We start from the raw sequence: 107227 nt of genomic DNA on the forward strand, positions 1-107227 counted from the left end.
GCGCGCCGCAGGCGCGCTGCCGGGCCCAAAACCCAAGATGGGTCGGCGATGCCGGGCCGCCGCGGGTGCGGGAGCCCTTTGCCGTTTCTAGGTCAGGTCTTTGTAGCTGATCTCACGCGTGTCTGCGCCGGGGCCGGTTTTCTCGCGGCGAACGATCAGGCGGTTCAGCGCGTGGATATAGGCCTTGGCTGACGCAACGACCGTGTCTGTGTTGGCCGATTGGCCGGTTGCGATCATGCCGTCTTCGCTCAGGCGGACCGAGACTGTGGCTTGCGCGTCGGTGCCTTCGGTGACGGCATGGACCTGATACAGTTGCAACCGGGCTGTGTTGGGGTAGATCGCGCGGATCGCTTTGAACGTTGCATCCACAGGCCCGTCGCCATGTTCGGTGGCGATGATGTCCTTGCCGTCCATTTCAAGTTCGACGGTTGCCTCGGCCTGGCCCCCGGTGCCGCAGGTCACTTTCATCGAGACAAGCTGAAGATAGTCGTCATGCTCGTCCATGGTCATGAGCGCGATCAGGTCGTCGTCGAACACCTCTTTCTTGCGGTCGGCCAGATCCTTGAACCGCACGAAGATGTCCTTGAGCTGGTTATCGCCCACATCAAAACCCAACGTCTCGAGCTTGTCGCGCAGCGCGGCGCGGCCTGAATGCTTGCCCAAGGGCAGAGAAGTCCCTGAGAGACCGATATCCTCGGGGCGCATGATCTCGAAGTTTTCGCGGTTCTTCAGCATCCCATCCTGATGGATGCCGCTTTCATGCGCGAAGGCGTTCTTGCCGACGATGGCCTTGTTGAACTGCACGTTGAAGCCCGACACGGTCGCCACGCGGCGCGAGATATGCATGATCTTGGTTGTGTCGATGCCCGTGTGCCAAGGCATGATGTCGTTGCGGGTGCGCAGAGCCATCACGACCTCTTCCAAAGCCGTATTGCCCGCCCGTTCGCCCAGACCGTTGATGGTACACTCGATCTGACGCGCACCGCCTGCTACAGCGGCCAGAGAGTTCGCGGTCGCCATGCCAAGGTCGTTGTGACAGTGGGTGGCAAAGATCACCTCATCCGCGCTCGGTACAGTCTCGATCAGGCGTTTGATCAGGTCGGCGGACTCCACAGGTGCAGTATATCCCACAGTGTCAGGGATGTTAATCGTAGTCGCCCCGGCCTTGATCGCGATCTCGATCACTCGGCAGAGGTAATCCCACTCGGTCCGCGTCGCATCCATCGGTGACCATTGTACGTTTTCACACAGGTTGCGCGCGTGGCTGACGGTTTCGTGGATCTTCTCGGCCATCTCATCCATCGTCAGGTTCGGAATGGCGCGGTGCAGGGGGGAGGTGCCGATGAAGGTGTGAATACGGTTCTTCTCGGCGTGTTTTACAGCCTCCCAGCAGCGGTCGATATCGGCGAAGTTCGCACGGGCCAGACCGCAGATACGGCTGTTTTTCGATCGTTGCGCAATCTCGGAAACGGCCTTGAAGTCGCCCTCGGATGCGATGGGGAAACCGGCTTCGATAATGTCGACGCCCATCTCGTCCAGCAGCTCGGCAATCTCGAGCTTTTCGTCATGGGTCATGGTTGCGCCGGGGCTCTGCTCGCCGTCGCGCAAAGTGGTATCGAAGATCAAGACGCGGTCTTGGTCGGTCACGTTGGTCATGGGGTTCTCTTTCTTCTTCTGTCCTAAAGCCTCTTGGCGCGCTGGCGTCCTCCTCTGAGCGGGCGCGCCGGTTGGCACGCTCAGAGGCGGATTAGGATCAGTAGGCCACGCAGCGACGCACCGCGAAGGGCGGTGTCGGCAACAAGGATATCTGCGCGGTTGATCATGAGGATGAGGTTATACCCAGCTTGCGCGGAATGAAAAGAACCAAAATGAGGGCGTGGTCCTTTCTATGCGAATTCTTGAGGACCCATTATTGATCCAACCGTCGCTGCCGCTAGGTCGTGAGGCATGAAAACAGCTTTGGTTATAGGCGCCTCTGGCGGAATTGGTTCGGCGCTTTGCGCGCGTCTTGAGGAGCAGGGCATACAGGTCACCAGCCTGTCCCGGTCGGTTGACGGGTTTGATCTGACCCAACCGGAGCAGGCTTTGCAGATGTTGGATGACCTGCCTGATCCGTTCGATCTGGTTCTGGTGGCCTCTGGCGCGTTGGAGATCAACGGGGCGGAGCCGGAAAAGACGATCCGAGCTGTATCGGCGCAGGCCATGATGGATCAGTTTGCGTTGAATTCGGTTGGTCCGGCCTTGGTCCTCAGCCGTGCGCACAGATTGCTACCACGCGACAGGCGATCTGTTTTTGGTGTTCTGTCGGCGCGTGTGGGGTCGATCGGGGACAACCGGATCGGTGGTTGGATCAGCTACCGTGCCGCGAAAGCCGCGGTAAACCAGATCGTCCACACCTCGGCCATTGAACTGGCGCGCACGCACAAACAGGCGATCTGCGTGTCTTTGCATCCCGGAACCGTCAAAACGGCCTTCACGCAGAAATACCTTGGTCGACATCCGGCAGTGGAGCCTGAAGAGGCCGCGATGAACCTGCTGAACGTGGTCAACAGTCTAACGACCGATGACACGGGTGGGTTCTTCGACTGGGCCGGAAAACCCGTTCCGTGGTAGCAAGTTAACCGTCGGAGGGTTCAGCCTGCGCTGGTTCCTCAGCGTTTTCAGCCTGAGCGGGTTGATCCTCTTGCGCGGGCGATTCTTCTGCTGAGCTTTGCGCAGGCAGGGCGTCATTGTCCCACACGCCTGTCTCCTCTTGCCCGTTGGCATAGCGCATGGTGCCTTCGCCGTGGCGTTTGTTGTCGAGGAAGCCGCCTTCGTAAACGTCGCCTGTACTGTAGGTCGCAACACCCACTCCGCTGATTTTGCCGTCAACCCAATCGCCCGTGTAGGTGAAGGTGCTAGGCGTTGTGATCGTGCCCTTGCCGTGGCGCTTGCCGTTCAAGAAGTCTCCGTCATAGATCGTGCCGTCCGCGTAGCTGGCCTTACCTTTGCCCTGTCGCGCGCCATCGACCCATTCGCCCTCATAGCGGTAGCCGTTGGCAAAGGTGACAACGCCGTTGCCATGGCTGACCGCATTCCGAAACTCGCCGGTATAGACGACACCGTTTGGGTATGTGGCCTTGCCTCGGCCCTCGAAGACACCCGCAACCCACTCACCATCATAGACGGTGCCGTCGGGATAGGTGTTCTGGCCCTTGCCATGCGGCAGGTCCGCACTGAGTTCACCGATATAGGTTGAGCCATCGGGATAGGTGATCTCACCAAAACCTTCGATCTGACCACGGGACCAGTCGCCTGTATAGCTGTAGCCATCTGTCCCGGTGAAGGTGCCTTTGCCGTGGCGCTGATCGTCTTCGTAGTCGCCCTCATAGACGTTGCCGTTGGCATAGGTTTCCTTGCCTTTGCCCTGACGGCGCCCGTCCAGCAATGCGCCCTCGTAGACATCCCCGTTGGCCAGCGTCAGCCGCCCGGTGCCTGTCATCACGTTGTTCTGCCACTGACCGTCATATTCAACGCCGTCCGACTGAACCAGACGACCTTGACCATGGCGCTGACCCTGTTCGATCTCACCTTCATAGACAGATCCATCGGCCGAAGTGATCTTGCCTATGCCCTGCTTTTCACCCTCAACCCAGTCGCCCTCGTAGGCGTATCCGTTGGGGTCGGACAGAGTGCCCTTGCCGTGATGGCGCGCGTCTTTGAACGCGCCTTCATATCGCAGGCCATTGGCATATTGGGCCACGCCGGTTCCGTTGATGGCCCCGTTGGACCACGTCCCTTCGTAGGTGCCGCCATCGGGATAGGTGATCTTGCCCTGGCCGTCTGGCTGGCCATCGGCGAATGTACCTTCGTAGATCGCGCCATTTGCAAAGCGCGCCGTGCCTTGCCCCTGAATCTTGCCTTCGATCCATTCGCCCGAATACTCGAACCCGTTGGGTAGCCGATACGACCCGGTCCCGTGCCGCAAGCCGTTCAGGAAGGTGCCTTCATAGACACCTCCGACCTCGTCATCCTTGACGATGACGGTTCCGTCCTGTGCAAAGGCTGCCGCTGCGATCAGGGTCATGGCCCCTGCAGCAATCGAATTGCGGATCACATCCATTGTTGTTCCTGCCTGCCCGGTCATCATTGCTTGCTTTCTTCGGCGCAAAACTAAGGGACCGTCACGGGCAGAGCAACGGCTTTTGCCGCATGGCCCTTTCACTCGCGCGGTGATCTGCTAAATGCAAAAGGACTGACGAAGGCAAGAGGGCAGCATGGCCGACCGTTTCCGCATCACTCTGGCGCAGCTTAACCCCACCGTGGGGGATATTTCCGGCAATGCCGCCAAAGCACGCGCAGCGTGGCACGAGGCCCGCGAGGCCGGGGCCGATATGGTGGCCTTCCCCGAGATGTTCATCACCGGCTACAACACGCAGGACCTTGTGATGAAGCCCGTGTTTCACCGCGCTGCTATGGCCGCGATTGAGGCGCTGGCCGTGGACTGCGCCGAGGGTCCCGCCATCGCCATCGGCGGGCCGTGGGTAGAAGATGACAGCCTCTACAATGCGTATCTGATCCTGAATGGTGGCCGAATCACCAGCAAGTCCCTGAAGCACCATCTGCCGAACGAGACCGTGTTTGATGAGGTGCGTCTTTATGATTCCGGCCCGCTGGGTGGGCCGTACTCGGTGGGCAATTTCCGCATCGGCAGCCCGATCTGCGAAGATGGCTGGCATCCGGATGTGGCTGAAACGCTGGAGGAAACCGGGGCCGAGTTTCTGCTGATCCCCAACGGCTCGCCCTATTTCCGGGACAAATACGATGTGCGTCTGAACCACATGGTGGCCCGCGTGGTCGAGACCGGCCTGCCGCTGATCTATCTGAACATGGTTGGCGGGCAAGACGATCAGGTTTTTGACGGAGCAACTTTCGGTCTTAACCCGGGTGGTGAGCTTTCCTTCCGCATGCCCGTATTCGACGAAGCGATACGCCACGTGGACCTTGAGCGTGGCGATGACGGCTGGCGCATCGTCCCGGCCGAGATCGTCCCCCAACCGGATGTGTGGGAGCAAGACTACCGCGCCATGGTCCAATCCTTGCGTGACTACATGGGCAAGACCGGTTTCAAAAAGGCGGTTCTTGGGCTTTCAGGCGGGGTCGATTCAGCCCTGGTTGCGGCCATTGCCGTTGACGCGATTGGCGCTGACAATGTGCGTTGCGTGATGCTGCCATCGGAATACACCAGCCAAACCTCGCTGGAAGATGCCGAGGCGGTCGCTAAGGCGCTGGGCGTTCACTATGACTATGTGCCGATCTCGGACAGCCGCGCGGCGGTGACCGAGACACTTGCCTCTTTGTTTGCCGGTCGCGATGCCGATCTGACCGAAGAGAACATCCAGTCCCGCCTGCGAGGTGTGTTGCTGATGGCGATCTCGAACAAATTTGGTGAGATGCTTTTGACCACCGGTAACAAATCCGAGGTTGCGGTTGGTTATGCTACCATCTACGGCGACATGAACGGGGGCTATAACCCGATCAAGGACCTCTACAAAACCCGCGTGTTCGAGACTTGCCGCTGGCGCAACGCCAATCATCGCGACTGGATGATGGGGCCTGAAGGCGAGGTCATCCGCCCGTCGGTCATCGACAAACCCCCAAGTGCCGAGCTGCGCGAAGATCAGAAAGACAGCGACAGCCTGCCGGACTATCCGGTTCTGGATGGCATTCTGGATATCCTGGTCGATCAGGATGGCTCGATTGCCGATTGTGTTGCGGCCGGTTTCGATGAGGCCGATGCTAAACGGGTCGAGCATCTGATTTACATCAGTGAGTATAAACGGTTCCAATCCGCCCCCGGCACGCGCCTGACCAGCCGGGCCTTCTGGTTGGATCGTCGCTATCCGATCGTGAATCGTTGGCGTGATCAGGGGTAAATAAGGCGCATTGTTTCCCGTTTATGGTGTAGTGCTGATCTGAGCTCTCGCATTGTTTCCGATACCATGCGTGCCCCGCTCATTTTCCTAGGTGATCCGCAGGCTCTCCTTGTTTTTGCGACATTTTTCCGCCACATTTATGCTTGGATATTGCCTCATGTGAGGCGGGTGTGACGTATTGCTGCGAGGGGCGCAGGGTCATGGCAAACTGTTTTTAGCCTGACGACGTAACATCCGGGTGGGATGTCTGAGTGAACAGTGTGGTGTTACGATGAATGAGCAATATGATAAATCGCTTCACGCGCCGCGTGCGCTGAATACGATGGAATCTCCTCCCCAAGAGTTGGACGAGGAGAAACTGGATGCGGCCATTGCGGACATGCTGAGGGAAGATGCAGGTCAGCAGAATGTCGCGCCGATGAAGCGTCCTGAATTCCCTGATCTCGTCCCTCAAGAAGAGGTCAGGACCGGGTCAAAGCCCAAGGCGAGCGGGTTCTCGGCCAATCTGCGTCAGAAATGGGCTGAGCTGTCAGGCGCGGCGTAAATTGCTAGGCTAAAGTCTTAGAAGGTGCGGCGTATTTCGCGGCACCTTTGGCGTGCGCGCCACAGGTCTGCACAATCCTGTTGTGATCCTCAAAAAACCGGTTGCCAGCGGCTCAGTGGTCGGTCTCCATGGCGGTCCATGCGATTGTCCATGAGCTTTTGATGCCCGGTCCCAAGCCTACTGTTTTCGACTCCGATCTTTCATTGCCGAAACAAACCGATGTCGTCGTGATCGGCGGCGGTATTGTCGGTGTGTCGACAGCCTTGGAGCTGGCCGAGCGGGGCGTTTCGGTCCTGCTCTGTGAAAAGGGTCAGATCGCTGGCGAGCAGAGCTCTCGCAATTGGGGATGGGTGCGTCTTGGTATGCGCGACCCGAGGGAGATCCCTCTGATGCAGGAATCGCTGCGCCTTTGGCGAGGGATGGAGGACCGGACCGGGCGTCAGACCGGCTACACGCAATCAGGAATTCTCTTTGGGGCCTCAGGCCAGCGAGATGCGCGCAATCTTGAACGTTGGATGCGCCATGTCGATGGGTTAGACACTGGCGCGCGGATCGTCGTCGGGGCCGAACTGGCCGAGCTTATGCCCGGGGCGCAGTCGGATATCTCAAGCGGTCTTTATATGCCACAAGACGGTCGGGCCGAGCCGCAATGGGCCGCCCCCGCCATCGCTGAGGCCGCGCGTGATCGTGGGGCGATCGTCATGACCAATTGCGCCGTCCGTAGCGTCGATATGCAAGCGGGCCGCGTCGCCGGAGTTTACACGGAACGGGGCCGCGTGGCGTGTGACCGGGTGGTTTTAGCCGGTGGGGCTTGGTCGCGCCTGTTCGCCGGAAACGCGGGGTTCGACTTGCCTCAACTGAAGGTGCTGAACACGGTCATGCGCGTGTCGCCGGTGGCCGAAGGGCCCGAGGTCGCGCTGTGGTCGGATGGGTTTGCAATCCGAAAGCGGGCCGATGGTGGCTATACCATCGCTTCGGGTCATGAAAACACGGTGGATATCGTGCCCGACAGTTTCCGGCTGGCCCTCAAGTTCCTGCCAGCATTCGCGCAGGAATGGAGATCGCTGCGCTTTCGCCTGTCAGGCCGCTGGGCGACCGAGGCGCGAGAGGATCGGCGCTGGCTGCCCACCGATGTGACTCCGTTCGAACATTGCCGCGTGCTGGATCCAGCGCCGTCGCAAAAGGTTATACGGGGCGCATGGGCTAATGCGCGCAAGAGTTATCCGGCGCTGGAGCAGGCCGAGATCGTCCAAAGCTGGGCGGGGATGATTGACGTGACACCGGACGCGATCCCGGTGATGTCGTCGGCCGATGATCTGCCGGGTCTGTTCATTGCCACCGGGTTTTCTGGCCACGGCTTCGGCATCGGCCCCGGTGCGGGTCTGCTGATGGCAGATCTGGTCATGCACAGAACGCCCTGTGTGGATCCGGCCGCGTTTCGCCTGTCTCGATTTACCGATGGCTCAAAGGTCCGGCCGGACCCAGGGTATTGAAGGCTTAGCCCATCATTTGATAGCTGACGGGCACAAAGCGGAAGCCGTCGCCACGGGTTTCGACATAGCCAGCGCCCGGGAAGGGCATGTGATAGCCGATCATCGGTACTTTGTCGGCGGCCAGCAGGTCCAAAATCTTACGGCGTGATTCCGTTGCGGCGGCTTTGTCCATGTCGAACCGAACTTCCCATTCTGGGTGCGCAAAGGACCAGACATAGTGATTGGCAAGGTCCGCTGTCAGGATAAGACGCTGGCCGTTACTTTCCAGGTGATAGACCATGTGACCAGGGGTATGTCCAAAGGTCGCCATCGCCGTCACGCCCGAGGCCACGTCTCCGCCGTCCTCGATAAAACTCATCTTCTCGGCCAGAGGGGTGACTTTGGTCGCGACCAGATCGCCGACCCGGTTCCCGGCTTCTTGAGCGGACCAGAAGTCATATTCCGGTGCAGCAGTGACATAGCGGGCATTGGGGAATGTCGGCGCGTCATTGGTGGTCATGCCGCCGATATGGTCCGGGTGCATGTGGGTCAGCACAACCACATCAATCTGATCGGGCGTGACACCTGCATCTGCCAAAGCGGCCTGAATGCCGCCCTGTCCAAGTCCGGTATCGAACAGGATCAGCTCTGAGCCTGTGTTCACCAGAGTCGGCGTGAAAAAGAACTGTGCCACGTCAGGCGAGATGAAGTTTTCGGCTGATACTTTGGCGAATTCCTCATCCGAGGCGCCGCCACCGAAGATTTCCTGCGCACCGTCGCGCGGCAAGCTGCCATCCAGCAGGGTTGTGACCGTGAAGTCGCCCAGCTGGAATGATCTTGCGATGGTCGAGTTCGCCTTTGTCTCGGCTCCGGCCGCCAAAAGTGGGGTCGCTGCGGATGCAAATGGAAGGGCTGCTGCGGCGCCCAGGGCCGCTCTGCGTGTTAAATTGATGGCCATTTCTTAGTCTCCCTGTCAGAACGCCAGCGAAAAAGGTAGTTCGCTTCGGGTCGCGTGCCACCTTATACACCGGTACTTAGTCTGCGTGGATGAACATTGCGTGTTAATATTTGTTCATCTTGCGATCTGGGGGGTCCTGCGGAACTTGGGTAGTCCGAAACGCCTGCTGGACAAAAACGCGCCTTTGTGACAAGAGCCGCGCCAACAGGAGACACCCATGACAACCACCCGTTTCGCCCCGTCGCCCACCGGTTATATCCATGTGGGCAACCTGCGCACCGCTCTGATGAACTACCTGATCGCCCGCAAAGCAGGCGGCACCTTCATCCTGCGCATCGACGATACCGATCCTGAGCGCTCGAAAGAGGAATATGTCGACGCGATCAAACAGGATCTTGAGTGGCTGGGTCTGCACTGGGATCGGGTCGAGCGTCAGTCCGAACGTCTGGACCGCTACGCCGAAGCCGCTGACAAGCTGCGCGAGATGGGCCGGTTTTACGAGGCGTTTGAGACGCCGACCGAGCTGGACCTCAAGCGCAAGAAGCAGCTGAACATGGGCAAGCCGCCGGTCTATGACCGCGCCGCGCTGAACCTGAGTGAGGCCGAGAAAGACGCGCTGAGGGCTGAGCGTGGCAATGGCGTCTGGCGCTTCAAGCTGGATCACGAACGGATCGAGTGGAATGACGGCATTCTGGGCGACATCTCGATCGATGCGGCCTCGGTTTCCGATCCGGTGTTGATCCGGGGTGACGGTCAGGTGCTCTATACGATTGCCTCCGTCGTGGACGATACCGAGATGGGCGTGACCGATGTTGTACGTGGCTCGGACCACGTCACCAACACCGCAACGCAGATTCAGATCATCGAGGCGCTGGGCGGCACTTGCCCCCGTTTTGCGCACCATTCGTTGCTGACCGGCCCGCAGGGCGAGGCACTGTCGAAACGTCTGGGCACGCTGGCGCTGCGTGATCTGCGTGAGCAGGGCGTGCAGCCGATGGCTCTGCTGAGCCTGATGGCGCGTCTGGGCTCGTCTGACCCGGTGGAGTTGCGGTCCGAGATGGCCGAGCTGATCGACGGATTCGATATCAACCGTTTTGGAGCGGCTCCAACCAAGTTCGATGTGCAGGATCTGTTCCCGCTGACCGCGAAGCATCTGCAATCGCTGCCGCTGGCGGATGTTGCAGGCGCCGTTGCCGAGGCGGGTGTTCCTGCCGATCTGGCCGAGCCGTTTTGGGCCATGGCGCGCGAGAACATCACCACTCTGGCCGATCTCACAGGCTGGTGGGAGCTGTGCCGGGATGGGGCGGAACCTCTGATCGCCGAGGAGGATCGTGACTTTATCGCCGAGGCGATTGCGCTATTGCCGGAAGGTCCGTTTGATGGCGACACGTGGGGCACTTGGACCAAGTCCGTCAAAGAGGCCACGGGCCGCAAGGGCAAGGGCCTGTTCATGCCGCTGCGCAAGGCGCTGACCGGGATGGAGCGTGGGCCCGAGATGGCGGCACTCTTGCCACTGTTGCAAGTGATCCGCGCGCGAGGCTGATTGTCAGACCTTAGAACTTGAAAGAGGCAGGCAGTTCGTCTGCCTCTTTTTGTTGGTGCGGTTGGATGACCCGCACCGACGCCCGGCGCAAGCGATCGTCAACAAAATCTGTCTCGTCGGGTTTGAGCTGTTGGTGGCGCGGGTATCTTGGCTCGGCCCTGTCATTCAAGACGGGCGCGTCCCAGCCATCCGTTGTTGCGAAGAACCGATCGGCCCCGTCGGGTCCAAAAATACGCAGATATCCTTGCACAACGACGTCTATGTAGCTCAGCAGCAGCGGATGATGATCTGTCGGCGCATTGTGTCGGTCCTCCGGCACTGCATAAACAGCGATTTCAACATCCTGCGCAAGCGGATGCGTGACTGACCGCGTGGCGGGGATGCGGTCATAGGCCCACTCACGCTCATCCAGCGCGGCCCAGTCGTTTTTTGGCACATGGGCAATCATACCTTCGATCTCGGAATCAGGATCAGGGACCGCAGTTAGGAAGGCGACCGAGCGCAAGTCGGTGTGCTTCCATGCCCGCCGCCAACCTTGGAGCTTTGCTGGCCGAGGATCGGGAAAGTCATGTGTGGCCAAGTTCACGAGGCTGCCATAGCCGAAGAAATAGGGATCTGCCATCAGCGCGAGATGTCCTTTCGGTCGATTGATGTATGTCAAACCGCTTTTTTGCCGGACATGCAATAAGATCACATCAATGATTTAGGGAGGCCCTTATGCGGATTACCAAACGGACGAATATCGCCGTGCGCCTGTTGATGTATTGCGCGGCACATCCCGAAAGGCTGGTGACCAAGGCCGAGATTGCCGAGGTTTGCAACATCTCCGAAAACCATCTGGCTCAGGTGATAAACCAGTTGAGCCAGCTGAACTATCTCAGCACCCAACGGGGTCGCAATGGGGGCATGTCGCTGGCGCGCTCGGCCGATGAGATCCGGGTGGGGGCGGTGTTCCGGGATGTCGAAGGCGCGTTGCCGATTGCCGAGTGTTTTGCGGATGCCGACAACACCTGCCCTCTGACCGATGCGTGTCGATTGAAGCTGGCGCTGAAGGACGCGGCTGAGGTATTTTACGCCTCGCTTGACGAAATCACATTGGACGCGTTGGTTTGTGACAACGATCCTTTATTGAAAATCCTGCAACCCGTCGCCTGCGTGCGCTAAAGGGTCAATCGCTGGCGCGCAGGATGCGGGCTGGTCTTACCGATAGCGGACGTAGAGCGAATGCAAGCCCTGCACCCAGTGTCACGACCATTCCGGCCAATACGATGCCAACGGCTGAAGGCCAGATAACCGTATAGCCGGTGTCGAAGATATAGGTGGCGACGGCCCAGCCCCCCAGAATGCCGACTAGAAGGGCGACGCCCCCGGCGGCCGCTCCCAGCAAGACAGCACGCAGAGCAAAGCTTAGCAGGATGCGCTGTCGGTTCGCCCCGAGTGTTTTCAGAACGGCAGCCTCGTAGCGTCGCGCGGGCTCTCCGGCGGCGGCTGCACCGATCAGGACCAGAAACCCGGTCAAAAGCGAGACTCCTGCCCCATAAGAGGTTGCCGCCGCCAACCCGGCCAACAGGCCCGACACCCGGTCAATCGCGTCTCGCACCCGGATCGCGGTGATGTTGGGGTATTGGTCGGCCAGATCGCGCAGGATCGCGGTTTCGGCCTGTTCCTCAGCATAGACAGTGGCGATGAAACTGTGTGGTGCCCCGGCCAGCGCCGAGGGGTTCATCGACATTATGAAGCCCATGCCTGCCGTCGAAAAGTCAACCTCGCGCAATGAGGTCAGGCGGGCCGTGATATCTCGGCCCAAGATGTTAACCGTCAGTTCATCCCCAAGGGCCAGCCCCATCTCTGCGGCCTCTTCCGCGGCGAAGCTGACCTGCGGTTCTCCGGAATAGTCTTCGGCCCACCAATCGCCTGCTGTGACGCGGGCGTTTTCGGGCGGGCGGGTCGAGTATGTGATACCTCGGTCGCCCTCCAGAACCCAATGGTCCCCGGCTATGTCGCGCGCGGGACGTCCGTTGATCTGGGTGATAATGCCGCGCAGCATCGGTGCGCTTTCGATGCGGCTGACGGATGGGTCGGTCTCAAGACGCTCGGTGAAGCCCGGCATCTGGTCCTTTTGGATGTCGACAAAGAAATAGGACGGCGCGACATCCGGCAGGTTGCTCGAGATCGCGTTGCGCAAGGTTCCGTCAATCTGCCCAACAGCGGCCAGAACAGACAGACCGAGACCGAGGGACAAGACAACCGACGCCGCGCCCTCGCGCGGGTCGGAAATAGCCGAGAGCGCCCATCGCAGGGCAGGGCGGCCACGCGCGACGGGTTTGCCCGCACGAGCAAGGCGGCCGATGGCGATGGCCGACATGGACAGAAGTACGAGCGCGCCAACCAAGCCAGCGCTGGTCCCGAGCGTCAGTCGGGCCGAGCCGCTGAACCACGCGGCGATTGCGATCAGCAGGAGCAGCCCGAAACCGGTGGCCATGACATAGATGGGTCGGGGGAGGGCGCGGGCCGTAGTCAGCGCATCGCGGAACAGGGTGGCGGCACGCACCTCCTCGGTACGGGCCAGTGGCCAGAGGGTGAATAGGAAAGCGGTCAGAATGCCGTAGATCGCAGCCTCGGCCAGAGCTTGCGGGTAGAGGGCGAAAACCGCCGGGATCGGCAGCAGGCTTTCGATCATTGGGGCCAAAGCCAGCGGCAGCAGCCCGCCCAGTGTGACGCCGATGGCTATTCCGATGCCCGACAAGAGCCCGATCTGGATCATATAGGTCTGGAAGATCGTCGCGCGGTCGGCCCCCAAGGTGCGCAAGGTGGCGATGGTTTCGGTCTTCTGTGACAGGTACGCGCGGACGGCTGCGGATACGCCTATGCCTCCGACTGCTAGCCCCGAAAGACCGACCAGAACCAGAAACGCGCTGAGTCGGTTGACGAATTCAGTGATGCCCGGTGCCCCGTTGCGGGCGTCGGTCCAGCGCATGCCGGTGCCATCGAAGGCCTCCTTGGCCTGCTGGGAGAGGTCTCCAAGATCAGTGCCTATGGGTAGATCAAGGCGGTATTTGGTCGAAAACAGGGTGCCCGGGGCCAATAGTCCCGAGGCCTGCAAGTCGTCGGTTCGGACCAGTGTTCGTGGCCCAAGGGCGAACCCGTCCGCCGCACCGTCTGGCTCATGACGCAGGGCCGCCATCAGGACAAACTCCTGTGTGCCCAAGGCGAAGCGATCGCCGACCGTCAGCCCCATCCGATCGATCAATGCGGGGGCTATGACGGCACCAGGCAGGCCGTCTGCGCCCGCAAAAGCGTTGTCAAGTGGCATCTCTGGGGCCAGAGTGACAGATCCCACCAAAGGGTAAGCGCCATCTACCGCTTTGACTTGTGTCAGCGCCCGCTCGGTTCCGGTGTCTTGCGCGGCGACAGCCATTGACCGGAAATCGACAACCTCGGACACTTGTTGCGCGGTCTCGTCCATCCAGCGCCGTTCTTCGTCGCTGGCAAAGCGATAGGTGAACTCAAGCTGCGCGTCTCCGCCCAGCAAGGCAGCCCCTTCCTGCGTCAACCCTGTCTGGATGGCCGAGCGGACCGAGCCGACCGCAGCGATGGCGGCAACCCCAAGGGCGAGACAGGCGAGGAAAATACGAAAGCCGCGCAGGTCTCCGCGTAGTTCACGACGTGCCAGCCGTCCGGCCAGTCGCAGACTCATTCCGCGGCCTCTTGCTTGGTCTCATCCGAGATGCGGCCATCGCGCAGGCGCACAACGCGGTCGCAGCGCGCCGCCAGCGATGGGCTGTGCGTGACCAATACCAAGGTCGCGCCGTGCTTGCCCCGCAGACCGAACAAAAGATCGACGATTGCAGCACCGTTGGTTTCATCCAGATTGCCCGTCGGCTCATCCGCCAGCAGGATCTGAGGGCGCGGGGCCGAGGCGCGGGCCAGGGCAACCCGCTGCTGCTCACCCCCGGACAATTGCGCCGGATAGTGGTCGCGCCTATGGGACAGACCGACGGTGTCGAGTTCTGCTTCGGCGCGGGTGAATGCGTCCTTGTGGCCAGCCAGCTCCAGTGGGGTGGCAACGTTTTCCAGTGCCGTCATGGTGGGGATCAGATGGAAGTTCTGGAACACGATACCCATCGTGTCGCGTCGAAAGCGGGCCAGAGTATCTTCATCCATTGTAGTCAGATCCTGACCCAAAGCCGAGACGCGACCGCCGGTCGCTTGCTCCAACCCGCCCATCAGCATCAGCAGCGAAGATTTGCCCGACCCGGATGGCCCGATCAGCCCCAGACTCTCACCCTTCGTCACGGACAGAGAGATTTCATGCAGGATATCGACCCGCCCGGCATTGCCATCTAGAGACAAAGAGGCATTTTGGAGCGTAAGAACAGCTGAAGTCATTGGTCTTTCCATCGGAGGGCAGTCAATTGGGATATGGAGCGTTTGTAGCTCTGCGCAAGGTTCTGGTTTCAGGGCTGTTTGTCAGTTGGGGCTATACTGCAACAGCCGAGCCCGTGGTGATTGCCGCATTGGGGGATTCGCTAACCCAAGGCTATGGGCTGGTCGAACAGGATGGGTTTGTCCCACAGCTGGAACGCTGGCTGCAGGCGAACGGGGCCGAGGTTCGTTTGATCAACGCAGGTGTCTCGGGGGATACAACGGCGGGCGGCGCGGCGCGGGTCGAGTGGACTTTGACGCCGGATGTGGACGCGATGATCGTTGCGCTGGGTGGCAACGACTTGCTGCGGGGCCTCGACCCCGATCTGTCGCGCGCCAACTTGACCGCAATCCTGAGCGCGGCTGAAACAAGCGATGTCGACGTTTTGCTGATCGGCATGCAGGCCCCCGGCAACTATGGTCCGGACTACAAACAGGCGTTCGACACGATCTACCCGGATTTGGCTGAACAGTTTGATGTCCTCTACGCCGAGAGTTTCTTTGACGGTCTCGCCTCGAGTGGTGATCCGAACGCAGTCAGCCAATACATGCAGCCTGATAGGATTCACCCGAATGCCCAAGGCGTCGCGCGGATTGTTGAGGCGCTTGGCCCATCCTTGCTGGAACTGGTCAAGATGTCGGGTGAAAAGGGCTAGGGGCCGTCAAACCACTGTGACGACCGTTCCGATCGGCACACGGTTGTAGAGATCTACCACGTGTTCGTTCATCATCCGGATACATCCGTTCGACGCGGCCCGCCCGATCGTCTGGGGCTGCGTTGTGCCGTGGATACGGAAATAGGTGTCTACCCCGTTCTGGAATAGATAGAGCGCGCGCGCGCCCAACGGATTGTCGCCCCCGCCGGGCTGAACATAGTCGTTATCCTTGAAACGGGCATAGGCCACCGGATCCCGCTCGATCATCTCTTGCGTAGGACGCCAGGTGGGCCATTCCTTCTTCACGTCGATGGTCGCAGTGCCGGTGAACTCCAACCCGGCTTTGCCGACACCACAGCCATAGCGGACCGCCTTGCGCGGTTCGGTCACGTAGTACAGGTAGAATGATCGCGGCACGACCAGCAGTTGCCCCGGCTGAAACTGCTTTTTGATCCGGACAAATTGCGGTGTGGGATCATACTCGGCAGCCTTCTTGGCAACGGCAATACCGGGGAGAAGGCTCAGGGCCGTTCCGGCCAGAAAAACACGACGTGTAAACATGTGCGCCTCTTGAATTGACCTGAAAAATCATCACTCGAATTCCAGAATGATATCTTAATTGGTCAATTATGGGGCAGATATTACGAAATTGTGATATGAGGCCTTTCGGCCACAAAAAAGGGCGGGGTTTACCCCCGCCCGTCTGAGTGACTTATGCCAGTTCGATATTGTCTGCGCTTTCGCGACCGTCACGACCCGAGCGCAGCTCGTAGGTGACTTTCTGGTTGTCGGCCAGACCGGTCAGGCCCGAACGCTCGACAGCCGAGATGTGAACGAAGATGTCTTTGCCGCCATCTTCGGGTGCGATAAAGCCGTAGCCTTTGGTGGTGTTGAACCATTTAACGGTGCCTGCAGGCATTTCCGTGTCTCCTGTTTAGTGCTGCCCACGTGGATGCGGCAGCCTGGCGTCGTCGGTCTGGATCGAATGACTGAGCGCCGTAGAAGGAGACAGTGGGTCGAAATAGAAAAACGTTAGCCCTTTGGATATGGCATTGGGGTGGCGGTGTGGCAAGGGCGGAATCGGTTAACGCGTTGGCAGCCACGAGCGCGTTGGGATGCCTTTATGAGAAACTACCGCCGCGCTCGAATACCCGGAGCGAAGAATTTATTCATTGTCTCGCTGGCCGACAGGTCGTCCGATTTGTTGGTGCGAAACGTTGCGCATTCGCGTGCGGCTTTTGGGACTCCGCGATATGAGCTGGCTTTCTGGTGCGATGCCTATGTGGTCTTGCCCGATCATCTTAACGCAATTTGGACTTTGCCACCGGGGGATGCGGGTTACTCGACGCGTTGGGGCACAATCAAAGCTCGATTAACTAAGTGTGTAGACAAACCAAGTCGTAGTTCGGGCTTAAGCCCGGCACTCGCGACGTCAAACCTGCCCGTCGTACCAAGTGGCAGATATGCCGGGCTGAAGCCCGGCCTACGGCGGAACAAACGCTAAGCGACTATTTGGCAACACAAGTTTTGGAAGCACCGTATCCGTAGTGAAACGGATTGCCGCAACGACAAGGCGTATTGTTGTAGCAATTCGGTCAAGCATAGGCTCGTAGAACATCCAACCGATTAGCCGTATTCGTCGATCCATCGCGACATCCGCGCGGGTCGAGTGGGTCCATAGTGGAGTGATGGTTTTACCTTTGGCAAGCTCGGAGAGTCGTAGTGTAGATACGCGCAATTTGTAGGTCGGGCTCGAGCCCGACACCTACAACACTTCTCGCAGTGCCAAAAAATCTTTAACGGGATGCCTTTGCGGGTTTGTTCGAAATAGTCAGTTTTGCAAGCATGCTAGCGATGAAATCGAGCCGATCAGTCCGGGATCGGTTGGTACGAATTGCCGGTTGTCATCCGTTTATTCCACTCGTGGTTTCGTCGGTTCTTAGGACAACACTATCACCCCAATAAGTGATCTTACTTCGCGTCCCAGTTTCTAACCTAAACCAACAATCACTTTGCTCAATACCGGGGGCACCAAACGCAATTCCATCAAGCCGTAGCAGTCCCCGACTGGTTCTGGCTACTTCCACGATCCAATTTCCGCTTGTTTCTTTGTTTGTTAGCCGAATTCTGTTGGGTAGAGATGGATCAAGAAGAAGCGAGTAGGCGTAGTCGCCTACTACGAACTCTATCGTTCTTTCGCTGTCCAAATATGGAATGCTCTCGGATATCCGTTCCCATTCCATTGGCATGATCTACCGCGCAAACTTCTTATGCTTCAACCGTTTAGGCTCCAGCGCGTCCGGTCCCAGACGGCGCTTTTTGTCCTCTTCGTAATCCTCGAAGTTGCCCTCGAACCATTCCACATGGGCGTCACCCTCGAAGGCCAGAATATGCGTGCAGATCCGGTCGAGGAAAAAGCGGTCGTGGGAAATCACCACGGCGCAGCCGGCGAAATCGACCAGCGCGTCTTCCAGCGCGCGCAGGGTTTCGACGTCGAGGTCGTTGGTCGGTTCGTCGAGCAGCAGGACGTTGCCGCCCTCTTTCAGCAGGCGGGCCATGTGGACGCGGTTGCGCTCACCCCCTGATAGCAGAGAGACCTTTTTCTGCTGATCGCCGCCCTTGAAGTTGAAAGACGAGCAATAGGCGCGGGAATTGACCTGCGCGTCGCCCAGCTGAATGATCTCAGCGCCGCCGGTGATCGCCTCCCACACGGTGTCGTTGTCGGCAAGGTCATCGCGGGACTGGTCGACATAAGACAGCTCGACCGTGTCGCCCAGCGTGATGGTGCCGCTGTCGGGTTGTTCCTGACCGGTCAGCATCTTGAACAGGGTCGATTTACCTGCACCGTTGGGGCCGATGACGCCGACAATGCCGCCGGGGGGCAGGGCAAAGTCCAGCCCTTCGATCAGCTGCTTGTCGCCCATGTGTTTCGACAGCCCCTCGACCTCGATCACCTTGCCACCAAGGCGCTGGCCGTTGGGGATGACGATCTGGGCACGGGTCAGCTTTTCGCGCTCGGACTGTTCGGCCAGCTCGTTATAGGCGTTGATCCGGGCTTTGGATTTGGCCTGACGGGCCTTTTGGCCCTGACGCATCCATTCCAGCTCGCGCTGGAGGGTCTTCTGCTTGGACTTGTCCTCGCGCGCTTCCTGCTTCAGCCGTTTGGCCTTTTGTTCCAGCCACGCGGAGTAGTTGCCCTCGTAAGGAATACCCCGGCCACGGTCGAGCTCGAGAATCCAGCCGGTGATGTCATCCAGGAAATAGCGGTCGTGGGTGACGATCAGGATGGTGCCTTTGTAGTCGATCAGGTGCTGCTGCAGCCAGGCGATGGTCTCGGCGTCCAGGTGGTTGGTCGGTTCGTCCAGCAGCAGCATGTCGGGCGCTTCCAGCAGCAGCTTGCAAAGCGCCACGCGGCGTTTCTCACCACCCGAAAGGTTGGCGATGTTGGCATCGTCCGGCGGGCAGCGCAGCGCCTCCATCGAGACGTCGATCTGGCTGTCGAGGTCCCACAGGTTTTCCGCGTCGATCGCGTCCTGCAGGGTGGTCATTTCTTCCATTAGCTCGTCCGAGTAGTTCTCGGCGATCTCCATGGCGATCTCATTAAAGCGGTCGACCTTGGCCTTTTTCGCGGCGACGCCCAGCATGACGTTTTCGCGGACGGTGAGCGATTCATCCAGCTGTGGTTCCTGAGGCAGATAGCCCACCTTGGCGCCCTCAGCCGCCCATGCCTCACCGGTGAAGTCGGTATCGAGGCCAGCCATGATTTTCATCAGCGTCGATTTACCCGCGCCGTTGACTCCGACGACACCGATTTTCACGCCGGGCAGAAAGCTCAGGTGGATGTTTTCAAAGCACTTCTTGCCACCGGGATAGGTCTTGGAGACACCCTGCATGTGGTAGACATATTGATAGGCGGCCATGTCGCGTCCTCTGGGTCGGGGAAATCAGGTTGAAACGCTTGATATCCAAGCGGAGCGGGCGGGGCAAGCTGGTGGTTTCGTGATTTTTGCTGAGACCTTGGGCGGGCTAGAGTGGCTTCGGTTTGAGAGGCGTGTGAGATGTCAGAACTTGCGGAATTGATTGACGGGTGGGCAAAGCCCGGTCGGGTCGATTGGATCGGTGTGCGTCCAGCCCGGCGGGCGGATATCGTCACCTTGGTCGACGCTATGATTTCCGCTGATGGTTTGGACGGAGATCGCAGTCGAGCGGGCAAGAGGGCGGCGACGTTGATCCAACAGGAGCATCTGACGGCGATTGGTTCGTATCTTGGACAAAGGCCGATCGCGCCAGAGATATTGCGGCGCAATCTGGTGGTTTCGAGGATTAACCTCTCCGCGCTCAAAGGACGCGAGGTGCAGGTAGGTGAGGCGATTTTGCGCTTAACCGTGATCTGCGCGCCCTGCAGTCGGATGGAGGAAGCGCTGGGAAAAGGCGGCTATTCCGCCGTGCGTGGGCATGGCGGATGGTGTGCAGAAGTGGTGCGCACTGGACGCGTTCGGGTGGGAGATGCGGTGCATCCGATTGATTGACAAGCTGCTTCAGTTCTGAACAACAGCAAAGGATGTTGCGCAGCCAGATACCATATGCTCGGCCCGGACAGGTCATTGGGCTGTTCGGGGGGTCCTTTGATCCTCCGCATCAAGGTCATGTGCATGTCACGCTTGAGGCGATGAAGGCTTTCGGTTTGGATCGTGTGTGGTGGCTGGTTTCTCCGGGTAACCCTCTGAAACAGCAAGGGCCTGCGCCTTTGCCGCGTCGGTTAGAGGCCGCGCGGGCGGTGATGCAGCACCCTCGGGTGGACGTTACGGATATTGAGGCGCTGACGGGTACGCGGGCGACGGCGGATACTCTGGTGGCCCTCCGGCGGCTTTATCCTCAAGTTCGGTTCGTCTGGATCATGGGGGCCGACAATCTGGCGCAGTTTCACCAATGGAAGGACTGGCGGCTGATCATGGACAGCGTCCCCGTGGGCGTTGTGGCGCGATCGGGGGATCGAATTTCCGCGCGGATGTCGCCAGCGGCGCGGGTCTACGCACCCTACAGAATTGACGGGCAGGCGCGGCATCTATTGGGACGCGCGCAGGCGCCGGCATGGTGTTTCGTGAACGTGCCGATGGTCAATCTCAGTTCAACCGATCTTCGCAATCGCGGCATCTGGGCAAACGGAGTGTTGCCCGAATAGCCACATTGCCTGCATATTCTCATGCAATGGTTGTCCAAATTTCATCTCTGGGATTTTAATTGACCCATGGTTGATCGTATTTCACGCCGTTTGTTTCTGGCAGGGTTGAGCGCAGCTGCGGTCCCTGCGGCTGCCTTTGCGCAGGCACCTTTGGTATCCTTGCGGCCTCAGGCCCGAGGGCCTCAGCTGACCGGGGCCGAGCGGTTCGTTCGCGCAGCCGGGCTGCGGGGCGATGTGATCTTTGCAGTGGCAGATGTTGAGACGGGCACCCAGCTTGAGGCGCTGGGGGGTGAGGCCGGGTTGCCTCCGGCCAGTGTGGGCAAGGCGCTGACCGCGCTCTATGCGTTGGACGTTCTGGGGCCAGATCATCGCTTTGAGACCAAGCTTCTGGCGGATGGGCCAATTGAGAATGGCATTCTAAAAGGCGACTTGATCCTTGTCGGCGGCGGAGACCCTCTGCTGGATACAGATGCATTGGCAAGCATGGCAGCCAATCTGCGCGAGGCTGGGGTGACCGAAGTTCGCGGGGCGTTCAAAGTCTATGACGGAGCCTTGCCCTACGTGTTCAGCATCGACCCTGGGCAGCCAGATCATCTGGGCTATAGCCCGGCGATCAGTGGAATTTCTTTGAACTTCAACCGCGTTCATTTCGAATGGAAGCGGGCCGGGACGAATTACAACGTCACGATGGATGCGCGCAGCGCCAAGTACCGCCCGGATGTCGATATGGCTGTGATGCGGGTCGAACCGCGCAGCCTGCCGATCTACACCTATCAACCCAGCGCACGTCAGGACCGCTGGACCGTGGCCAAAGGCGCGCTGGGCAACGGCGGCGCACGTTGGTTACCCGTTCGAAAACCTGCACTTTATGCGGGCGATGTGTTTCGCACGCTTGCCCGCTCAAACGGGGTTGTTCTGGGTCGGGTGCAAGTCACTCAGGAAACCCCGAAAGGCACTACGTTGGTTGTGCATCAGAGTGACCGGTTAGAGAGTATCCTGCGCGGGATGCTGAAATACTCGACCAATCTGACGGCAGAAATGGTTGGTATGGCGGCGACTAAGTCACGTGGGGTCAGGCCGAGTGATCTGGCGGACTCGGCGGCAGAGATGAACCGCTGGGCGGCTGAGACCTATGGGGCCACCCAAATCGCCATGGTGGACCATTCGGGCCTGGGAGATGCTTCCCGCATGCCACCGGGTGATCTGGTGAAAGCACTTGTTGCGGCGCGCAAAACCGGGTCGCTGCGGCCGCTGCTCAAGCCTTTCACGCTGACCGATAGTCAGGGTCGGGCGGTCAAGGATCATCCCATCAAGGTGAGTGCAAAAACCGGAACGCTGAACTTCGTCTCGGGACTTGGCGGGTTTTTGACCACGGCCGACGGGTCCGAACTGGCCTTTGCGATCTTTACGGCAGATGTGGACCACCGCGCCACGATCCCGCGCGAACAACGCGAGCGTCCCGAAGGCGCGCGCAGTTGGAACCGCCGGTCGCGCAAGCTTCAGCGGGCTTTGATTGAGCGCTGGGGATCGCTCTACGGCAGTTGAGCCTAAACCGCGTGACGCGCGCGGGCACCGCGTTCGATCGCGGCAGCGTGCAGGCGGTCGATGTTCAACTCATAGCGGATCTCTTCCAGCAAACGCAGCTCGGTTTCGGCCAGCGAGCCGTCAGCAGCCGCAACGTCGCAGGCCAGCGCATAGGCGGTTTCGTTCAGGCGTTCTGGCAAATTGTCACGGATCAGGCCGAACAGGGCATCCAATCCATCTTCCTGCTCGAACAGGTCGAACACGATTTGCGAAACCCGGCGGGTGCGGTCGATGTCATAACCCGCAAAAACAGGCAGCATATTCACCGCGCCTTCGATCTTGACCAGTTCGGCGGTGCGGATCGTCTCATCCGACGCCGAGATCGCGACCATGATCGCCACAAGGCAATCTTGCGGAGACATCGGGTGTGGTACTTGATCGGTCATTGGGTCGTCCTGAGTCATTTGCTGCCGTCGCACGATAGGAGGGCTGGCGGACGGGTTCAACGGCTTTTGCCTGTGTGTGTCAGAGAATTGGCAGTGGTCCCCGCGTTTTGGTCTGGCGCAGCACGAAATTGCTACGGGTGTCACGGACCAGGCCTGACTTCAGAAGGCACTGCATTATGAAAAGCTCAAGATCTTCGGGCGATTTGGCATAGACCTTGAGGAGGAAGTCATGATCTCCGGTAATCGACGCGCATTCCACGATCTGAGGTTCTGTCTCAACCAGACGGAGGAAGGCATTGATGTTGTCTTCCTGATGGCTCTGCAACGCGACGTGGATATAAGCAATTGCGTTCAGTCCGACAGACTTGGCGCGGACCTGCGCAGAGTAGCCCGATATAACGCCCGATGCCTCAAGATCCCGCACCCGACGCCAGCATTGCGAGGCCGACAGGCCTGTGCGGTCTGCAAGTTCCTGCATCGACAACCGGCCATCGGTTTGCAGCTGTTGCAGGATGGCCAGATCAGCAGGATGAAACGTTTGTGCCAATTTTGACCTCAATGCAAAATGATCCGTTCAACTATAAGCGATTTTCCCATTTATAGAAACTGAATTCGCCACCGCCCTTGAATAGAATATTTGTGAAGGGGAGGAGAAGATGCCGAAATCAACGAAATACCGCGCTAAAATCGCCGATGCGAAGGGTCATATCGCGTATACGGCTGAAGAGGACGCCGTTTGGGCTGATCTCTACTCGGCGCAGCAGGACAACGTGCAGAAATACATGGCGCGCGACTATCTCGACGGCCTGAAACGGTTGGAGTTGCCGAAGACCCGTGTGCCCTCTTGCAAGGATATCTCGGAACGTTTGTTGGACCTGACCGGATGGCGGGTTCAGCCCGTGCCAGCGCTGATTGGGTTCGAAACCTTCTTCGGGATGCTGGCCGACAGGGTGTTTCCGGCAGCGTCCTTTATCCGCTCACGCGAGGATTTCGACTATATTGAAGAGCCGGACATCTTTCACGAGATCTTTGGGCATACGCCCTTGCTCAGCGATCCCAGATTTGCGGCGTTCAGTCAGGCCATCGGCAAGGCCGGGGTGCAGGCTGGGCCGAAGGACTATGCTTGGCTGATCCGGCTCTATTGGTTCTCGATCGAGTTCGGGTTACGGTGGCAAGACGGTGAGATCAAAGCGCTTGGATCGGGGCTGGCGTCCTCGCCCACTGAACTTGTCTATGCGGTCGAAAGTGATATGCCGGACCGGGACCCGTTCGACGTGCTGACGATCCTGCGTACTCCATACCGGATCGACATGCACCAGATGGGCTACTTTGTTCTGCAAGACCCCGAGGCGCTGTTCGCCGCGGCCGACAGGGACCTGTTGGCAGATGTAAGACAGGCGCAGTCGCTCGGTCTATTGCCCAACAAGTTCCCACCCAAAGCAACAGCAGCGGAGTGATCGAAAATGACCACAACAGGACAAACCTGCAACTTGTCAGACCGTACGTGCGTACCTTGTTCCGGCGGCATTCCAGCCCTGACGGCAGACGAGGCGAATGCTCATATGGGCGAGCTGTCATCGGAATGGACACTGAATGTCGGGTCGACCGAGCTTAGCCGCCACTTCGCGTTCAAGGGTTTCGCTAAGGCGACATATCTGGCCAATCTTTGTGCATGGCTGGCGGATCAGCAGGGCCACCATCCCGATATCTCGTTCGGCTGGGGCTATGTGGATGTCAGGCTGACAACCCATGAAATCGGCGGACTCAGCGAGAATGACTTTATCTGGGCGGCGAAACTGGACCAGTTGACCGGTTGAATCGGCCTTGGCCCTAAGAAAAACCCCGTGCTTTTTTGACTCATGCTGCACCGACACGACAGGAGGGGGAGTTGGAAGGTTCAATTGGAATGTGGGTGCGCACGGGTTTCATGCTGCCCCCGGATTTCTATTCGAGATAAAACCAGTTCCCGGTGCCCAATTTTTCAAGGTCAATGACATGCATACCGTCCTGAAAACTGTGTGCTCCCACGGCGGCTTTTTTCTGGTCGGGGAAGCGAAGCGTTAGCCTAGGCGATGCTTTTATCTGAAGCCGTCCGACTAAGGGCTCAATCCGGAAGGAGAGTTCTTCCGGAACTGCGCGGCCGGCCAGTGAGACCAGAATACGTCCTGAAGTTGTAATCTCTTCATCATCAAGACTTTGGACAACAACAGCCGCAGTTGGGTTCTCGACCTCGAAAGCTACATTCGTGGTTGCGACCGTTTTGTCCGAAAGGTGTCCTGCGGCGGCCTGGGTCTTGGCCGTGTCGATGACAATCAGGCCATCGTTGAATGCCCTATAAAAATCACCGGTATCCGCCGCAACGGTTTGAGCGTCCGGTTCCAGGTAAGAGTGTTCGGTATCGAGTATTTCATGTTGCTGCTCCTCCAGTACCGAGGCTTGCAACCAAGGCAGTGCCGGCGTGTCCGGCATACAGGTGACCAATCTACTTTGCTCGACGATTGTTCGTATCCCGACCGAGGATGCCGGCGTTATCGAACTGCCAAAAAAGGCCTCGTGATCGGGGCAAAGGGCATAAGTCTTTTCCGCAAGGCGCACATGGCCCTGCCGATAGAGAAGAGCAGCCGCAGGCATCATGGCCATCATCGCGGGGTCTTCGGCCATGCTCCAGTTGGTGGGGCGAAGCGGGCCATTCAAGGGCTGCTGCGCATAACCATAGACGATAGGGGCATCCCATCCCTGATGGGCGGCGCGCACGGCGACACTGAGTGGTGCAATAAACCTGTCGTCGCCGGGAAATTCGCCGATGTTCCACTCGGAAACGCTGAACGGCATTCCGACCACTTGTCCAATGGACAGCCAATCCAGAAAGCCGGATCGCGTTCTTGGGTCGTAAAAAACTTCTCCCGAGCTTCCATAGCTATGCGCGTCAACCATGGAGCCGCGCGTGAGAGAGGGCAGCCCGGCGACCGACATCCCGCCCCACAAGCTGGTTGTGGTGATCAGACCCTCAAACCCGGTGGCTTCAATATTCTCGATCATTCGGTCATTGAAGCGGCGTTCAAGTTCGTTGAGGAACAGCTTGGACGGCCCGTGCAACCACGATCGCCAGGTGAGTTCCGGGTCAATGCCATTTTCCAAGGCAAATTCGCGCGCGGCCGCCATATAGACTGCGTTGTGCCGGGGGACGTTCTTGTCTGGCAGCAACGCATTTCCGAAATGATGTGTCAGATCATTTTCGTTGGTGATCATAACGGCAATGACCGCAGGATCTTCTGCGTAGGACAACCCGGTTATCTTGTTGATGTGTCGTAGATACTTGTCCTGAAAATCAAGCATCAGCGCTTCGATACTGGGTGAAATGTAGCTGAATCCCTTGACGCGAATCGAGGTCTCACCCTTGGCGATCTCTTCGAAATCCTCGACCCCGTCTTCGTTTGTAAAGCTGCGACCGACATGAAGGTCGAGCCAGATGTAAAGGCCCTCGGCCTTTAGTGCCGCGATCCATTGGTCCAGTTTTTTCAATGAGAAGGCATCGAGCTTGCGGGTTGTCTGCGCTTCGCTGCCAAAGATGTTGGGTTGCACCCAATGCGAGTCGTGGTGGTGGATGCGCACCAGATTGAAGCCCAACCGAGAAAGACGTTGGGCATGGGCCCGCATGAAACGAGGTTCGGTCGTGAACAGCGCATAGGCTTGAAGGTTCGCCCCCCAAAATCGGGCCGGGGTACCATCCGCGAAGAAAAGCTCATCGCCGACGGCCTGTATCTTACCGTGACGGCCGGCAGGCTGGTGGTTCAACGCACTTAGGTCGGGAATGGGGGTTTCCAACCGCAGCGCCCCTCTCGGCCAAGTCTGTACATCTTCGCTTGGCTGCGACGTTGCCGATCTGGGGCCGGATGCGATGCTAACCGCTAGGATGAGCAAAAAAGCAAAGATATCTGGGCGGTTCATCAGGCACCTCGTGCTTGTGCAGTGTATCTTTTCGGAAGGTTACCGCGTTGCCCGGGATTTCAAAATGGTTCTGCACACTGAGCTTATGCTTATTTGCAGTGGGCGGCGCTAGAAAAACCCCGTGCTTTTATTGACTCATGCTGCACCGGCACAATAGGAGGGGCCGGTCGGTTGCAAAGGGCGACCGGCGCTGTTTTTCCCGATGGAGCAAATCTGATGTCTGAACTGCGTGAAACCGCAATGTCGTCCAAGGCCTGGCCTTTCGAAGAGGCGCGCCGGTTGCTCAAACGCTATCAGAAGAACGCTCCGGAGAAGGGGTTTGTGTTGTTCGAGACCGGCTATGGCCCCTCGGGTCTGCCGCATATCGGCACCTTTGGGGAGGTCGCGCGAACCACGATGGTCAAGCGCGCGTTTGAAGCGCTGTCGGATATACCAACCAAGCTGATCTGTTTTTCGGACGATCTGGACGGTATGCGAAAAGTGCCCAGCAACGTGCCGAACCCGGAGATTCTGGAGCAGCACCTGCAGCGTCCGCTGACTTCGGTTCCCGATCCATTCGGTGAATACGAAAGCTTTGGGGCGCACAACAACGCTATGCTACGCCGATTCCTCGACACCTTTGGGTTCGAGTATGAGTTCTATTCGGCGAAGGAATTCTACGAGTCCGGACAATTTGACGAGATTCTTAAGCGTGCTGTCGAACGCTATGACGAGATTATGGCGATCATGCTGAAAAGTCTCCGTGAAGAACGGCAGCAAACTTATTCGATCTTCCTGCCTCTGCATCCCGAAAGCGGGCGGGTGATGTATGTACCGATGAAAAAGGTCTGCGCCGAGACCTACACCGTGACCTTTGATGATGAGACGGGCAAGGAATGGACCGTTCCCGTCACAGGCGGCAACGTCAAGCTGCAGTGGAAGCCGGACTTTGGCGCGCGCTGGGCTGCGCTGGGCGTCGATTTTGAGATGTACGGCAAGGAACACGCCACCAACGAAAAGATCTATGACGCGATCTGCCGTGCTTTGGGTGGCCGCGCGCCCGAGCATTTCTCGTATGAGCTGTTTCTGGATGAAAACGGCCAGAAAATCTCGAAATCGTCCGGCAATGGCGTATCGATTGACGAATGGCTGACCTATGCGCCGACGGAAAGCCTGTCGTATTTCATGTATCAAAAGCCCAAGACGGCCAAGCGGATGCATTTCGACGTCATTCCCAAGGCCTATGATGAATACCATCAGCAGCTGCGGGCCTATCCGGGGCAGGAGCTGAAGGCTCAGTTGAACAATCCAGTCTGGCATATCCATGGCGGTGATGTCCCGGAATCGACCTTGATCGTACCGTTTGCCATGTTGCTGAACCTCGCGTCGGTTTCCGGGGCAGAAGACAAAGAGGCGCTTTGGGGCTTTATCCGCCGTTACGCGCCTGAGGCGACCGCCGAGAGCCACCCCGATCTGGATCAGGCGGCCGGTTTTGCCGTGCGCTACTTCAACGATTTCGTCAAACCAACGCGCAAGCACCGCGCCCCGACGGAGCAAGAGCGCGAGGCGTTGGAGGCTCTGAAAGCCGCGCTCGAGGCCTATGACGGTCCAGCCGAAGACGAGGCGCTGCAATCGGTGGTCTATTCCATCGGGCGCGAGCGGTTTGACCCGATGCGTGGTTGGTTCACTGCCCTCTACGAGGTGCTGTTGGGGGCCTCGCAAGGCCCGCGTTTTGGTGGCTTCATTGCCCTCTATGGCGTGCCGGAAACGATCGCGCTGATCGAAAAGGCCTTGGCCGGAGAGCTGGTCTGATTTGACCTGATCCCGCATGGGGCTACCGTTCCGTCAGGAGGTAGCCCCATGCGTCGTTTACTGCTTGCCCTGTCCCTGAGTGCTGGTTTGGCCTCGGGTGCGTTTGCCCAGAATACCGAGATCGAGGCCAATATCGCGGCCCAGATTCAGGCCTTTAAGGCGGATGATTTCGCCACCGCCTTTACCTTTGCCAGCCCCAATATTCAGCGTCTATTCGGAAACCCGGACAATTTCGGAGCGATGGTACGCAATGGCTATCCCATGGTCTGGCGTCCCTCTGATGTGCGGTTTCTGGAACTGCGCGAGGTCGCAGGCGCGATGTGGCAGAAGGTCATGATCACCGATGGCGATGGCGCGGTTCACATTCTCGACTATCAGATGATCCAGCAGGAGAATGGCTGGAAGATCAACGGCGTGCAGCTACTTGGGCGCGCCGACCCAGCAGCCTGATGCAACAGCACCGTCACGGTCGTATGAGTGGCGGTTAATCCCTTTTGGATACTCAGACTGTCGCGTTCGGGATGGACCTGAACACGGCGTTTGAACGTGCAGCCATTGGGCCGCGCGACGAGGAAAGGGATTTCTATGAACAAGGCAATCACCGACGGCATTGTGTTCATGCCGCCTGCTTTCGAAAACGGTCTGGGCGTGTGGTCTGCGGGCGATGGTACGCCGGGCTCACCGACCTATGATGGCTCGGGCACCGGGGCATTTGTGCCGTCGGATGCGGATTTTGGCGGCTGCCTTGAGATCCTGAAGATCAACAGCCCGCAGCAGTTGCGCTACATGGGCCAGACCCAGATCCTGCCGGGGTGCTATTTGCAGATCAAGGCGCGGGTCAAGGCGATCAGTGGTCCTCTGCCCGAGGTGCGCATCGCGGCCTGGGCCGGTGCAGCAGGCGACACCCACCTGACGGGGGTAATCGAGCAAGGCCCAGCCACTCAGCTGGCAAGTTATGGCGCAGTGACCGAGATCACCGCCATTGTAGGCACGGGGCGACGGCCGGGCGTGGACATGGCTTGGGGTGTCAGTGCGCTCTACGGTCATTTCGGCATTGATATTGAGGGCGCCAACGGGGCCGTCATCCGCGTCGATGATCTGGAGATCACGGATGTCACTGGCGTGTTCCTGCGTGAGATCATCAGCCGTGTGGATGTGCGCGACTACGGCGCGGTGGGCGACGGCATTGCCGACGACTCGGCCGCGTTCGAGGCGGCGGATCAGGCCGCCGGAGGCCCACGCATTTTTGTGCCCCAAGGCACCTATCGTCTAGCAGAGAACACCACCCTGTCCTCGGAGGTCGAGTTTGAGGGCACGGTCACGATGCCTGACGACAAGATGCTTTTGCTGCTGAAAAACTATGACCTGCCAACTTACATTGCCGCGTTCGGGAATGAAGAGCTGGCCTTCAAAAAAGCGTTTCAGGCATTGTTGAACAACTCGGACCATGAATCGCTGGATCTGGGTGGGCGCAAGATCGAAGTGACGGCCCCAATCGACATGTTTGCCGCTGTTCCCAACAAGCCGGGGTTTTCGACCCGCCGCGTCATCCGTAACGGTCAGTTCGATGTTAAAAGCAGCTCGGCCTGGGATACCGAGACCTTCACCTCGGTCGCGACCTATGATCCAGCGGATTCGACCCGTCTGACCAATGTGGCCAACGTCGCGAACATCCCCATCGGCGCGCTGGTTCAGGGCAGCGGCGTCGGGCGCGAGATCTACGTGCGCGGCAAAGATGAAAGCGCCGGAGAGCTGACGCTGAACGCGCCGATTTATGACGCGGCAGGCACCCAGACCTTCACCTTCGTGTCCTTCAAATACCTGCTGGATTTCGGCAATTTCGGCGTGCTGCGCAAATTCGGGATGGAACAGATCGAGTTCCAGTGCAACGGCCGCTGCAGCGCCATTCGTCTGGCACCTGCGGGCAGCACGTTCTCATTGTCGGATTGCTTCATCAGCCGTCCGCTGGATCGCGGCATCACCTCGATTGGCACGGGCTGCAAAGGGATGTTGGTCGACAATTGCCAGTTCCTGTCCTCGGAAGAGTCGTTCATTGTGCCCGATCGCAAGTCGATCGCACTGAACACCACCTCGAACGACGTGAAGATCCGCCACAACCGGGCGGTGCGCTTCAAGCACTTTGCGGTTATCGGCGGCGACAACAATATGATCCTTGGCAACCACTTCTTCCAGGGCGACAGTATTCCGCAAGGGGTGCGGACCGCAGGGCTGATCATGATCGGTACCTATAACAGCTCGACCATCGCCGAGAACTACGTGGACAATTGCTTTGTGCAATGGACGAACGAGCGTGACACGACGCCCGCCTATGTCTCGGGCTATTCCTTCAGCGCCATGAGCATCACTGACAATATCTTCTATTCCAGTGAGGCTCCGCCCTGGTTCAGCTATATCGTGATCCGTCCGCACGGCCCGGGGCATTTTCTGAACGGGCTGGCGGTGACCGGTAACAAGTTCCGCTCTAGTGGGACAGACCTAGAGCGCGCCGACCGGGTGGATACGTCCTTTGCGGATCTGGATGCGGATCAGCACATCAACGTCACGTTCAGCAACAACACCTATCACGGGATTGACGCCAAGGTCGAAAACCCGCTGCGGGTGCGACACAGTCAGAGCTCGGCCTCGCAGGTCTGGACCATCGACTCGGACGGTCGGTTGCCGTTTGGCTCCAAGGCGCGCAGCTGTGATGCGGTGGCGGTTCTGGGGCCGCTCAGAACGGCGCTTGGGTCGGTGCGCTATTCCTTTCCCTATGCCGATGTGGAACAGGGCAGCAATGGCGATGCCGTCCAACTGCGCTGGGCCGAAAGCCTGAGTGGCGATGTCTCGGTGCACATGCGTCTGGAAGAGTAACGATAGCAGCCAGTCGCCCCTGTATCGGGGCGGCTTCGCTTTGGGTGACAGGAAAGACAAGACGTTTGGAATTCCTGTGCTAGGCTGAGGGCAAGCCAAAGGAGGACTCAGATGCCGACAATAGCCAAAACCGCCAGCGTTCAGACCGTCATTACCACATTTGAGATGACACCCGGCACCTGTCAGGACCTGCTTGAGGCGCTGACGGATGCCTATTCCGAATTCATCTCAAAACAGCCCGGTTTTGTATCGGCCGGCCTGCATGTCAACGATGCCCAGACCCGTATTGCCAATTATTCGCAATGGGAACGGCGCGAGGATTTTCTGGCCATGCTGCGTACCCCGGAAATGCGCGACCGCAACCGCAAGATCAATGAGCTGTGCAAGAGTTTCGAGCCGGTCATGTATGACGTGGCTGAGACCTTCAATTAACGCAGGTCCGGTGTCCCGGTGTCAGATGTCTGTAGCTTCGACGCGGTAAGCTTTGCCAAAACCGCCGTTCAGCAGCCCATCTTCAATCTCAAAGCGGACAAAGCTGAAATCGGCGAAATCTGCATAGAGTTTAGCCTTCGGGCGCAGTGACAGATATCTCTGGCGGAGGTTGTCATGGTCCTCCGTTCCTCTTGCAACTAAACGGGCCATCGCGTGTAAGGTCAGCCGAGGATGCGTCAGCGGATCCCCTTTAGCGCCTGGATCCCCGATCAGAAGGGCGCAGGCCGGGTTGTTCTGTAGCGCCCGGCTATGATCCGATAAGCTCGAAATCAGCGAGATCGGCTGCCCCTTGGCATCTGTCGCCAACGCAATCCGCGATACAGATGGCACAGCGGTGCCCGGTCTCAGAACGGCGAGCGCAGCATGGGTCGCCCCCTCCATCAATTCTGGGATCAGGCCCCGGGCGGTGTCGTCCAGTTGTTGGTAGGGGTCTTTGGTTGGCATTGTGCCTCGCATTGGTGAGCGGGAAGGTGATGCTATCCGCGGTGATCTTTATGGGTAAGCCGTGTTCTGCCTCGGCTTCGCCACAAATCCCCTGTATCGCGATGGCATGATGTTTCGCAAATCCAAATTGGACGAACCCTTGCCGAGCAAACGTCAGCGCCGGGCTGAAGCTGCCCGGCGACGCGCGCTCTCTCCCGTGCGTATTCTGCTTATGGTTCTGTGCCTGCCGCTGACCGTCGCGTTGATTTCCTTCAACATGTTCGTGCGCCTTTCAGACTATGGTCGGGATGAAGCCATGGTGCACCTAATCGCGCTGGCCGGTTGCGATGCCTCTCGGGCCGTGGGGTTCGGCACGTTTTACGAAGGCTATGCGGGCTATCATCCGCGCAACGATCCCGACGGGGATGGAGTGGCCTGTGGACCGGATGTGGCGCAGCGTCAAACGGTCCCATCACCAAGCACGACCACGCCCCGCGAAACAACGGCCAACCAAAGGTCCTTGGGCAACGCCAAGTTCATCAAGCCCTAAAAACCCGTGGGTTGAGGGCCGTTCCCTCCGCGACCGCTTGGCCTGTGACGCTGCGGGAATCTGCCAGTTCATGCTATGATACCCCGCGTTGGTACCAGTTTGGTGCCTCCATCGGGCAATTTCGCCCAGGTTGGGAGGACAAAGATGTTTGCACGCGTAACTCAATTTAAAATGAAGCCTGGCACGCGCGAGGCGGCCACGGCGAAGATGAACGAATTGAAGTCTGAAATCATGGGCATGCCCGGCATGCACTGTTTTACCAACGTCATGAACGAGGATGGGACCGGATACGTGATCTCGGTGGTCGAAAGCGAGGGTATCTCGAACGCAAACGCCCCAAAGGTGGCCGAGCTTTGGGGGCATTTCGCCGAGTTCATGGAAGCGCCGCCAACCCCAGCAGGCTTTGACGTGATTGCCCATTGGGACAAAGGCTGAACGCACGTTTGACCACAGGCCGATCCGCGCCGCTTCAGGCAATGCTACGAGAGCAGCGACGCTGCGCAGGTGCGAAACTTGCGCACCTCTGGCGCGGCACCTTCCAGTGAGAATTCACTCAGGTGGTCTTGAGTGAAGGCATAGGCTGTTTGGTTGAACTCAAGGCCATCCAAGACGTTGCCGAAGCCGGTGTCTGAGACGAACAAGGACATCGCATCGTCCAACAGCTTGTGTCGTGGCGTTCCGATCTCAATCGGGTTTGGGCCTTCAAACCGCATGGCAAACCAAGGTGATTGCGTCCAACCTTCGGCGCGGCGCGTGATTTCAAGGGTATAGAGCGGCTGCGCCGGATCGTAGGTGAGCCGGATCTCCTCTGCTTCGGTCTCGTGTGTCAACGTGCAGATCTCGCCAATCGTGGCGTTCCACGCATAGGCGGGGCTGCCGAGCAGCAGTGAGAGCAGGACAAAGCGCATGGAGAGGAACCTAGCCGCAGATTGCCCTTTGGCAAGTGTGAGACGGGCTAACCTTTCATTGCATTCAACAAGTCCAGCAGCCGTTTTCGGTCATCATCGTCAGCATAGTCACCGGAGGCCAGGCGCTGTGCAATGCTCAGGCGCAGGCGTTCCTGCTGGGTGCGGACATCTTCGCTGGCGGTTTCGGCCAGCGTCTTCATGATCGCCGCCACGGCCTGTTTGCGATTGGTGCTGGGGCTGGCGATATAGTCAACAAGGCTCTGCTTACCGGAATCGAGGATGTTTTCGGCCAGATCGCGCAGTTGCGCGCCATTGGGCAGCAGCGGGGCGGGGGCGTCCTTGGGCGGCAGGATTTCGGGCACGCTGCGCGGGGTCTTGGCCAGAGCGTTCGCACCGTCGACGAAGGCCTCGGTTATCATCCGGGTGATCCTGATCGCGCGCGGGTCCTTGAACAGGGCCGAGGCGATGGCCACGCCGTAATCCGTATAGACCCAAGGATTGACCCGCCGCCCGCCGCGGCCTTTGGGTTTTGAGATCACATTCTGTGATTGCAAATCGGCGACCTCGGCGTCGGTCAGTTGAAAGCGGTAGCCTTCAAACAGGTCTTTGTTGCGTGAGACGGCCTGATTGAAGGCGCTGACGGATTTTCCGTAGAACTGCGCCAGATCCTCGGCCAGCACCACACGGGTGCCACGCACCCGGTGAATGGCGCTATGGACCTCATGCGTGCTGGGCAGGGTGTTCGTCATGGCAACCGTTTGGAATCACAATTTGTGATTTCAAACGTGGAGGAGAGGGCGCTGGGCTGCAAGGTGGAAGTGCCCAAGTGGCGCACTAGCGAGAGATCTAAACCAAAATGCGTACGAATAAAACCGAAGTAATGATTTGGAAAGCTATTCTAGGCATTCTGATCCTGTTTCGTTGACAATCTGACACTTGGATGCGAACACTCATCAAAAAACGCGGACATCAAGTGCATGTCTTTGTTAATAAGTAACATTTTTAAATTTTCTTTGAGGTATCAATGACCAACGAATTGACTATTAAGCTGTCAAAACTAGAGGTGCCAAAGGAAGACTTAGAAAAAATGCCTGCCTCGGAATTGGCGTTTCTAAGTACTCTCGCATTTGCGATCGATGAAATATCTGTGTTCTTAAAACTAATAATTCAGACGTTCAAGCCTAGGCCATCTAGTGAAGAATTTTTGGCAGCTTATCAAATCCAGCAAAATACATTGATGAGGGTGCTCAACGCAAAGTGCTTTGAAGCGCTAAAAATCGTTGAGCAGTACAAAAAACAGATTGAGCGTGAGGGAGATAGTTCAAGATTGGAAAAGCTCTCTGAGTTGATGGTCGAATTGGATGAGCTTGCTAAGCGAGAAGAATACGAATTGGCGAAGGATATTCGGGATCATTCGACAAACCACTATCTCCCAAGCGAGACTAAAAAGAACGTCGCACATCTGTCCAGCCGGTCGACGTTCACGGCATACTTACATGAGAATTTGGGGAATTCGTTTCACCCGTTCGGGGAAGAGTATGTCTTTTTAGCGAGGATTGGACGGCACTTCTCCGAAAAGGGAGATGCTAGCTATAGCGTAGATGATATCAAGAAATGGATCGACTGGGGTTTAGCAGTCGGCGACCAGATTACAAAGATTTTCCAAAGATATCTTTTGTGGCTGTACAGCGAAAAGTTTCCTCATTGGAGGCTTGAACCTTTGTTGCTATACTTGGAAAATGAGCTAGTTGGAGAGATCGGAACTTCGAATCTTCCAATTATACTGTCGGCTGATGCGTACTTTGCGAGAAAGACCAAAACCTCTTCCTAGTTACCGCTTCCTCCGCTTCACATTCCCACCCCGCTGACCCGGCCTGCCAGCCGTTGACCGTCCGCGCGATTTCACCGCGTCCTCCGAGGCTTTCTCGACCGCCCATTGCCGCGCCATGGGGTCGTCGGCGACGGCCAGATCGACCGCTTCCAGACGTTTGATCTCATCGCGGATATTGGCGGCCTCTTCGAATTCTAGGTTCTCGGCAGCTTTGCGCATTTTCTCGCGCAGACCGTCCAGATGGGCCTCGAGGTTGGCACCGTGCATCGGCTTGTCGATGGTTGCGGTGACTCGATTCATGTCGACGTCGCCTTCGTAGAGACCGGCCAGAACGTCCTCGACATTCTTCTTCACCGTCTCCGGCGTGATGCCGTGTTCCTCGTTATAGACGATCTGCTTGGCGCGGCGGCGGTTGGTTTCGTTCAGCGCGCGCTCCATCGAGCCGGTGATCTTGTCGGCATACATGATCACCCGACCTTCGGCGTTCCGCGCAGCACGGCCGATGGTCTGGACCAGCGAGGTCTCCGAGCGCAGGAAACCTTCCTTATCCGCATCCAGAATGGCGACCAGCCCGCATTCAGGAATGTCGAGGCCTTCGCGCAGAAGGTTGATTCCGACCAGCACGTCGAACGCCCCCAGCCGCAGGTCGCGCAGGATTTCGATGCGTTCCAGCGTGTCGATATCCGAGTGCATGTAGCGGACTTTGATGCCCTGTTCGTGCAGGTATTCGGTCAGGTCCTCGGCCATGCGTTTGGTCAGCGTGGTGACCAGTGTGCGGAAACCGTTGGCGGAGACCTTGCGCACCTCGTCCAGCAGATCGTCCACCTGCATCGACACAGGGCGGATTTCGACCTCGGGGTCCAGCAGGCCGGTGGGGCGGATCACTTGTTCCGTGAAGACGCCGCCTGTCTGTTCGATCTCCCATTTCGCAGGGGTGGCCGAGACAAAGACGGATTGCGGGCGCATGGCGTCCCATTCCTCGAATTTCAGCGGGCGGTTGTCCATGCAGGAGGGCAGGCGGAACCCGTGTTCGGCAAGTGTGAATTTGCGCCGATAGTCGCCCCGGTACATGCCACCGATTTGCGGGACGCTGACATGCGACTCGTCGGCGAAGACAATCGCGTTGTCCGGGATGAATTCGAATAGGGTCGGGGGCGGTTCGCCCGGCGCGCGGCCGGTCAGATAGCGCGAGTAGTTCTCGATCCCGTTGCAGACGCCGGTGGCCTCCAGCATTTCCAGATCGAAATTGGTGCGTTGCTCCAGACGTTGGGCTTCCAGCAGTTTGCCTTCGCCCACCAGTTGGTCCAGCCGGATGCGCAGTTCCTTTTTGATCCCGATGATCGCTTGCTGCATCGTCGGTTTCGGCGTCACGTAGTGCGAGTTTGCGTAGACGCGCACCTGCTCCATCGTTGCCGTGCGTTCGCCGGTCAGGGGGTCGAATTCGGTGATCTGTTCCAGTTCCTCGCCGAAGAAAGACAGCTTCCAGGCGCGATCCTCAAGGTGGGCGGGCCAGATCTCCAGCGAGTCACCCCGAACCCGGAAGGACCCGCGCTGAAACGCCTGATCGTTGCGGCGATATTGCTGAGCGACGAGATCGGCCATGACCTGACGCTGGTCGTACTCACTGCCAACTTTCAGATCCTGCGTCATCGCCCCGTAGGTCTCGACCGAACCGATACCGTAGATACACGAGACCGAGGCGACGATGATCACGTCATCGCGTTCCAAAAGCGCGCGGGTGGCCGAGTGGCGCATCCGGTCGATCTGTTCGTTGATCTGCGATTCTTTTTCTATGTACGTGTCCGAACGCGGCACGTAGGCCTCGGGCTGGTAGTAGTCGTAGTAAGATACGAAATACTCGACTGAGTTTTCGGGGAAGAAGCCTTTGAACTCGCCGTACAGCTGCGCGGCCAGTGTCTTGTTGGGTGCAAGGATGATGGCGGGGCGCTGCGTTTCCTCGATCACCTTAGCCATGGTGAAGGTCTTGCCCGTGCCGGTCGCGCCAAGCAGAACCTGATCGCGCTCGCCGTCCAGAACGCCGCCCGCCAGCTCTTTGATGGCTGTGGGCTGGTCCCCGGCAGGCGCAAAATCGGTGTGCATCACGAACGCCTTGCCGCCCTCAAGCTTGAGGCGGGCGCGGACGTCTTCTGAGGTCAGCTGGGTCTTGTCGGAATGAGCATAGGCCATAGAGGGGGGATTCCTTTCGCGCCTGATTTTGATCTGTTTTTGTTCCGGTTCAAGGGGGCATTTCCATTGCGCGCAATTGCGACAATTACGGACTTGTCCGAATGGATGCTGTGACGCATAAACAAAGCCAGCCAAGTGAGTACGGAGAGGCGAGATGCGCGCACGGATTTACCAGCCTTCGCGGAATGCGATGACCTCGGGCATGGCCAAGACCCGCAAGTGGGTTTTGGAATATGCGCCTGCGTCCTCGCGTGAAGTTGATCCGCTGATGGGCTGGACCTCATCCGATGACACCCAGACCCAGGTGCGCCTGAAATTCGATACCAAGGAAGAGGCACTGGATTACGCCAAGGACAATGGTATCGACGTTCAGGTCAGCGAGCCGCACAAGCGCAAGCCCAACCTGCGTCCGCGCGGGTATGGCGAGAATTTCGCAACCGACCGTCGCAGCCCCTGGACGCACTAAATGATCGAAATTCGACTGGCCGACCCCACGTCGGATGCCTTGCGCCCTGTGATCGAGGCGCATTTTGCCCATAGCGAGCAAGCCTGTCCGGCGGAAAGCAACCACACCATGGGGCCCGAGGCCTTGTCGGGTGACGGCATCCGCTTCTGGGGTCTTTTCGAAGAGGGCCGCGCCTTGGGCTGCGGCGCGTTGAAGACACTGCCTGATGGGACGGCCGAAGTGAAATCCGTTCACGTTGTTGAAGCCGCACGCGGGCGCGGTCTCGCGCGGGTGATGATGGCGCATCTTGCCGATCTCGCTGCCAATGAGGGCACAGAGGCACTTGTGCTCGAAACGGGTGCGGCGCATCTGCCGGATTATGATGCTGCGCGTAAGCTCTATGAGGCGCTGGGTTATTCCTATTGCGGCCCGATCTATGGGTATGAAGACGATCCAAACAGCGCCTTCATGCGCTTGGCCCTTGAACCCCGCCCTTAAAACCAGCAAGAAGGGCGCAGCGGTCCCTTAGCTCAACTGGATAGAGCAGCTGACTTCTAATCAGCAGGTTGAGGGTTCGAGTCCTTCAGGGATCGCCATTTCACCCAAGAAAAACACGCGGCTTGTCCGATCCGTTCTTCACTTTGGCGGGGAAGGGCCAGAAGGGCTGGCTGAGGGGGTCGCGCCAGCCCTTCTTAAGAAGGTTACTGAGTGGTAGGTAAATCAGTAACCAATAATTAACAAATGCTCGCGGCGCGCGAAATTGGGGGATTCCCGTAGTTATTGTGCCGCTACGCGGGTTTCTGTGGTGTTCAAACGGGAGAGATGAGACCTGAGAACAGCCGCTTCATGTGGTTTTAGAATGGGTGCAGCCGTCGCCCCATAAGCGTTGGGATTTCCGCGCAGCTCGGGGAAAAGTGACAGTATTTCAGCACGCTGCGAGTGGTCTAGCGCTCCGATCGAGTTCGAAGTTACGAAAAAACTCTCGCTCAGGACGCTCTCAGATCTGACGATTTGATGCTGATCGAACATGACATGCCAATAGCTGACATGCCCGCCTTCGCGAATCGATACACCCTCCATGCCGCATAGGAATTTGGCCGCCACCAATGCGCGGGGCGCGCCAAACAGAAGCTCGGCCACACTGGTATCGATCATTATCCGGTGCTGCTGCGAGACGACTAGTTCTCTCGGGTTCCCCAGGGTGTTGGGGGCAAAGACCACAGGGGCAAAGCGCCCGGTTGCCGGAACGGATGTGCTCCCGATCCACAGAACTGGCTGCAGGCCGTTGTCCCGTGTCCAGACCTTTTGACCGACGTGGATCTGCTGCACGGGAACCGAACCGTCGGCTGTTTCGATCAATGTGTCCTCAGCAAAGCAAGCCACATAGTCCGAATACAGCGAAGACCCCGTATTTGATCCCGCAACCTTGACGTAGGACGCCCCATCTATCAGCCGCTCTGAGGCCGCAAAACCCCAGACATCCGAAGTCACGCCGTTTTGCGAAAAGACATACAGCCGGATGACAGGGCCGGTTTCTAGGCCGTTTTCGTCAAGTTGCCGAATGTCGATGAAGGATTCTGATTCAACGGGCGTTCCGTTGGCCACAATCCCGCCGCCATCGGTTATGGTATGGCTGAAGGCCTGATCATCTTCGAACACATCCGGAGTGCCCGAGGTGTCATCCACGGTGATCGTGGTTCCCCCGCCCGAAGTATATTGGAAAATAGTACCGTTCGGTGTGTCCGAGTTGTTGCGGATCGGTGTGCCGACAATCCCAGCGCTGGGGCTGGACGTGACCAACATGTTCTCGCTGTCGATCGAAAAGAAACTACGCAGTACCATTCAACATCCTGTTCGCTTTGCGGTTTTAGGCCACTGGCTACAAACGGTGAGCCTATCGTGTTTGATCGGGATATCCACCCAAACTCTTGATGACCCAAGAAGATGTGACCGGGAAGACTCGGGTTTTCCTGCGCTTCAGTGAGTGCATTGGGCGGGGCGCGCGGTGTGGCTCGCGTCCTTTGGTACATTTGCTACCAAATAGAGGCGACAAAAATGTTGCAACCGGTTGCAAAAAAATCCATTGTTGCGCCAGATAACAGGATTCGAGGGTTTGGATGTTGAAGGTTGGATTGCTGGGCGCCGGACGGATCGGGCGGGTGCATGCGCGGGCGATATCAGCCCATCCGGGCAGTGTGCTATGCGCGGTCTCGGATGCCATGGCTCAGGCGGCCGAGGATCTGGCCCATGAGCACGGCGCCAAGGTTCGAACCTCGGACCAGATCATAGCGGACCCTGAAGTTGACGCGGTGCTGATTGCGACGCCGACCGACACGCATTCGGACCTGATCGAAGCCGCAACAGCGGAGGGTAAAGCGGTTTTGTGCGAAAAACCGGTCGATCTGGACCTACAGCGGGCCATTTCCTGCCAGCAGTCGGTTGCCGCTCACGGTCAGCCCGTGATGATCGGCTTCAACCGTCGGTTTGACCCCAGTTTTTCGGCATTGAAAGCGGCTGTGGATGCGGGCGAGATCGGCAAGGCTGAACTGTTGTCCATCACTTCGTTCGATCCCGCCCCGCCACCGGTGAGCTATGTCAAAGTTTCGGGTGGCTTGTTCCGGGACATGATGATCCACGATTTCGACATGGCGAATTTCCTGATGGGAGAGGTCCCGAAGACGATTTCCGCCGTTGGTTCGTCGATCGTCGACCCAGAAATCGGCGCGGCTGGAGACGTGGATACTGGAGTTGTCACAATGACTTACGCGGATGGTCGTATCGCGGCCATCAAGAATTCACGCCGGGCGGCCTATGGCTATGATCAGCGGATCGAGCTGCTGGGTTCCGAAGGTCTTCTGCAAGCGCAGAACATGCTGGAGAACACGGTTGTCAAATCGACCTCCGCCGGCGTCGTCGGGGCCAAACCCACCTATTTCTTTCTGGAACGATACATGCCAGCCTATCAGGCCGAGTGGGCCGCTTTTGTGGAGGCGGCGGCCTCGGGCGCGCAGGTTCCGGTCTCGCTGGAAGATGGGGTTGCGGCCCTCGCCATGGCCGAGGCGGCAACGCTGTCGGCGCATTCCGGTAGGCCGGTTCATCTGGCTGAAGTTTTGAAACCGGTTGCAAAATGATTGAATTTCTTCAAACTGAAAACAGCTCGGATACAGACCCGGGCAATACAGATTCGGCCCAACCGATTAAATGGGGCTGATAGCCTAGGACGAAAACAGACGGTTTTATGGGAGGAAACCAAATGAACAAGTTTGTGAAACGAGTACTGATGGCCAGTGCTGTCGCGGTGGCGGCCGCAAGCGGTGCCGCGGCTGAGGGTGAAAAGTACATCCTGGTCAGCCATGCCCCTGACAGTGACAGCTGGTGGAACACGATCAAGAACGGTATCGCTTTGGCCGGTGAGCAGATGGGTGTCGAGGTGGAATATCGCAACCCGCCTACTGGTGACCTTGCGGATATGGCGCGCATCATCGATCAGGCTGCGGCCTCCGGTCCCAATGGTATCATCACCACGTTGGCTGACCCGGATATTCTCGAAGGCCCGATCAAAGCTGCTGTAGATTCCGGGATCGACGTGATCATTATGAACACTGGGACACCCGACAAGGCACGCGAAGTTGGCGCCCTGATGTATGTCGGGCAGCCCGAATACGACGCCGGCTACGCGGCTGGTCTTCGGGCGAAAGGTGACGGCATTGGCTCTTTCCTTTGTGTGAACCACTACATCGTCCAGCCATCCAGCCAAGAGCGTTGCCAGGGCTTCGCGGACGGCCTGGGTATTGAGCTTGGTGAGCAGATGATCGACGCGGGACAGGACCCTGCGGAGATTAAGAACCGCGTTCTGGCCTACCTGTCGGCTAACCCAGAGACGGACGCTGTTTTGACGCTTGGCCCGACCTCTGCCGATCCAACCATCTTGGCGCTTCAAGAGAACGGCATGGCCGGTGACATTTATTTCGGTACGTTCGATCTGGGTGGCGAGATTGTCAAAGCCATCAAGGACGGTACCATTCAGTGGGGAATCGACCAGCAGCCGTTCCTGCAGGCCTACCTGCCGGTTGTTGTTCTGACTAACTACCACCGTTACGGCGTTCTGCCTGGCAACAACATCAACTCTGGCCCCGGTTTCGTGACCGCGGACGGCCTGGAGAAAATCGAAGAATTCGCAGGTGAATACCGCTGATCTTCCTAGCTGAGCGGGCGTGCTAAGGCGCCCGCTCAGACCTACTTCCATTTTTTCTGGATCACCCGCGAGGGGAGGACCACAATGTCTGAGTCAGCTCAATCCACGGCAGTTGAAGATGAACGGATCAAAGAGATCTCGCCGCTGCGCCGTGCTCTGATCCGCCCTGAGCTGGGTGGAATTGTCGGCACCGTCGCCGTATTCACGTTTTTTCTGTTGTTTGCCTTCGATAGTGGCATGTTTACCAGTCAGGGTGTGCTGAACTGGTCAATCGTTTCGGCGCAGTTCATGATCATTGCCGTAGGGGCGTGCCTGCTCATGATCGCAGGCGAATTTGACTTATCGGTCGGTTCGATGATCGGCTTTGCCGGGATGATGATCGCGATCTTCTCAGTCACACTCAGTTGGCCCGTGTGGATGGCTATCATTGTGACGTTTGCGCTCTGTGTGTCGATTGGGGCCTTGAACGGTTTTATCGTGGTGCGAACTGGCCTGCCCAGCTTTATCGTGACTTTGGCCTTTCTGTTTATCCTGCGCGGCTTCACCATTTATCTGCCGCAAACCATTGAGCGGAAGACGATCATTGGCGGCATCAAAGACGTCGCGGAGGGTGACTGGCTGGCGTCGATCTTCGGTGGCAAAGTCGGACAAGGGTTCTTCACTTGGCTTGGCGAAAACGGTTTGATCGAAACGTTCGAGCGTGGAACGCGCGCGGGCCAGCCTGTTGTTGACGGTATTCCCATGCTGATTGTCTGGGCCATTGGTATCATTATTTTTGGTCACTTGCTGCTTACTAAAACCAAGTTTGGCAACTGGATTTTCGCAGCGGGTGGCGACGCCGAGGCAGCGCGGAATTCAGGCGTGCCAGTGAACAAAGTCAAAATACTGATGTTCATGTTCACCGCCTTCTGCGCCACGGTCTTCGCCACCTGTCAGGTTATGGAGTTCGGCTCGGCTGGTGCAGACCGCGGTTTGCTCAAGGAGTTTGAAGCGATTATTGCGGTTGTAATTGGCGGCGCGCTGCTGACCGGCGGATATGGCTCGGTTCTGGGGGCTGCTTTAGGCGCTTTGATTTTTGGCGTGGTACAGCAGGGGCTGTTCTTTGCTGGCGTTGAAAGCTCATTGTTTAGGGTCTTCTTGGGGATCATCCTGTTGGGTGCCGTAATCCTGAACACCTATATCCGCCGCATCATCACAGGAGAACACTGAGATGACTGACGATACCAAGTTCCACCATGGGGACGTGCAGGATAGCAAGCCGATCATTCGTATGGTCGACATCCAGAAACACTTCGGCTCGGTGATTGCGCTGGCAGGCGTCAGCTTTGATCTTAAACCGGGGGAATGCCACTGTCTTCTCGGCGACAATGGTGCAGGCAAATCGACCTTCATTAAGACGATGTCGGGCGTTCACAAACCAACTTCGGGCGAGATTTTCTTCGAAGACAAGCCGATGCATTTTGAAGACCCGCGCGATGCTATTTCAGCGGGGATCGCAACAGTGCATCAGCATTTGGCCATGATCCCGCTGATGAGTGTCAGCCGCAATTTCTTTATGGGCAACGAACCTACGCGCAAAGTGGCCGGAATCAGCTTCTTCGATAAGAAGCTGGCTGACGAAATCACTATGGAAGAGATGCGCAAGATGGGCATCAATCTGCGTGGCCCTGATCAGGCTGTGGGCACCCTGTCTGGAGGGGAACGCCAGACGGTTGCGATTGCGCGCGCCGTTCATTTCGGCGCCAAGATCTTGATTTTGGACGAGCCGACCTCGGCCCTTGGGGTGCGGCAAACTTCGAACGTGCTAGCGACCATCGACAAGGTGCGCAGCCAAGGCGTCGGAGTGGTTTTCATCAGCCACAACGTGCGCCACGCGCTGGCCGTCGGCGACCGCTTTACCGTGCTGAACCGGGGCAAAACGCTGGGCACCGCAAAACGCGGCGAGATCACACCTGAAGAACTACAGGACCTGATGGCGGGAGGACAGGAATTGGCCCAATTGGAAGGGTCACTGGGCGGAACGGTTTAACGCCGTTCCCCCAAAACGGGACCATTCGGTCCGACATCCAACGAAATCGCAGAACTGGCCGGAATGGCCTTGTGTTGAAAGGGATCACAATGGACAAGACCGTCCGACTGACCGCAGCGCAAGCTTTGGTGCGCTATCTGGGCGCGCAGATGAATGAGGCCGGAGAGCCTTTTATTGCAGGTGTCTGGGCTATTTTCGGCCATGGAAATGTGGCCGGGTTAGGTGAGGCGCTGCATGGTGTCAAAGACACGCTGCCAACCTATCGCGGCCACAATGAACAGACGATGGCGCATTGCGCGATTGCCTATGCCAAACAGATGCGGCGCACGCGGGCGATGGCGGTGACCTCGTCCATCGGGCCGGGCGCGACCAATATGGTCACCGCTGCAGCGCTGGCGCATGTGAACCGCCTGCCGGTTCTTCTGTTGCCGGGCGACGTCTTCGCCTCGCGCGGGCCGGACCCGGTGTTGCAACAGATCGAGAGTTTTGGCGATGGCACCATCAGCGCCAATGACTGTTTCCGCCCGGTTAGCCGCTACTATGACCGTATTTCGCGCCCCGAGCATCTGCTGACCGCTCTGCCGCGTGCTTTCCGCACGATGACGGATCCGGCGGATTGCGGTCCGGTCATTTTGGCTTTCTGTCAGGACGTGCAGGCCGAGGCCTATGACTATCCCGAAAGCTTCTTTGAACCGCGCGTGTGGTTCCAACGCCGTATTTGCCCGGACGAAGGCGAGCTGGCGCGCGCTGTGGCCGCGATTTCAGCGGCCAAACGTCCGGTTATCGTTGCGGGCGGTGGGGTGCACTACTCGGACGCAACGGATGCGCTGCAGAGCTTTGCTGAGACACACAATATCCCAATCACAGAAACGCAGGCCGGCAAATCCGCTTTGGCCTGGGATCATCCCCTGAACCTGGGTCCGATCGGTGTGACGGGCGGCGAGCCCGCGAATGACATCTGCGCCGAAGCCGATTTGGTGCTGGCCGTTGGCACGCGCCTGCAGGATTTCACGACCGGCTCATGGGGCCTGTTTTCAAATCCCGCGCGTGAGATGATCTGCCTCAACACCGCCGCGTATGATGCTGAGAAACACGGCGCGATGCCGTTGCAATCCGACGCGCGCGTTGGCTTGCAGGAGCTGGGTGCCGCGCTGCAGGGCTACAATGCTGATCCTGTGGCCGACACGCTCAAAGCGGATTGGTTTGGCAAGGTTGACGCGCTGACCGACGCGCCGGGGGACGGGAACGCTCTGCCCACCGACATGCAGGTGGTCGGCGCGGTACAGCGTGCTTCGCATGACGACACGGTGGTGATGTGCGCCGCTGGCACAATGCCGGGTGAGCTTCACAAGCTGTGGAAAGCGCCGCGGCCCGGGGCTTATCACATGGAATACGGGTTCAGCTGCATGGGCTATGAGATCGCAGGCGCGATGGGCATCAAAATGGCCCAGCCGGATCGCGACGTGATCTGCTTTACCGGCGACGGCACCTACATGATGGCGAACTCGGAAATGGCGACGGCGGCGATGATGGGCGTGTCCTTCACCGTTGTGATCACCGACAACCGGGGCTTTGGCTGTATCAACCGGCTGCAAATGGGCACCGGCGGGGCCGAGTTTAACAACCTGCTCGATCACACTGTCCACGAAACCGCCTCGAACATTGATTTCGCGGCACATGCAGCGGCGATGGGGGCGACCTCAGTCAAGGTCAGCTCGATTGCCGAGCTTGAGGACGCGCTGGCCAAACGCGGTGACATCTCAGGCCCTTACGTGGTGGTCATCGACACCGATCCTTACCCCTCGACCGAATATGGCGGCACATGGTGGGAAGTCGCGGTGCCCGAGGTCAGCACCCGCCCCGAAGTGAACGAAAAACGCGCGGCCTATGAGGTTGCCATCAAGGAAAGAAACACGAAATGAGCGTGAAAATCGGGATCTCTCCGATCGCGTGGCAGAATGACGATCTGCCGGACCTGACCGCTGCATACACAATGGAACAAGCGCTGCAGGAGTCGCGTCAGATTGGTTACACCGGCGTCGAACGGGGCCAGCGGATGCCCAGCGATACCGAGGGGCTGCGCGCTTACCTTGAGGGCAATGATATCGCGCTCTGTGGCGGCTGGTGTTCCGGTGCGTCGCTGATCAACGACTTCGCGTCGGAACAAAACGCGGTACGGGAGCAGGTTGAACAGTTTGTGGCGCTGAACAGCCCGTGCATCGTTTACGCGGAATGCTCCAACACTGTTCAGGGCCAGATCGGGACGCCGGTCAATGACCGTCCGAAACTGTCGAAGGATGAGGTGCTGTCCTACGCGGCCAAGCTGACCGAGTTGGCAAAATGGATGGGCGATCAGGGCATGCCAATGGCCTATCACCACCACATGGGCACGATCATTGAAAGCGAAGATGACATGAATTGGCTGATGGAGGGTTCAGGCCCCGAGGTGAAGCTGTGCTTTGACACCGGCCACCTGCTGTTTGGCGGAGGTGACGTGATGGCGACCCTGAACCGCTGGGGCGACCGCGTGCATCACGTCCATTTCAAGGATATCCGCCCCGCCATCGTGCAGGACGTGCGGGAAAACAACCGCAGTTTCCTGGACGCCGTGATTGCAGGCGCGTTCACGGTGCCCAGTGACGGCTGCATTGATTTCCAAGCGGTCGCAAATGCGCTGAAAGCGATGGATTATGACGGTTGGATCGTCGTTGAGGCAGAACAGGACCCGGCCAAAGCGCCGCCCTATGAGTACTCAAAGAAAGGCTACGACCACATCGTTGACGTCTGCGGCAAGGCAGGATTGGAGATCACCGCGTAACACACCGCCCCAAGGGGCAACACCGAAGCCATGAGAAAGGAGAAAGTCATGGTAAATCAAGAACTCGGATATGTCGGCTATTTTGACCGGGAATCCTGTGATCTGGATGAATTCAAGGTGTTGACCTCACAGGCCCTTTCGGCGGACGCGGTGCCGTTTGCTGCGTCTGTGGAAAACAATGTGCCCGTCTATGACATGCAGGCTTTGCGTCCGCTACTAGAGCAAGCAGACAATCGGCAGGCCTTGCTGGCCGAATGGGCTTGGGTACTTGCCAAATCCGCAGGCGTCATCGCCCTGAAACGGGCGTATCCGGATACAAGTGTGATTGACCGGGCCACAGATGTATTCCGCCAGATCATCAACGACGAACGTCAGGGCGGTGGGGGTGAGGGCGACCACTTTGCGGCCTCTGGGGCCAATGACCGGATCTGGAACGCGTTGCAGAAACAGTGCCTGCGCGATCCCGAAGGCTTCGCGCTCTATTTCGGAAACACCTCGATTGCCGCCGCGTGTGAGGCTTGGCTTGGCCCGAACTATCAGGTCACGGCGCAGATCAACCAGGTGCGCCCCGGCGGGCAGGCACAGCAAGCGCATCGTGACTATCATCTTGGGTTTCAAACGGCAGACAGCGCAGCACGCTATCCCGCGCACGCGCATTTTCTAACGGCAGCTCTGACATTGCAGGGCGCTGTCGCGCATTGCGATATGCCGGTAGAGTCCGGCCCAACCAAGCTGCTTCCGTTCTCGCAGCTTTATGCGCCCGGATATCTTGCCTTCCACGACACGGATCACCGCGCGCATTTCGAAGAGAACTACGTACAGCTGCCTTTGCAAAAAGGGGATGCCGTGTTCTTCAACCCTGCGCTGTTCCATGCGGCCGGGGAAAACCGCAGTGCAGACATTCATCGCATGGCAAACCTGCTTCAGGTGTCCACGGCCTTTGGTCGGGCGATGGAGGCCGTGGATCGCCGCGCGATGTCCGAGGCGGTGTTTCCGTCGCTCATCGCCTTGAAACAACGGGGCGATCTGACCGCTACACAGCTAGAGGCCGCGATCGCTGCAACTGCCGAGGGCTATCCCTTTCCAACCAATCTCGACACGGACCCTCCGGTCGGGGGGAATGCGCCGGACAGTCAGGCAGACATCCTGCGCCGCGCTGTGGCCGAGGGGTGGTCCGAGGCGCAGCTATCGAATGCGCTTTCGGCGCTGACCACACGGCAATCCGCCTGCAATGAGAACCGGGCGGTCTGAAAGGCCGCCCATTACCGGAGACCAACATGGCAGATTTGCTCAAGAAACCATTCGGCACCCGTGGCAAGGTCCACGACATCACTCCGGCCAGCGCCGGGTGGCGTTATGTCGGGTTCGGCCTCTACCACCTGCGCGCGGGCGACAAGGCGACCGAGGTCACTGGAGATCGTGAGGTCATTCTGGTCATGGTCGAAGGCAAGGCGCAGATCTCCGGCGCCGGGCAGGATTGGGGCGTTCTGGGCGACCGGATGAATGTGTTCGAGAAATTACCGCCTCATTGCCTCTACCTGCCCAACGGCACCGAATGGGAGGCCGTGGCCGAAACCGATTGCGTCATCGCCGTCTGCTCGGCCCCCGGCAAAGGCGGACATCAGGCCCGGCGGATTGGGCCGGATGGCATCACTCTGACCGAACGCGGCAAGGGCGTGAACACGCGCCATATCAACAATATCGCGATGGAGAATGAAGACTACGCCGATAGCCTGCTGGTGACCGAGGTGTTCACCCCGAACGGTCATTGGTCTTCATACCCTAGCCACCGCCATGATGAGGATGACTTCCCGCGCATTACCTATCTTGAGGAAACCTATTACCACCGCCTCAACCCGGCCAACGGGTTCGGGATTCAGCGCGTCTATACCGATGATGGCCAGCTGGATGAAACGATGGCGGTCTCGGACGGCGACGTTGTGACCGTTCCGCGCGGACACCACCCTTGCGGAGCACCCTATGGGTTTGAGATGTACTATCTGAACGTCATGGCAGGACCTTTGCGGAAATGGCGCTTTGTCGCGGCCCCCGAGGTCGAGTGGATTATGGAGCGTGACGGATGACCCGAGAATTTGCCACTTATCCCAGTCTGAACGGCAAGACCGTTTTCATCACCGGTGGGGCTGGAGGGATCGGGGCGGAAACGGTTCGGGCCTTTGCCGCGCAGGGGGCCAAGGTGGGGTTTCTGGACCTAAACGCTGATGCCGGCCATGAGTTGCTTGCGGAGCTGGAGGGCGAGCATGCCTTTGCCCAATGCGATCTACGCGATATCGATGCGCTGCGCGATGCGCTGGAGCAACTGACCGAGCAACTGGGCGCAGCGCATGTTCTGGTCAACAACGCGGCACAAGATGACCGACATGACTGGCGCGAGGTAACTGCGGACTATTGGGATGAACGTATGGCGACCAATATCCGCCATATGTTCTTTGCCATTCAGGCGGTTGCCCCTGCAATGATCGAACGGGGCGCAGGCTCCATCGTCAATCTGGGGTCGAATTCCTGGTGGGAGGCCGGCGCAGGTTTCCCCGCTTATGCCACCGCCAAATCTGCGGTTCATGGTCTCACCCGAACCATGGCGCGCGAGCTGGGGGATCACCGGATCCGCGTGAACACTGTTGTCCCCGGTTGGATCATGACCCAACGCCAGAAAGACCTGTGGGTCACTCCCGAGGCGCTGGCGAAGCAGGTTGACCGCCAATGCCTACCAGACCCGATCGACCCGGTCTACGTGGCGCGGATGGTAGTATTTCTGGCCTCGGACGACGCCGCCATGTGCAGCGCCGGGAATTTCATGGTCGAGGGTGGCTCGATCTAGGCTTAGTTTGATCGTCCGGCATGGGCCAAGCAATTGTTTTCCAGTCGCTGGAAATATCAATGAAGCACCGGCTTGACCTTTTTTGGCCGATAGTTCGGCACCTGAGCGCAGCTTCGCAGAAGGCTGCCATTCAAAACGAATCCATCGGATGACGAGAGGCGGATAAAACTGCCAATCAAGAACTCCGTGTGAACGACCGCTTCTTGTTTCCAGCGCAGCTACGGCCATTGCGGCAACCATCAGGGCAAGCACGCTCTAGTCAGTCACTGGCCACGTGTTTTCGCATCGAGACTGTGTTGCCACTTCGACTAACCTCAGCCCACCCCAAGTGCTGGTAAAGTCGAACATTCTCGGGCATGTCGACGTGGGTATTCAGACGCATTTCACTGAATCTTAGCCGTTTTGCTTCGCGCTCTGAAAGTTCGATCAGTTTACGTCCCAGACCCTTACCGACATGGTCGGGATGAACCGCAAGGTTCGCAAGTTTTATGAAACCATCACCGGCGACAAGAACGAGACCAGCTATGATCTCGTTTCTTTGCACGACGACCCAAACCTGATTGTCGGCAATGTCTTGCGCGCATCCATCGGAAACAGCAGGCAGATCGGAGATGCGCTCGGCGTATTTTTCATAGGCCGCGTCGATACAGGTCGCCAATGCATTGGCGTCCGCCGCCTGCGCGGGGCGTATGATCGGATTTTGAGTCGCCAAAATTGTTGCCATCGGTCGGGTTTGCTCGAAGTGCTTACGTTCATAGCGCAGAACCAAGAACCATTGAAGCAGACATTGGTGCGCAGCGCAGCATCGATCTCTCTGGGCTCTTTTTTCCTCTTTCGCCGCTCGCTGACCGAAGGACCGCTTTTCCCCCAGATACACAAACGTTGCCTGAGAAAGACAATCTATCTAGTCGCAGGGTTAAACTACATAGCCATTTACATCCCGATCTCGCTATCTCTGAGGCGGCGCGCCAAAGGCGCGGATCACGGTGCGGGCGGCGGCCTCGACCGGGTCTTGGGTCTCTTTAAGTATGGTCACGCGGTCGAACCGTTCGGGGTCGCTGTTCACAGCGTCGCGTAGGGCGTTACCAAAGGCCATGCGCAGTTCGGTCCCGATGTTGAATTTGCAGATCGAGGTGCCTTGGGCCAAGCGCGTGCGCTGCTCGACTGGCACGCCCGAGCCTCCGTGGATCACCAGCGGCACCTCAGTCAGCGCGTCGATCCGAGCGATCCGGTCTTCGTCAAGACCGCCTTCCTTGTTCTGCTGCAGGTGGACATTCCCAACCGAGATCGCCATCGCATCTACGCCTGTTTCACGAGCAAATTGTGCGGCCTCCTCGGGGTCAGTTCCGTTCGAGCCTTCTCCGCCGGAATAGCCGACAAACCCGATCTCACCTTCACAGGAAATCCCAGCCGCATGGGCCATTTCAGCAATTGCGGCGGTCTCGTCGATATTCTGCTGCAGTGGTTTACGCGACCCGTCGAACATCAGCGACGTAAAACCGCTGTCCAACGCGATCTTACAGTCTTCATACGTGTAACCATGGTCCAGATGCGCGACCACGGAGACCGAGGCGCCCTCGGCCAGATGGCGGAACATTTTACCAAGGATAGGCAGAGGCGTGTGTTCGCGACAGCTGGGACCGGCTTGCAGGATGACCGGTGCGTTTTCGGCCTCGGCAGCGGCCACATAGGCGCGCATGTCCTCCCAGCCGAGGGTTACCAAACCGCCGACGGCATAGCCCTGTTCATATGCCGGCTGCAGGACGTTTTTCAGGGTGGCGAGGGTCATTTGAACTTCGCGATCATGTCTTTGATGCCCGGAATCGTCTCGACCTGATAGGCATGGGTGGGTTGGAAATACTGCACCAGAGATCGTTGCGTCAGCCCGCCGAGGATTGTGAAATAATACATCTCATATCCCGGCAACACGCAGCAGGGGTGGTAGCCCTTGTCGATACAAACGGTCGAGCCATCGACGATGTGGTATGCATCCCCCGGTTTGTTGTCTTCGCGCTGCAACATCTGAAGGCCCGAGCCCCAGTTGGGTTTGAAGCGGAAGTTATAGGTCTCGTCGTGGCGCGTCTCATCCGGAAGACGGTTGGTGTCGTGTTTGTGGCTCGGGAAACCCGACCACCCCCCTTGGCCGACGGTGAACAACTCGCTCACCAACAGGCGGCCGACCTTGTCCTGTTGTTTTTGCCCCAGGATATGTTTGATCTTGCGATGCGTTTTGGTGTCGTCGCTGCCGTACTGCACGAGGTCATGCTCGCGCACATCGAACGGGTCCAGAACCTTGTCATACTTGGCCCCGGCGATGAAAACCTCGGCCTCATCCGACACGCAGACCAGCTGCGTTTTGGCGCCAACCGGGACATAAACCCCCTCTGGCTCACCATCCCACACGTCCTCGCCCCGGTTGCCCAGTTTGGCGAATTGCACGCCTTCGATGTCAACGTCCACGGAGCCGGTGGCGGGGGCGATGCAGGTCTCATAGCCCGGCACCTGGTATTCGAACGCCTCGCCGCGCTTGAGTTTGACGATGTTGAAATAGTTCAGCGGAACCAGCGGGTCGTCGACATCGACGATGGCTTTGTTCTGGTTATCATGGGGCGCGATATGCATGGGGGCCTCCTATTTGGTCGGGCCGGGGTGGTCGGCCAGAAATGCATCCAGCTCGGGCGTTGTGGGCATGGCGGGGGCGCATCCGGGTTTCGAAACCACAATGGATGCACAGGCCGAGCCGCGCATGACGGCTTCTTCTAGCGAATAGCCAGCAGCGACAGAGGCCAGCAAACCTGCCATAAAGCTGTCCCCTGCTCCGTTGGGTTTGACTGCGGTAACCGGGTAGATGCCCGTGTGAATCTCATGGCCGTCCATCATCGTGACGGCACCTTTTTCACCCATCTTGTATATAACGATGCGGCCTGGCTTTTCGGCCAGTTCTTTGGCCTTTGCGAACCCTTTTTCGATACCGCCGGCCATGAAGCCGAATTCCTCGTCATTGCCGACAATCAGGTCGCTGGCCTCTCCGGCCCGGGACAGGACGTCGGCCGCCACTTCGGGCGATGGCCAGCTATAAGGGCGATAGTCGATATCGAAAATTGTTGGCAACCCTGCGGCGCGGGCATTGTCAAAAGCCCGAAACGTGGCGCTGCGTGACGGTTCCGCGGCAAAGACAGTTCCGGCGGATATCACGGCTGAGAATGCCGAAAAATCGATCCGGTCCATGTCCTCTTCGGTGACTTGGAAATCGACTGCCCCATTGCGGTAGATGACGTTCTGAAAATTCTCGATCCGGCTTTCATAGATCGCCAGGGATATGCGGAATTCACCGCCGACAATGCGGATGTAAGAGGTGTCAACACCGTAGTGTCGCAGGCGGTTCAGACAGAATCGACCAACTGCATCGTCCGAGACCGACGTAACCAATGATGCCCGACTGCCGAGCTTGACCAGACCCGCGCAAATATTGGCCGAGGATCCGCCGAGATCGGCATGGAACGTGTCGGCATCCTCGCTTTTGACGCCGATTGGATCGGCAAACATATCCATTCCGGCACGACCGAAAACCGCAAACCGATTTCCTTTGATGCCCTCGACCAAAGCGCTCACGTGATGTTCCTCCGGCGTAACGTCGTCGGCAAAGTTTGGACCTTGCGTTGAATCGATTCACACGATACTGATTTTGCAACCGGTTGCAAATAGTATGTTCGGAGCCGCGACAGATGCCTGAAATCGGAATTGGAATTGTTGGTGGCGGCTATATGGGCAAGGCGCATTCTGTTGCCATGTCCGCCGTGGGCGCTGTGTTCAACACTGCTCTGCGTCCGCAGCTCGAGGTGATTTGCGCCTCGTCCACTGAAAGTGCCGAACGATACCGTGCGGCCTATGGGTTCCAGCGCGCGACCGACGATTGGCGCGCTTTGGTCGAGGATCCGAAGGTCGACGCGATCGTCATCGCCTCGCCTCAGGAAACGCACCGCCATATCGCTGAGGCGGCCTTTGCGTTAGGTAAGCCGGTCCTGTGCGAAAAACCCTTGGGCGCATCACTCGAGGACAGTCAGGCGATGACGCGCGCGGCTGAGGATGCCGGCGTGGTCAACATGGTGGGTTTCAACTATATCCGCACCCCTGCCAGCCAATACGCACGCAAACTTATTGCAGACGGTGAGATCGGCGACATCACCTGGTTTCGCGGTGAGCATACCGAGGATTTCTATGCCGACCCCGACGCCCCTGCCACTTGGCGCACGACCGGCATGGCCAACGGTACGATCGGAGATCTGGCTCCGCATATGGTGAACGGCGCGCTTGCGCTGATCGGACCGATTGCGCAGGTCATGGCCGATGTCGAAACCGTTCATCGCACACGCCCGGGCGGAGAGGTCACGAATGATGACCACGCCCAGATGATGTGCCGCTTTGAAAACGGTGTGATGGGCAACCTCTATTTCAGCCGCGTCGCAACGGGCCGCAAGATGGGTTATGCCTATGAAATCTCGGGCACCAAGGGCGCAATCCGGTTTGATCAAGAGGACCAGAACGCCCTCTGGCTTTATCGCCGCAAAGGGCCAGAAGGACAGCGAGGCTTCGCCAAGATCCTGACTGGCCCCGCACATCCGGATTACGAGCCGTTTTGCCAAGGCCCCGGCCATGGCACCGGCTATCAGGACCAGATCATCATCGAGGCCAAGGATTTCCTGCAGGCCATTCACACCGGCAATCCGATCTGGCCGACCTTCCGTGATGGGCATGAGGTCAACCGGGTGCTGGCGGCTGCGCTGGCCTCGTCGGACCAGCGACAGTGGAAAGATATCAGCGATTTCTGATCGCTCTAGCTCGGAAGAATTGAAGAGAGACATAGACCATGGCAAAGCTGAAATGGGGCATGATTGGTGGCGGCGAAGGTAGCCAGATCGGACCTGCTCATCGGTTGGGCGCGCAGGCGGACGGGATGTTCGAGTTCGCGGCGGGCGCTCTGGATCATCGGCCCGAGGTGGGCCGTGAATATGCTCAGCGGTTGGGCATCACCGCCGACCGTGCTTATGGCAGCTGGCAGGACATGTTGGCAGGCGAAAAAAACCGCTTCGACCGGATTGATCTGGTCACGATTGCCACGCCGAACTCCACCCATTTCGAAATCGCCAAAGCGTTTCTTGAGGCTGGCTTCAACGTCCTGTGCGAAAAGCCTATGACCATGACGGTCGAAGAGGGCGAAGAGATCGTGCGCGTGGCCGAGGCCTCGGGCAAGATCTGTGCGGTGAACTACTGCTACTCGGCATATCCGATGATCCGGCAGGCGCGTGCCATGGTGCGGGCAGGGGATATCGGCAAGGTGCGGCTGGTGGTGACCAATTTCAGCCACGGTCATCACGGCGATGCGACGGATGCCGATAACCCTCGGGTCCGTTGGCGCTATGATCCGGCGATGGCGGGGGTCTCGGGCCAATTCGCAGATTGCGGTATCCATGCGCTGCATATGGCAAGTTTTGTCTGCGATGATCAGGTGAAATCGCTGTCCGCCGATATGGCCTCGACCATTTCCAGCCGCGAGCTGGAAGATGACGCGATGATCAATTTCCGCACCGAAGGCGGAACGGTTGGTCGCCTGTGGACGTCGTCCGTGGCGATCGGGCGGCAACACGGGTTCGACATTCAAGTGTTTGGCGAAACCGGCGGTTTGCGCTGGGCGTCCGAGCAGCCCAACCAATTGATCTACACCCCAGTCGGAGGGCGCACCCAGATCATCGAAAAAGGCGAGGGTGGCCTACATGACGAAGTGCAGCGCCTGTCGCGCGTGGCCATCGCCCACCCCGAGGGCTTCCCGTTGGCCGTGGCCAATATCTATTGCGATCTGGCCGATGCGATCCGGGGTGAGGCCCGCGACGGTCTGCCCGGCGCCTCAGATGGTGTACGTTCGATAGCCGCCGTTCATGCCGCCGTTGCGTCAGGCAAAGAGGAAGGCGCGTGGAAAGACGCGCGTCCGCCAATGTTCCGGTAGTTACGGTCGGGGACGTAGCGTGCCCCTCTCGATCACACGGCAGGGGAAAATACGGGCCTCAGGGTATCTCTGAGGCTCTTTCAGCATCTCCTCGACCAGATCCACCGAGGCGTTGATGATCTGCTTGATCGGCTGGTGAATGGTGGTCAGGTCGACACTTTCCCAACGGGCCATATCCATATCGTTCAGGCCGATGACGCCGATGTCGCGCCCCGGCGTCAGCCCATGATCCTTGAGGGCCGACAGCGCGCCAATCGACAGGATGTCATCGCCGCAGAAATACCCCTCGGCCGGGGTTTCCCCCAACAGCCGCAGCATCTCGGCCCTGCCAGCATCGAATGAGTAGTTCTGCGCGAAGGAATAGGATACCTCGAGGTTCGCATATTGCGCGGTTTCCTCGATGAACCCGCGATACCGGTCCATGGCCGAGGTCGCATCCTTCGGCCCCCCAAGATACCCGACGCGTGTGTACTCACGCGCCACCAGTTCTCGCGCAGCCATACGCCCGCATTCCACGTTGTCGATCCCGACCACATGCACCTCGGGCGAGGTGGCCGAGCGGCCAAATGTATGCACCACCGGAACCCCGGCATCGTGGAAAGCCTTGGCAAAGCTCGGCGGCAAGGTCGATGAGGCGACAATGACCGCATCGACCGAGTATTGCCGCAACATCCGGACGGAATTGGCAGGCTCGGTCTCATCAGTCAGGTTCACGATCAAAGGACGCAGCCCTCGTTCTTGCAGAGCGCGGGTGAACTGGTCGAACACCTCCAAAAAGATCGGGTTGTGGAAGTTGTTCGAGATCAGCCCGATCAGCTTGGTCCGCCCGGTTGTCAGCGACGAGGCCAGCGCATTGGGGCTATAGCCCAGCTCTTTCGCGGCTTTTTCCACCTTACTGCGGGTTTTGGCTGAAACCGAAGCCCCTTCGGTAAAAGTGCGCGAAACGGCTGATCGCGACACACCCGCCAGCGCGGCAACATCTTTGAGGGTGACGCTCATGGCAGGTGCCTTGCAGGCAATTGGGCGGGGAGGGCGCTAGGCAATATCATGGTGTCAGTATTATGCACCAAGTCCGCGTTGCTGCAACCGGTTGCAACAATGCCACATCAACATCGTGCGAGGAGGAGCGTTTTTTAAAAGAAGCATCCTGGGTGATGAGAGACACGAAACCCAACGAACCTATGCGATCGAATTTACTGTGTAGGGTGCTGTAGTTGTGGAGCCGACTACACAATAGTTCTAATGACCAAAGATCAGGCTATGCGTCCAGCCCGCCCGCATTCTGGATAAGAGCTGCACATTTAATCTCGATGCCGAGGCTCGGTACATGGGTGTTATCGGCAGGGCCATCGGATGATCGAGCAGGTCCGTCGTCGGTATCGCAAGTTGCACGACATCGTCATCATGTTAGGCACTGTTTTTATTGGAGCTTGGACGCCAACCCAGAAGAAAGGTGTTTCGGTTTGTCCGGGGCAAGCGGACCTGAGCTGCATCCGCAAGAGCAACTCACTCGACCATGAAAGGCGGCCGTTCGCAGCAGGGAAGGCAAGACAAAAAGTCTAGCGGAGCATCCAAGTAGGACTGCGCAAACGTAGGCTTGCACAGTCGCTAGAATTGGCCCTTTGCCAAATCGATTGGCGATGTCTGACACAACCTCGAGCGATATGGGGCCTTTTAGGGGCTGCAACACGCGCCCGTGTTTTTGAACCCGTTCAATCGACCATGTACACCGTTTCGCCCGTGTCTATCGCCCGTTGCGCCGCTTGCCCCATTCTGACCGCCCAGAGGCCGTCGTTCAAACTTACGTCCGGCTTAGCTTTTTCGCCACGAAGCACGGCCAAGAAACCTTTGTGCTGATAGTAGGTCGACCCATTATGATCCCCAGCCGCCAATAAGTTCGGGTCCACTGGAACGTCCATTGATACGGGGCCTTTGGGATTGCGTGGACTCACGATTAAGCGCGGAGGCGGGGGGGCGCCCAAGTGATCCTGCCAAAAGCGCACCGGTCCTGGAACCAGAGCCTCGATCTTAGCTTTTGGTCCGACGGCTGATATTTCTTCCTGATAACGAGAGCCTTCCGCAAACATGCACAGTTCCAACATCGCGCGCGCACCCGAAGCAAAATCGACGAGAACGTAGCCGTGATCCAGAATATCTGGGGTTTGACCATCGTAGCTCTCGTCCAAATGGTTCACGGCCTGCCCACCACTTGCGGTTATGCGTACCGGGTCGGATTGCAATATCAAACGCATGAGGTCGAAGAAGTGACAGCATTTTTCGACAAAAGTGCCGCCAGTGTTGCGGTTGAAGCGGTTCCAATGGCCGACCTTGTCCAGGAACGGAAAACGATGCTCGCGGATCGACAACATTTTTATGCCACCTGTCACCTGAGCCTTCTCGATCAGAGCTGCAACAGGGGGCATGTACCGGTATTCCATCGCAACCCAAATCGGGCAGGGATAGTCGCGCTGCAACTGCTCGAGACGAGCCACGTCTTGCGGGTCGGTGAACAATGGCTTTTCCACCAAAAACGGAAGCGGACGTGTTTCAGCGATTTCGCAAATCTGGTCCACATGAAGATGGTTTGGGCTAACAATGACTACGCAGTCCAGTTCTTCAACCGCCAGAAGCTCTTGAATGGAACCCACCATGGCCGCATTTGGCGCAATTGCCTTGGCGGTATTTGCCATCTCTGAATCGGGCTCAAAGATCGCTGCTACATTGGTGCTTTCCAGCAATCCGATGTTGTGCAGGTGCTCTTGCCCCATCATGCCGCATCCAATCAGCCCGTAATTGATGGTCCGGGTCATGTGCGATTCCTTTTACTTCAAACGTTGTACGTAGTTGGCCCGATCTGGGTCGAACCAAGTTTTTGAGAATTCAACGGGTTCGGCGTTTTCCGACCAGCTGAACCGCTCGATGTAGCCTACTGATTGGCCCGCTGGTTTGGTGAAGTCAGGAGGTGTCCAGTCCGGTAGTGGTTGGACCGAGACTCTGTCTTCGGCCCTTGCGATCCAAAAGCCCAATTGGCGCTGATAGTAGCGATAGAGTGAGTCGGACAGCAGGCTCTGGTCGATCAGGCCCGCTGATTCGTCTAGCCAAATTTCCTCGACTGCAATGATTGTGTCATTCAGGTAGCGCATGCGCCGGACGCGCGAACCGGCATCAGAAGCCCCGAATTTCGGCAGATTGGTCGGCTTCTTCAGATGGTCAACTGACAGGATATCCGCACGCGGCAGGCCACCCCCTTTGGGCAGTTCCAGCCTGAACATTGCATAGACGCTATTTTGTGTGCCGGTCTCGCGGATGTAGTTGCCTGAGCCCTGGATACGCTCCAACATCCCCTTTTTTCCTAGCTCAGAGAGCGATTTTCGGAGCGTTCCAACCGAGACATTCAACTCCGCCGCCATCTCACGCTCGGGCGGTAAACGCTCACCATCAATAAGGCGCCCAGCCGCGATGTCGCGGATCAGAAGTTCCGCGATCTGAATATATACCGGCAGGGCATTGGGGTTTCGGTTGGAGGCAGGCACGGCAGACGCTTCACTCGGTCGCAGGAAAAATTGATACACTATTGATCTACATCAAAGCGATTGCTACGCAAGAGGAAAGTCAAAGATGTACGGAGCGTGAATCAAATGAGCATCGTCCCCATCACATCCCCCGATCTGGATGCGGCCGAAGTTTCGTGGTTTGCCGCTTTGTGTTCCGATGATTACCAGTTCCTTGGCGTACCCGATGGCGACCTGCGGTCGAGTTGGGAGCATTGTTCCGGCATTGTGAAAGAGGCCGAAGCGCAGGGCTTCCGCAACATCCTATGCCCGTCCTCCTATCAGGTCGGTCAGGACACGCTGAGCTTTGTCGCGGGCTGCGCCCCAATCACGGACCGGATCAACCTATTGGCCGCTGTACGCTGTGGCGAGATGCAACCGATCATGCTGGCCCGCACCATTGCGACGCTGGATCACATGTTGAAGGGGCGGTTGACGGTCAACATCATTTCCTCCGACTTTCCTGGTGAGAAAGCCGACAGCGCGTTCCGCTATCAGCGCTCGCGCGAAGTGGTAGAGATTCTGAAGCAAGTCTGGACGCAGGACGAGATCAATCATGCTGGTGAGGTCTATAACTTCTCAGGTCTGACCACTGACCCGGCCAAGCCATACCAGGTTGGAGGGCCGTTACTCTATTTCGGTGGTTATTCTCCCTCTGCGCTGGATCTCTGTGGCGAACATTGTGACGTCTACCTGATGTGGCCCGAAACCAAGGACCAACTTGCCGAACGCATGAAGGCCGTTCATGCGGTCGCCGAGAACTACAACCGCACGCTGGACTACGGTTTGCGTGTTCACATGATCGTTCGGGATACCGAGGCAGAGGCGCAGGAATATGCGGATTACATCGTTTCGAAACTGGATGACGAATATGGTCGTGCAATCCGGGAGCGGGCGCTGGATTCGACCTCGCTGGGCGTTGCGCATCAGGCCAAGAACCGCGATCTGGCGGATGAATATGGCTATGTTGAACCAGGTCTCTGGACAGGCGTTGGCCGTGCGCGATCGGGCTGCGGCGCGGCTTTGGTCGGTTCGACTGATCAGGTTATGTCCAAGATCGAAGAATACCAAAAGATGGGCATCCGCGCCTTCATCTTTTCGGGCTATCCGCACATAGATGAAGCCAAACATTTCGGCAGCCGTGTTCTGCCCAATCTGAAAACCTGTTCGCTGCCCGAAGCTTATGGGCGCGTGCCTACAACTACCCCGGCGACCCCGCTGGGCAACGGAGTTCGTCGCTGATGCAACGTGTGAAACTTTCTGACTCGCTGGAAATGAGCCGCCTTGTCTATGGCATGTGGCGCTTGGGCGACGACGCAGACACATCGGCGGCGCATGTCGAAGCCAAGATTCAGGCCTGTCTGGATCAGGGTATCACCACCTTCGATCAGGCCGATATCTATGGTGACTACGGGGCCGAGGCGGTTCTGGGCAATGCCCTGCGCGCCAATCCCGATCTGCGCCAGCGAATGGAGATCGTTACCAAATGCGACATCGTCGCGCCCTGCGGTCGTTACGCGGATGCCAAGGTGAAATACTACGATACCTCGCGCGCGCATATCGTGAAATCGGTGGACACGTCCTTGTCCGAAATGGCCATCGACCATATCGACCTGTTATTGATCCACCGCCCTGATCCCATGATGGACCACCATGAAACCGGAGCGGCTCTGGACGAGGTCGTCGCCAGCGGCAAGGTCGGCGCGATCGGCGTGTCGAACTTCCGGCCTTGGGATTGGTCCCTGCTACAATCGGCGATGAAAACCCAACTGGTCACCAACCAGATCGAGGTGTCTCTGGGTGAGATCAGCCCCTTCACCAATGGTGACCTGGCATTTCACCAGCAGCATGGTCATCCAGTGATGGCGTGGTCGCCGCTGGGGGGTGGGTTGTTGATGGCTGGAAACCCGCCTGTGGGCGTTGTCGCGGATGAAATCGCAGCCGAGTTCGGCGTGGATCGCGCCGCCGTCGCCGTGGCCTTCCTGCTAGCCCATCCGGCCAACATCCTGCCGGTTCTGGGCACCAATAATCTGGATCGGATCAAACGCGCTTCGGACGCGTTGAAAGTCAAACTGGATCGCGAAAGCTGGTACCGCCTTTATGAGGCGGCGCTGGGGCATGAGGTACCATGATGAATGCAATCTCAAAGGACATGACCCACACTTTCGTTCCGCACAAGGACGACACCCGCACCCTGCGCGACGCCTTCGGGCGCTTTGCGACCGGGGTCACCATCGTCACATGCGACAGCGCCGATGGACCGGTCTGCATTACGGCCAACAGCTTTTCATCTCTGTCACTGGACCCGCCCTTGATCATGTGGGCGGGTGACCGCAACTCGCGCCGTTTTCCCTATTTCCACAACGCCCGCCATTTCAGCGTGCATGTGCTGTCCTCTGAACAGGCCGAGCTGTGCTTTGGCTGCTCGAAAGACGCCTTTGCGCTGCGCGACATCGAGCATGAGCGGTGCGAAAACGGAACGCCGATCCTGCCCGACTGCTTGGCGCGGTTCGAATGCGAACAACATGCGTATCACGATGCGGGCGATCACGTTATTGTGGTGGGAAAGGTTCTTAAGGCCAGCATGGCGGACGGAGACGCGCTGACCTTTTACGCCGGGAAACTCGGCCAATTCGCGCAGCACTAAGCGCGATTTGACGACCGCGGGACATACCCGCGGCTGAACAAGGGAGGATCCGCATGAGCGGACTGGCATCGGTGCTTGCACCGATTGCATTCGTGAACGAAACCGTGCTGCGTCTGGGCCGCGCGGTTGGTGTCGTTGCGATTGCACTCATGGTGATCGCAATCCTGATACAGGTGTTCTTCCGATATGTACTGGGCAATGCTCTGCCATGGCCGGATGAGGCTGCCCGGTTTTGCATGTTGTGGATGACAGGCCTTATGGCCCCCACCGCGTTCCGGCGAGGCGGCTTTGTGGCCATCGATATGCTGGAGCGCTTTCTGCCGCGCGTAATCGGCCAATCGCTGAACCTGTTCCTGCTGCTGATCTCGCTCGCCGTCTTGCTGGTCGCGGTCAATATCGGCTGGTCCGAGGTCACTGGCTTTGGCGGCAAATTCGCCACTGCAGCGCTATACATACCCACCTCTTTTGGGTTCGACGAATGGTACCGCATCCCGCGCAGTTGGATGATGGCCTCGTTGCTGGTGGGGATCATTCTGCTGATTTCGGTGAATATCGAGCTGATCCTGCGATCCTTCATCACTCTGCTCGGCGGGGGTCACCTATTGCCTGAAATTCCTGATGCGGCAGTGGGGGCCGAGTAAATGCTGATTTGGTTCCTGCCCACCTTCCTGATTTTCCTGCTGATCGGACTGCCGGTCTTTTTCGCCCTTTTGGCCGCGCCCGGTATCCTGCTTTGGCTGAACGGGCAGACCAACGACATCACGCTTCTCTATCGCAATGTCTATAACGGCATGGACAGCTTTCCGCTGATGGCAATCCCCTTCTTCATGCTGGCCGGAGAGCTGATGAACCGCGGTGGCATCACCATCCGCTTGGTCGAGTTCAGCCAGGCCCTGATGGGCCACCTGCGCGGCGGTCTTGCGCATGTGAACGTGCTGAGTTCAATCCTCTTCGCAGGCCTCTCGGGGTCCGCTGTTGCGGACACTTCGGCGCTTGGGTCGATGCTGATCCCGGCGATGGAGAAACAAGGCTACACCCGCAAATTCGCTGCCGCGATCACAGCGGCGAGTTCTGTGATCGGACCGATTATCCCACCTTCGGGCATCATGATCATTTACGCCTACGTCATGGGTGAAAGCGTCGCCGCGCTGTTCCTAGCGGGCATCGTGCCGGGCGTGATGGTGGGTGTGGGCCTTATGCTGATGATCAAACTCATGGCCGACCGCTATGACTTCCCCGTCGCCAGCCGCAAATACACATGGCCCGAGCGACGTCAGGCCAGCCTGAAAGCCTTTTTCCCGCTGATGACCCCGGTGATCATTCTGGGCGGTATTCTGGGCGGCATCTTCACACCCACCGAGGCCGCCGCCGTCGCCGTGGGCTACGCCTTCATCATCGGCTTCTTTGTCTTGCGCACGCTGACGTGGAAAGAAGTGCCCGAGGTGCTCAGCAACGCAGGCATGACTTCCGCCGTCGTCCTTCTGCTGGTCGGCGCGGCGATGGCGTTCAAGACGGTGGTCAGTCTTAGCCATGCGCCGGAACAGCTGGCCTCGCTGATCCTCAGCCTGTCGGAAAACCCGCTGATCCTGTTGTTCCTGATCAACCTTCTGCTGTTCATCGTCGGCATGTTTCTGGACGCAGGCCCAGCAATCATCATCCTTGGCCCGATCCTTGGACCCATCTTCACCAGCCTCGGCGTCGACCCGATCCACTTTGCGATCATCATGAGCGTCAACCTGACCGTCGGCCTCGCCACACCGCCAATGGGCTTGGTGCTGTTCGTGGCCGCCGCCGTGTCGCGCGAGCGGGTCGAAACCATCGCCAAGGCGATCCTGCCGTTCCTGGCCGTTGAAATCATAGTGATCTTCCTGATCACCTATATCCCCGCACTATCCATGACGATCCCGAGGATAACGGGATTTGCAAACTAACTGAGTTCCATAGGGAGGAAACGCATGCTCAGAGATTTCATCAAAACCGCAGCGGTGGCCACATCGCTCGTGGCCGCGTCCGCTATGGCCGCCACAGCCGCCGACTACACGCTGCGCGCCACTGCCAACTCGAACGAAAATGACGAAGACTATGATGGTCTGATTGTCTTCAAGAACTATGTCGAGGCCGCCTCGAACGGGGCGATCGAGGTCGAGCTGTTCATCGGCACTCAACTGTGTTCGAACGGCGCGGAATGCCTGCAAGGCGTGGCCGATGGCACGATCGACATCTATATCTCCACCTCGGGCGGGGCCTCGGGCATCTTTCCATACGTGCAGGTTTTGGACCTGCCTTACCTGATGGCCGATGACCGCATTGCCGAGCATGTTCTGTCCGGCGATTTCACCCGCACCATGCGCAATATGGCACTGGAGGACTCTGGCGGCGCGATTCGTCTGATGACCATTGGCAACACAGGCGGCTGGCGCAACTTCGCCAACACCCAGCGCCGCATTGCTGAGCCCGCCGATATGGAAGGACTTAAAATCCGCACTGTGGTCGCCGACCTGCCGCAGGAACTGGTCAAAGCTCTGGGCGCATCGCCGACACCGATCCCATGGCCGGAACTGTTCACTAGCTTCCAGACCGGCGTGGTTGAGGGCTCCAAGAACGGGATCACCGACATCATGGGCATGAAATTCCCCGACGCGGGTCTGCAATATGTCACGCTGGACGGCCACGCCTATATGGGCGCACTGTGGTGGATGAATAACGCCAAGTTCCAGGAGATGCCTGAGGATATGCGCCGCGTCGTGGTCGACGGATTCTATGCGCTGCAACAGGCGACCTTTGCCTCGCCCAAGCGCAAGTCGATTCAGGCCTATGAGGATTTTGTCGCCGGTGGCGGAGACCTCTACGTGCTGACGCCAGATCAGAAGGCCGCGTTCAAAGAAGCTGCAACCCCGGTGTATGACTGGTTCCAGTCCAACGTTGCCCGTGGGGATGAAATCTTTGGTGCGTTGACCGAAGCGGTAGCTGCGGCTGAGGCCGATGTAAACGCCTCACGCGATGCGGATCTGAACTAAGTACAATGGCCGGGCTTTATGGCCCGGCCCTCACCGAAACGGATACATCCACCCTTTGTAGTCGTTGACCAGCACATGCGCCCTTTCGATCTGCTCTGGCGACATTTTCTTGACCACTTCCTCAAGGCTGATCGCCGCATCGGGGTCGCCGCCAATAGCGCTGAGCGTGTACCACATGTATGCGCGCACCAGATCGGGCGCGGGCATGCCCAGACCCAATTCATAGTACCAGCCAACGCCCGACTGCGCCCCCGGATGCCCCTTCATCGAGGCGCGCAGATACCATTCAAAGGCGCGCTCGTAATCCTGCTCGACTCCGAGACCCAGCCCGTACATCACGCCGATCAACTCCTCAGCCTCGGCGTTGCCCGAGCGCGCGGCTGGAAGAAGCTCCTCGCGTGCGGCTTCAAACTGTCCGGCTTCCATCAAATCGCGGGCTTGCTCCAGTTCCGCCAGAGCCGGAGACGCAAACATGCAAAGGGCGAAAACAAGCTGACGCATGGGATGGTTGCTCTCTTCTGGGTTGGGGCCGCTGCGGCACAGGATTTGCCGCGACCGTTAACCGATGATGACTTTATCCCATTTGATATGGAACAGGCCGCCGTTGGTCATCAACTGTTTTACGACCCGATCCTGTCGGGCAACCAGAACATCAGCTGCGCCCATTGCCACCACCCGGATTTCGGCACCTCTGACGGGTTGTCACTGGGCATAGGAGAAGGCGGGCAGGGGTTGGGACTGGACCGCACACCTGGCACCGGGGCGGACAGAATACGCAAACGCATCCCTCGCAACTCTCCGGGCCTGTGGAATCTTGGGGCGAGGGAGATTCACACAGTCTTTCACGACGGCAGGCTGAGTATTTCAGACGTCTACGGCAACGGCTTCAATTCCCCAGCGCAGGAGTGGCTGCCCGAGGGCCTGAATTCCCTGCTGGCGGCGCAGGCTCTGTTTCCCCTGACCTCACAATTCGAGATGGCGGGCAATGTGGCCGAGAATGAAGTCACTGGTGCGGTGCATGATCGGATCGACAAAGGCTGGCCTATTCTGGCGAAACGCGTCCGCACCGATCCACGCTATGGCCCGGCCATCGTCGCTGCCTTTGATGAGGTCGAGTCGACCGAAGACATCACGATTACGCAAGTCGCCAACGCTCTGGCCGCTTTCATGGCGATCGAGTGGCGGAGCACCGACAGCCCGTTTGATCACTACCTCGCGGGTGACACGAATGCCCTCTCGCCGGCCCAATTGGATGGGATGAAGCTTTTCTACGGCAAAGCCCGCTGCTCCAGCTGCCATGCCGGACCGCTGATGTCAGATCAGAAGTTTTATGCCTTGGGTTTGCCGCCCTTTGGACCGGGCCGCACCCGGCAGTGGGATCCCTTCGTCCGAGATGTCGGCCGCATGGGTGAAAGCAACCGTCTAGAGGATGCCTATAGGTTCCGCACCCCTATGTTGCGCAACGTTGCCCTGACCGCACCCTACGGTCACAATGGAGCCTTTCCCGATCTGGAAAGCGTCATTCGCCATCACTTGAATCCGCAGGCAAGCCTAGACAGTTGGACGCCTGAAATGGCTGCATTGCCCGAGGTGCCATGGTTGCAAAAAATCGATTTCATAGTTTGGGAGGACGATTATGAAATGGAGCGTCAACGCAATAAAAGTGACATTGTTCCGGTCCAACTCACAGAGTTGGAAATTCAATACCTGATTGCTTTTCTGCAGTCGTTGACAGGAAGTAGCGTGGGGTCATTGGAGTTTGGGGTACCTAAAGGATTTATGCCTTAGCCATACCTCACATCGGCAATGCACTGTCAGAGAAGTCATACCCTGCCGTCCTTGTTGGTTTTCTCTTTTGGGAAGATCTTGGGATGAAATGATTTGCAGAGAAGAAGACTCTGTCGAGCGTCGCGATACAAAAAAACAGGCATCTAAAACGGTATCAAACCAATTTGATCTGACAAGATAGGTCTAGATATCTGACGCACTGTTCTTGTGAGTGGCGTGTTTCCAGTATGGGACAATTTCCCCACTGCGATCCTTGAATAGGGCTCCAAAAATCCGTCGCAAATTCTTGTCGACCCGCACTTTATATGAGGGTGCAAGCGGTCCCAAAGTTGCAACGAAATTACGCACCAAGGCGGAATTTGGTCGGTGTCATTCCGGTTTGACCTCGAAAAAAGCGAGTGAAATGGGACTTGTCGGAGTAGCCAAGGAGTAGACCGATCTCAGCAATTGTCATCTTGTCATCTCTGAGGTGCTCTCTAGCGACATCGACGCGCAGCCGTTTGATTTCGCGGGGGAGTGTTGTGCCTTGTTGTTGAAGCGCTTTCAGAAACCGTTCCGGCTGTATTCCCAGTAGTCCGGCCACAACCTCTGGCCCCAGATCGGTTTCGTCCAGTTTGTCGCGTAAGACGGATCGCAAAGCGGCCACCACCGTTACTTCTTCGTTTTGTCGAGCTGAAGCTATGGGTTTGGCGGAACCCTCAGAGGCATGGAGCAAAAACAACCATTCCACAGGAAAACTGATTTGCATTCCGGGATCAGGTCCCAAGCCAACCTCGATCCCTTTGTAGTTGACCGGTAGACCCGTAATATAACGGCTTTCCCATCGCACACGCGAAGAATCCCAGGATTCTCCGACGACAGTCTCCAGGAGCCGTACATAGATCGCGGCTCCAAAACCGGTCACTTGAATGGGCGGGACAGCGGGTTCCTGTTGCCTCTCGATACGATAGGTTGCTTTGTCTGCTTCGATGACAAGGCTGTGCCGCACCGAATTGGATTCCTGCGGGACAAGCCCAACAAAGCGGGTAAAAAACTCGAACAGCGAGTTTGTTGATTGCAGGGCCTGAGCGAACGGAGGCCATTCCCGCAGGTCAAAAGTCTCTCCTACATTCAGGCCAAGGTATCGATCCCCTGATACTTCTGAGAAAGCATTTACCAAGCCGTAAACCAACTCGGAGTGAACGAACACGGATGGGTTAGTCATCAGTTCAGCTTTCAAGCCGACCTGATCCAATGCTGGTTGCGGATTGATCTTACGTTCGGTGAGATATTGCAGAAAGGGAGCGGCTAAAGAGAGGCGAACAAAGCCCTCGCTATGCTCTCGGGAGGTGGAGTTGAAAGGCAAGCTCATAACCCTTGTTGGATTAGCTTTAAGAAGTGGCCATTTTTGCAGTCACATTCGTACATCCTAATTCAAAAGGGGCAACCGAGCCAATGAATTCCAGACTATAGTTGGCAAAACATGAATATGAAGGGAGTACTTATGTCCGGCTTACGAATGTCTCTTTGCTCGACGGCAATTGTCGCGGCAGTTCTTTCTTTTTCGGCGACCGCGCAGGCTCAGGATCAAGAAGAACCCCAAACGCTGTTTACCAACGTGCATGTCTTCGACGGTGTGAATGAGCAACGCATTGAAAATGCCAGTGTTCTGGTCGAGGGCAATCTGATCAAGTCCGTCTCAACCGATGCCATTGATGCGCCGAGCGCGACGGTTATCGACGGCGGTGGGCGCACTCTGACACCGGGCTTTATAGAGAATCACGCGCACCTGATGCTCATGGGGCCATCGATTGCCGAGATGGAAACCAACTCGACCTGGGAGGATTTCGCCATCCACGGGACCCGGATGGCCGAAATGTACCTGATGCAGGGCTTCACGACCGTTCGCGATGCCGGGGGCGCTGGCGGCGGGCTGCGGCGCGCAATTGACGCCGGCCAGATCGTCGGCCCCCGCTTTTATCCTTCCGGGGCATTTCTCGGAACACGTGGTGGTCACGCCGATTTCGCATCCTTCACATCTCCGCCGGGTGGGGTGACCAACTTTGGGACTCTGAATATGGCCCAACAGGTCAACGGTGTTGACGAAATTTACATGTATGGCCGCAACAACCTGCGCATGGGTGCCACGCAATTGAAGTTCATGCAATCAGGTGGGGTGATTTCGGCATTCGATCCATGGCAGTTGCTCGCCGGTTCGAAGGAAGAGATTGAGGCCGCTGTTCAGGTTGCCAACGAGTACGGCACCTATGTCATGGCACATTCCTACCGCAAAGAAGCGATCATCAATGCCCTGAATGCAGGGGTCAGAACCATTGAACACGGATTTCACTTTGACTGTGAGATTTCTGCTTTGATGAAAGAAAAAGGAGCGTACATCACGACGAACATCACAGCATTTGATCCAGGCCTACTTGATGTTCCGTCCGTGAAAAACAACCCCAACAGTTTGAGGAAGGCCAAATCGGCCTCGGCGACATTCGAAGCCTACATTCCCAGCATGAAAGAATGCCCGGCACCGCGTGGTTTCCAAACCGATTGCGTGGGTTCGGTCGAGGCGTGCAACATCCAGATCGCCTACGAGAAGCATCTGAACAATCATTTCTTCGGCCCCTACGCGTCGATGATCACCCTGACTTCGGTAGGTGGCGAGATCGCGGCACTCAGCGGTGATTTCATGAACCCCTATCCGGAAGGCAAACTGGGTGTGATCGAAGAAGGCGCCTATGCCGACATCCTGCTGATAGACGGCAACCCCCTCGAAGACTTCTCTGTCGTTGGAACAGGCGATCAGTGGTTCGGTGCGGACCCGAGGCCGGACAGCCCGGAAACAATCCGCCTGATTATGAAGGACGGTGTGATCTACAAAAACACACTGGATTGACCAGATAAAGCAGCCGGAGAGCATTCATGCGAAATTGGTTTTGCTCCGCAGTATTCGCAGGGTTGGTTTTGTGCGGTTATGATGCTGCGGCGACGCCTGGAACCGCGTTGGACTGGGCAGATCTGCCAGATCCGTCTGCGCAGGTCTTTGATGACCCCTATCGTGAACTCAGCCCCGAACAGTTCGACGATGTTCTTTTCGTTGTTCGATTGCGTGGCAGGCTGCAGCAGGATGGTGGCAGCGAAGAAGAGCGGCAAAAGTGGCAAGTACTTTTGACCGAGACTGAGGACGCCTTGGCTGCTGAGGGAATTGATATCGACTGGCTGCTCGATCAGCGCGAAGTTGTGATGGAACGTCGGAGAAAGGCGGGGACAAACGGAAATCCGCAATTCGATGGTCAAACAATCACCCTGGCTGGTTTCGCCATTCCTGCTCCGAATGATCCAGACGGGCGGCCTGTTGCGTACCTGGTGCCGGAACGCGGGATGTGCAGCCACATGCCGCCACCTCCGCCCAACCAGATGATCCGTGTGCGGTTGAACGGGGACTGGGCGCCCAGCTATTTTCATGAACCTGTTCGGCTGACGGGCATGCTGACCATCGATCCGTCTGTTCAGAATATGATGGTTGTGGATGGCCAGATGCCGATGAACGCGACTTTCCAGTTGGAAACGGAACGTGTCGAAACTCTGGAAAACAAGGCGGACAGGCTGGAATGGAAGCAGCGTGCCGCTGATCGCATCCGTGCGGCGGGCAATCGCAAGACCGGTGGGGCAAGGGCGTCTGAATGATAAGACTACTGGCTGCTACACTAAGTATTGCTGTCGCTGGCGCCGCGTCGGCGCAAGGACTGTCCGGGCCCTCTTCGGTCGAAGCTGATCTTACCCCCGGAGATGGGCTCACCGACCCACAATACCGTTCCGATTTTCCACGCAACATCGCACCGGGTTGGTTTGAGTGGAAAGACCGACTCGCTGAGGGTGGGTTTCGGTTCAATATTGATTACCTGGCGTTAGGCCAAACCACGAATGCGGATCTGGGAACCGGCGAAGCGGCCAGCGGAATTGCGCGATTCTACGGGAGTTGGCAGGCAACTGAACAGGGTTCCCTGACATTCAAGATCGAAGACCGGCACAGCTATACCGATGTGGCCCCGCAGTTTCTTGGGCTGGATGGCGGAGCGCTTTCGATCACCGGGACAGCCTTCAACGATAGCGGCCTGCTGCTGACCAATCTGTTCTGGACCCAAAGGGCCGAAAACGGTTCGTGGACGCTGCAATTCGGGCAGATTGATGTAACGGACTTTGTGGATATCTATGGGCTGGTCAGCCCCTATAGTGGCTTCCAAAACCTGTCCTTCAACACCAACCCAACACTTAACGCACCCAACCCAGGTCTTGGTATTGCCGGTGGGATCAAGCTGAGTGAAAACTTCTACGCTGTCGCGAGCGTTGCAGATGCAAACGCCGATCCGTCTGATCCAAACTTTGATGTGTTCAGCGACGGCAACCTCTTCAAATCGCTCGAACTTGGGTACACGTCAGGCTTTGATCGCATTTATTTCGACAATGTCCATCTGACCCTCTGGCACGCGGATGCGGCCGAAGATGGCAGCCGGGCGGAAGACTATGGCGCTGCGTTTTCTGCCGCATGGTTTGTTGACAATAAGTGGATGCCGTTCTTTCGGGCAGGGGCCTCAAAAGGGACCGCAGCGCTGTATGACCGGTCGGTTTCTGCCGGTCTGGGTTACTATGGCCGCAATACCGATCTGGCAGGTCTCGGCCTGAACTGGGCCGATGCACGAGGCATAGATGGCGATCAGTTCACGCTGGAAGCCTTCTACCGTTTTTCGATCTCACCCGGGCTGCAGATCACGCCGTCCCTGCAGTACATTTCGAACCCGCTGCTGAACCCCGCTCAGGATAGCATTACGCTGTTCGGCCTGCGAACCCGGATCGTTTTCTAGTGTGGGTCGAAAGCAGACGTCAAAAGCGTTGAAATATGCAATTCTGCTGATCAAAGGGAGGATCTATCCATGCGTACCTTGTTTCTGGCTGGCACGTTGTCCGTGTTTTCCACTTTCTGCGTCGCGCAAACCTACGACGTGGTCATCCTCAACGGTCGGGTAGTGGATCCGGAAACCGGGTTCGATCAGATCGCCAACGTTGGAATAAGCAATGGCTGGATCACTGCTGTTACCGACGAAGATATTGACGGCAGAGAGGCAATCGACGCGACAGGGCATGTTGTGGCGCCCGGGTTTATCGACCTTGAACAACACGGGCTGGATCCTTGGGGTATCAAGGTCAACCTTCGCGATGGCGTTACGACGCAAATGGATTTTGAGGTCGGAGCCGCGAATATCGATGAATGGTACGCTGCGCGCCAAGGCGTGACGCAGGCAAACTATGGCACAGTCGTTGGACAAGAATTCGCGCGGATGCGGGTACATGACGGCCTTGTTCTGGAAGGTGGGGACATCGACTTCCGGAACTTCTTCGCACTGCGGGCACAATCCGTGGAAGACGGTGTCGAGGGCTGGTCGTCGGTTCCAAGCAACCGCGAGCAGATGAACGAAATCACTGCCCAACTGGATGAGGGGCTTCGTCTCGGCGCACTCGGCGTGGGATCGACCATCGGCTACGCCCGCGAAGGCATCACAACCTATGAGATGTTCGAAGCACAGCGGGCCGCTGCGCGTTATGGTCGTCTAACTTCGGTGCATCACCGGTTTCATCCCAGTGCTTCCACACCTACTGAGACACAGACCGGGGTCAACGAAATCCTGGTCAATGCGATGGTGCTCGACGCGCCGCTACACATACATCATGACAATGATTATGGGTGGTGGGAAAATCAGGAAAAGCTCCAGATGGCCCGCGACCAAGGCTACAACGTCTGGTCCAGTTACTATCCCTGGACTGCTGGATCGGGAAACTACGGCGCTTCGATCATCGCCCCCGAAAACTGGGAAGGGTCGATGGGGTACAAATACGAAGACACTATCTTTGATCCCCAGCTTGATCGCTTTGTGACTAAAGACGAATTCTTGAGCTTCGCTGAGAATGAACCGGGACGGACGGCCATTGTTTTTAGCCCACCAAGAGAGCAATGGCTCAACGATTGGATCACCATCGCAGGTTATGGCATTTCGGGTGACGGTATGGCCGGGTTGGATATCGAGGGCAACTTGATGAGTTGGGACGCCCCTTACGAAGACTATGCCGGGCACCCTCGGTCCGCAGGCAGTCACGCGCTAGTCTTGAGACTGGCTCGCGAAGCGAATGTGCCGCTGATGCTCACACTCACTCAGCTGAGTTACATACATGCGAAGCGATTGGGTGACACTGGCTTGCGTGCAATGCAGGTGCGTGGGCGTATGCAAGAATGCATGGTCGCGGATATCACGATTTTTGATCCGGAGACTGTGACCGAAAAGGCGAACTATACTCTTGGTCAGCAAGGTCTGCCGTCAGAAGGCATTCCGTATGTGCTGGTTAGTGGAACGATTGTTGTCCGGAACAGCGAAGTGCAGCGGGATGTTTATGCAGGGCAGCCGATCCGGTTTCCAATCGAGGAAAGCGGGCGTTTTGTTCCGGCTGGTCGCGAGCAGATCATGGGTATCCTCACACCGGACACCGGCACGGCCCGTCCAACACTGCTTGATGATATAACAAACAGTGAAGCCAATATCGCACCCGCTGCGCCACCAACCAACCAATTTGCATCGGTAGAGCCGACCGACCCGTTTGATTGGTTTACGCCTCGCAACGGTTTAGATGACGGTGCCTTTTTCTTTTGCGTCGTGCATGCTCGCTTCGAGGACCCTGCGCAGGCAAAACGCGACTATGCGAAGGCCATGATGTCAAAAATGGGAGGGCCTAGGCCTAATCAGTCGGAACAACGCAGAGCAAACTAATACGTAGAGTCTTGGAGCAGTGAAAAATGAAAGCCTACTTTAGGCTGAGATCGATCATCATCAACCAGTCAGGTTACGGCAGCTTTTCCCGCAAGGCAGCTGTTCGTAAGACCGGATCGAATGACCACTCTGAGCCTAATGTGTCAAATGCTGCGCCGAAGCCAAAAAAAAACCGCTTTGCTTGACTCCAGGGACGAAACTCCTTCGCGCGCAACTCAGTCTCTCGCGGCCAGTTCGCCGCATCAGAACGCTCTAGTAACGATTTGGGTCGAGATCGAACGCCCTTCCGCAAAGTCGTCTGCCAATTGCTGATAGTTCGTTTACGAATATTGCCGTCGCCCAAAGCTCCTGTATCGTAGACATCTTTTCCGTATAACAGAAGCGGAGGCCCAGCCGACATCGTTTCATGCGCAGTACAACAATAGGTGCTAGTCGCGTAAGAACTTGATACTTTGTGGGGAAAGGATGGTGGGTGATGAGAGACTCGAACTCCCGACGGATCGTTAAAAATCAATGAGTTAAATGTGGTTTTGTAACCGTGTAACCGGCCCTAAAATGGACCGGATGACGTTGGGTCACTAGTCAAAAACGCCAGAGTTGTTTTGGGGTCGCTTAAGATCAAATATCTGGCGTTCGCACATAGCTAATGAGACTGTTAGTTCCTCTTGCATGTTTGAAAGTGCCTTTATCTGGTCCTTGTCGGCGTCATCGCCAATAAGATTCCAAAACTCCAGCCTCTCTTTCACCCGACTAATCTCGTTTTGTAGCTCAGACCGACTTTTGATTAGTTCTTTTATGACAGTAGATTTGTTCAGCGTATCCACGTGATTGCGTGCTCGTGATACCTCTTCCATAAATTTGCGTCTGTTTGGAGAAATCCGCTCAAGAGTCCGCATTGCCGCTACAAGGGCCTCTTCATTTAGGTGCTTGGTGTAGTCAGCTTTAACTTCATCAAGCGTCCCGGCGCTTACCTTAGAGCCCAACTGCTTTTCCGCAAATTCAATGAACTTATCAGGGGAGTATATCATTATTGTGCGCTGAGTTTTGCTGCAGAATTCGTCAATCAACTCGGGTCTTGGCGCGATGGTTCTGCTTCCGTGTTTCTGCCACCAGTCCTCCTTCGAGTCGTCAGTCACGAAAATTACGTCTGTCTGTGCTTCTTTGGCTCTGTCAATCGTCTGTTTCCAGACTATCAGGTCGCCAAAATTCCTACGCTTGTCCGCAACCGTTTTGGGGTCTTTAACCTTGTTCTTATCTTTGTAGCCCGGCGGGACGTTATCCGCGTAACGAGTTGCGCCCTCGTCGAACAAGGCTTGCATTGTATCAGAGTCGTAGGGGTCCCCGACGCAACCCTCAAAAACGTTAGCAAGCGTGTTTTTGATGTCGTCGCGGCTATACCTGACTACCTGAGCATTTTTGCTTTTTTCGAGTTCATTGGAGATTTTCTTAAGAACCTTTGAAAGCTCATCATGGCTTGCTTTGGTGAGAAATGGATGTCTGTTCGTTCCAGAGAACCGCTTTTCGATCTGTTCGAGTTCCGCCGCTACAGACTTGTAAGCCTGCTCTTGTTCATCAATGACAGTTATGCGGTTGGAAAAGTATTCATATGCGCACTGTTCAGGAATCCAAACACGCTCACGAATACTATTGAGGATACGAACAAATTCAGTTCGCGTCTTATCGGAATACCGATACAGGTTGAGCAATACATTGGCGTCAAAGACAAACGTCGCAGACTGCCAAAGCTCGTCAATGGTTTCCTGAGTTTCGCTAAAGTGGCCTCTGAATTTGGATCGCATTGACTGCCCCTAGAATCTTTTTGAGACTGTGATCCGGCGGGGCCGAGAGTGCAACCCAAAGAAGAAACCCGCCAGCTTGCGCCGGCGGGTATGTAGCTCGATAGCTATAGGAGTATTGAGCTGTATCCTTATCTGGCTGGGGGGAAGGAGGCCACTATGAAATCGTTGCAAATGTGCAACATCTCAGATCGTTGGACTCGCAAACGCCTGATCAATCCCCACGTAAATAAAAAGGGCGTTGATGCGCCTTTGCAGAAAGAAGGTGAAATCGCATGCCTAAGTTTTCGCTGCTTGTTGTTGCGACCGCCGCTCTGATTGGTATCGCATCCACCGCATCTGCAATTCCATGCTGGAGCGGAATTGTAGCAAACCCTGATATGTGCCTGGCTCAAACAGCCGATGGAGATCTCACACGACTGAATATGTGGGTCGATTACATCCTGGGTCGCTAAGCCTGCAAACGTGATCGGCTGCTACGGCGGCCGGTTACACCAGTATTTTGCTGGTTAGTTACATAGCCATCTCATCAAATTTGTAGCGAATTGTTGGTGGTGGGGTTCCGGCGATCCAGAAGGCATCCGCTTATGCCGTCTCGGCAACCTGAGCGTCATCCAGCACCGACACTGGCCAGATGTTTCCGGTCTCACCCAGAGCGGTGACAATCTCAGTCTCAGGGTCTGTGCCGCATTCTTCAAAGGGGCGCGCGACCAGCTTTTGCAGTTTGGCTTTCAGTGCTTGGTAAACGTGATCCGGCAGATAGACTTCTTGGGGATTGTTGGGGGTCTGCACGAGACTATTCCTCTTATTCGTGATTTGGTGCGTGCAGAATTGCATAGGTTGAATCTGATGCGCAAGCGGAAAAGCCTCGTAAGTCATTGTTTTTATTGTAAGTAAAGACTTACTTACCGCTCTACTTTGAGGTTTCCGTGTCTGGACATGTGCGCTCAGCTTGTTCATCTTGCGCCCGAACTGACATTGAGGAAAATATGTATAACTTGTTTGTATCTGGGGACACTGAAGCTTGGGATGAAGGTGTCTGGACGATAGAAGCAGATCGTTGCGTCAATCGATACGAATACACTGAGGAAGAAATAGTTGCTGAGATAGGTGAACTTGACCGAAGCTCCCTGACGGCACTTTCAAGTTACCCATGTATTTTTGCCTACGAAGCAGCTCGAAAGAAAGACCCGAGTTTTGGCCGAATTAAGGAAGCCGTCGTGCGGCAGGGGAAGGTTCGAGTGTCCTTTGAGCTCCAGCCCTGCCGCCCCTTTCTGACCTACGATCACTTCACAGAACTTGAGTTCGAGTTGGACATTCGAAAGTGGGAGATGAACCGGACGCATTGGGCAGTGAAAGATGTCCAACTCGATTCAGAACTCAAAAAGTTAGGCATCCAGTTGCCTAGCTGGGCAAATTCATTTGGCGGGCCGGTAGACGTCGGTAGCCACCAGTTCGAAGTGGCTCTTTCTTTCCCGGGCGAAGCGCGCAGCTTGGTAGAACCGGTAGCCGCAGAATTGGAACGCCTTATGGGTAGAGACACTTACTTCTATGATGCGAACTACCCTGGGCAATTGGCAAGACCATCGTTGGACACCCTTCTTCAATCCATATACCGTGAGCAATCGAAACTAGTCGTTGTTTTCATTGGCGCTGACTACCAGCGCAAAGACTGGTGTGGAATCGAGTTCAGAGCCATTAGAGATATCATCGCGAAGCGCGCGCATGAACGTGTCATGTTCGTCAGAACTGACCCGGGTAAAGTGGATGGTGTATTCGATACAGACGGATACATTGATGCTACTAAATTCTCGCCTGAGCAAATTGCAGAGTTTATTCGCGACAGAGCTTCCCAAATCACGCGCTGAAAATATGAACCCCACGCCGGTTGACTTACATCGCATGATGATCCGGCGTGGGGTTCGGAGAGGGCATAGTTGGAAGCCAGCCCTGATTGTTATATCATAACAAATAGGTCATTAAAGTTCAAGAAGAACGACGCGTTCTTGGTGATTCTCAGCGACGCAGTGCAGCTCTTCCGGAAGCGCTTTTATGTTCGTTTTCTTCCAGTTACCCCGGATCAGTTTTGGCCACGGGGTGACAAGTGCTTTAAGAAGTGATCGTGCTTTCATATCCACCCTATCTTCTGCGCGCTCGCTAAAGCTCGCTCTTGGGCGCTTCGCGCCCACCGTTTGTTTCATCTAGCCGGGACAAGAACGAAGAAATGCACAGAATAAATAATATTCAATAATCCCTGCAGAAATAGGACTTTCCCCCTAGGAATGCTCAAAGCAAGTTCTGGGCATTCCTAGGGGGATGTTCTGCATATAACAGGTGGTGAAGAGCTACTAACACTAGGTGGCTTCCATTGACCTAGCAGCGCTCCGATCCCGGTCTTTCGACCAAGCGGTTACAGTCTTTCGACTGAGCATCACGCCCGGCTTTCCTCCAACCAAGACGTGATCGGTTGTTGTGACCCGAGTCTATGCCCGTCGCACATTGCAACCGTCTTTCTGTGCCATTTCGACCTAAGTCCGGCGGCGACCATTTGGGGCGTCCGGTGTTCTCCACCGGGGAGCGATCCAAAATGATCTTTCCTGCACCTTCCAGCTAGGCGACTCGCTGCCCGGTCATGTTCCCGGTGCTGGCGTTATATGTTGGGCTGGTATCTCGGCGTCGGCGAGCGTCATCGAAAGTATCGGCTCGGACCTGACTGTTTTGGGCTTGGTGCTTTGTGCTGCCTTAAAGGCAAGAACTATAATACCAAAAGCTGGAATCGGTCACAAGGCGAATTTCAGGAAGACACCCTAACTCCTGTTGTTCCCAAGATTACCGGGTCGGTTTTGTCGGCGCAGCTCATCGACCACAACGCCCCTCAAGCTGGCCTCAAGCTGCCGGGCCATCTTGTTCGCCAGCTCGTCGTTTTGCGCCGGTGTCCCGCCGCTGGAATTCACAGTCACCGGGGATGAGATGTTTACCACTGGCGCAGCAGCAGCGCTCACAGACTCAGAGCGCGCCGCTGAGACGGCTTGAACGGGTGCCCGGCCACCCACGTAGCCGCCAGAGGCGTAACCACGCTTAGCGGAGCTGTGAAGCGCTTCTAGGTTCCCAGCGCCAATACGCCGGGTCGCCTCTTTACTCATGACGTATTCTCCGCGGTGAACAACACCAGCCGGTTCATATTTTGCACCGTCGCCGGTATAGCCACCTTCGGCGAACAATCCGCCGAGCAATGCACCGGCAGGGCCACCGACCACGCCACCAATGACTTGCGCAAACAGCCGCTTGGCAGCCATTGCGGCTAGGTCTTTGGCAAGCCCGGCCAAAGCCTCACGGGCAGTCATGGTGCCGGTCACTATCCCGGTAAACGCATCGGCGGCCTGATTGGTGAATGCAGCCCGTGCGTCATCCACCTGTTGAAACTTCTGCGCGGTCTGTTCAGCGGCATTGGCAGCGTCGGTGTATCCGCGCGCTAGGCCTCGGACTTCTTCGCGCAGGGCAGGGGTGATCTGCTTGCCGGATTGTTGGGCCATGTGTAGCAGCTCAGCCTCACGCCGTGCCGTGGCAATTGCGACGGAGTATTCCTGACCAGCGCTCGCAGATGCGATGAACGCGGCAGACTCAAGCTCAAGCAATGCGATTTCAGAACGCAGCGATGTCGCCATGCGTTCGAATTCGCTTTGGTTTCTACCAGCGCCACCACTCCGGGTGTTTTCGGGTTCGCCCATCATCGGCGGCGCAGCTCTGGGCCGTGGTGATGAGGTTGGCGCGCGATCAGAGGCAGGCTGATTGCCTTCGAAACGCCGGCGCTCTACCTCGGCTAAGCCGTCGCCTCGGCCAGAGGATGTGTAGCCGCCATTGCCCGGCAATTGGGTTTTCAGCAGGGATGCCTTGCCAATGGCTCTATCCAACGCATCGCCGATGCCACCGATAGCAGAGATCACGTTCGAGAAACGGGCATCGTCGATCTCGGCCAGCTCGGCGGCCACGTCACGGGCTTCACCAACAAGTTCGCCGATCTCGGTTTCAAATTCGCTGGCTTCGATCTGGCCGTTCTCAAGTGCATCCACCAGCCGTTTCAAATCACCCATGATATCAGCCAGGGCGAAACGCGCGTCTGTGTTGTCGATCTCGAAAACACGAACACCATCCGGGCCGGTCATGCGGTTGATCAGGTTGAACAGCTCATCATACGTGCCGTGTAGGTCGCGCAGATCATCGGCATGGGATGCAATAGCCGCCTTGTTACCTTCTAAGCCTTTGGCAAGTTCCTGCCCCAGAACAGCCTCGGCACGTTCGATGTCACCAAAGATGCCTTCAAGGTTCTTCTTGGCGCTGAGAATGCCTGAGACACCCTCTGCCATTGAAACGGCCAGCTTCTTGCCGAATGCGCTGATCCGGGTGTTCAGCTCATCGAATTTGCGGCTTACCTCATCTGCCGACGCAACAACCTCGTCATTCAGCACCGCACCGAGTTCATGCGCCTTGTTGATCGTGTTGCGCAGTTGGGCATCACTTCGTTCCATCAGGGCAACAAAGCGTTCGCCACCAGTGCCACCGAAAAGCTCATCTGCGACACGAATGCGGCCTGCGGTGTCCAGACGCCGGGAACGCTCAAGGATTTCCAGCATCAACTCAGACGGCTTTTCCAGCCGCTGTTCTAGCTGCTCTGCACTGAACCCAAGGCGCTCGAACATTTCAGCGCCGCCACCCTTGCCGGTCTTGATGAACTCATCGGCGCGGATGTTCAGCTCTTTGAATGAGTCAACCATTGCATCAATTTCGATGCGGTTCTGCTGCGCTACAAAACGCCATTCCTGATGTTCCCTGAGTGACAGCCCGGCGCGTTTGGCCTCGTCGCCCATTTTTGCCACGCCCTTTGCGGTGTCATTTATTGCCCTGAGCGTTGAGGTGGATGCGATACCAGCGGCCAGCGGAACAGCCATACGCGCAAAGCTGGCGGCGACGTTCCGGCCCATCTTGGAATAGGTGGCATCTATCTTGTTGGCGGATTGCTGTGCGCGGCGTTCCATTCTTTGTGTCCCGCGACGTTGGGCGCGTTCAGCGCGCTGTAAGCCTTTCTCAAATTTGTCGATCCGGGCTTCGATAGGGACGATTAGACCGGGCAGATTTGCGTCGTTCATGCTGCTTCCTCAAGGACATCCGCCAATGTTTTGAAATTGGGGTCGTTGTATTTTGATTGATTAGATTCTTGTGCCACGGCACGATGGACTGCCATCGCTGCTGCAATGGCACCGTCAATGCGATCAGTTGTTTTTCCTTTGTGCATTCGCACTAGGCCGTTCGTTTCGTTCCGACTGGCGACCACGCTGTCAAAGTGATGCCTTAGGATGGGGTGCCCATCGTGACGAATGAAACGGCCATTCACAGTGCGTTCCAGATCACCGATAGCGACACCCATACTCAATGGAGCTTGGCGTAGTTCAACTACCGGTAAGCCATCATCCAATAGGTGCTGCATGATTTGGCGCGCAAGGTGTGGGTCAAAGGCGATCTCTTGCACCTTATGTTCCTCGGTCAATTCGCGTATGTGATCCTCAACTACATCCGGGTCGATGATGGGGCCGGGTGTAGCTGTAAGCAGCCCTTCGTCACGCCAACGTTCATAGGGAACATGGTCGCGGTCACCGCGCTCTTTTAGGTCTTCACCGGGAACAAAGAACCAAGGCTTGATGGTGATCTGGTCATCGTCGTGCCTCCATGCAGCCACAACGGCCGCCGTGTCACCGTTCTTCGCCATATCGACACCGATCCAACACGGCAGCGCCGCAAGATCGGTTTCATCGTCATCGAACTTCCGGGCGTCGTATGTAGCCATACTAAACAGCGGATCACGGCTGTTCCCGTGCCAGATGTTCAGATTGTATTGCTGGAAACTATAGCGCTCTGCAGGGTGATCCTTTGCTTCTTTCGCAAGTGAACGCAGACCGGACAGGCTTGGGAAGCCGTGTTTCAGGCCGGGGTTCACGCGGTGCCATACATCTTCTTCCTGCCAATCGTCATCGGGTTCTGCAGCAAAGATGATTGGTAAAAACTCGGGGTTGTCGATCTCACCTAGAGCAACACGCCGGGCGTAGTCATACTGTTCTGCCGCAAGCGTTTCGTGGCCGCGCCCTGCGGTAGTGGCGATGACCAACAGGCTATCGTCAGTCTTTGCAAGGCCCGACTTCAGTGCTTCCCACAGATCCCGCCCTTTCCATGCGTGTATCTCATCGGCCAGAACAAAAGCCGGGGTGGTGCCGTGCTGTGCGCGGCCATCGCTGGACACGGCGCGAAGACGTGCGCCGCTATCAAGGTTGGTGATCTGTTTGGCGCTGTTGAATGCGTCGTGAATCCGCGTAGCAGCCACAAGGCGCTTGTCCTGCCGAATAATGTCGGCGGCTTCTCGAAAGCCAATGCCCGCTTGCTCCCGGTCAGACGCAGCAAAGATCACCTGACCGGCAGGCACCTTTTCAGGGCCAATCACATGCAGCAATGACAAGGCAGCGGCCAAGCTCGTTTTCCGGTTGCCACGGGGCAGCATCAGAAACACCGTTTTGACGATCCGGCGGCCATCAGCGTGGCGCGGCCCATAGATGCGCCGCACAATACGTTCCTGAAACGGTGCAAGCTGGAATGCTCGGGGGTGCCTGTCGTCGTTGGCGGCTTTGAGCGCACGGTTATCATTCACCGCTGCCGGGTGGCGCAAGCGCTTCAAGAACTTCACAGCCCGTTCCCCATGCCCAAGAGGGTCTGGGATTGAGCTGCCGTCATTGATCCAAGCGGGGTATGTGCTGGCTGCGCTCATAGTCACACAGCCAGAGGATTATCGGCATCATCGTCATCCGACTGAACAGCACCGATCCGGGCACGGCTTGTCGGGGTCAGACCGTATTCGGCGGCGAGCTGGCGGGCTGTTTGCATGTAGCGGATTTGAAGCCCGCACAATTTGAGGTCAGGCAAGACGCCAGCGCTCATGGTGTCGGCAATCAATCTGGATGCACCAACGGCCACGCAATAAGCCTCTACGCCTGCCATGTCGGCTTTGGTGATGACGCGCCGTGCGATGAGCTGCGGCATTACACGACGCCATTCTGCCTTGGCGTGTGCTGAAAGGTATTTCGGCACCGGCGGCGCTTTGGTCAGGGCTTCTTTATCAGGGGAAAGGGGCGGCTTGATGCCGCGCGAATGCACACTCATAGCCAATTCCAATTTCGACTTGAATTTGGACCACCTGAACTGTTTAAAGCGCAGAAAGAAAACAAAAAAGTAGGTGTGAGCCGATGTGTGGAATGAGCCTTGGAATGAAGGTTAGCCTTATTGGTTGCGGAGCAGTTTTCCTTTTTGGGGCGGTATCGTTTTGGGCAACTTGGGATAGTGACTTTGTCCCGCACGCCGACCCCGAAAAGAATATTGAAGAAGTCAGCGAACAAGTTTTTGAGGGGGCGAAGGAAGGTTCTAGTGAGTAGGTGGAAATAGTCTCTCGACATCATGCGGCCACCACAGAACAGCGCAGCTCTAGGCTGCGCTTGCGCCCCAGCTCTGCGATTTCGTCAATTTCATAGGTGATGCGGTCCAAGGTCACGCGGTCTGCCGTCGTGAACCCGGACATATACCGGATGCGGAACACGGCACTGCCAGAGTCACTTTCACCAAAGCCGGTAAGGTATTCTTCGGCGCTGAGCTGCACCAACTCTGCCCTGACGGTTGCGACAGGTGCCCATGTCCTTTTTGTCGTTCCAGACGCGAGCACAATTTCAGAGGCACGCTCAATAGTGATCTGCCGATCCAGTTTGCCAGCTCGGATCATGGTCACGGCCTCCACCGCACAACACCCGACACCGTCGCAACGCCGTGGCAGTATGCCTTTTCGGGGTCAGGGTCGCGCATGTATTTGAAGCTGGGGCGGCCATAGGCGTCGATATCGTTCTCGACCAAATCAGGCGCATCCCAAAGCGCATTCACAACGGCACCGCCGATCTGTTGGGCCATATCCGCGCCGTCTTCGATTGCCCAAACATGCAGGTCCAGCCAAACACGCGTCAGCCGCCATTCACCAGACTGACCGAGATTGGCGGTGTCAGGATTTGCCAGAATGACGCACGGCAACTTGTCCGGGCGTGTTGATCCGGCCCGGATATGGTCAGAGGGCACAAGGTCGGTAACTGCTGAGCTGGCGATCAGTGCCGATCTGATTTGGGTCTGGAATTCAATGTCAGGGCTGATCATGATTTACCCTCTGCTGCTTTCTTGATTGCTTGCCCGACAGCGCGGCTGATGCGCCGTTGCGCACGGGGTTTCGCCAGCCGGGCACCGGGCCGCATGAACGGCTGGGCCTCCTGTTTGACCGTGCCGAATTCTTGCAAGTGGCCGTGCCGCACATCCTCATTGCCGACAGTCACAAGCGCTTGGTTGGGGCCAGCCGTGCGCTTGCCGCCGCCCTCTGCATAAGCCGGGGTGGTCTCGCCCGGTGCAGTGACTTCGATAGAATCTTTCAAGTCACCCTCATCAACGGGCACCAACGCGCGCATGGTGGCGGCGTATTCCTCAGCGCTTTTGACAAGGGCAGGGCGCAGAGCTGCAACCACCTCTTTCGGAATGGCGTTCAGGCGATCTGATAGCAGCTTCGACTGTTCTGTCAGGCTCTTATTCTTCGACATAGCCAGTCACCGGAATCTTGTATGGGGAAAGCAGATCACGAACACCAAAGGGGATATGTGCAGTGGTCATGCCGAATGACGCGGCCTCACGTTGCTCATACCAATATGCTGCAAGCTGCAATGCGGCTTCGGTAAGGGGTGCTTCACCAGCTACAAAGGGCGTCCCGGTGTAGTGGCCGATCCATGTTTCGGCTGCGTCCAGCTTGTGCGTCAGCAGGGCATCATCAAGATCATGGTCAAGGTTGAGCTGCGATTTCAGCAGCACCACAGGTGTTTTGGCGGTCATTTTTTACTCAGCAAACCATATATTTGTTATATCATAACATAATCAGCTAACCTTATGAAGAGTCGCAAATTAATCCGCTGGGACTTATAGGATTGTCGTCAATTTGATGCTGTATATAGTTATTCAAAACCTAAGAGGATCGCCTTGAGACTCCACGATATCGTCGCTTCAACTTTGGCAACCGTAATATGCTCAACTTGCGCAATAGCAGGCCCTTTGTGGCAACCGTCAGACTTTGACGGAGCATTTGTTAGAATTGTTGACGATGCCACCAACGGTTGTTGGACGAATATTGGCGAAGTGCGCAAATATGCTGAAGATCAATTGGCGTTAGCGGGTTTCACAGTTGTTGAGGAACCTGAAAAGAAGGCTGATTTGCCACTCCCGCTTTTGCGTGAAAACTATACTGCTTACTTACTTCACGTGAATGCGTCTCGGCAGGACAATGGTGTGTGTTTTGGTTACTTGAGCTCATCGTTTTGGGGAGCTGTTGCGCCCGGATACGACCAGAGCAAGTTAATAGTAGGCCAGATTGGCCCACCATATGTCTGGTCGGTTTGGAACAAAGAAAACCTTAATCAATACATGTATGATCAGGTCAAAGACACAATCGAAGCGTGGGTGGAGTTGGGCGAAGTGAGTGGCAGTCCCAACTAGTGCGCACCTAGTTCTCTATTGAAAAAGTTATTTTCGACGTGTCTTGCGCGGAGGTCCCCACGCCGGTCCCCTCAAAGGCCCCAAAGTTCGAACCCACCCCCGGTCTTTTGGGCGTGTGGCATGTGCGATTGTCGGCGGCGATACGCGGGCGCTTGGTCATTGCAGCGCGACTGGATTTCCTGTTGGTCGCCAGTTCTTCAGGGGACGGCGCATCTGCGATCAGCTTGCGCATTCGATCCATAACAAATGCCATGTCAAAACCTGCCAAAGCGCAGACGGTATCAAGATACTGATTGGGTTGTGTGAGGTAGCGTCTGGCCACTCTGATTTCACCCATCTTGTTTTCTGGTCCAGTGATGCCAATGGGGCCATTCAGTGCGTCATCGACGACACGCAGCAAGACTTCCTGCCACAGTGATTTTTCGGGGTTGTAGCTCATGTGCTGCCCACCATACTGGGTCGCAGCACAAGTGCTCTTACCGGGCGAAACAGTAAGTGACCTAAGAAGGAACAACGCATTTGGATTTGACTACGATTGGCGCAGCGATTGGCTTGGTGTCCACTGCAACGGGCGCGACAACCAATGCCGTCGCGTTGGCTGAAAAGATCAAGGGCTTGGTAAACAGTGGCGATCCGCAGGACAGTGGTGAAGCGGCTAAGCTTTTGGGCAATTTGGCGAGCGAGCTTACAAGCGCGAACATTATGAACCTCGAACTTAGTAAACAGTTGAAAACGCTCAGCCAAGAGCTTCAAAAGCAAGATGAGTTTGAGAAGCAGAAGGCACGGTATGAGCTTTTCGAAACTACATTGGGTGATCTGGTTCTTCGCCTTCGCCAAGACCGAGCCGACGGGCAACCGATTCACTACGTTTGCCCTGTATGTATGAACAAAGATAAGCTGATTAGTTTTGTTACCGGTGATCAGTATTACAAGAACTGCCAGACAAACCGAGAGCACGGCTTTTCTTTTGCTCAGCAACCAGACCTCTACAGCGGCTCTTCCTACATTTGAACTATCTCGTTGCATTAGCCATGTTGCTCCTGCCGTTGCTTGTGGCGGCTGTGACAGGACGTGCAGAGTGGTTGCCAGTTGGATTGATCCCAGAACAGGCGCATGTCGCCGCGATGGGGGATTATGTGGTCAACAAGCGTGGCCTTGGCTCCACAGCCGGGCCATGCGCAGCGATCATTGATCTTTAGGAATGCATCGCGGGCTTTGCGCCATTTGCTACCATAGCCACGTGCTGATGCAGTGGGGCGGTTCGCGTCATAGCGTTTGTTCCGGGCGCGGGTGCGCGCGATCTGACAGGCGCAGCGCTCACCATGCGGAACAATGTTGCCGCACGTGCAGAGATGAGGCGGGCGGGGCATCAGATCATTTGCCCTTCACGATAGGCACTGAGTGCGCGCAGGCTTTCCAGCCCGGCACGGTCAAACTCAGGATCAAGGCCGTTTTCAAAGTTCGCTTGGCGTTGTTCCTCGGTCGGGCCTTGTTCTTCTTCTTTGGGTGCGCCGTGGATAGCCATGAGCTTGCTCATGTGGGCTTCAAAGGCGTCAGTTATTTCTTGGGGCGTGGCGTTCCAAGCGGTCTCAGGCGGCCAACCCATCCAGCCGGTTGCATAGCCGTAGAGATGCTTGAACAGATCGACCCAAGCTAGACTGGGACCGTTTGAGCTACCCTTTGTTCGATCATCGTCATGAATGGGTAGTAAGGCAGTCAGGAACTCGAATAGGGCGGCGTGTGTGGCATCAACAAACCCGGACAGGGGTTTGGTTGCCATATCAGCAAACAGTGTGTCAGCGGCGCTCTTTCCAGCCCCAGCAGTGATGATCTGCCAGACTGTGTATGTTTCGTATTCCTCAAGCTTGCGTAGCAGCTCAGGGAAGCCTCCGTGTAGCCCTTCAAGATGTATGGCAGCCCGCAAAGACGGGCGCAGGAATACAGTGTGACCTCCGTATTCCAACGCGATTGCGTCATATGCGAGCTGCGGTTTCATGGATGTTTCATGGATTGGGTTAGGCTGCCAGCGACAGCTTCGATAGGGCTTCACCCATGACCACCCGGCCACCAACGCGGCGACGCGCCACGAACTTAACCATGCCGGTCGCAGCGCCAGTCAGTTCGTCACGGATGATTTCGAACCCGGTGCGATCTGCAACCGCGTAACCGGACGCGAAGTCGCCGAACACAATGGGGGTTTCACCGGCAGTAGGGTCGGGCATGTCCACAGCCTCATAGACAGGGCGGCCCAGTAGGGTAGCGGGCTGACCGGCGGCAATCGAACTTTGCCACAGATACTGGCCGTCAGCGTCCTTCAGCTTGCGCACAAGAGCCATAGTCTTGCGGTTCATCAGCCACACGCCGCTGGCCGCATAGGTCGTTTTGACCGAGTAGTAATGGTCGATCAATGCGTCGGCGTTGATTGCGGCAATTTCATTGTTCGCAACCTCAGACGACACCAGAACACCTTCAGCCTGAGTGGTGCCGTTGCCGTTGACGAACCACGACGCCTCTTTCTGACCGAAACGGCGCGCAATATGACCGCCCAGATAGGCCGACAGGTCAATGTGCGCGTCTTCCAGCAGGATTTTGGTGACCGGAACAATAACACCCATTTCAAAGGGCTTCACGTCGATCTGTTCGAAGCTCGGTTCGCTTTCACCTTTCGCGGCACCTTCCGCGACTTCGCCAACTGTGACTTCATTGACCAGACGCGGCAATTGCAGCAACGGACCGTTCATCTGGATAGTTTGAGCCACGCCACGAACAGGCGAGAACTCAGCAACCTTTTCCAGAATGGTCTTGCTGACAGTTTCAGGTGCCAGAACGCCGCCGGTGCCGCTGCCATAGGACAGGGATTTGACTTCGGTAGCATCGCCGGTGCGCAGGAAGTCTGTGAATGCTTTGACTTCTGTATTGCCAATTAAAGGGTTTGCCGGGCCGGTGATCCGGGGGCGTTTGCCTTTGGCTTCCAGTTCGTCCAGGCGGGCGTTGATCTTGTCGAATGCCTTGGTGTCGATCTGGGGCACTTGAGGCGTATCGTTGGCCGGGGTTGCGGCTTTCGGTTCGATCTCGATTTCTTCGTTTTCCAATTTTGGGGTCTCCATAGAGGGGGTCAGGGGGTCATCCGATTTGATGGACGTGATCTGTGCGCCCGGATGACATGGGACGGCGACAACAGAGATTTCGTGCAGGTCAGCAGCCGTGATGGTGCGGCCTTTGGCGTGTCGTTTGTGCTGCTTGGTGACAAAGCCGATAGACAGGCCTGAAACTGCCTTGCTGCGGATCATGGCGCGCACTTCACGGGCGCGCTCAACGTCATCCACCAGCAGTTGACCTTTGACGATCAAGCCTTCTTCGGTTTCGGTGATCTGATCCCAAACGCCGATGACTTGGTCCTGATCATGGGCAAACAGCATCGGCAGGTTTTTAGGGGATGTGAGCGCGCCTTTTTCGATGACGTCGCCAACCCGGTCAGCAGAGCCAAAGGGCCATGCAATGCCGGTGATCTCGCCTGCGTCTGTGACGGATAGAGCGGCTTTGATCTCAATACGGTCGGTCATGCGGCAACCTCATTCAGAGCTGCCGACAAGTCGCCTGATTGGGCCGCATCGGTTGTGTCAGGTTTACCGCCCCAGCGCGCATCCAGCACGTCCAACGCGAGCGGATACAGATCATCAATCGGAGTGTTCCGGGCGTAGGTATTTGTGAGTTGTGTTGCACGTTCCGGTTTGGTGCCGCCCCCGATCAGGCCAAGCCGGATAATCTCGATCAGATCGGCCAATTTGAACTGCATGTTCACAGCGCGCATGTAGAACGCACCGATACCAAGATCGGCTATACGCTCAAGCTCGGTGATCATGTCATCGGTCAGGGCGAACGTGTATTCGCCATCGCCGAAAAAGGCGGTGTGGATCAGTTTCATTCAGCCTGTTCCTTCTGGGTCGTTGTGTAGGGGTTGCTCAGCTCGTCACCGCCTTCACGGGGCGGTAGATTGAGGCCAGCGCGCACCTCGTTTGAGGTCAAAGCGCCCATGCTACGATACTGGCCGTAAGCGGTGGCACGAGCTGCGGTGTCTGTGGTCAGCAGATCGTCGGTGACAGCTTCAAAGTAGAAGTCACCCTGTTCTTCGGGCGTCAGTAGGCATTGCGCGTATGCGTCTGTCCAATCCTTCAGCCACGGCTTGAGCGTGACAGTGTGGAATTGGCGGAACATTTCTTCGGTGTTTGACCAAGTGCCGCGCGATAACTCGAAAAGCATAGTTGGCGGCACACGGAATACACGGGCGATTTCGTTGATCTGTTCGAGACGGTTTTCGGCAAACTGGGCGTCTGCCAGTGTCATGGCTATCGGCTGATATTGCCTACCTTCGTCCAATACAGCGACGCCACCGTTGTTCATTCCGTTGTGCTGGAACACCCATTCCTTAATGAACTTCTTGATCGCTTCGATGGGCATTGTTTTGGGTGATGTAGTGACACCCGAGACACGCGCGCCGTTCTTGAGTGACGTTGCCATATGGTTCTCAAGGCTCTGCGCAAGCGCTATTGCTTCACAGCCAAGAGTGATCGGAGCTACGCCACCAACGGCCTCAACGCGCAGCACGTCACGGTAAGAAAGCCGAACTTGCCTGGCATCGGTGAAAACGCGAAAGAACGGTTCGCCGTCGGGTTCCTGATCTCGTTGGACCTTACCCGGTTCCAGCCGGTGCAGCTCATACGGCGTGTCATCAGAAAGGCGAACTACCTGAGCATGACCGGCACCATGTAGCAGGGCGTCAATAGTCAGTTGTTCGCGTAGTTTGGCTGCGCTTGTCCAAGGGTTCACGCGCCCATGCACCAGCCGATAGGCCGGATGATCTATCAGGGTATCTTTGGATGCGCGATCATACAGTTTGACGGGTAGTGCGCCGATGGTTTCCGAGATCAGCGACACCGCGCAATTCACGGCTGGAACACGCATGGCGTTGCTGGGGCCAACCGACACGCCGGAAGCTGTTGGCGCTACCGCGAAAATGGGAAACACGTCAGGGTCAGTCAGGGATAGCGACTTTTCTTCGACGCCGAATCCGATTGCTTTTTTTATTTTGGTAAGGGCCATGCGATCCACTTGAAAAGAGTAGTGTGACAAAAATACCACACTGTGAATCGTGGTTAAAGAAAAAAGTTACGTATGCAACTAAATTGACGAGGGAAGTTGGAAAACTGGAGTGTTGACTAGCTTGCCGATTGGAATGAAATTCTCTGAAAAGCTATTAAGGACAGGGAATTATGAAAAACAGAATTGTGCTCTTAACTACAGCGACAGTCTTGATTGGGTGTTCGACCGAACTGGTTCCCGGTGCCGAACGTGTGAGGCAAATCACGCCGGGCATGACCGCATCGTGTTCATTTATCGGACCCGTTACAGCGTCAGAAAGCTTAGGGCTTGATGAGGCCGGTGACGTTCAAAGCGCTTACAACAAAGTCAGGAACGCGACGTTCCAGCGAGGTGGTAATTCATTTGTAGTTTCTTCAACCTCCACCTCGCCAGAAATCACTGTTGTTCAAGCCGACATATACGCTTGCCCATAGAGCGTTAGCTCAGATCGTAAAAAGGTAGTTTGTTGATTGCGTCGGTCTTGGTTTTCAGAGTGACGTCGCCATAGTCGTCGCCTGCCGTTTTCCCGGCGTGACCTTGGATGGCATCAACAACGCGATCTGAGATACCAAGTTCGCGGCACTGCGTTTTGAGCCGGTGTCGCCAAGCGTGGTTGGGCAGCAAACCTTCTGGTGTTAGGCCGGACTTGCTCAGCCAAGCGGCCACTTGATTAGCGATACGCTTTGCCTTGCGCGAATAGTCCTCTTGTTTTGTGCCGCCGTGAAACATTGGGCCGGGATTTCCGGCGTCAACAAAGTCAATGAAACCTTCATCTATGATCTGAGGATGCAGAGGTGCGTCACGATATCCACCTGTTTTGACAGAACCGGCGTCAGGCGTGATCCGAATGAACCATTGCCCGTCAACTTTGCGCACGTCCTCTTTGCGGAGCTGGGTAATCTCTGAGACGCGCGCACCAGTGAAGGCACATATGATAGGTGTCCAACGCTTGGCGGCGATCAAATGCGATTTTTCCCTGACGTAGCCGCGCTCATCCTCGTTTGGCTGATAGTTCCGGCTTGCTTTCAAAACCTTGTTTGCTTCGGCGTCCACATAGCCGCGTTCACGAGTGTGTTGCTTCTTAGGTTTTGCTTGCCGAACGCTGGCGGCGGGGTTGTCCGGTAGGATATCGTTTTCCACTGCCCACGAGAAAAGCGAACGGATGGTTGAGAGATACACATCGCTTACGGTCTTGGCGGAAAGATCATCCATCAAGTGGTCACGCCAAGCCAGCAGGTCTTTTTTGGTAACCCGTGTGGCATCGTCGTGTTTCAGATATTTGATGAGCCTATCAATAACCGGCTGCTGGCGGCCAGTGCCAGACTTCATGAACCCGGCTTGCTGCCGGTGCGCGACGTAGTCTTTCCAGAGCTGTTTGATACTGACAGGCGCAGAGGCGTTTCCTGGGGGCTGAGCGTCCACAATGATTGGTGCAGTGGGTGTGCCGGCAAAATCGCCTTCGTCGCGTTCAGCGCTGCGCGCAAGAGCTTCCAGCTCAGCTTGGCATAGGGCACGGGCAATGGTTCGCCATTCCGTGCTGCCCGGTGTTGCATCAAGGTTGCCAGCAGCCCGGAAGCGTTCGATCTGTGCGCCGACCAGTTCACCCAACTCTGCATCGTTCGCGTTCCCGGCGATGGCATTGCGGAGCCGCTGAACAAGTAGGTCATCAATTCCAACCGCGGAGTAGCGCGGATCGTTTCGGAGCTGATCGTCAAATGCCATGCGCTGCTGATAGTGGCTGTGTGCGATCTGGTCTGGTGCCAGCGGAAAGCGGGCAGGGCTGTTGCGTTGTTGGTTTGGGTTCGCTTTCTGCTCAGCAACCGCAATCTGGTGTTGAATCTGCGTGACAGCGCCCGGCAAAAGCTTGAGAGCTTCGCGGCGATCACCACCCAATGGGATGCGCAGTTCGGTCTTGCCGATGATTCCACGTAAGTCTTTAGGCACCACAACACGAGCGTGATACCTGCCGGAACGATTGATCAGGTGACGAACTTTGCCTGCCATGGGAGCACCTTTTGTAACCAAAGTTGTAACCTAGAAATGGGCAAGCGCCCTTATTTGCAAGGCTTTTCTTTAATAACAAAAGGTTAGGATGGTGGGTGATGAGAGACTCGAACTCCCGACATCTTCGGTGTAAACGAAGCGCTCTACCAACTGAGCTAATCACCCGTGACGGTGCATGTAGCCAAGCCTGAGGGCGGGTGCAAGAGGGTTTGCGCGAATTTCTTACCTTTCTTCGGGTGGCGCGTCAGCTATGGCTGTCTGTACCGCCAAAGGCATCACTGCACACCCGATTGAAGGCAAAGTCGGAAAGGCGCTTGCGCGGGGCCTGTTGCCTCCGATATCCCCAGAAGGGACCGAAACCCCTCAGGCCGGAGAGGACATGGCCCGACACTCCCCTTGCCGTTTTCTTGTGGCAGCGCTGGCGCTTGGCGCGTTTTTGCTGGCTCCGCTTCGGGCCGGGGCAGATGGGATTTTGGTGTTTGCGGCGGCCAGTCTGAAGACTGCTTTGGACGAGGTTTCGACCGCGTATCAGCGCGAAACCGGCAACGATGTCACGATTTCATATGCCGCGTCCTCGGTTCTTGCGCGTCAGTTGCAGCAAGGCGCTCCGGCTGATCTGTTCATTTCAGCGAATGAGGATTGGATGGATGTGTTGCAGAAGGATGACGTAATCAAGCCCGAAACCCGAGTCGCCCTCTTGGGCAATGGGTTGGTTCTGATCGGAGCCGCACCCCAGACGCATATTGGCGAGGTCTCGGCGGGTTATGATTTGGCCGAACATCTTGAGGGTGGCTTTCTTGCCATGGCGTTGGTCGATGCCGTCCCCGCAGGAATCTACGGAAAGGCCGCGTTGCAGAGCCTTGGCCTGTGGGACGCGGTGCAGCGTCAGGTCGCGCAAACCGACAATGTTCGAGCGGCACTGGCTTTGGTCGCAACCGGGGCGGCACCGATGGGCGTTGTCTACCGGACGGACGCTCAGGCTGACGCGCGGGTTGGTATTGTTGGCGGCCTCCCAGAGGACAGTCACCCGCCCGTCATTTACCCGGTCGCCGAGACGTCTTTTGCCAAGCCCGAGGCGCAGGATTTTCTGACGTTTCTCCAGAGCGAATTCGCGTCAGATGTGTTCAAGGGGCAGGGTTTCTCTCTGCCTGAACGGTGAGCCTTATGAATTGGTTAGGCCCTGCCGAGATTGAGGCGTTGAAATTGTCCCTGCGGGTGTCGTTCTGGGCAACGCTGGCGACTTTGCCCTTTGGGATGTTCGTGGCTTATGCTTTGGCGCGCTGGCGCTTTCCGGGACGGCAGGTGTTGAATGGTCTCGTGCATTTGCCCCTGATCTTACCGCCCGTGGTAACCGGTTACCTGCTGCTGCTGACCTTTGGTGTTCAGGGTCCGGTCGGACGCTTTTTGGCCGAGTTCGGGATCGTTGTTGCTTTCCGGTGGACGGGTGCTGCGATGGCAGCAGGGATCATGGCGTTCCCTTTGATGGTGCGGGCCATCCGTCTGTCGATCGAGGCCGTTGACCCTCGGCTTGAACAGGCGGGGGCTACGCTGGGGGCTTCACGCCCTTGGGTGTTTGCGACGGTGACATTGCCAATGATCCTTCCGGGGGTCATCGCGGGGGCCATTCTGGCCTTTGCAAAGGCGATGGGCGAGTTTGGGGCCACGATCACCTTTGTCTCGAACATTCCGGGCCAGACCCAAACACTGCCATCAGCCGTCTACGCCTTCCTGCAGGTGCCGGGGGGTGAGGCGGCGGCGACCCGATTGGTCGTCATCTCGATCATCATCGCGATGGGGGCGTTATTGTTGTCAGAATACGTCGGGCGCCGTGCGGCGGCGCGGGTGGCCGGGTCATGAGCCTGTCTGTTCGTCTGCGCCACAGCCTTGCTGGGCTGGATCTGGACCTCAACTTTGAGGCTCCGCCGGGTGTGACGGTTCTGTTCGGACGTTCGGGGTCGGGTAAGACTACGGTGGTGAATGCCGTGGCGGGTTTGTTGCGACCCGAGGCCGGGCGCGTCGCCGTGGATGATTGGGTCCTTTTCGACACGGATACTAAGCTTTGGCTGCCGCCGCACAAACGCAAGCTCGGCTATATCTTTCAGGAAGGACGTCTGTTCCCTCACCTGACCGTGCGCCAGAACCTGTCTTTCGGACGCTGGTTTGCACCGCGGTCTGCAAAGCGTGAGGACCCGGACAAAGTGATCGAGATGCTGGGCATTGGTCACTTGCTCGACCGTCGTCCGGCTGGTTTGTCCGGGGGGGAGAAGCAGCGGGTCGCGATAGGACGCGCCTTGCTGGCCAGCCCACGCTTAATTCTGGCTGACGAACCACTGGCTGCGTTGGATGAAGGCCGGAAGGCCGAGATCCTGCCTTACTTTGAGCGTCTTCGGGATGAGGTCTCGGTTCCAATTCTCTATGTCACGCATTCCGCGGCTGAGGTTGCGCGGTTGGCGACCTCGGTTGTTGCGCTGCAGGATGGTAAGGTGGCGCGCCATGGTCCGGCCTCTGAAGTGCTGGCCGATCCGTCCGTGACACCTGCAGGTGTGCGCGCGGTTGGCGCGGTGCTGCAGGTGCGTGTGCGGGCGCATCACCAGGACGGTTTGACCGAGTTGGACGCGGGTGGAGAGTCTCTGTTTTTGCCGCGTATCCCGCATCAGATCGGCGCAGAGCTTCGCATTCGTATCCCCGCGCAAGAGGTGATCTTGTCCAACCAACCCCCTGCGGGGCTGTCGGCCTTGAACGTTCTGGCGGGCACGGTCGAGACGATCCGCGCCGGGGACGGGCCGGGTGCGATCATCTCGATGGATACGTCGGCAGGTATCGTTCTGGCGCGGATCACCCGCCGTTCCGTCGCGGGGCTTGGTTTGCAACCGGGCGTGCGATGCTACGCGGTGATCAAGACGGTTGCATTGGCGCCGCAGGATGTGGGTGGGCGGATCGGCCCGACAGGTTAGAGTCAGGCCAAGGCACGGGCCTCATGCTCGCGCAGGATCATGCGAGCAGCGCGTCCGAAGCCGGTGGATTTTTCTGGGGTGCGGTCGGGAAAGATCGAGGCCAGCTCCTGCAGCCCTTCTGAGGACAGGGAATGCAGCGCTTCGTCACCCAGAAACAGGCTCTCTGCCAATGCGCCTTCGGCGGTCAGAATCTCATGCTGATCCAGCAGGATATGCAGGTACTCGACCGGCTGGTCTGAGGTGTCGACGAAGATACCCGGCCACGAACACAGGTGTTTTGCAGCGACCAGAACCTCGGCGGCGCCAAACAGCAGCTCGACTTTAGGCCCCTGGATCATAACGCGATGTTGCTGCGACACCAGAAGATCGCGCGAGGGTGTGTCGGGCCCAAGACTGCCGCGCAGGATACGCACGGGTCGCAGATCAGGGTCACGACGCAATCGCTCGGGGGGGATCGGGCTGGCCTCGATCCACCGGATGGGTTGCAGCCCGTTATCTTTGGTCTGGACCAGATCGCCGACTGTCAGGGCCTCGATGACCTCTGGTCCGGTTTCGGTTTCGATCAGTGTCCCGGCGGTAAAACAGACGCCTTGAATAGAAATGGTGATGGTTGCCTGACCAAAGAAAAACCCGTCAGACCCCTGAATGACGAACGTGTCGGTCGCGATCTGGTTGAAGTCGAGGCTGTCAAAAAAGGTGGGATCGACCGTGTAGGTCCATTCGCCGGTATCCGCGTCTATCGTAGCCGTCCCATTGGCCGGAGGGGTCGCGATTGCCCAATTGTTGACGTCGAATGTTCCCGGTGTGTCGCCAAGAATGACCTGACCAGTGGCCACGTTTGGCGGTGAGCCAGTGACATCCCCTGTCAAATCACCGGTGACCGGAACCGAGACCATGCTAGCCCTCGCCTTGTTCCAGCAGACGTTTGAAATCCTTCTTACGATAGAGCTTCATATGGACCTCGCCCGCGGCATCCCGGCTCCATTCTACGATCCGGTTTTGGCCCATGTCACCAACCAGACGATTCGTTCGAACGCGAGGGTGTGGTATTTCTGCCTTGAGAATGTCGACAATTTCATTGGTCTGCCCGAACGGCGCAACCAGATCGACGATCCAGAACGAGGACCCGCTGGTGAAATCCGCATCCTTCAAGGGCTTTTCCTGAATGGCATATCTGTTTTCAGCCTCACGGCTGAGGCCAGCAAAGGTTACGAACCCTCGGGGAAAGCCGTTCTGGCGGAAGATGTGGTATTGTCCCAGCCGCAACGGCGTTTCAAAGGCATAGAGAACCTGCGCCAAACTGCGTTTCTGATGCGTTGGAGTCAGGCCCGCCAAATAGAACATCGCTCCGAAATCGGCGTATTTCTCAGGCGAGAGGTCAAACCAGTCCTTTGGAAATGTTTGGCTCACGGGGACACCAGACTTGCAATAAATATCATGATGATATGTGCCGCCATGTCAGTTGCATATAAGTATTTTGATGTGTTTGCGGTCTGTTGCCGAGCCCCCTCTCGACCCAACCTCCAATTGTGTTACTCTCATGGAACAGAGTTTATTTCAGGATGTTCAGATGATGCGTGTTGCCAAACTCATTGCGGTCTCAGCCTTTGTTTTCGCACCCCAGCTTGCGCAGGCTGTCGGCTTCGGTGTCCGAGTGGGGCCACAAAGCCGGACCCAGATCACCCCGCTGGAGGGCGGCATTTATGAGGTCAAGGCTATCGGATCATCGGCGCCAGTGAACTACTGGTGCGGGATCGGCGATTTCGCGATACGTACGCTGGGCGTACCCGGCCCAACGCGAATTTATATCTATCGCGCCTATGAGCCGGGCGTTCGCACGGTGCAATTTTCACTGACACCACCTCCGGGCGCGGATACCGATCCGGGCTATTCCATTACGGTCAGAAAGGTCGGAGAGAATATGTCGGCGACCTCTGCGCAAGCCTATTGCTTTGACAACTTCATGGATTTTGGTTTCTGAGCCTCAGACCCATTTCGCCATGGGCGGCAAGCTCATCAGCACCGCATCCGGATCGTGGCCTGTCTCAAGCCCGAACTTGGTGCCGCGGTCATAGACAAGATTGTACTCGGCATAGAGGCCCCGATGCACCAGTTGGGTGTCTTTGTCCGCGTTTGAAAAGCTCTGAACCCGGCGTTTTTCGACCAACGGCTGGAACGCGGGCAGGAAGGCTTTTCCGATGTCCTGCGTCAGGGCGAAATCCGCCCGCCAGTCATCGGTGCAATAGTCATCCATGAAGATACCACCAACGCCGCGCGCGCGTTTGCGGTGGGGGATGTAGAAATACTCATCCGCCCAGTCCTTAAGGCGCGGATAGTGGCTTGGTCCGTGCGGGTCCAGATGCGCCTTCTGGGTCGCGTGGAAGTGGGCGGTATCGTCGTCATATTCGATGCAAGGGTTCAGGTCTGACCCGCCGCCGAACCACCAGGCATGTGGTGTCCAGAACATGCGCGTGTTCATGTGAACGGCGGGGGCATGTGGGTTTTGCATGTGGGCGACCAGAGAAATGCCGGAGGCCCAGAACCGAGGGTCCTCGGTCATGCCGGGGATGCCCTTACGCGCTGCCATGGCCTGCTGTGCGCGTTCGCCCAACGTGCCGTAGACGGTTGAGACATTGACGCCGACCTTTTCGAACACGCGCCCGCCCCGCATCACCGACATCAGCCCGCCGCCCGCGTCCGAGCTGTCCTCGGACTGGCGTTTGGTTTCTTTTACTTCGAAACGTCCGGGGGTTGCGTCAGCAAACGGGCCGGTGTCGTGGCTGTCTTCCAGCGCTTCAAAAGCAGCAACGATATCGTCGCGCAATTGGCGGAACCAGGCTGAGGCGGTGGTCTTTTCGGTATCAAACATGGTCAATGCGCCGGGGCTGCAACGGGGTCCAGCAAGGTGCGGCCGCCGTCAATTGTCAGGATCTGACCAGTGATGAAACCTGCCGCGTCCGAGGCCAGAAACTGCGCTGTTTCTGTCAGTTCGGTCGGGGCGGCGATCCGGGCCAGAGGGGTGTGTTTCTCGATGTCGTCGCGGAAATCGCGATTTTCTTTCAGCGTTGATTGCAGCGATGCGCTCATCACTGACCCCAGCGCGATCGAGTTCACGCGGATACGGTTGGGGGCCAGTGCAACCGCCAGCGAGCGGGTCATTTGATCCAATGCTGCGGTCGAGACTGAATAGGCCATCAGGTCCGGATGGGTGCGCCGTGCTGCGATTGAGGACAGGTTGATGATGGACCCCGCCGGGTTTTCCTCATTCTCGCCGGATTGTTTGATCATCCGCTTGGCCACCAATTGGCTGAGGCGCAAGGCGGGCATCAGGTTCTGGTTCAGCAAGGTCCGGACCGAGTCGTCATCGGGGTCCAGCGGATCGGACGGGATCACCTGACGCGCGCCGTTGATCAGAATGTCGACCTGATCGAACGCATCCAGCGTGGCCGAAAGCAGGTTGGCGATGGTCAGCTTTTCGCGCAAATCACCTGCGAAATAGCGGATGTTGCCGTCATCGGCCTGCTCGCCCAATTCCTCGGCCAGACGTTTTTCATCCATATCCGCAAATACGACATTGGCCCCGGCATCTGCAAAATGCCGCCCTATGGCCAACCCAATCCCGTTGGCCCCGCCGGTTACAATCGCTGTCTTGCCAGCTATGGAAAAGGACATCCGAATCCTCCTGATTTGGGGCAGGTTAGCCGGGCTTAGGCCCGGGGGCGAGAGGCTTGAAACACCTTGAACCGATTGTCACCGGCCACTTCCTGAACTTGCGCGAAGGATTCGGCCAGTGTTGCCTCATAGGGTAGGTGGCGGTTGGCAACCATCCACAGGGTGCCGTTGCGGGTCAGGTTCTTCGCGGCGGACTTGATGAAGCCCTGCCCCAGTGCCGGGTCGGCACTGCGTGAGGTGTGAAAGGGCGGGTTCATGATGACGGTATCGATCGGCTCGGGCGCGGTCCAGGTCACCGCATCCGCCCAGTGGAACTGAGCACGCGCATCGGGGACGTTTGCTTGCGCGCAGGTCAGCGCGGCGTGATCGGCCTCAACCAGATGAAGGGCTTTGAGGCGGTCGTTATTTAATAGACCAGCCGACAGATACCCCCAACCTGCGCCCAGATCAGCCACGCGCGGGCCGATCTTGTCCGGCAAGGACTGTGCCAGAAGGGCCGAGGCCGGGTCGATCCCATCGGCAGAAAACACACCCGGAGCGGTCACGTAGCCATCCACGCTTTGCGTCTCGGGTGCTGCCCAATCGGCGAAGGCCTCGGCGTCGGCCTGAAACCAGAAGATCTTGCCATGGGCCTTGGAAATAGGGCCTTCGATGGCAACGCGTTTGCGGATGTCTTTCAGAATACTGTCGATACCGTTGGTTTTGGCACCATCAACCACGATGGTCCCGCTGGTACGACTGCACGCCTGCTGGACAAGCGACCGGGCCAGCGCCTTGGCGCGCGGCAAGAACACAAGCGCGTCGCTGCAAGCGGCGTCAAGCACCGGTTTGGTGGCAAAGCCCTGACCCGCGAAATGATCGTGGAAAGGTTTGAACGGCTGAATCACCTGCGCCTCGCGCGGCAGGGCTGACAGGTCCTCTTCGGGGGTCGGGCCGATCACGACCAGCGGTTGCGACAGGGTCAAACCGCTGTTCAGGGCAAGATCAAGACGAGGGGACATGGTAAATTCCGGGCGACCCGGCCTGCGTTATTCTTCGCGTTCCATCGTGCATTGCAGCGGATGCTGATGCCGACGCGCGAAATCCATCACCTGACCCACCTTGGTCTCGGCAATCTCATGGCTGAACACACCCACCACTGCGACGCCCTTTTTATGCACGGTCAGCATGATCTCGAACGCCTGCGCGTGGGTCATGCCGAAGAAGCGCTCCAATACATGAACCACAAACTCCATCGGGGTGTAGTCATCGTTCAGCAACAGCACTTTATACAGCGGAGGGCGCTTGGTTTTGGGTCGCGTCTGCAGCAGGACGGACGAGTCGCCGTCGTCGTCATCCGATTTGTCAGACATCATCCAGTAGTTTTCCAGCATCGCGCGCAACTGTCCGATTCAGGCATTGGGTTTATCTGAGGGCTTATATAACGTTGACGCCGTCAGAATAAAGAGGCAGCGGACCCTTTCGGAATGGACAATAAACTGACCACGATCGCCTTCGATGCGGATGACACGCTTTGGCACAATGAGCGTTTTTTCCAACTGACACAGGCCCATTTCGCCCAATTGCTGGCAGACCACGCAGAACGGGACCACCTGATGGAGCGTCTGCTGGCCGCCGAAAAGCGGAATATCCAGCACTACGGCTATGGAATCAAAGGCTTTGTCCTGTCGATGATCGAAACGGCGATCGAGGTGACGGAAGATCGCGTTCCAGCCTCGGTCATCCGCCAGTTGATCGACACGGGGCAAGAGATGCTGGCCCATCCCATCGAACTTCTGCCTCATGCACGCGAGGCGGTTGAGGGCGTGGCCGAGACCTATCGCGTCATTCTGATTACCAAGGGCGACCTGATTGATCAGGAGCGTAAGCTGGCGCAATCGGGTTTGGGGGATTTGTTCGACGGGGTCGAGATCGTCTCGGAAAAGACAGCCGAGACCTATCGGACGATCTTCGAACAGCATGGCGAGGGGCCCTCGACCGCGATGATGGTGGGCAACTCAATGCGGTCGGATGTGGTGGCGCCCATTGCCGCCGGGTGCTGGGGCGTTCATGTCCCGCATGGGCTGGTGTGGGAGGTCGAGCATGCCGAAACACCCTCTCACCATCCCCGATTCCGAGAGCTGTCGGATCTAGGCGGACTTTTGGATCTGGTGCGCGCCCTAGGCTAATGTTGCCGTTCGGCCGCAGTTCTGGAAAAAACCACGCAACCTTTGCCTTGTTCTTGTCATCATCGCTCATCTGGTAGGTCGGTCTAGGGGCTTCGCCTATATATAGAAGGGGTTCGGCTCTCTCACGATGCGGGGAGAACCCCAGCTTTTGGTTTATTTTACCGGGGTCCTGTGTTAGCCTTGGTGATAATCAATAAATTTCATCCGACCGGGAAAACCCGGCGGAACGAGGCAGACAGAGGCAAAGATCGTGCAGAGTCGGTGGACAGTCCCGGCCCGGATGGGCGTATTCCTCACAGCGTTTATTTTGGTGCTTTCTTTCGCGCCGCCTAAAGCTTTGGCCGCGCCCTACGCGGCGATGGTGATCGACGCGCGAACGGGCGAGGTTTTGCACTCGCGCAACGCCGATACCCGCCTGCACCCGGCCTCACTGACCAAAATGATGACCCTCTATATCGCGTTCGAGGCAGTTCGGAACGGAGAGATCACGCTGGATACTCAGGTTCGCATCACGCGGGCAGCAGCGGCCGAGCCTCCGTCGAAGCTGGGCCTGCGTTCGGGCCAGACGATTGCGTTCCGCTACCTGATCCGCGCGGCGGCAGTGAAATCGGCCAATGATGCCGCAACCGCCATCGGGATTGCGATCAGCGGGTCCGAGGCAGCCTTTGCCCGCCGCATGACGCGCACTGCCAAGGCAATGGGGATGAGCCGCACAACCTTCAAGAACGCCCATGGCCTAACGGAGTCAGGGCATATGTCTACCGCGCGTGACATGACCACGCTGGGGCGGCATCTGCTGTATGATTACCCGCAGTATTACAACCTGTTCTCGCGCCAATCGACCAATGCCGGGATCAAGACGGTTCCCAACACAAACCGCCGCCTTTTGGCCGCCTATAAAGGCGCGGATGGGATCAAAACGGGCTATACCCGCGCCGCTGGGTTCAACCTTGTGGCCTCGGCCAAGCGTAAGGATGAGCGTATCATCGCAACGGTCTTTGGTGGCAAATCGGGTGCTTCTCGGAACGCCAAAGTGGCTGAGCTGCTGGATCTCGGGTTCCGCCGCGCCCCGTCGCGCGCCCCGATCCGCCGCCCTGCGCGCCCCGCTTACGCGGGCAATGCTGGTTTGGGTGGCACGCAAGTTGCTCGTTTGACCGGCGCACCCAAAACCAGCCTGCGCCCGGCGATGCGTCCGACAGCGACGACACAGGTTGCAAGCGCGGTTGTTGACAGCGCCGATGAAAACCGGGACCGCATCAAGGACGGGATTGCCGCAGCTATTGCACAGGCGGATATCGCGCCGACGGCGCCTCCGGTCGAAAGCTCAGATACACGTCCAGCCTTGCGGCCCGACAATCTGGTTCTGGCTTCGACCCAACCGGCCGAGCAACCGGAGCCGGAACAAGAGGTTGTTACGCGTCTGTCCACCTCGGGCGGGCATCTGTGGGGCGTGAATGTTGGCCGCTACACCACGCGCTATGAGGCCGAGAAGGTGCTGCTGAAGACCGCTCTGTCCGAGATGACAGCGCTGGACGGTACGCTGCGCAAGGTCAATCAAAGCTCCAAAGGGTTCGAGGCCACTTTTCAGGGCATGACCCGCGAACAGGCCGATCTGGCATGCCGCCGTCTTCAGGCGCGCAATGTCACCTGTTTTATGATCGGGCCGTCATAAGACCCGACCTATACTCTCCTGATGGGTCTGGGCTGCGGTTTTTCGCAGCCCTTTTTTATGCGCTACGGTCAATCGAAGACATGGCCGTGTTCGTACTGCTCATCCTGCCCGGCGGCGGCTGTCAGCGCGGCGACGTTGTCTTTGGTGAAGAACCCGTCGTACTGGTGGCACCGTTCGATATATTCGGTGATCAGCAGCGTATTCTTTGAGTGTTTCGAGAAGATCTGTTTCAGGTTGGGATCGTCTTTGCATTCCCCCACCACATGGGCGAGGAACGGAACACCCTTGTCTTTGAGCGTATTGACGACGAAATCCACGTTCTTTTCGCCCGCGCTGTGGTCACCATCCTGAATCTCGACCGCCATGTGATGCAGGCGGCGGCCGAAGTTGCGCACGAAATCCTCGGTCGGCATTGGCAGTTTGGCAAATGAGTTCACGAAGGACGGCGTGTTGTTTGCCGTAAACACCTTGGCCGGAGATTTCTTGTCGTCATCCACATTGGCGTTGCGATTCACATTGGTAGACGAGTTCATGTCGAAGATGTTGTACGCCCCCCAGAAATAATAGGGCACCATCGTCAGAAACTCGAGGATCGCGTCCTCGCGCTCTCCGGCCAGAACCCGCGTGGCGAGGTGGTCGATCCCCAGCATCAGCGGCGCGATGTTCGAGTCGGTGCCGAAGGCCGCAGCCTCTTCCAATCGAGCTTTCTCGGTATCGCTCAGCAAAACGCGGTCGCCAAGGCCCAGACTGTCGGGGTCGTTGAAATCCAGGGTAGAATAGCCAACGCGGTTGCAGGTGAAATCCGACGGCGTGGTAAAGCGAAACCCATCCAGCGTGTAGAACGGGTTTTCCGTATCACCTGCATATTCAAACCGGATGTTCTGCTCTTCGAGAGTTTTGCCGAGCTCTTTCAGATCGCAGGCGGCAAAGACCTCCCCCACGTACCGCGTTTGCGGGGTCGGGCGGGCCAGCGGGTACATCCGGTTGATGCGCGGGATGAAGTCCTCAAAACTGTCGCTCAGCGGGGCCATAAGGATCAGTGCCGGATAGTCGGGATGCGAATGCAGGACCGCGAACTTGTGTGTCTGCCCCAGATAGCTGGCCGAGTGGCGGTAAGGCGTCATCACATAAAGCTCGACCATCGTATCGAACAGCGCCGTGGATTCGACCTGGATGACGATCGCGCGCATCGGCCCGACCTGATCCGCGACACCCGAGCTGGTCCTGCGCTCGTAGATCATTGGCAGGTATTCGTGAAAGAAGTCCGAGTTCTTTTTGTCACCTCGGGGTGTGTAAGACATCAGATCGAAAGACATGTACGCCTCCTTGCCGGGCATCTGGCGGCGAGCGCGGGGCCAGCCAATAGCGTTGCTAGAAATACGGTATTCAGAACATGCACTTGCGGGCATGCTATGCGCTCAACCGAATTCAGGCAACAGCCATAGGATATGGGCCCAGGATTACGGGCTGATGTCTATCGGGTGAACTTTGTCACCTCGACCCCGCCCTCGATCAGGTTTTCCCGGACCGACCGGGCGATCTGCACGGCAGTTGCGCCGTCCCCATGCAGGCAGATCGTGTCGATGGACGTCTCCAGCCGTTTGCCGGATTCGGTGATGATGGCCCCTTCGCGCACCATGTTCAGGATGCGTGGGCCTGCAAGCTCGGGGTCGTGGATCACCGCGCCGGGCAGGCTGCGGTCCACCAAGGTGCCATCGTCATTGTAGGCCCGGTCGGCGAAGATCTCGCCCACCCATTTGCAACCAAGCTCTCGCACGGCCTCTTCCTGTTTCGTGACCGCCAGCACCATGATGATGATGTCCGGATCGACATCCAGCGCCCCCTGATAGCAGGCGCGCGCCATTTCGAGGTCGACCGAACACATATTGGCCAAAGCGCCGTGCAGTTTCAGATGCCGCACATTAGTGCCAGTGGCTGCGGCCATACCCAAAGCCGCGCCCAGCTGATAGCGCACCAGATTGCGCAGGCTGCCATGGGGCACTTTCATATTGCGCCGCCCGAATCCCTGTAGGTCAGGAAAGCCGGGATGCGCCCCGATGCCCACATCATTCTCAGCGGCCAGTGTCATGGTCTTGGCCATCACGTCCCAGTCACCTGCATGAAACCCGCAGGCGATATTGGCGGATGTAATGATCTTCAGCAGGCTTTCGTCATCGCCCATCTTCCAGGGGCCAAAGCTCTCGCCCATATCGGCGTTCAGATCCACGCGCGGCATCAGATAGTCTCCTTAGTCGGTGGCAGAGATCACTCCGCCGATCAATTGGTAGGACAACAGGTCCGGGATGTCATGAGGGTCGCGGACCAGAGGCTCAACGCGGCTAGGAAGGCGTGCAAGATCTGCGCGAAACGCGGCATCAATCTCTACAGCCTGTTCCAGAGTCACGAATTCAAACCGAACCGTCCTGCGGGCCGGGGTCTGAGCAGCCTTGGACATGTCGCAGGGCAAGACGGTTGCAATTCGGGGGTAGCCTCCGGTCGTCTGGCATTCGGGCAGCAGAATGAAGGGGTTGCCGGTGCCAGTCATCTGAATGTCGCCGGGCGTGATCACCTCGGACAGGATATTGAGCTGATCTTTGGCCGCAAAGCCTGGTCCGTCACTTTCCAGCTGCATCCCCATACGGTTGGCCCGCGTGCCACGCGTGAACTCTGTCTGCGCAAAGCGATCCAGCGTTTCATCATCGAACAACGCGGTTTGAAAGCTGGCGACGACGCGAAGGGTGCCGCCGTTGAACCGGTCCGGGGGGGACAGCGTCATCCTGCCGTCGCCCGCATTCTTCCCTGCAGGTAACACATCGCCCACCGCAACGGCGCGTCCGATCTTGGCTGTCAGATGTGTCGCGCGCGAGCCGAGGAACAGCTCGGCCTCAAGGCCGCCCTCCAAATGCAGATAGCCGTAGTTGCCCTGAACGGTCGCACCGATCGTCAGCATTGCCCCTTGCTCAAGAACATGGGATGCGTTCCACACGATCGGGGAACCGTCGACGCTTGCCTGCATCGTCGCACCAGTCAGAGCGATCCTTGTGCGTCGCGTCGCTTCGAACGTGCCGCCCATGCCGGCCATTTCCAGCGCGGCCAGATCGGCGCTTTGTCCTAGCAAGGCTGCGCCCTCATGCAGTGCCAGAATATCGGCTGCTCCGGAACGAGAGAGACCTTGATCCAAATAGCCGATGCGCCCCTGATCCTGAACCGTACAAGCTGGTCCAATTCGGTGAACCATCAGAGTCATCAGGCGATCTCCTGACAGGTTGCGCCACCAAGGCCGTCGTCTTTATTGGTACGCATTGCCTCAAACTCATCACGAGAGACAGAGGTGAACTGAAGCTCATCACCGGGCCGCAGGGTAAATGCTTGATCTTTGTCAGGCTGAAAGCACCGGAACGCCGTTTGCCCAACATGCCGCCACCCGGTCGGTGTTGGGCCAGAGAACAACACAAATTGCGAGATCGCCAGAACGAGAGCGCCCTCGGGCACCATGGGCGTTAGCTCCTGCAAGCGCGGTATGTTGAATTCGGGTCCCAGCGGCCCGAGATAGGGTTGCCCCGGCGCAAAACCGATGGTCAGCACCCGCACTTGTGTCTGACTTAGCCGCTGGACAGCCTCAGCCGGGTCCAACCCGGCTACACGCGCGGCATCCTCCAGCTGTGGGGCAAGGTCCGTGCCATAAACAGTCGGCACCCGCCATAGCCTTCGTCCGCTTGGCAGAGGGGCACTATACCAGTCCTGCTGGTTCAGGATTTGCTGCAGTTGGCTTGTGATCTCGAGATGTGAAACAACCCGAGGGTCAAAGCGCACATATGCAGACCCCAGAGAGGCTGATGTCTCTATAAGCCCGTGCAGCGTAAGGCTGTCCACCTGCGCCCGAAACGCCAAGGCCGCGCGGTTTGCGGCCTCATCCATCTTGTCTGCAAATGTCACCAAAGCCCCGTCAAGCCCGACGGTGCGTACTAGTGGATAGGAAAGACCTTCAGTCATGGGTGGGCCAGATTGGATCGTGTCTTGTCATTCGGGAACCAGACCGCATCCCAATGAAATGCGCAAGTAGAGGAAAGAGTGATCTACACCGACGCGCAAAACGGAGTTTTTGAAGCCTGTCACCGGATTCGACTCGCGGGCGCGAGTCGGGCTTTATTGTATCCGCGGTTTAACTTGGCCCAAGATGTTGTGGTTTGCCATTGTGAGGTTCTGGTTGGGCTAAGGTGTTCCATGTAGGACGTGCCTGTATCTTGCTGTCTTGGCGCTTGAAGACATTATTTAACTCATTGATTTTAAAATTATAAATAAGAAATCGCAAAAAAATACGCCGATATGTAATTTTCCGCTTGCGGCTTTGTGGGGTAAACCTTAGAACCCCCTTCACCGGCGCTGCTGAGGCGCTGGGGCGCTGCTGAGGCGGCGGGGACGC

105 protein-coding genes, 2 tRNA genes and 1 pseudogene are annotated in these 107227 nt (G+C 57.5%); 54 read left to right on the forward strand and 54 right to left on the reverse strand.

Going from position 1 to position 107227, the window contains the following annotated elements:
• Nucleotides 1-87: 87 nt before the first annotated feature.
• A complete protein-coding gene (locus ACR0IP_RS20420; protein WP_480527603.1) occupies nucleotides 88-1656 on the reverse strand; it encodes a 2-isopropylmalate synthase in 1569 nt (522 codons plus the stop codon).
• Between the two features lie 291 nt (nucleotides 1657-1947).
• On the opposite strand from ACR0IP_RS20420, the gene ACR0IP_RS20425 reads away from it, so the two are divergent.
• Nucleotides 1948-2613, forward strand: coding sequence for an SDR family NAD(P)-dependent oxidoreductase (locus ACR0IP_RS20425; protein WP_170691429.1), 666 nt, complete (start codon nucleotides 1948-1950; stop codon nucleotides 2611-2613).
• A 4-nt stretch (nucleotides 2614-2617) separates the two neighbouring features.
• Here the strand turns inward: ACR0IP_RS20425 and ACR0IP_RS20430 are convergent, their stop codons facing one another.
• A complete protein-coding gene (locus ACR0IP_RS20430; protein ID WP_480527605.1) occupies nucleotides 2618-4126 on the reverse strand; it encodes an MORN repeat-containing protein in 1509 nt (502 codons plus the stop codon).
• Between the two features lie 130 nt (nucleotides 4127-4256).
• On the opposite strand from ACR0IP_RS20430, the gene ACR0IP_RS20435 reads away from it, so the two are divergent.
• From ACR0IP_RS20435 to ACR0IP_RS20445, 3 genes are all read left to right on the forward strand, one after another.
• A complete protein-coding gene (locus ACR0IP_RS20435; RefSeq protein WP_480527607.1) occupies nucleotides 4257-5915 on the forward strand; it encodes an NAD+ synthase in 1659 nt (552 codons plus the stop codon).
• Between the two features lie 322 nt (nucleotides 5916-6237).
• The gene (locus ACR0IP_RS20440; protein ID WP_480527608.1) at nucleotides 6238-6459 is read left to right on the forward strand and encodes a hypothetical protein; all 222 of its coding nucleotides are present in this window, start codon (nucleotides 6238-6240) and stop codon (nucleotides 6457-6459) included.
• 161 nt (nucleotides 6460-6620) lie between these two features.
• Complete coding sequence (locus tag ACR0IP_RS20445; protein ID WP_170691426.1) at nucleotides 6621-7952, forward strand: NAD(P)/FAD-dependent oxidoreductase; 1332 nt, start codon at nucleotides 6621-6623, stop codon at nucleotides 7950-7952.
• 4 nt (nucleotides 7953-7956) lie between these two features.
• Here ACR0IP_RS20445 and ACR0IP_RS20450 read toward each other — a convergent pair whose 3' ends face one another.
• Entirely contained in the window at nucleotides 7957-8889 is a 933-nt protein-coding gene (locus ACR0IP_RS20450; RefSeq protein WP_480527611.1) for an MBL fold metallo-hydrolase, read from the reverse strand.
• Nucleotides 8890-9106: 217 nt separating this feature from the next.
• Between ACR0IP_RS20450 and gltX the strand changes: the two genes are divergently transcribed.
• Nucleotides 9107-10432: a glutamate--tRNA ligase gene (gene gltX / locus ACR0IP_RS20455; protein ID WP_480527613.1), complete on the forward strand. Its 1326-nt coding sequence runs from the start codon at nucleotides 9107-9109 to the stop codon at nucleotides 10430-10432.
• 10 nt (nucleotides 10433-10442) lie between these two features.
• Here gltX and ACR0IP_RS20460 read toward each other — a convergent pair whose 3' ends face one another.
• The gene (locus tag ACR0IP_RS20460) at nucleotides 10443-11054 is read right to left on the reverse strand and encodes a gamma-glutamylcyclotransferase family protein (protein WP_480527614.1); all 612 of its coding nucleotides are present in this window, start codon (nucleotides 11052-11054) and stop codon (nucleotides 10443-10445) included.
• A gap of 95 nt (nucleotides 11055-11149) precedes the next feature.
• On the opposite strand from ACR0IP_RS20460, the gene ACR0IP_RS20465 reads away from it, so the two are divergent.
• On the forward strand, nucleotides 11150-11596 hold the full coding sequence (locus ACR0IP_RS20465) for an RrF2 family transcriptional regulator (protein ID WP_170490778.1): 447 nt from the start codon (nucleotides 11150-11152) through the stop codon (nucleotides 11594-11596).
• 4 nt (nucleotides 11597-11600) lie between these two features.
• Here the strand turns inward: ACR0IP_RS20465 and ACR0IP_RS20470 are convergent, their stop codons facing one another.
• The gene (locus tag ACR0IP_RS20470; RefSeq protein WP_480527617.1) at nucleotides 11601-14129 is read right to left on the reverse strand and encodes an ABC transporter permease; all 2529 of its coding nucleotides are present in this window, start codon (nucleotides 14127-14129) and stop codon (nucleotides 11601-11603) included.
• Nucleotides 14126-14821, reverse strand: coding sequence for an ABC transporter ATP-binding protein (locus ACR0IP_RS20475; protein WP_480527619.1), 696 nt, complete (start codon nucleotides 14819-14821; stop codon nucleotides 14126-14128). Before ACR0IP_RS20475 ends, ACR0IP_RS20470 begins: the two co-directional genes overlap by 4 nt.
• A 26-nt stretch (nucleotides 14822-14847) precedes the next feature.
• Here ACR0IP_RS20475 and ACR0IP_RS20480 point away from each other — a divergent pair, with 26 nt between their 5' ends.
• On the forward strand, nucleotides 14848-15513 hold the full coding sequence (locus ACR0IP_RS20480) for an arylesterase (protein ID WP_480527621.1): 666 nt from the start codon (nucleotides 14848-14850) through the stop codon (nucleotides 15511-15513).
• A gap of 6 nt (nucleotides 15514-15519) precedes the next feature.
• Here ACR0IP_RS20480 and ACR0IP_RS20485 read toward each other — a convergent pair whose 3' ends face one another.
• From ACR0IP_RS20485 to ettA, 3 genes are all read right to left on the reverse strand, one after another.
• Nucleotides 15520-16074 carry a L,D-transpeptidase gene (locus ACR0IP_RS20485; protein WP_170378840.1) on the reverse strand — a complete coding sequence of 185 codons (555 nt, stop codon included), beginning with the start codon at nucleotides 16072-16074 and terminating at the stop codon, nucleotides 15520-15522.
• Between the two features lie 151 nt (nucleotides 16075-16225).
• Nucleotides 16226-16432: a cold-shock protein gene (locus ACR0IP_RS20490; RefSeq protein WP_170378838.1), complete on the reverse strand. Its 207-nt coding sequence runs from the start codon at nucleotides 16430-16432 to the stop codon at nucleotides 16226-16228.
• Nucleotides 16433-17765: 1333 nt separating this feature from the next.
• The gene (gene ettA / locus ACR0IP_RS20495) at nucleotides 17766-19433 is read right to left on the reverse strand and encodes an energy-dependent translational throttle protein EttA (RefSeq protein ID WP_480527623.1); all 1668 of its coding nucleotides are present in this window, start codon (nucleotides 19431-19433) and stop codon (nucleotides 17766-17768) included.
• Nucleotides 19434-19571: 138 nt separating this feature from the next.
• Here ettA and ACR0IP_RS20500 point away from each other — a divergent pair, with 138 nt between their 5' ends.
• From ACR0IP_RS20500 to dacB, 3 genes are all read left to right on the forward strand, one after another.
• On the forward strand, nucleotides 19572-20042 hold the full coding sequence (locus ACR0IP_RS20500) for an MOSC domain-containing protein (RefSeq protein WP_480527625.1): 471 nt from the start codon (nucleotides 19572-19574) through the stop codon (nucleotides 20040-20042).
• A 32-nt stretch (nucleotides 20043-20074) separates the two neighbouring features.
• Nucleotides 20075-20695: a nicotinate-nucleotide adenylyltransferase gene (locus ACR0IP_RS20505; protein WP_480527627.1), complete on the forward strand. Its 621-nt coding sequence runs from the start codon at nucleotides 20075-20077 to the stop codon at nucleotides 20693-20695.
• A gap of 66 nt (nucleotides 20696-20761) precedes the next feature.
• The gene (dacB, locus tag ACR0IP_RS20510; protein ID WP_480527629.1) at nucleotides 20762-22240 is read left to right on the forward strand and encodes a D-alanyl-D-alanine carboxypeptidase/D-alanyl-D-alanine endopeptidase; all 1479 of its coding nucleotides are present in this window, start codon (nucleotides 20762-20764) and stop codon (nucleotides 22238-22240) included.
• Between the two features lie 2 nt (nucleotides 22241-22242).
• Here the strand turns inward: dacB and ACR0IP_RS20515 are convergent, their stop codons facing one another.
• Both ACR0IP_RS20515 and ACR0IP_RS20520 read right to left on the reverse strand, forming a co-directional pair.
• Nucleotides 22243-22665, reverse strand: a complete 423-nt coding sequence (locus ACR0IP_RS20515) for a tellurite resistance TerB family protein (protein ID WP_170639976.1) — start codon at nucleotides 22663-22665, stop codon at nucleotides 22243-22245.
• A 79-nt stretch (nucleotides 22666-22744) separates the two neighbouring features.
• Entirely contained in the window at nucleotides 22745-23212 is a 468-nt protein-coding gene (locus tag ACR0IP_RS20520) for an Lrp/AsnC family transcriptional regulator (protein ID WP_480527631.1), read from the reverse strand.
• 109 nt (nucleotides 23213-23321) lie between these two features.
• On the opposite strand from ACR0IP_RS20520, the gene phhA reads away from it, so the two are divergent.
• A complete protein-coding gene (gene phhA / locus ACR0IP_RS20525; RefSeq protein WP_170691409.1) occupies nucleotides 23322-24122 on the forward strand; it encodes a phenylalanine 4-monooxygenase in 801 nt (266 codons plus the stop codon).
• 33 nt (nucleotides 24123-24155) lie between these two features.
• Nucleotides 24156-24482 (forward strand): 4a-hydroxytetrahydrobiopterin dehydratase, encoded by a 327-nt coding sequence (locus ACR0IP_RS20530; RefSeq protein WP_480527633.1) that lies wholly within the window; start codon nucleotides 24156-24158, stop codon nucleotides 24480-24482.
• Between the two features lie 127 nt (nucleotides 24483-24609).
• Here the strand turns inward: ACR0IP_RS20530 and ACR0IP_RS20535 are convergent, their stop codons facing one another.
• Nucleotides 24610-26490, reverse strand: a complete 1881-nt coding sequence (locus tag ACR0IP_RS20535) for a cellulase family glycosylhydrolase (protein WP_480527635.1) — start codon at nucleotides 26488-26490, stop codon at nucleotides 24610-24612.
• A gap of 339 nt (nucleotides 26491-26829) precedes the next feature.
• Here ACR0IP_RS20535 and ACR0IP_RS20540 point away from each other — a divergent pair, with 339 nt between their 5' ends.
• The 4 genes from ACR0IP_RS20540 to ACR0IP_RS20555 all read left to right on the forward strand — a co-directional run bounded on the left by ACR0IP_RS20540 (nucleotide 26830) and on the right by ACR0IP_RS20555 (nucleotide 31707).
• On the forward strand, nucleotides 26830-28404 hold the full coding sequence (locus ACR0IP_RS20540; RefSeq protein ID WP_170691405.1) for a lysine--tRNA ligase: 1575 nt from the start codon (nucleotides 26830-26832) through the stop codon (nucleotides 28402-28404).
• A gap of 48 nt (nucleotides 28405-28452) precedes the next feature.
• Nucleotides 28453-28854 carry a DUF4864 domain-containing protein gene (locus ACR0IP_RS20545; protein WP_170378812.1) on the forward strand — a complete coding sequence of 134 codons (402 nt, stop codon included), beginning with the start codon at nucleotides 28453-28455 and terminating at the stop codon, nucleotides 28852-28854.
• 135 nt (nucleotides 28855-28989) lie between these two features.
• Nucleotides 28990-31275 (forward strand): glycosyl hydrolase family 28-related protein, encoded by a 2286-nt coding sequence (locus ACR0IP_RS20550; protein ID WP_480527638.1) that lies wholly within the window; start codon nucleotides 28990-28992, stop codon nucleotides 31273-31275.
• Between the two features lie 111 nt (nucleotides 31276-31386).
• On the forward strand, nucleotides 31387-31707 hold the full coding sequence (locus ACR0IP_RS20555) for an antibiotic biosynthesis monooxygenase family protein (protein WP_170462743.1): 321 nt from the start codon (nucleotides 31387-31389) through the stop codon (nucleotides 31705-31707).
• A 21-nt stretch (nucleotides 31708-31728) separates the two neighbouring features.
• Here the strand turns inward: ACR0IP_RS20555 and ACR0IP_RS20560 are convergent, their stop codons facing one another.
• Nucleotides 31729-32211: a HugZ family pyridoxamine 5'-phosphate oxidase gene (locus ACR0IP_RS20560; protein ID WP_480527640.1), complete on the reverse strand. Its 483-nt coding sequence runs from the start codon at nucleotides 32209-32211 to the stop codon at nucleotides 31729-31731.
• A gap of 139 nt (nucleotides 32212-32350) precedes the next feature.
• Here ACR0IP_RS20560 and ACR0IP_RS20565 point away from each other — a divergent pair, with 139 nt between their 5' ends.
• Together ACR0IP_RS20565 and ACR0IP_RS20570 are read left to right on the forward strand one after the other, a co-directional pair.
• Nucleotides 32351-32740, forward strand: coding sequence for an excalibur calcium-binding domain-containing protein (locus ACR0IP_RS20565; protein WP_480527641.1), 390 nt, complete (start codon nucleotides 32351-32353; stop codon nucleotides 32738-32740).
• 144 nt (nucleotides 32741-32884) lie between these two features.
• Complete coding sequence (locus tag ACR0IP_RS20570; protein ID WP_480527643.1) at nucleotides 32885-33175, forward strand: hypothetical protein; 291 nt, start codon at nucleotides 32885-32887, stop codon at nucleotides 33173-33175.
• Nucleotides 33176-33219: 44 nt separating this feature from the next.
• Here the strand turns inward: ACR0IP_RS20570 and ACR0IP_RS20575 are convergent, their stop codons facing one another.
• Together ACR0IP_RS20575 and ACR0IP_RS20580 are read right to left on the reverse strand one after the other, a co-directional pair.
• A complete protein-coding gene (locus ACR0IP_RS20575; protein WP_480527645.1) occupies nucleotides 33220-33648 on the reverse strand; it encodes a hypothetical protein in 429 nt (142 codons plus the stop codon).
• A gap of 47 nt (nucleotides 33649-33695) precedes the next feature.
• A complete protein-coding gene (locus ACR0IP_RS20580) occupies nucleotides 33696-34397 on the reverse strand; it encodes an ORF6N domain-containing protein (protein ID WP_480527647.1) in 702 nt (233 codons plus the stop codon).
• Nucleotides 34398-34672: 275 nt separating this feature from the next.
• On the opposite strand from ACR0IP_RS20580, the gene ACR0IP_RS20585 reads away from it, so the two are divergent.
• Complete coding sequence (locus tag ACR0IP_RS20585; RefSeq protein ID WP_480527649.1) at nucleotides 34673-35479, forward strand: hypothetical protein; 807 nt, start codon at nucleotides 34673-34675, stop codon at nucleotides 35477-35479.
• On the opposite strand, the gene uvrB is transcribed toward ACR0IP_RS20585, so the two are convergent.
• Complete coding sequence (gene uvrB, locus ACR0IP_RS20590; RefSeq protein ID WP_480527651.1) at nucleotides 35480-37666, reverse strand: excinuclease ABC subunit UvrB; 2187 nt, start codon at nucleotides 37664-37666, stop codon at nucleotides 35480-35482.
• A 154-nt stretch (nucleotides 37667-37820) separates the two neighbouring features.
• Here uvrB and ACR0IP_RS20595 point away from each other — a divergent pair, with 154 nt between their 5' ends.
• The 3 genes from ACR0IP_RS20595 to ACR0IP_RS20605 all read left to right on the forward strand — a co-directional run bounded on the left by ACR0IP_RS20595 (nucleotide 37821) and on the right by ACR0IP_RS20605 (nucleotide 38707).
• Complete coding sequence (locus ACR0IP_RS20595; protein ID WP_170378795.1) at nucleotides 37821-38132, forward strand: ETC complex I subunit; 312 nt, start codon at nucleotides 37821-37823, stop codon at nucleotides 38130-38132.
• A complete protein-coding gene (locus tag ACR0IP_RS20600; protein ID WP_170691392.1) occupies nucleotides 38133-38609 on the forward strand; it encodes a GNAT family N-acetyltransferase in 477 nt (158 codons plus the stop codon). It abuts the gene before it with no gap.
• A 21-nt stretch (nucleotides 38610-38630) separates the two neighbouring features.
• Nucleotides 38631-38707: transfer RNA gene (locus tag ACR0IP_RS20605), tRNA-Arg, on the forward strand.
• 181 nt (nucleotides 38708-38888) lie between these two features.
• Here the strand turns inward: ACR0IP_RS20605 and ACR0IP_RS20610 are convergent.
• Complete coding sequence (locus ACR0IP_RS20610) at nucleotides 38889-39953, reverse strand: Hint domain-containing protein (protein WP_480527653.1); 1065 nt, start codon at nucleotides 39951-39953, stop codon at nucleotides 38889-38891.
• Nucleotides 39954-40228: 275 nt separating this feature from the next.
• Here ACR0IP_RS20610 and iolG point away from each other — a divergent pair, with 275 nt between their 5' ends.
• The 9 genes from iolG (at nucleotide 40229) to ACR0IP_RS20655 (ending at nucleotide 49992) form a co-directional block, all read left to right on the forward strand.
• On the forward strand, nucleotides 40229-41242 hold the full coding sequence (gene iolG, locus ACR0IP_RS20615; protein ID WP_480527655.1) for an inositol 2-dehydrogenase: 1014 nt from the start codon (nucleotides 40229-40231) through the stop codon (nucleotides 41240-41242).
• A 122-nt stretch (nucleotides 41243-41364) separates the two neighbouring features.
• The gene (locus tag ACR0IP_RS20620; protein ID WP_170378787.1) at nucleotides 41365-42306 is read left to right on the forward strand and encodes a sugar ABC transporter substrate-binding protein; all 942 of its coding nucleotides are present in this window, start codon (nucleotides 41365-41367) and stop codon (nucleotides 42304-42306) included.
• An 84-nt stretch (nucleotides 42307-42390) separates the two neighbouring features.
• Nucleotides 42391-43515 (forward strand): ABC transporter permease, encoded by a 1125-nt coding sequence (locus tag ACR0IP_RS20625; protein ID WP_480527657.1) that lies wholly within the window; start codon nucleotides 42391-42393, stop codon nucleotides 43513-43515.
• 1 nt (nucleotide 43516) lies between these two features.
• Entirely contained in the window at nucleotides 43517-44335 is an 819-nt protein-coding gene (locus tag ACR0IP_RS20630; protein WP_170378783.1) for an ATP-binding cassette domain-containing protein, read from the forward strand.
• 89 nt (nucleotides 44336-44424) lie between these two features.
• The gene (gene iolD, locus ACR0IP_RS20635; RefSeq protein WP_480527659.1) at nucleotides 44425-46257 is read left to right on the forward strand and encodes a 3D-(3,5/4)-trihydroxycyclohexane-1,2-dione acylhydrolase (decyclizing); all 1833 of its coding nucleotides are present in this window, start codon (nucleotides 44425-44427) and stop codon (nucleotides 46255-46257) included.
• A complete protein-coding gene (gene iolE, locus ACR0IP_RS20640; protein WP_480527661.1) occupies nucleotides 46254-47153 on the forward strand; it encodes a myo-inosose-2 dehydratase in 900 nt (299 codons plus the stop codon). Before iolD ends, iolE begins: the two co-directional genes overlap by 4 nt.
• 48 nt (nucleotides 47154-47201) lie before the next feature.
• Entirely contained in the window at nucleotides 47202-48404 is a 1203-nt protein-coding gene (locus tag ACR0IP_RS20645; RefSeq protein ID WP_480527663.1) for a phytanoyl-CoA dioxygenase family protein, read from the forward strand.
• Between the two features lie 26 nt (nucleotides 48405-48430).
• Nucleotides 48431-49237, forward strand: coding sequence for a 5-deoxy-glucuronate isomerase (iolB, locus tag ACR0IP_RS20650; RefSeq protein WP_170691382.1), 807 nt, complete (start codon nucleotides 48431-48433; stop codon nucleotides 49235-49237).
• Nucleotides 49234-49992 (forward strand): SDR family NAD(P)-dependent oxidoreductase, encoded by a 759-nt coding sequence (locus ACR0IP_RS20655; protein ID WP_480527665.1) that lies wholly within the window; start codon nucleotides 49234-49236, stop codon nucleotides 49990-49992. The genes iolB and ACR0IP_RS20655 overlap by 4 nt, the downstream gene beginning before the upstream one ends.
• Before the next feature lie 259 nt (nucleotides 49993-50251).
• Here the strand turns inward: ACR0IP_RS20655 and ACR0IP_RS20660 are convergent, their stop codons facing one another.
• The 4 genes from ACR0IP_RS20660 to iolC all read right to left on the reverse strand — a co-directional run bounded on the left by ACR0IP_RS20660 (nucleotide 50252) and on the right by iolC (nucleotide 53604).
• Nucleotides 50252-50716, reverse strand: a complete 465-nt coding sequence (locus ACR0IP_RS20660; protein WP_170378771.1) for a GNAT family N-acetyltransferase — start codon at nucleotides 50714-50716, stop codon at nucleotides 50252-50254.
• Between the two features lie 225 nt (nucleotides 50717-50941).
• Nucleotides 50942-51781, reverse strand: a complete 840-nt coding sequence (locus tag ACR0IP_RS20665) for a class II fructose-bisphosphate aldolase (RefSeq protein WP_480527667.1) — start codon at nucleotides 51779-51781, stop codon at nucleotides 50942-50944.
• Nucleotides 51778-52614, reverse strand: a complete 837-nt coding sequence (locus ACR0IP_RS20670; RefSeq protein ID WP_480527669.1) for a 5-deoxy-glucuronate isomerase — start codon at nucleotides 52612-52614, stop codon at nucleotides 51778-51780. The genes ACR0IP_RS20665 and ACR0IP_RS20670 overlap by 4 nt, the downstream gene beginning before the upstream one ends.
• Nucleotides 52615-52623: 9 nt before the next feature.
• A complete protein-coding gene (iolC, locus tag ACR0IP_RS20675) occupies nucleotides 52624-53604 on the reverse strand; it encodes a 5-dehydro-2-deoxygluconokinase (protein ID WP_480527671.1) in 981 nt (326 codons plus the stop codon).
• Nucleotides 53605-53717: 113 nt separating this feature from the next.
• On the opposite strand from iolC, the gene ACR0IP_RS20680 reads away from it, so the two are divergent.
• Together ACR0IP_RS20680 and ACR0IP_RS20685 are read left to right on the forward strand one after the other, a co-directional pair.
• Entirely contained in the window at nucleotides 53718-54821 is a 1104-nt protein-coding gene (locus ACR0IP_RS20680; protein ID WP_480527673.1) for a Gfo/Idh/MocA family protein, read from the forward strand.
• 38 nt (nucleotides 54822-54859) lie between these two features.
• Nucleotides 54860-55993, forward strand: a complete 1134-nt coding sequence (locus ACR0IP_RS20685) for a Gfo/Idh/MocA family protein (RefSeq protein WP_480527675.1) — start codon at nucleotides 54860-54862, stop codon at nucleotides 55991-55993.
• Here ACR0IP_RS20685 and ACR0IP_RS20690 read toward each other — a convergent pair whose 3' ends face one another.
• From ACR0IP_RS20690 to ACR0IP_RS20700, 3 genes are all read right to left on the reverse strand, one after another.
• Nucleotides 55994-56992, reverse strand: a complete 999-nt coding sequence (locus tag ACR0IP_RS20690; protein ID WP_170378761.1) for a LacI family DNA-binding transcriptional regulator — start codon at nucleotides 56990-56992, stop codon at nucleotides 55994-55996.
• A 713-nt stretch (nucleotides 56993-57705) separates the two neighbouring features.
• A complete protein-coding gene (locus ACR0IP_RS20695; RefSeq protein WP_170691366.1) occupies nucleotides 57706-58803 on the reverse strand; it encodes a Gfo/Idh/MocA family protein in 1098 nt (365 codons plus the stop codon).
• Nucleotides 58804-58815: 12 nt separating this feature from the next.
• Entirely contained in the window at nucleotides 58816-59526 is a 711-nt protein-coding gene (locus ACR0IP_RS20700) for a GntR family transcriptional regulator (RefSeq protein ID WP_170691365.1), read from the reverse strand.
• Between the two features lie 105 nt (nucleotides 59527-59631).
• Between ACR0IP_RS20700 and ACR0IP_RS20705 the strand changes: the two genes are divergently transcribed.
• Genes ACR0IP_RS20705 through ACR0IP_RS20730 form a run of 6 tightly spaced genes read left to right on the forward strand, consistent with a single transcriptional unit; the run spans nucleotide 59632 to nucleotide 65208 of the window.
• Nucleotides 59632-60786 (forward strand): LLM class flavin-dependent oxidoreductase, encoded by a 1155-nt coding sequence (locus ACR0IP_RS20705; protein ID WP_480527678.1) that lies wholly within the window; start codon nucleotides 59632-59634, stop codon nucleotides 60784-60786.
• On the forward strand, nucleotides 60786-61676 hold the full coding sequence (locus ACR0IP_RS20710; protein ID WP_480527680.1) for an aldo/keto reductase: 891 nt from the start codon (nucleotides 60786-60788) through the stop codon (nucleotides 61674-61676). The genes ACR0IP_RS20705 and ACR0IP_RS20710 overlap by 1 nt, the downstream gene beginning before the upstream one ends.
• Nucleotides 61676-62191 carry a flavin reductase family protein gene (locus ACR0IP_RS20715; protein WP_480527682.1) on the forward strand — a complete coding sequence of 172 codons (516 nt, stop codon included), beginning with the start codon at nucleotides 61676-61678 and terminating at the stop codon, nucleotides 62189-62191. The genes ACR0IP_RS20710 and ACR0IP_RS20715 overlap by 1 nt, the downstream gene beginning before the upstream one ends.
• Before the next feature lie 53 nt (nucleotides 62192-62244).
• Nucleotides 62245-62832 carry a TRAP transporter small permease gene (locus tag ACR0IP_RS20720; protein WP_480527684.1) on the forward strand — a complete coding sequence of 196 codons (588 nt, stop codon included), beginning with the start codon at nucleotides 62245-62247 and terminating at the stop codon, nucleotides 62830-62832.
• Complete coding sequence (locus ACR0IP_RS20725) at nucleotides 62833-64122, forward strand: TRAP transporter large permease (protein WP_170378746.1); 1290 nt, start codon at nucleotides 62833-62835, stop codon at nucleotides 64120-64122. It begins immediately after the preceding gene.
• Between the two features lie 24 nt (nucleotides 64123-64146).
• Nucleotides 64147-65208 (forward strand): TRAP transporter substrate-binding protein, encoded by a 1062-nt coding sequence (locus ACR0IP_RS20730; RefSeq protein WP_170378744.1) that lies wholly within the window; start codon nucleotides 64147-64149, stop codon nucleotides 65206-65208.
• Nucleotides 65209-65238: 30 nt separating this feature from the next.
• On the opposite strand, the gene ACR0IP_RS20735 is transcribed toward ACR0IP_RS20730, so the two are convergent.
• Nucleotides 65239-65709: a tetratricopeptide repeat protein gene (locus ACR0IP_RS20735; RefSeq protein ID WP_480527686.1), complete on the reverse strand. Its 471-nt coding sequence runs from the start codon at nucleotides 65707-65709 to the stop codon at nucleotides 65239-65241.
• A gap of 3 nt (nucleotides 65710-65712) precedes the next feature.
• Here ACR0IP_RS20735 and ACR0IP_RS20740 point away from each other — a divergent pair, with 3 nt between their 5' ends.
• Nucleotides 65713-66996 carry a cytochrome-c peroxidase gene (locus tag ACR0IP_RS20740; RefSeq protein WP_480527688.1) on the forward strand — a complete coding sequence of 428 codons (1284 nt, stop codon included), beginning with the start codon at nucleotides 65713-65715 and terminating at the stop codon, nucleotides 66994-66996.
• 340 nt (nucleotides 66997-67336) lie between these two features.
• On the opposite strand, the gene ACR0IP_RS20745 is transcribed toward ACR0IP_RS20740, so the two are convergent.
• Entirely contained in the window at nucleotides 67337-68347 is a 1011-nt protein-coding gene (locus ACR0IP_RS20745) for an AraC family transcriptional regulator (RefSeq protein WP_480527690.1), read from the reverse strand.
• A 132-nt stretch (nucleotides 68348-68479) separates the two neighbouring features.
• On the opposite strand from ACR0IP_RS20745, the gene ACR0IP_RS20750 reads away from it, so the two are divergent.
• The 4 genes from ACR0IP_RS20750 (at nucleotide 68480) to ACR0IP_RS20765 (ending at nucleotide 73796) form a co-directional block, all read left to right on the forward strand.
• Nucleotides 68480-69877, forward strand: a complete 1398-nt coding sequence (locus ACR0IP_RS20750) for an amidohydrolase family protein (RefSeq protein WP_480527692.1) — start codon at nucleotides 68480-68482, stop codon at nucleotides 69875-69877.
• Nucleotides 69878-69903: 26 nt separating this feature from the next.
• Nucleotides 69904-70668, forward strand: coding sequence for a DUF3299 domain-containing protein (locus ACR0IP_RS20755; RefSeq protein WP_480527694.1), 765 nt, complete (start codon nucleotides 69904-69906; stop codon nucleotides 70666-70668).
• Entirely contained in the window at nucleotides 70665-71843 is a 1179-nt protein-coding gene (locus ACR0IP_RS20760) for a carbohydrate porin (protein WP_480527696.1), read from the forward strand. The genes ACR0IP_RS20755 and ACR0IP_RS20760 overlap by 4 nt, the downstream gene beginning before the upstream one ends.
• A 69-nt stretch (nucleotides 71844-71912) precedes the next feature.
• Nucleotides 71913-73796, forward strand: a complete 1884-nt coding sequence (locus ACR0IP_RS20765; RefSeq protein WP_480527698.1) for an amidohydrolase family protein — start codon at nucleotides 71913-71915, stop codon at nucleotides 73794-73796.
• Between the two features lie 578 nt (nucleotides 73797-74374).
• Here ACR0IP_RS20765 and ACR0IP_RS20770 read toward each other — a convergent pair.
• Both ACR0IP_RS20770 and ACR0IP_RS20775 read right to left on the reverse strand, forming a co-directional pair.
• Entirely contained in the window at nucleotides 74375-75595 is a 1221-nt protein-coding gene (locus ACR0IP_RS20770) for a PIN-like domain-containing protein (RefSeq protein ID WP_480527699.1), read from the reverse strand.
• 582 nt (nucleotides 75596-76177) lie between these two features.
• The gene (locus tag ACR0IP_RS20775) at nucleotides 76178-76384 is read right to left on the reverse strand and encodes a hypothetical protein (RefSeq protein ID WP_480527701.1); all 207 of its coding nucleotides are present in this window, start codon (nucleotides 76382-76384) and stop codon (nucleotides 76178-76180) included.
• A gap of 197 nt (nucleotides 76385-76581) precedes the next feature.
• Between ACR0IP_RS20775 and ACR0IP_RS20780 the strand changes: the two genes are divergently transcribed.
• The gene (locus ACR0IP_RS20780) at nucleotides 76582-77460 is read left to right on the forward strand and encodes a TIR domain-containing protein (protein WP_480527703.1); all 879 of its coding nucleotides are present in this window, start codon (nucleotides 76582-76584) and stop codon (nucleotides 77458-77460) included.
• Nucleotides 77461-78399: 939 nt separating this feature from the next.
• Here ACR0IP_RS20780 and ACR0IP_RS20785 read toward each other — a convergent pair.
• The 3 genes from ACR0IP_RS20785 to ACR0IP_RS20795 form a co-directional block, all read right to left on the reverse strand.
• A complete protein-coding gene (locus ACR0IP_RS20785; RefSeq protein WP_480527705.1) occupies nucleotides 78400-80736 on the reverse strand; it encodes a phage tail tape measure protein in 2337 nt (778 codons plus the stop codon).
• Nucleotides 80733-82319 carry a terminase large subunit gene (locus ACR0IP_RS20790; protein WP_480527707.1) on the reverse strand — a complete coding sequence of 529 codons (1587 nt, stop codon included), beginning with the start codon at nucleotides 82317-82319 and terminating at the stop codon, nucleotides 80733-80735. Before ACR0IP_RS20790 ends, ACR0IP_RS20785 begins: the two co-directional genes overlap by 4 nt.
• Before the next feature lie 83 nt (nucleotides 82320-82402).
• On the reverse strand, nucleotides 82403-82792 hold the full coding sequence (locus ACR0IP_RS20795; RefSeq protein WP_480527708.1) for a P27 family phage terminase small subunit: 390 nt from the start codon (nucleotides 82790-82792) through the stop codon (nucleotides 82403-82405).
• A 104-nt stretch (nucleotides 82793-82896) separates the two neighbouring features.
• Between ACR0IP_RS20795 and ACR0IP_RS20800 the strand changes: the two genes are divergently transcribed.
• Nucleotides 82897-83061 (forward strand): hypothetical protein, encoded by a 165-nt coding sequence (locus tag ACR0IP_RS20800; RefSeq protein WP_480527710.1) that lies wholly within the window; start codon nucleotides 82897-82899, stop codon nucleotides 83059-83061.
• Between the two features lie 20 nt (nucleotides 83062-83081).
• Here ACR0IP_RS20800 and ACR0IP_RS20805 read toward each other — a convergent pair whose 3' ends face one another.
• From ACR0IP_RS20805 to ACR0IP_RS20820, 4 genes are read right to left on the reverse strand one after another with little or no spacing between them, the layout of a single operon-like run.
• Complete coding sequence (locus ACR0IP_RS20805) at nucleotides 83082-83402, reverse strand: phage head closure protein (RefSeq protein ID WP_480527712.1); 321 nt, start codon at nucleotides 83400-83402, stop codon at nucleotides 83082-83084.
• 2 nt (nucleotides 83403-83404) lie between these two features.
• Entirely contained in the window at nucleotides 83405-83821 is a 417-nt protein-coding gene (gene gp17 / locus ACR0IP_RS20810; RefSeq protein WP_480527713.1) for a tail completion protein gp17, read from the reverse strand.
• A complete protein-coding gene (locus tag ACR0IP_RS20815; RefSeq protein WP_480527715.1) occupies nucleotides 83818-84252 on the reverse strand; it encodes an HK97-gp10 family putative phage morphogenesis protein in 435 nt (144 codons plus the stop codon). The genes gp17 and ACR0IP_RS20815 overlap by 4 nt, the downstream gene beginning before the upstream one ends.
• Nucleotides 84239-84538: a head-tail connector protein gene (locus ACR0IP_RS20820; protein WP_480527717.1), complete on the reverse strand. Its 300-nt coding sequence runs from the start codon at nucleotides 84536-84538 to the stop codon at nucleotides 84239-84241. The genes ACR0IP_RS20815 and ACR0IP_RS20820 overlap by 14 nt, the downstream gene beginning before the upstream one ends.
• A gap of 144 nt (nucleotides 84539-84682) precedes the next feature.
• Between ACR0IP_RS20820 and ACR0IP_RS20825 the strand changes: the two genes are divergently transcribed.
• Nucleotides 84683-85195: a hypothetical protein gene (locus ACR0IP_RS20825; protein WP_480527719.1), complete on the forward strand. Its 513-nt coding sequence runs from the start codon at nucleotides 84683-84685 to the stop codon at nucleotides 85193-85195.
• 7 nt (nucleotides 85196-85202) lie between these two features.
• On the opposite strand, the gene ACR0IP_RS20830 is transcribed toward ACR0IP_RS20825, so the two are convergent.
• A complete protein-coding gene (locus ACR0IP_RS20830; RefSeq protein ID WP_480527720.1) occupies nucleotides 85203-85634 on the reverse strand; it encodes a hypothetical protein in 432 nt (143 codons plus the stop codon).
• Nucleotides 85635-85714: 80 nt separating this feature from the next.
• On the opposite strand from ACR0IP_RS20830, the gene ACR0IP_RS20835 reads away from it, so the two are divergent.
• Nucleotides 85715-86206, forward strand: coding sequence for a hypothetical protein (locus tag ACR0IP_RS20835; RefSeq protein ID WP_480527721.1), 492 nt, complete (start codon nucleotides 85715-85717; stop codon nucleotides 86204-86206).
• Nucleotides 86207-86220: 14 nt separating this feature from the next.
• Here ACR0IP_RS20835 and ACR0IP_RS20840 read toward each other — a convergent pair whose 3' ends face one another.
• The 7 genes from ACR0IP_RS20840 to ACR0IP_RS20870 all read right to left on the reverse strand — a co-directional run bounded on the left by ACR0IP_RS20840 (nucleotide 86221) and on the right by ACR0IP_RS20870 (nucleotide 92503).
• Nucleotides 86221-86565 carry an HNH endonuclease signature motif containing protein gene (locus ACR0IP_RS20840; RefSeq protein ID WP_480527722.1) on the reverse strand — a complete coding sequence of 115 codons (345 nt, stop codon included), beginning with the start codon at nucleotides 86563-86565 and terminating at the stop codon, nucleotides 86221-86223.
• The gene (locus ACR0IP_RS20845; RefSeq protein WP_480527724.1) at nucleotides 86565-87191 is read right to left on the reverse strand and encodes a hypothetical protein; all 627 of its coding nucleotides are present in this window, start codon (nucleotides 87189-87191) and stop codon (nucleotides 86565-86567) included. The genes ACR0IP_RS20840 and ACR0IP_RS20845 overlap by 1 nt, the downstream gene beginning before the upstream one ends.
• 19 nt (nucleotides 87192-87210) lie before the next feature.
• A complete protein-coding gene (locus ACR0IP_RS20850; protein ID WP_480527726.1) occupies nucleotides 87211-88758 on the reverse strand; it encodes a phage major capsid protein in 1548 nt (515 codons plus the stop codon).
• Nucleotides 88755-89120 (reverse strand): gene transfer agent family protein, encoded by a 366-nt coding sequence (locus tag ACR0IP_RS20855; protein WP_480527727.1) that lies wholly within the window; start codon nucleotides 89118-89120, stop codon nucleotides 88755-88757. Before ACR0IP_RS20855 ends, ACR0IP_RS20850 begins: the two co-directional genes overlap by 4 nt.
• Nucleotides 89117-90295: a phage portal protein gene (locus tag ACR0IP_RS20860; RefSeq protein WP_480527729.1), complete on the reverse strand. Its 1179-nt coding sequence runs from the start codon at nucleotides 90293-90295 to the stop codon at nucleotides 89117-89119. The genes ACR0IP_RS20855 and ACR0IP_RS20860 overlap by 4 nt, the downstream gene beginning before the upstream one ends.
• Before the next feature lie 477 nt (nucleotides 90296-90772).
• Nucleotides 90773-92338: a DUF6538 domain-containing protein gene (locus ACR0IP_RS20865; RefSeq protein ID WP_480527730.1), complete on the reverse strand. Its 1566-nt coding sequence runs from the start codon at nucleotides 92336-92338 to the stop codon at nucleotides 90773-90775.
• A gap of 89 nt (nucleotides 92339-92427) precedes the next feature.
• A tRNA-Val gene (locus tag ACR0IP_RS20870) sits at nucleotides 92428-92503 on the reverse strand.
• 214 nt (nucleotides 92504-92717) lie between these two features.
• Here ACR0IP_RS20870 and modA point away from each other — a divergent pair.
• The 3 genes from modA to modC are packed head-to-tail and all read left to right on the forward strand — an operon-like array spanning nucleotide 92718 to nucleotide 95292.
• Nucleotides 92718-93497, forward strand: a complete 780-nt coding sequence (gene modA, locus ACR0IP_RS20875) for a molybdate ABC transporter substrate-binding protein (protein WP_480527755.1) — start codon at nucleotides 92718-92720, stop codon at nucleotides 93495-93497.
• Between the two features lie 5 nt (nucleotides 93498-93502).
• Nucleotides 93503-94195 (forward strand): molybdate ABC transporter permease subunit, encoded by a 693-nt coding sequence (gene modB / locus ACR0IP_RS20880; protein WP_480527732.1) that lies wholly within the window; start codon nucleotides 93503-93505, stop codon nucleotides 94193-94195.
• Nucleotides 94192-95292, forward strand: coding sequence for a molybdenum ABC transporter ATP-binding protein (gene modC, locus ACR0IP_RS20885; protein WP_480527734.1), 1101 nt, complete (start codon nucleotides 94192-94194; stop codon nucleotides 95290-95292). Before modB ends, modC begins: the two co-directional genes overlap by 4 nt.
• A gap of 158 nt (nucleotides 95293-95450) precedes the next feature.
• Here the strand turns inward: modC and ACR0IP_RS20890 are convergent.
• Together ACR0IP_RS20890 and ACR0IP_RS20895 are read right to left on the reverse strand one after the other, a co-directional pair.
• Nucleotides 95451-96188, reverse strand: a pseudogene (locus ACR0IP_RS20890) (Hint domain-containing protein); the annotation flags it as partial.
• Nucleotide 96189: 1 nt separating this feature from the next.
• Nucleotides 96190-96702: a toxin-activating lysine-acyltransferase gene (locus ACR0IP_RS20895; protein ID WP_170642854.1), complete on the reverse strand. Its 513-nt coding sequence runs from the start codon at nucleotides 96700-96702 to the stop codon at nucleotides 96190-96192.
• Nucleotides 96703-96862: 160 nt separating this feature from the next.
• On the opposite strand from ACR0IP_RS20895, the gene ACR0IP_RS20900 reads away from it, so the two are divergent.
• Nucleotides 96863-97273, forward strand: a complete 411-nt coding sequence (locus ACR0IP_RS20900) for a hypothetical protein (RefSeq protein WP_480527736.1) — start codon at nucleotides 96863-96865, stop codon at nucleotides 97271-97273.
• A gap of 3 nt (nucleotides 97274-97276) precedes the next feature.
• Here ACR0IP_RS20900 and hemF read toward each other — a convergent pair whose 3' ends face one another.
• Genes hemF through clpS form a run of 4 tightly spaced genes read right to left on the reverse strand, consistent with a single transcriptional unit; the run spans nucleotide 97277 to nucleotide 100337 of the window.
• Entirely contained in the window at nucleotides 97277-98161 is an 885-nt protein-coding gene (hemF, locus tag ACR0IP_RS20905) for an oxygen-dependent coproporphyrinogen oxidase (protein WP_480527738.1), read from the reverse strand.
• Nucleotides 98162-98163: 2 nt separating this feature from the next.
• Nucleotides 98164-98964 (reverse strand): SDR family NAD(P)-dependent oxidoreductase, encoded by an 801-nt coding sequence (locus tag ACR0IP_RS20910; protein WP_480527740.1) that lies wholly within the window; start codon nucleotides 98962-98964, stop codon nucleotides 98164-98166.
• 35 nt (nucleotides 98965-98999) lie between these two features.
• Nucleotides 99000-99965 (reverse strand): class I SAM-dependent methyltransferase, encoded by a 966-nt coding sequence (locus ACR0IP_RS20915; RefSeq protein ID WP_480527742.1) that lies wholly within the window; start codon nucleotides 99963-99965, stop codon nucleotides 99000-99002.
• 27 nt (nucleotides 99966-99992) lie between these two features.
• Nucleotides 99993-100337 (reverse strand): ATP-dependent Clp protease adapter ClpS, encoded by a 345-nt coding sequence (gene clpS, locus ACR0IP_RS20920; RefSeq protein WP_475220502.1) that lies wholly within the window; start codon nucleotides 100335-100337, stop codon nucleotides 99993-99995.
• 93 nt (nucleotides 100338-100430) lie between these two features.
• Here clpS and ACR0IP_RS20925 point away from each other — a divergent pair, with 93 nt between their 5' ends.
• Both ACR0IP_RS20925 and ACR0IP_RS20930 read left to right on the forward strand, forming a co-directional pair.
• A complete protein-coding gene (locus ACR0IP_RS20925; RefSeq protein ID WP_480527745.1) occupies nucleotides 100431-101132 on the forward strand; it encodes an HAD family hydrolase in 702 nt (233 codons plus the stop codon).
• Between the two features lie 280 nt (nucleotides 101133-101412).
• Nucleotides 101413-102804 carry a D-alanyl-D-alanine carboxypeptidase family protein gene (locus ACR0IP_RS20930; RefSeq protein ID WP_480527757.1) on the forward strand — a complete coding sequence of 464 codons (1392 nt, stop codon included), beginning with the start codon at nucleotides 101413-101415 and terminating at the stop codon, nucleotides 102802-102804.
• Nucleotides 102805-102872: 68 nt separating this feature from the next.
• Here the strand turns inward: ACR0IP_RS20930 and ACR0IP_RS20935 are convergent, their stop codons facing one another.
• From ACR0IP_RS20935 to ACR0IP_RS20955, 5 genes are all read right to left on the reverse strand, one after another.
• Entirely contained in the window at nucleotides 102873-104120 is a 1248-nt protein-coding gene (locus tag ACR0IP_RS20935) for a hypothetical protein (protein ID WP_480527747.1), read from the reverse strand.
• Nucleotides 104121-104278: 158 nt separating this feature from the next.
• Nucleotides 104279-105040, reverse strand: a complete 762-nt coding sequence (locus ACR0IP_RS20940; protein ID WP_170378710.1) for a 5-oxoprolinase subunit PxpA — start codon at nucleotides 105038-105040, stop codon at nucleotides 104279-104281.
• Between the two features lie 12 nt (nucleotides 105041-105052).
• The gene (locus ACR0IP_RS20945; protein ID WP_480527749.1) at nucleotides 105053-106051 is read right to left on the reverse strand and encodes a 5-oxoprolinase subunit C family protein; all 999 of its coding nucleotides are present in this window, start codon (nucleotides 106049-106051) and stop codon (nucleotides 105053-105055) included.
• Complete coding sequence (locus ACR0IP_RS20950; protein ID WP_480527751.1) at nucleotides 106051-106797, reverse strand: 5-oxoprolinase subunit B family protein; 747 nt, start codon at nucleotides 106795-106797, stop codon at nucleotides 106051-106053. Before ACR0IP_RS20950 ends, ACR0IP_RS20945 begins: the two co-directional genes overlap by 1 nt.
• A 169-nt stretch (nucleotides 106798-106966) precedes the next feature.
• A partial coding sequence (locus ACR0IP_RS20955) for a hypothetical protein (RefSeq protein ID WP_480527753.1) occupies nucleotides 106967-107227 on the reverse strand: 261 nt, incomplete at its 5' end.

The sequence above is a fragment of the Ruegeria sp. AL11 genome, assembly GCF_056540865.1.

Excerpts from the sequence above, each read along its gene's own strand:
- iolE (WP_480527661.1), top strand. The coding sequence starts at position 46,254 with ATGAGCGTGAAAATCGGGATCTCTCCGATCGCGTGGCAGAATGACGAT.
- ACR0IP_RS20935 (WP_480527747.1), bottom strand. The coding sequence starts at position 104,120 with ATGTCTTTCGATCTGATGTCTTACACACCCCGAGGTGACAAAAAGAAC.
- ACR0IP_RS20735 (WP_480527686.1), bottom strand. The coding sequence starts at position 65,709 with ATGCGTCAGCTTGTTTTCGCCCTTTGCATGTTTGCGTCTCCGGCTCTG.
- ACR0IP_RS20420 (WP_480527603.1), bottom strand. The coding sequence starts at position 1,656 with ATGACCAACGTGACCGACCAAGACCGCGTCTTGATCTTCGATACCACT.
- ACR0IP_RS20620 (WP_170378787.1), top strand. The coding sequence starts at position 41,365 with ATGAACAAGTTTGTGAAACGAGTACTGATGGCCAGTGCTGTCGCGGTG.
- gp17 (WP_480527713.1), bottom strand. The coding sequence starts at position 83,821 with ATGATCAGCCCTGACATTGAATTCCAGACCCAAATCAGATCGGCACTG.
- ACR0IP_RS20695 (WP_170691366.1), bottom strand. The coding sequence starts at position 58,803 with ATGACCCGGACCATCAATTACGGGCTGATTGGATGCGGCATGATGGGG.
- ACR0IP_RS20715 (WP_480527682.1), top strand. The coding sequence starts at position 61,676 with ATGAATGCAATCTCAAAGGACATGACCCACACTTTCGTTCCGCACAAG.
- ACR0IP_RS20435 (WP_480527607.1), top strand. The coding sequence starts at position 4,257 with ATGGCCGACCGTTTCCGCATCACTCTGGCGCAGCTTAACCCCACCGTG.
- ACR0IP_RS20655 (WP_480527665.1), top strand. The coding sequence starts at position 49,234 with ATGACCCGAGAATTTGCCACTTATCCCAGTCTGAACGGCAAGACCGTT.
- ACR0IP_RS20490 (WP_170378838.1), bottom strand. The coding sequence starts at position 16,432 with ATGCCTGCAGGCACCGTTAAATGGTTCAACACCACCAAAGGCTACGGC.
- ACR0IP_RS20745 (WP_480527690.1), bottom strand. The coding sequence starts at position 68,347 with ATGAGCTTGCCTTTCAACTCCACCTCCCGAGAGCATAGCGAGGGCTTT.
- ACR0IP_RS20680 (WP_480527673.1), top strand. The coding sequence starts at position 53,718 with ATGCCTGAAATCGGAATTGGAATTGTTGGTGGCGGCTATATGGGCAAG.
- modC (WP_480527734.1), top strand. The coding sequence starts at position 94,192 with ATGAGCCTGTCTGTTCGTCTGCGCCACAGCCTTGCTGGGCTGGATCTG.
- ACR0IP_RS20500 (WP_480527625.1), top strand. The coding sequence starts at position 19,572 with ATGTCAGAACTTGCGGAATTGATTGACGGGTGGGCAAAGCCCGGTCGG.
- phhA (WP_170691409.1), top strand. The coding sequence starts at position 23,322 with ATGCCGAAATCAACGAAATACCGCGCTAAAATCGCCGATGCGAAGGGT.
- ACR0IP_RS20915 (WP_480527742.1), bottom strand. The coding sequence starts at position 99,965 with ATGTCCCCTCGTCTTGATCTTGCCCTGAACAGCGGTTTGACCCTGTCG.
- ACR0IP_RS20575 (WP_480527645.1), bottom strand. The coding sequence starts at position 33,648 with ATGCGCTTTGTCCTGCTCTCACTGCTGCTCGGCAGCCCCGCCTATGCG.
- ACR0IP_RS20625 (WP_480527657.1), top strand. The coding sequence starts at position 42,391 with ATGTCTGAGTCAGCTCAATCCACGGCAGTTGAAGATGAACGGATCAAA.
- ACR0IP_RS20475 (WP_480527619.1), bottom strand. The coding sequence starts at position 14,821 with ATGACTTCAGCTGTTCTTACGCTCCAAAATGCCTCTTTGTCTCTAGAT.
- ACR0IP_RS20685 (WP_480527675.1), top strand. The coding sequence starts at position 54,860 with ATGGCAAAGCTGAAATGGGGCATGATTGGTGGCGGCGAAGGTAGCCAG.
- ACR0IP_RS20485 (WP_170378840.1), bottom strand. The coding sequence starts at position 16,074 with ATGTTTACACGTCGTGTTTTTCTGGCCGGAACGGCCCTGAGCCTTCTC.
- ACR0IP_RS20570 (WP_480527643.1), top strand. The coding sequence starts at position 32,885 with ATGTTTGCACGCGTAACTCAATTTAAAATGAAGCCTGGCACGCGCGAG.
- ACR0IP_RS20930 (WP_480527757.1), top strand. The coding sequence starts at position 101,413 with ATGGGCGTATTCCTCACAGCGTTTATTTTGGTGCTTTCTTTCGCGCCG.
- ACR0IP_RS20550 (WP_480527638.1), top strand. The coding sequence starts at position 28,990 with ATGAACAAGGCAATCACCGACGGCATTGTGTTCATGCCGCCTGCTTTC.
- iolD (WP_480527659.1), top strand. The coding sequence starts at position 44,425 with ATGGACAAGACCGTCCGACTGACCGCAGCGCAAGCTTTGGTGCGCTAT.
- ACR0IP_RS20545 (WP_170378812.1), top strand. The coding sequence starts at position 28,453 with ATGCGTCGTTTACTGCTTGCCCTGTCCCTGAGTGCTGGTTTGGCCTCG.
- ACR0IP_RS20740 (WP_480527688.1), top strand. The coding sequence starts at position 65,713 with ATGGTTGCTCTCTTCTGGGTTGGGGCCGCTGCGGCACAGGATTTGCCG.
- ACR0IP_RS20760 (WP_480527696.1), top strand. The coding sequence starts at position 70,665 with ATGATAAGACTACTGGCTGCTACACTAAGTATTGCTGTCGCTGGCGCC.
- ACR0IP_RS20725 (WP_170378746.1), top strand. The coding sequence starts at position 62,833 with ATGCTGATTTGGTTCCTGCCCACCTTCCTGATTTTCCTGCTGATCGGA.
- ACR0IP_RS20770 (WP_480527699.1), bottom strand. The coding sequence starts at position 75,595 with ATGCGATCCAAATTCAGAGGCCACTTTAGCGAAACTCAGGAAACCATT.
- ACR0IP_RS20830 (WP_480527720.1), bottom strand. The coding sequence starts at position 85,634 with ATGAGCTACAACCCCGAAAAATCACTGTGGCAGGAAGTCTTGCTGCGT.
- ACR0IP_RS20785 (WP_480527705.1), bottom strand. The coding sequence starts at position 80,736 with ATGAACGACGCAAATCTGCCCGGTCTAATCGTCCCTATCGAAGCCCGG.
- ACR0IP_RS20940 (WP_170378710.1), bottom strand. The coding sequence starts at position 105,040 with ATGCCGCGCGTGGATCTGAACGCCGATATGGGCGAGAGCTTTGGCCCC.
- ACR0IP_RS20720 (WP_480527684.1), top strand. The coding sequence starts at position 62,245 with ATGAGCGGACTGGCATCGGTGCTTGCACCGATTGCATTCGTGAACGAA.
- uvrB (WP_480527651.1), bottom strand. The coding sequence starts at position 37,666 with ATGGCCTATGCTCATTCCGACAAGACCCAGCTGACCTCAGAAGACGTC.
- ACR0IP_RS20705 (WP_480527678.1), top strand. The coding sequence starts at position 59,632 with ATGAGCATCGTCCCCATCACATCCCCCGATCTGGATGCGGCCGAAGTT.
- ACR0IP_RS20630 (WP_170378783.1), top strand. The coding sequence starts at position 43,517 with ATGACTGACGATACCAAGTTCCACCATGGGGACGTGCAGGATAGCAAG.
- ACR0IP_RS20710 (WP_480527680.1), top strand. The coding sequence starts at position 60,786 with ATGCAACGTGTGAAACTTTCTGACTCGCTGGAAATGAGCCGCCTTGTC.
- ACR0IP_RS20555 (WP_170462743.1), top strand. The coding sequence starts at position 31,387 with ATGCCGACAATAGCCAAAACCGCCAGCGTTCAGACCGTCATTACCACA.
- ACR0IP_RS20925 (WP_480527745.1), top strand. The coding sequence starts at position 100,431 with ATGGACAATAAACTGACCACGATCGCCTTCGATGCGGATGACACGCTT.
- ettA (WP_480527623.1), bottom strand. The coding sequence starts at position 19,433 with ATGGCCGCCTATCAATATGTCTACCACATGCAGGGTGTCTCCAAGACC.
- ACR0IP_RS20850 (WP_480527726.1), bottom strand. The coding sequence starts at position 88,758 with ATGACCGACCGTATTGAGATCAAAGCCGCTCTATCCGTCACAGACGCA.
- ACR0IP_RS20800 (WP_480527710.1), top strand. The coding sequence starts at position 82,897 with ATGAAGGTTAGCCTTATTGGTTGCGGAGCAGTTTTCCTTTTTGGGGCG.
- ACR0IP_RS20660 (WP_170378771.1), bottom strand. The coding sequence starts at position 50,716 with ATGGCAACAATTTTGGCGACTCAAAATCCGATCATACGCCCCGCGCAG.
- ACR0IP_RS20445 (WP_170691426.1), top strand. The coding sequence starts at position 6,621 with ATGCCCGGTCCCAAGCCTACTGTTTTCGACTCCGATCTTTCATTGCCG.
- ACR0IP_RS20910 (WP_480527740.1), bottom strand. The coding sequence starts at position 98,964 with ATGTCCTTTTCCATAGCTGGCAAGACAGCGATTGTAACCGGCGGGGCC.
- ACR0IP_RS20845 (WP_480527724.1), bottom strand. The coding sequence starts at position 87,191 with ATGAAACCGCAGCTCGCATATGACGCAATCGCGTTGGAATACGGAGGT.
- ACR0IP_RS20665 (WP_480527667.1), bottom strand. The coding sequence starts at position 51,781 with ATGACCCTCGCCACCCTGAAAAACGTCCTGCAGCCGGCATATGAACAG.
- ACR0IP_RS20730 (WP_170378744.1), top strand. The coding sequence starts at position 64,147 with ATGCTCAGAGATTTCATCAAAACCGCAGCGGTGGCCACATCGCTCGTG.
- ACR0IP_RS20600 (WP_170691392.1), top strand. The coding sequence starts at position 38,133 with ATGATCGAAATTCGACTGGCCGACCCCACGTCGGATGCCTTGCGCCCT.
- ACR0IP_RS20860 (WP_480527729.1), bottom strand. The coding sequence starts at position 90,295 with ATGGCCCTTACCAAAATAAAAAAAGCAATCGGATTCGGCGTCGAAGAA.
- ACR0IP_RS20540 (WP_170691405.1), top strand. The coding sequence starts at position 26,830 with ATGTCTGAACTGCGTGAAACCGCAATGTCGTCCAAGGCCTGGCCTTTC.
- ACR0IP_RS20865 (WP_480527730.1), bottom strand. The coding sequence starts at position 92,338 with ATGGCAGGCAAAGTTCGTCACCTGATCAATCGTTCCGGCAGGTATCAC.
- ACR0IP_RS20900 (WP_480527736.1), top strand. The coding sequence starts at position 96,863 with ATGATGCGTGTTGCCAAACTCATTGCGGTCTCAGCCTTTGTTTTCGCA.
- ACR0IP_RS20595 (WP_170378795.1), top strand. The coding sequence starts at position 37,821 with ATGCGCGCACGGATTTACCAGCCTTCGCGGAATGCGATGACCTCGGGC.
- iolB (WP_170691382.1), top strand. The coding sequence starts at position 48,431 with ATGGCAGATTTGCTCAAGAAACCATTCGGCACCCGTGGCAAGGTCCAC.
- ACR0IP_RS20610 (WP_480527653.1), bottom strand. The coding sequence starts at position 39,953 with ATGGTACTGCGTAGTTTCTTTTCGATCGACAGCGAGAACATGTTGGTC.
- ACR0IP_RS20780 (WP_480527703.1), top strand. The coding sequence starts at position 76,582 with ATGTATAACTTGTTTGTATCTGGGGACACTGAAGCTTGGGATGAAGGT.
- ACR0IP_RS20460 (WP_480527614.1), bottom strand. The coding sequence starts at position 11,054 with ATGGCAGATCCCTATTTCTTCGGCTATGGCAGCCTCGTGAACTTGGCC.
- ACR0IP_RS20690 (WP_170378761.1), bottom strand. The coding sequence starts at position 56,992 with ATGAGCGTCACCCTCAAAGATGTTGCCGCGCTGGCGGGTGTGTCGCGA.
- ACR0IP_RS20945 (WP_480527749.1), bottom strand. The coding sequence starts at position 106,051 with ATGACTCTGATGGTTCACCGAATTGGACCAGCTTGTACGGTTCAGGAT.
- ACR0IP_RS20670 (WP_480527669.1), bottom strand. The coding sequence starts at position 52,614 with ATGCATATCGCGCCCCATGATAACCAGAACAAAGCCATCGTCGATGTC.
- clpS (WP_475220502.1), bottom strand. The coding sequence starts at position 100,337 with ATGCTGGAAAACTACTGGATGATGTCTGACAAATCGGATGACGACGAC.
- ACR0IP_RS20470 (WP_480527617.1), bottom strand. The coding sequence starts at position 14,129 with ATGAGTCTGCGACTGGCCGGACGGCTGGCACGTCGTGAACTACGCGGA.
- ACR0IP_RS20815 (WP_480527715.1), bottom strand. The coding sequence starts at position 84,252 with ATGTCGAAGAATAAGAGCCTGACAGAACAGTCGAAGCTGCTATCAGAT.
- ACR0IP_RS20450 (WP_480527611.1), bottom strand. The coding sequence starts at position 8,889 with ATGGCCATCAATTTAACACGCAGAGCGGCCCTGGGCGCCGCAGCAGCC.
- ACR0IP_RS20805 (WP_480527712.1), bottom strand. The coding sequence starts at position 83,402 with ATGATCCGAGCTGGCAAACTGGATCGGCAGATCACTATTGAGCGTGCC.
- ACR0IP_RS20645 (WP_480527663.1), top strand. The coding sequence starts at position 47,202 with ATGGTAAATCAAGAACTCGGATATGTCGGCTATTTTGACCGGGAATCC.
- ACR0IP_RS20505 (WP_480527627.1), top strand. The coding sequence starts at position 20,075 with ATGTTGCGCAGCCAGATACCATATGCTCGGCCCGGACAGGTCATTGGG.
- ACR0IP_RS20950 (WP_480527751.1), bottom strand. The coding sequence starts at position 106,797 with ATGACTGAAGGTCTTTCCTATCCACTAGTACGCACCGTCGGGCTTGAC.
- iolG (WP_480527655.1), top strand. The coding sequence starts at position 40,229 with ATGTTGAAGGTTGGATTGCTGGGCGCCGGACGGATCGGGCGGGTGCAT.
- ACR0IP_RS20425 (WP_170691429.1), top strand. The coding sequence starts at position 1,948 with ATGAAAACAGCTTTGGTTATAGGCGCCTCTGGCGGAATTGGTTCGGCG.
- ACR0IP_RS20755 (WP_480527694.1), top strand. The coding sequence starts at position 69,904 with ATGCGAAATTGGTTTTGCTCCGCAGTATTCGCAGGGTTGGTTTTGTGC.
- dacB (WP_480527629.1), top strand. The coding sequence starts at position 20,762 with ATGGTTGATCGTATTTCACGCCGTTTGTTTCTGGCAGGGTTGAGCGCA.
- gltX (WP_480527613.1), top strand. The coding sequence starts at position 9,107 with ATGACAACCACCCGTTTCGCCCCGTCGCCCACCGGTTATATCCATGTG.
- ACR0IP_RS20820 (WP_480527717.1), bottom strand. The coding sequence starts at position 84,538 with ATGACCGCCAAAACACCTGTGGTGCTGCTGAAATCGCAGCTCAACCTT.
- ACR0IP_RS20515 (WP_170639976.1), bottom strand. The coding sequence starts at position 22,665 with ATGACCGATCAAGTACCACACCCGATGTCTCCGCAAGATTGCCTTGTG.
- ACR0IP_RS20855 (WP_480527727.1), bottom strand. The coding sequence starts at position 89,120 with ATGAAACTGATCCACACCGCCTTTTTCGGCGATGGCGAATACACGTTC.
- modA (WP_480527755.1), top strand. The coding sequence starts at position 92,718 with ATGGCCCGACACTCCCCTTGCCGTTTTCTTGTGGCAGCGCTGGCGCTT.
- ACR0IP_RS20430 (WP_480527605.1), bottom strand. The coding sequence starts at position 4,126 with ATGACCGGGCAGGCAGGAACAACAATGGATGTGATCCGCAATTCGATT.
- ACR0IP_RS20440 (WP_480527608.1), top strand. The coding sequence starts at position 6,238 with ATGGAATCTCCTCCCCAAGAGTTGGACGAGGAGAAACTGGATGCGGCC.
- ACR0IP_RS20560 (WP_480527640.1), bottom strand. The coding sequence starts at position 32,211 with ATGCCAACCAAAGACCCCTACCAACAACTGGACGACACCGCCCGGGGC.
- ACR0IP_RS20580 (WP_480527647.1), bottom strand. The coding sequence starts at position 34,397 with ATGACGAACACCCTGCCCAGCACGCATGAGGTCCATAGCGCCATTCAC.
- ACR0IP_RS20840 (WP_480527722.1), bottom strand. The coding sequence starts at position 86,565 with ATGCCCCGCCCGCCTCATCTCTGCACGTGCGGCAACATTGTTCCGCAT.
- modB (WP_480527732.1), top strand. The coding sequence starts at position 93,503 with ATGAATTGGTTAGGCCCTGCCGAGATTGAGGCGTTGAAATTGTCCCTG.
- hemF (WP_480527738.1), bottom strand. The coding sequence starts at position 98,161 with ATGTTTGATACCGAAAAGACCACCGCCTCAGCCTGGTTCCGCCAATTG.
- ACR0IP_RS20465 (WP_170490778.1), top strand. The coding sequence starts at position 11,150 with ATGCGGATTACCAAACGGACGAATATCGCCGTGCGCCTGTTGATGTAT.
- ACR0IP_RS20795 (WP_480527708.1), bottom strand. The coding sequence starts at position 82,792 with ATGAGTGTGCATTCGCGCGGCATCAAGCCGCCCCTTTCCCCTGATAAA.
- ACR0IP_RS20585 (WP_480527649.1), top strand. The coding sequence starts at position 34,673 with ATGACCAACGAATTGACTATTAAGCTGTCAAAACTAGAGGTGCCAAAG.
- ACR0IP_RS20750 (WP_480527692.1), top strand. The coding sequence starts at position 68,480 with ATGTCCGGCTTACGAATGTCTCTTTGCTCGACGGCAATTGTCGCGGCA.
- ACR0IP_RS20765 (WP_480527698.1), top strand. The coding sequence starts at position 71,913 with ATGCGTACCTTGTTTCTGGCTGGCACGTTGTCCGTGTTTTCCACTTTC.